The organism is Dyella sp. LX-66 (assembly GCF_018599165.1).
Taxonomy (GTDB): domain Bacteria; phylum Pseudomonadota; class Gammaproteobacteria; order Xanthomonadales; family Rhodanobacteraceae; genus Dyella_D; species Dyella_D marensis.
Window position 1 is genome coordinate 1 of record NZ_JAHFVJ010000014.1, and the last position, 88216, is coordinate 88216.

Genomic DNA, 88216 nt, shown 5'->3' on the forward strand with positions numbered 1-88216 from the left:
GTAGCCGCGCTCGTTAACTTGTTTGACCGCTTCAGCTTTGAACTCGTCGGTGAAACGTTTGCTGGTCATAGATCCTCCGATCCTCAATAGACACTATCAGGTGTCTACGGAATCGGGGGCGTACCAATCTTCCACAACTACGGTTGCTCGATAGGTAATCAGGCCACCAAGACCGACACCTAAAAGCGGGGCAATTGCAGACCAAACGGCTGATAGAACTCCGGGGGAATCGGAAACAAGTCGGACGGCGCACAGCGGATCAGCAGGTGACATTCAGGCCTCTCTCAGACGTAACCAAAAGTGGACCAACCGAGACCAAGCAGAACCATTCAATACCAACCAATAAAAAAGCCATCTAAGTAATTAAATCACTTAGATGGCCGTATTGGTGGAGGTGGCGGGAGTCGAACCCGCGTCCGAAGGCGTTTGACGCCCGGTACTACATGCTTAGCTCACCGTTAGATCTCATCCCGCGACAGCACAGTGTGCGAAGCGCATCGAAGGACCAGCCTGCTTGATTTAACCCTTACCGACAGGCGGCAGCTTCGGGCGATCTCGTGATAGTGACCCTACATCCACGAGCACGAGCACAAGTGGGTTCGGGGCTAGGCCTTAAGCGGCCAGAGCGTAGTTGTCGTCGTTGGCAACTATAAGTTTGCAACTGGATTTACGAGGAAAGTCGCCCCCTCGGCATGCACCAAGCTATCTCACTACCCCCGTCGAAGCCAGGACACCCCCGGGGAAAAGATTGCTGGAACGCGACAGTATATGGAGCCGCACGGGCTCACTTCAAGCTTGCGGATGCACCGCACTCTGCCGCTATCGTTGGCCCACGCAGACGACAGGGGAAAACACATGACCAGGATTCGGCTGGCGGTACAGAGCGACGCGGGCAAGCTGACGGAACTGCGCTGCGCCTTCCTCGAGGAAATGGGGCAGCGGCTGCCAGATGGGTTTTCCGACCATCTGCGCGACTGGATCGAAACCGCGCTGCAGGCCGGCCGGCTGCATGCCTGGCTGGCGGAGCACGAGGGGCGGGTGGTGGGCAGTGCGGCGGTCAATCCTTATCCGCACATGCCTTCGGCGAATTATCCGACGGGGCAGGGCTGGTACCTGCTCAATGTCTACGTGAAGCCGGCGCAGCGGCAGGGTGGCATCGGTACGGCGCTGCTGGCGGCGGTGGGCTCGGCGGCGCGGGAGCAGGGCGTGGATGCGCTGACCCTGCATGCCAATGCGCGGGCCAGGGCGCTGTACGAGCGCCACGGGTTCAAGTCTTCGAACGATGCGATGAAGCTGGGCCTCGCCTGAGGCCGCAGCTTTAGCGTCACGCCGCTTTAGGGCCGAGCCTCAGGCGCGGTTGTGGGCGCGCATGGTGCGCTGCTTCTCGCGCTGCCAGTCGCGTTCCTTCTCGGTCTCGCGCTTGTCGTGCGCCTGCTTGCCGCGGGCCACGCCCACTTCGACCTTCACCTTGTTGCCCTTCCAGTACATGGCCATGGGCACCAGGGTGTAGCCCTTGCGTTCCACCGCGCCGACGAGCTGGTCGATCTCCTCGCGGTGCAGCAGCAGCTTGCGCGTGCGGCGGTCCTCGGCGACCACGTGGGTGGAGGCGCTGATCAGCGGCGGGATCGAGGTGCCCACCAGGAAGATCTCGCCCCTCAGCACGATGGCGTAGCTGTCGCCGAAATTGATGCGGCCGGCGCGCAGCGCCTTCAGCTCCCAGCCCTGCAGGGCGATGCCCGCCTCGTAGCGCTGGTCGATGTGGTACTCGTGGCGGGCGCGCTTGTTGAGCGCGATGGTGCCGCTGCCTTTGTTGTCTTTGTCCTTAGCCTTGGCCATGTCCGCTAAACTTCGGGGCCGACGACCCCGCTGGCGATGCGGCCGGGGGCCGCACCGAGTGATTCGAAGAAGAGGCTGATGTGATCGAGATCCGCCGCAGCGCGCTGGTGAAGTATTCCCCGGCGCAGATGTTCGACCTGGTCAACGATGTCGAAGCATACCCAAAGCGTTTCCCCTGGTGTGCCGGCGCCGACGTGCTGGAGCGCGGGGAGAACATGCTGGTGGCGCGGCTGGATCTCAAGTTCGCCGGCCTGCGCCAGAGTTTCACCACCCGCAATACCACCGAGCGTCCGCACCGGCTGCACATGAGCCTGGTGGATGGTCCGTTCCGCAGCCTGGACGGCGTGTGGGACTTTCTGCCCCTGGGCGACGCCGGCTGCAAGATCAACTTCGCCCTCGATTTCGACTACGCCAGCAAGCTGGGCGGCACCGCCCTCAAGCTGGGTTTCCAGGGCCTGGCCAGCCGCATGGTGGAGGATTTCTGCCGCGAGGCGGAGCGCACCTATGGCTGAGCGCATCGCGGTGGAAGTGGCCTATGCGGAAGCGGGCCGCCAGTGGGTGTTGCCGGTGGAACTGCCGGCCGGCGCCACGGTGATGCAGGCGATCGAGGCGTCCGGCTTGATGGCGCAGGTGCCGGGGCTGCAGATCGACCCGGCGCGGCTGGGCGTGTTTTCCCGCAAGGCAGCGCCGGACCAGGTGCTGGAGGACGGCGACCGGGTGGAAATCTACCGGCCGCTCAGCCTCGATCCGAAAGAGGCGCGCCGGCGGCGCGCCCAGAACACCTGACGGCTTAGTTGCCGCCGTTGTTGCCGGTCGGGAAGGTGTTGCCGTCCTTCTTCTGCTCTTCCGGCGTCTTGGTCTTGTCGCCCGAGGTCTCGTCCACCGGGTAGCCGGCGCGGAACTTCTTCTGCTCCTCGACCAGCTTCTTGGCGTCCTCGGCGAAGAAATCGCCTTCGGTGCGCACCAGGCTGTCGTTATTGAAGCTCAGGCTCAGCGTGCGCACCTTGATCGGGCCGCCGCGGTGCTGCTGGGTGGACACGTAGTCCCAACGGTTCTGGTCGAACGGCGTGGCCACCGAGGGCGAACCCATCAGCACCAGCACCTGGCGCTTGGTCATGCCGGGCTTGAGCTGATCCACGTTCTTCTTGTCGAGCAGGTTGCCCTGCTGCACGTCGGGGGTATAGACGAGTCGGCAGCTGGCCAGGGACAGGCCCAGCAAGGCGAAACCCAGCGTGCGGATCAGCTTGTGCATGCGTGTTGCGTCCGGATCGTGAAGGTGGCGGATGATACACTATCGAGTTGATGGCACCGTGTGCCTGGAGGTCGAGCGATGGAACAGGAAACCAAGGAACTGCGCAAAGCCGGGCTGAAAGTCACCCACCCCCGCATGCGCATCCTGCAGATTCTTGAGGAGGAGGAGGCTCACCACCTCACCGCCGAAGACATCTACAAGAAGCTGCTCGCCCACCAGGAAGACATCGGCCTGGCCACCGTGTACCGGGTACTCACCCAGTTCGAGGCCGCCGGCATCGTGGTGAAGCACAATTTCGAAGGCGGCCAGGCCGTCTACGAACTGGATCGCGGCAAGCATCACGATCACATGATCGACGTGGACAGCGGAAAAGTGATCGAGTTCGTCAGCGAGGAGATCGAACGCCTCCAGCATGAAATCGCGGCGCGGCATGGGTATGTGATCGAGGATCACAGTTTGGTGCTGTATGTGCGGCCGAAGCCGCGCGGGCGTTGAGTTTCATTGGGATGAAAAAAAGCCGGTGGCCCAGCCGCCGGCTTTTTTTTGCCCCCTCTCCCCGCCGGGGAGAGGGCTGGGGTGAGGGGGCGGGCGGAGCGGGGTGCTGAGGGTCGAGAAAAGCCCTAAAGAGCTTTTCCTCGCTTCGTAGAAAACCCGTGGCTAGAGCGGCCCCTCATCCGGCTGCCGCCACCTTCTCCCCGGAGGGGAGAAGGGATTCATTGCTGGAGGGGGCGGAAAAACCTTCGCCCATAAAAAAAGCCGCGGGAGGACTCCTGTCCACCCGGCGGCTGATCCGCTACCGATCGGCTTCCTGACGGGGCGAATTGCTCGCCAGTTTGTCAGGCTATGCCTTCCGATAGCGGCGGAACGGCTTCCTGCCGTTCTTCATGCCCACCGTCCCCACGGTTGGCATGGCTCACCATCTTGCGATGGTGGCTCCCCCACATCGATGGGAAGGATGCTAACGAGCTGTTCACGAGCCCGGTATTGGAAAATTTCCTAGAAGTGGGAACTTTCTGGAACGGTCTACAGCCGCTGTGTGAAGCCGTTCGCATTGCTGCTGCGCAGCAGTATGCGCAGGTGCACGCCCTGCGATTCCGGGCGCAGGCGGAACACGCCGCCCAGCGAGGTCACGCGGTCGCGCATGCCCTGCAGGCCGCGGCCGCCGCGCGGCATGCGGGTGGGCAGGCCCACGCCGTCGTCGCGGATATCCAAGAGCGCCAGCGCGCCGCCCTGGCGCTCGCCGATGCGCAAACGCAGCTGGAAAGTGGACGCCTGCGCATGCTTCACCGCATTCGTCGCGCTCTCCTGCACCAGGCGGTAGATCGCGGTGCGGGTGTCTTCGTCGAGCAGGCGCGGGTCGCCATGCAGGTCGGTGCGGTAGATGACGCCGGCGGTGGCGAGTAGATCGCGGATCGGGCCTTCGTCCAGCGCGCGCAGCAGGCCGAATTCGTCGAGCACGGCGGGGCGCAGGTCGTCCAGCAGGCGATGCAGCGCGCGGCGCATGTGGCCGAGGATGCCGTTGATCGACAGGCCGATATCGTCCATGCCCGCCTGCGCCAGACGCGCCTGCGCCAGCTTCAGATGGGTGGAGATGGCGGTGAGGTTCTGGCCGAGCTCGTCGTGCAGTTCGGCGGCCATGTGGCGGCGCTGGTTTTCCTCGGCCTGCAGGTTGCCGCGTGCGGCGTCGCGCAGCTGGCGGGCGAGCTGGTCCAGGCGGCGATTCACCGCGGCCAGGTACACGTTCTGCTCGGCCACGCGCTCGCTGCTGCGGCGTAGTGCGTCGGTGGCCGCGCCCAGCATCAGCGCACCGGTGCCGGCGACGGCGAGGAACAATTGTGCAGGCGCTTCCGGCGCGGGGCGGCCGGCGAAATGGTCGACCACCGTCATGCCCAGGCTGGAAATGAGCATGGCCAGGCTGGCGCCGCGCCAGCCGTGGCGGAAGGCGAAGAACAGCACCGGCGCCAGCGACAGAATGCGCGCGAACTGCGGCTGCGGCGCGGGGTGCGAAGAAAGCAGCAGCAGAATCGCCAGCGCCGGCAGCATCACCAGCAGGCCGTCCATGGTGAGGTTGGCCAGCGCGCGATGCTCCAGATGCGCGCGGAACAGCATGATCAGCAGCGGCACCACCAGCAGGGTGCCGACATAATTGCCCAGCAGGTCCTGGCCCAGCGCGCGCATCAGCAACTGCGAGGAAGGCACCGCGTGCACGGCGGTGAGGATCGCCGCATCCACCACCGTGGTCGCCGCCACGGTGAAGGCCGCGGACAGCAGCAGGCGCGAGACGTCTTCCGGGTCGCGCATGCTCACGTGCAGCTGCGCACGGCGCATCAGCCACAGGCACAGCGTCACCACGACCGGTTCCGGCAGCTCGCCCAGGATCAGCCCCTGCCAGCCCAGCGGCATGCCCTGGGTCAGCGCCAGCAGGGTGGTGGCGCCGAATTCGGCGAACAGCAGCCACGGCCACATCCGCGTGGGCGACAGCAGCAGGGCGCCGAAGCGCAGGCCGTAGGGCAGCATCCAATAGGGCTGCTCGGTCGGCCACAGCAGCAGCCACAGCAGGAAATAGCCGACGCAGGCCAGGATGCCGGCCCAGGGCAGGAACAGGGGTCTCGAAAGCATGGCGGCGATGGTACATGCGGCTGCTGAGAGAGATCAGGGGTGGTCGATGCAGAGTGATATGCACCGCTTCGCCCGGACCCTCATCCGGCTGCCGCCACCTTCTCCCGGAGGGAGAAGGATTCGAATTTGGACGCTGAGGTGGCCCCGTGGGCAAAGGGCCGGGGGCTGCTATACAGTGCGGACCCATGTACAGCATCGTCCTGGTCGATGACCACGCCATAGTCCGCGAAGGCTTCAAGCGGCTGATCGAATTGGAACCCGACCTCGAGGTGGTGGCCGAGTGCCGCAGCGCCGACGACGCGGTGGAAGCCGTGAGCCAGCGCCGCCCCGACCTGGTCGCCCTGGACCTCTCCCTGCCGGACGGCAGCGGCCTGCCGCTGATCGAGCACCTGCGCAGCGTGGCCGACCAGACCCGCATCGTGGTGCTGAGCATGCACGACGGCGAACCCTATGTTTCCGAAGCGCTGCGCCGCGGCGCCAGCGGCTACGTCACCAAGGGCGTGGCGCCGGAAGAGCTGGTGGCCGGCCTGCGGGCGGTGATGCAGGGCGAGTGTTTCCTGAGTTCGGACCTGCGCCAGCGCCGGGCCGAACGGCCGAGCGAGGCCTTGGATCCGATCAACCGCCTTACCAGCCGCGAGCGCGAGGTGTTTCTGCTGCTGGCGGAAGGGCGTGCGCCGAAGCAGGTGGCGGGTGAACTGGGGATCGGGCAGAAGACCGTGTACATCCACCGCGCCAGCCTGATGGGGAAGCTGGGGGCGGGGTCGGAACTGGATCTTTATCGGATGGCGAGCGAGCGGGGGTTGTTGCCGCGGCGCGAGGGGAAGGGCTGATGTTTTGAGCCCCTCTCCCACCGGGAGAGGGGTTGGGGTGAGGGTACGGCCGGAGTGGGGCGCTTCGCTTCGCCCGAACCCTCATCCGGCTGCCGCCACCTTCTCCCAAAGGGAGAAGGATTCATCCTTGAAGGTTGCCGCGGAACTCAGGCCGTCTGCGCCCGATCCAACATCTGCTTCGCATGCGCCCGCGTCTCCTTGGTGATCTCCACCCCGCCCAGCATCCGCGCCAGCTCGTCGCGACGTCCGTTCGCATCCAGCTTCTCGATCCGCGTCTGCGTCGAACTGCCGTCGCTGTGCTTGCTCACCCGCAGGTGCGCATGCCCCTGCGCCGCCACCTGAGGCAGATGGGTGACGCACAGCACCTGCCGCAGGCCGCCCAGGGCGCGCAGCTTCTGGCCGACCACTTCGGCCACGGCGCCGCCGATGCCGGTGTCCACTTCGTCGAACACCATGGTGCCGACCGTGTCCTTGCCCAGCGTGGCCACTTCGATGGCCAGGCTGATGCGCGCCAGTTCGCCGCCGGAGGCCACCTTGCGCAGCGGGCGCGGCGGCTGGCCGGGGTTGGCGCTGACCAGCAGTTCGCAGCGCTCGCGGCCCTGTGGGTCCGGTTCGTCGCTGCCGGCCGGTTCCAGTTCGATCGCCAGCTGGCCGCCGGCCATGCCCAGTTCCGACATGAGTGCGCCGACTTCCTTGCCCAGCTTGGCGGCGGCCGCGGTGCGGGCCTTGCTTAGCTTGGTGGCGGCCGCGTCGTAGTCGCGGCGCAGCTGGTCGCGCTGGGCGGCCAGCTGTTCCAGCGCGTCGCCGGCGCCTTCCAGTTCGGTGAGTTCCGCGCGCAGGGCGGCGGTTTTCTCGTGCAGGTCGGACACCGGCGTGCGGTGCTTGCGCGAGAGCTCGTGCAGGCGGGTGAGGTGGGTGTCGACCTCGGTGTAGCGCTCCGGGTCCAGGTCCACGTCCTGGGCGTAGCGATTGAGGCCGTCGGCGGCTTCGCCGAGCTGGATGGCGGCGTCGTCCAGCAGCTGCAGCAGCGGGGCGAGGCGGTCGTCCAGGGCGGCCAGCTTGTCCAGGTCGGCGTGGGCGCGGGCCAGGGCGCGGCTGAGCGCCAGCTCGCTGTCGCCGTCGACCAGCTCGGCCACGCCGGAGGCGCCTTCGGCCAGCCGGCCGGCATTGGCCAGGCGTTTGTGGCTGGCTTCGAGCTCGGTGAGTTCGGCCGGGGCCAGCACCCATTGCTCCAGTTCCGCCGCCTCGTGGCGCAGCAGTTCCAGGCGCTGCTCGCGGTCTTCGCCGCCGCTCAGCTTGCGGATGCGGGCGCCGGCCTCGCGCCACTGCACGGCGCTGTCGCGTGCCTGGGCCAGCAGTTCGTCGTGGCCGGCGTAGGCGTCCAGCAGGGCCATCTGGTGGGCGCGCGACAGCAGGGCCTGGTGTTCGTGCTGGCCGTGGATCTCCACCAGCAGGGTGGCCAGCTCGCCGAGCTGGCTGGCGCTGGCCGGGCGGCCGTTGATCCAGGCGCGCGAGCTGCCCTCGGCGCGGATCACCCGGCGCAGGCGGCAGCTGCCGTCCTCTTCGTCGAGTTCCTCGCTGCGCAGCCACTCGCGGGCCTCGGGCAGGGTGGCCAGGTCGAATTCGGCGGCCAGTTCCGCACGGTCGCTGCCGGCGCGGACCATGCCACTGTCGGCGCGGCCGCCGGCCAGCAGCAGCAAGGCGTCGACCTGCAGGGACTTGCCGGCGCCGGTCTCGCCGCTGACCACGGTAAGGCCGGGGCCGAAGGCGATCTCGGCTTCTTCTACTACTGCGAAATGGCGGACGTAGAGCGAGGTAAGCATGGGGTATCGCGTCGGTGAGTCGGAGGATTGTAAAGGCAGACCCCGGCGGGGAGGAGCGGGCCTGAACGCCCCCGGTACCAGCCCCCGCCTGTCCGGTTTTCTTGCAAACTACCGGACCAAACCTTATTTCTTAGCCGTCTCACGGATTGCCACAGCGCGCATGTCACGACCTCTTGCCCACGACCTGGATATCCGCGCCCGGCGGCTGCTGCGCACGCTGATTGCGCAGTACCTGGCCGACGGCGAGCCGGTGGGGTCGCGCACCCTGTCGCGCTCCTCCGGCCTGGACGTCAGCCCCGCCACCATCCGCAACATCATGGCCGACCTCGAAGACGCCGGCCTGGTCGCCTCGCCGCACACCTCGGCCGGCCGCGTACCGACGCCGCGCGGCCTGCGCCTGTTCGTGGACAGCCTGATCGAGCTGCAGCCGCTGCCGCACGAGGAAATGGCCCGCCTGCAGCGCGAGCTGCCGGCCGGCCCCACCACCACGCGCGACCTGCTGGGCAACGTGTCCAGCCTGCTCTCGGCCATGACCCATTTCGCCGGCGTGGTCACGGTGCCGCGCCAGGCCGATTTCCCGCTGCGCCACATCGACTTCGTGGCCCTGCCGGAAGCCCGCGTGCTGGTGATCCTGGTGTTCTCCGACAACCAGGTGCAGAACCGCGTGATCCAGCTGGCCAAGCCGCTGGAGCCGGGCGAGCTGGAACAGGCCGCCAATTACCTCAATACGCATTTCGCCGGGCTGCGCCTGGACGACATCCGCGGGCACCTGCTGCGCGAGCTGCGCGAGGCCAGCAGCGAACTGAACCGGATGATGTCCAGCACGGTGGAGCTGGCGGCGGCCTCGTTCGCGCCGCAGAGCGAGAGCGACGACGTGCTGGTCAGCGGCCAGACCAACCTGATGGGCTACGCCGAGCTGGCCAACCTGGAGCGCCTGCGCGAGCTGTTCGAGGCGTTCCAGAAGAAAAACGAGCTGCTGCAGCTGATGGAAGTGTGCGCCCGGGCGCCGGGCGTGCGGCTGTTCATCGGCGAGGAATCGGGCTTCGCGGCACTGGACGGCTGCAGCGTGGTCACCGCCACCTACGGCACCCAGGGGCGCGTGCTGGGGGCGGTCGGGGTGATCGGCCCCACCCGCATGGCCTACGAGCGGGTGATCCCGGTCGTGCAGGCCACGGCCGGCGTGCTGAGCGACGCCTTGAATCGCGCCGCCACGGCCTTATAACCGCCACGGGAGGCGGGGTTACCCGCGCAAGGTTGGGAGGTCGGCACGCCGTGCCGGCCATGTTTGGGTTTTGGAGTCTTTCATGCAGAACAACGACCAGCAGGTGCCCACCGGGGCGCCCGAGGCCAACGCGCCGGACGCGCAGGCCCATGCCGAACTCGAGGCCTTGAAGGCCCGGGTCGCCGAACTCGAAGCCGCCAACACGGATCTGCGCGACACCGTGCTGCGCGAGAAGGCCGAGATCGAGAACCAGCGCCGCCGCCTGCACCGCGACGTCGAGCAGGCCCGCCGCTTCGCCAACGAGAAGCTGCTCAACGAACTGCTGCCGGTGTACGACGGCCTGGAAATGGGCCTGACGGTGGAAGGCGGCGACGTGGCCAGCGTGCGCGAGGGCATCGCGCTCACGCTCAAGTCGCTGCTGAAGATCGCCGAGAACAACGGTCTCGTGCAGGTCGACCCGGTCGGCCAGCCGCTGGATCCGGAGCGCCATCACGCGGTGAGCATGGTGGATGCGCCCGGCCAGGCGCCGAACACGGTGGTCAGCGTGCTGCAGAAGGGCTACGTGCTGAACGACCGCCTGCTGCGTCCCGCGCTGGTCGCGGTCGCCAGGGACTGACTTCGGTTTAGCCGCCTGAACGCGGCCACGCCGACAGCTTCAAAACACCAGACGAGGGTCCGCCGGCGCGTTGAATCGCCTGAGCCGGGCCCCATTTGACCAGACATCGCGGCCGCGGGGCCGCATCGAGATTCGGAGCATATACATCATGGGCAAGATCATCGGCATCGACCTGGGCACGACCAATTCCTGCGTCGCCATCATGGACGGCAGCACGGCCAAGGTCATCGAGAATTCGGAAGGCGATCGCACCACGCCTTCGATCGTCGCTTTTACCAAGGACGGCGAAGTGCTGGTGGGCGCGCCGGCCAAGCGGCAGAGCGTGACCAACCCGAAGAACACCTTCTACGCGGTGAAGCGCCTGATCGGCCGCAAGTTCACCGACGCCGAAGTGCAGAAAGACCTGCATATCGTGCCGTACGGCATCCTCGCGCACGACAACGGCGACGCCTGGGTCAACACCGCCGACGGCAAGAAGATGGCGCCGCAGGAGATCTCGGCGAAGGTGCTGATGAAGATGAAGAAGACCGCCGAAGACTATCTCGGCGAGCCGGTCACCGAAGCGGTGATCACCGTGCCGGCGTACTTCAACGACAGCCAGCGCCAGGCCACCAAGGACGCCGGCAAGATCGCGGGCCTGGAAGTGAAGCGCATCATCAACGAGCCGACCGCGGCTGCGTTGGCCTATGGCCTGGACAAGAAGGGCGGCGACCGCAAGATCGCGGTGTATGACCTCGGCGGCGGCACCTTCGACGTGTCGATCATCGAGATCGCCGACGTCGACGGCGAGAAGCAGTTCGAGGTGCTGGCCACCAACGGCGACACCTTCCTGGGCGGCGAAGACTTCGACCTGCGCGTCATCGACTACCTGGTGGAAGAGTTCAAGAAGGACCAGGGCATGGATCTGCGCAAGGATCCGCTGGCCCTGCAGCGCCTGAAGGACGCCGCCGAGCGCGCCAAGATCGAGCTGTCCTCCAGCCACCAGACCGAAGTGAACCTGCCGTACATCACGGCCGACGCCTCCGGCCCGAAGCACCTCAACATCAAGCTGACCCGCGCCAAGCTCGAAGCGCTGGTGGAAGACCTGGTCAAGCGCACCATCGAACCCTGCCGCACCGCGCTGAACGATGCCGGCCTGCGCGTTTCGGACATCGACGAGGTGATCCTGGTCGGCGGCCAGACCCGCATGCCCAAGGTGCAGGAGTCGGTGAAGGACTTCTTCGGCAAGGAGCCGCGCAAGGACGTCAACCCCGATGAAGCCGTGGCCGTGGGCGCCGCGATCCAGGGCGGCGTGCTGGGCGGTTCGGTCAAGGACGTGCTGCTGCTGGACGTAACCCCGCTGTCGCTGGGCATCGAGACCATGGGCGGCGTGATGACCAAGCTGATCGAGAAGAACACCACGGTGCCGACCAAGGCCTCGCAGGTGTTCTCCACCGCCGACGACAACCAGACCGCGGTGACCGTGCACGTGCTGCAGGGTGAGCGCGAGCGCGCCAGCGCCAACAAGTCGCTGGGCAAGTTCGACCTCACCGGCATCGATTCGGCGCCGCGCGGCATGCCGCAGATCGAAGTGACCTTCGACATCGACGCCAACGGCATCCTGCACGTGTCGGCCAAGGACAAGAAGACCGGCAAGGAACAGAAGATCGAGATCAAGGCCGGCTCGGGCCTGTCCGAGGAAGAGATCGCCCGCATGGTCGCGGACGCCGAGGCCAACAAGGAAGAAGACAAGAAGTTCCAGGAACTGGTCAGCACCCGCAACAAGGCCGACCAGCTGGTGCACGCCACGCGCAGCGCGCTGAAGGAACACGGCGGCAAGGTGCCGGGCGAGCAGCTGAGCACGATCGAAGGCGCGCTGTCGGAGCTTGAAAAGGCGAAGGACGGCGACGACAAGGCCGCGATCGAAGCGAAGATCGAGAAGCTCGAGCAGGCCGCGCAGGCGCTGAATGCGGCGGCCCAGGGCGGCGCTGCTGGCGGCCCGCAGGCCGGCCCGCAGGGCGGTCACTCCGGTCCGGCCGACGACGTGGTCGATGCCGAGTTCACCGAAGTGAAGGGCGACGACAAGAAGTGATGGAGCGGCCGTCATGGCCGATCTGACGCAGCCCGCGCCTGGGGAAACCGAGGCGCGGGCTGTTTCGTGAAGGAACCTTAGAGAAGACATGGATCGCTTCCGATTCATGGAATGCGATCCAAGTCGGAAACCAGCATGAGCAAGCGCGATTACTACGAAATCCTCGACGTCGAACGGACGGTGACCGAGGTCGAGCTGAAGAAGTCCTTCCGCCGCCTGGCGATGAAGTACCACCCGGACCGCTGTCCGGACGATCCGCATGCGCAGGAGAAGTTCAAGGAGGCCAAGGAGGCCTACGAAGTGCTGTCCGATCCGCAGAAGCGCTCGATGTACGACCAGCACGGCCACGCCGCTTTCGAAGGCGGCATGGGCGGGCGCGGCGCCGGCGGCTTCGGCGACATGGGCGATATCTTCGGCGACATCTTCGGCGATATTTTCGGCATGGGCGGCGGCGGGCGCGGACGCACGCGCCGCGGCGCCGACCTGCGTTACCTGATGGAACTGGATCTCGAGGAAGCCGTGTTCGGCGTCGAGAAGAGCATCCAGGTGCCGACCCAGGTGAACTGCCACCACTGCAACGGCTCCGGCTCCGAAGACGGCAAGACCGCGCAGTGCCGCACCTGCAACGGCCACGGCCGCGTGCGCATGCAGAACGGCATCTTCTCGATCCAGCAGACCTGCCCGCATTGCGGCGGCGCCGGCCAGACCATCGAGAAACCCTGCCGCCCCTGCCGCGGCGAAGGCCGCCTGGAAGAAAACCGCACGCTGTCGGTGCGCATTCCGGCCGGCGTGGACAGCGGCGACCGCATCCGCCTCACCGGCCAGGGCGAAGCCGGCGGCGCGGGCGCGGAGGCCGGCGACCTGTACGTGGAAGTGCACGTGCGCGACCACGCCATCTTCCAGCGCCAGGGCAACGATCTTTACTGCGAGCTGCCGATCCGCTTCGGCCAGGCCGCGCTCGGCGCCGAGCTGCTGGTGCCGACGCTGGAAGGCGAAGTGTCGATCCAGGTGCCGCCGGAAACCCAGACCGGGCAGCAGTTCCGCCTGCGCGGCCGCGGCGTGAAGTCGGTGCGCAGCGGGCGCACGGGCGACCTGATCTGCCACGTGGTGGTGGAGACGCCGGTGCGCCTGACCAAGCAGCAGCGCGACCTGATGGAACAGCTGGAAGCCACCTTCGCCCACGACGACGCCGACAAGCACACGCCGCGCGCCAAGACCTGGGTGGATGGCGTGAAGCAGTTCTGGTCGCGCGTCACTTCGTAAACTTTGGTTCTCGCCGGCGCTAGCATCGCCGCTTCACCGTCCGCAGGAGTTCCCGCATGAGCCGTCCTCTCCGCCTCGCCGTCGTCGGCGCCACGGGCCGCATGGGACGGGCCTTGCTGGACCTGCTGAAGGACGATGCGCGGTTCGAGGTGGTGGCGGCGCTGGCCTCGTCGTCGCGGCTGGGCGAGCCGGTGCATGCCGGCGAGGAAGGCCTGCGCTACACCCGCGAATGGCCGGCCGTGGCGCCGGAGGTGGCGATCGATTTCAGCGGTCCCGCCGGTCTCGGTGCGGCGCTTGCGCATTGCCGCGCGCACAAGATCGCGCTGGTCACCGGCACCACCGGGCTGGATCAGCCGCTGCAGGATCAACTCGCTGCCGCCACGCACGATATCCCCGTGCTGCGCGCCGCCAACTTCAGCCTCGGTGTGGCCGTGCTGCGCCGCCTGGTGCGCGAAGCCGCGGCGGCCTTGCCGGACTGGGACCTGGACATCCTCGAAGCCCACCACAGCCGCAAGGTAGACGCGCCCTCCGGCACTGCGCTGGCTCTGGGCGAAGCGGCGGCTGCCGGACGAAACGTTTCCTTGAGCGACAGCGCCGTCTACGCCCGCGAAGGCACCACCGGCCCGCGCGAGCACGGCAGCATTGGTTTTGCCGTGGTGCGCGGCGGCGACATCGTCGGCGAGCACGAGGTGTGGGTGATCGGGCAGGGCGAGCGGGTGGAGCTCAATCACCGCGCCACCGACCGCTCGATCTTCGCCCGCGGCGCCATCGAAGCCGCACACTGGCTGGCCGGCCGCCAGCCCGGCGCCTGGAACATCGACACCATGCTGGCCGAGCGCCTGAACGGCTGATCCGCTTGCCCCGGCCCGGCGGCGCCGCTACCATGCCGCCCGTTGTCATTGGGGAGTAGCCATCCTCGCTCCCGGAAGCTTCGCTTCCACTACCAGAGGAATTCGCGTCAACAGACTTGAAGCTTCGGCTTCATGGCGCGAATGGCAGCCGCTACCGGTCACGGTGGCCGCATGCCCGGCGAGACCTTTGGCGCGACGCGCTTGCCCGGCCGGGCGAGGTGCGTCGTTGCCATCGGTTATCCGCTCGCCCGGCCTAGGATCTATGCCCATGCTCACCGCATTCCTGTTCCTGCTTTCGGCCGGCGCGATCTACGTCGCCTGCGAATACTTCGTCAACGGCGTCGAGTGGTTCGGGCGCAAGCTCAATCTCGGCGCCACCGCCACCGGCACCGTGCTGGCCGCGTTCGGCACGGCGCTGCCGGAAAGCGCCGTCACCTTCGTCGCCGTGGTGCTGGGCCGCACGCCCGAGCAGAAGGACATCGGCGTCGGCGCCGCGCTGGGCGGCCCGCTGGTGCTGGCCACGATCGCCTACGCGGTGGTCGGCCTGGCCTTGTGGGCCAATCGCCGCAAACTGCAGCGCACCGACAACCTGGTGCGCGTGGAGCATGGACGGCTGGCGCGCGACCAGAGCTGGTTCCTCGGCATCTTCGTGGTCAAGTGCGGCCTGGGCCTGATCGCGTTCGCGTGGAAGCCCTGGCTGGGCGTGCTGTTCCTGGCCGCGTATGGCCTGTATGTGTGGCGCGAGCTGCAGAACGCCGACACCGCGCCGGAAGAAGAGGAACTGGAACCGCTGAAATTCCAGCCCAAGGCGCTGGACCCCGCGCTGTCGCGCGTGCTGCTGCAGACCACGCTGGCGCTGCTGGTGATCGCCTTCGCTTCGCATACCTTCGTGAAGCAGATCGAAGCGATCGGCCTGGCGCTGCAGCTGTCGCCGCATCTGGTGGCGCTGGTGCTGAGCCCGGTGGCCACCGAGCTGCCGGAGACGGTGAATGCGCTGATCTGGGTGCGCCAGGGCAAGGAGCGGCTGGCGCTGGCGAATATCTCCGGCGCCATGATGATCCAGGCCACCATCCCCAGTGCGCTGGCGATCTTCGCCACGCCGTGGTTGTTCGATGCGCCGCTGATGGTGGCCGGCGTACTGACCGGCGTGGCGGTGATCGCGCTGTGGTGGCTGTTCCGCCGCGGCCGCGTGGATGCGCGCTGGATCGTGCCGGTGGGCGGCCTGTACGGTGTGTTCGCGCTGTACGTGGCCTGGCATTTCGCCGCCTGACCGCGAGGGGCGCCGGCCGCGGTCGGCGCCCGCTTCAATCGAAGTGCAGGCCGCCGCCGCTCATCAGCAGGCCGAAACAGGCGGCCACCAGCAGCAGGGCGACCGCCACGATCGAGGCCAGTCCCAGCAGCATGCCGCGACCGGTGCGCGTGCGGCCCTGGATCAGCAGCACCACCGCCCACACCACGATGGCGACCGGCGGCACCACCCAGGCGACCAGGCCGGCCGAGAACAGCACCGCTTCGCCGCCGACCATCACCGCCCAGGCCAGGCCGATGCCGCCCCACAGCGAACCCTGGTCCTTCGGTGCCGGCGCGGCGGGTGGGCGCTGCACGGGTTCGGTGCCGGGTTGCTGCTCGCTCATGCGTTGCTCCTCTCGATGGCGCGCGCCTGATCGATCTCCTGCCGCAAGACGCGCAGCTTCTCGGCCTTGTCGTCGCGGTAGAACAGGTTGAACGTGTCGAACGGCACGATGCGGCCGTCTGGCTGCGCGATATGTACGCAGGATTTCTTCACCGCGCGCAGGTCGAAACCGTGCGCGTCGATGAACTGCATGATCAGCACGCGGAACACGTTGCGGTACGACAAGTCGTCCGGCGCCTGCACCTGCGGCAGGCAGCACAGCAGGTCCGACAGCGAGCAGGCTTGCGATTCCGGCGAATGATTGGTGGCGAACAGCTCGAACACGTGCGCGCGCAGTTCCTCGTCGCGCTCCACCACGATGGTGTTGCGGCCCTTGCTCACCAGGGTTTCCGGCGAGACGAAGCGGGTCAGCGGCAGCACCTGGCCGCCGAGCTTCAGCGCATAGGCCATGGCCAGGCAGTCCGGATTGCACGGCACCGGGATCAGGTCGTCGGGCTGGAACAGCGGGCTCTGTTCGAGGATGCGCCGGCGCACTTCGCTCAAGGTGAGGCGGTCGCGCTCCGGTTCGTAGCCTTCCAGCCGTCCGGCCGCCTGGATCGGCTGGAAAGTCACGCCGCGCACGCAGGGCTGGGTGAGCGCGAAGTCGATGATCTCGCCCAGCTCGCCGTCGTTGAGGCCTTTCTTCACCGTCACCACCAGGGTGGTGGAGATGTCGTGGCGGTTCAGATGCTCCAGCGCTTTCAGGCGCACGTCGCGCAGGCGGGCGCCGCGCAGGTCCTTGTGCACGTCGTCGCGCAGCGAATCGAACTGCAGGTACAGCTCGAAGCCCGGCTGGTACTCGGCCAGGCGCGCGGCGAAGTCCGGCTCCTTGGCGATGCGCAGGCCGTTGGTGTTGACCATCAGGTGGCGGATCGGGCGTTGCCGTGCCGCGTCCAGGATGGCGAAGAAATCCGGATGCAGGGTGGGTTCGCCGCCGGAGATCTGCACCACGTCCGGCTCGCCCTCGTTCGCCACCACCGCATCGAGCATGCGCTCCACCGTGGCCAGGTCGCGGAAGCCCGGGCGGTGCGGGCCGCTTTCGGCATAGCAGACCGGGCAGCGCAGATTGCAGTGGTCGGTGATCTCCACCAGGGTGAGGCAGGAGTGCTGCATGTGCTCGGGGCACAGGCCGCAGTCGTAAGGGCAGCCGTAGTGCTGCGGCGTGTTGAAGCGCCGCGGCAGTTCCGGTGGCTTGATGTAGACCTCGCGGCACTGCCGGTAATACGCCGCATCGTCGGCCAGCAGCACGCGCTCGCGGCCGTGCTGCGGACACCATTTCTCCAGGTAGACGCGCTCGTCCTTGATCAGGATCTTCGCTTCGACCCGGTGCAGGCAGGTGCTGCAGATCGAGATCGCGCTGTCGTAGAACAGGTACGGCCTTACCTTGGCTCCCATGCGCCCCTCCTGGCGAACAGCGCCCGCAGGATGCGGGGCAGCTCGCGATGGTAGTAAAGCAGCCCCGCCACGCACAGCAGCTGCAGGCCGGACAGCGCATGCAGATAGGTGTAGGGCAGGGGCTTGATGAATTCGACCAGCAGCCGGAACGACAGGTAGCCGATCATGAAGGCGCGGAAGCGATCGCCGGGTTCGGCCAGCGCCTGGCGGCGCGCATGGATCAGCGCGTACTGCGCCAGCAGGAAGGCGATCTCGTAGAGCTGGGTGGGATGCCGCGGCAGGCCGTCGCCGAAGTCGACGCCCCAGGGCAGCGCGGTCGGGTTGCCATAGGTGTGGTCGTTCAGGCCGGCCAGGAAGCAACCGATGCGGCCGATGCACATGCCCACCGTCAGCGGCAGCACGAAGGCGTCGCCGGTGGAATTGCGCACGCCGCCGACCTTCTTGGCCAGCTCCACCCCGGCCAGGCCGCCGAGCAGGGCGCCGACGATGGACTTGCCCTCCAGCAGATGCCACAGGTTGGGGAAGTCGCGGAAGGCGGCCAGCGGGTCGTCCAGCCAGAACGCCAGCTTGGCGCCCAGGGCGGCGCCGACGATGGCGCCGACGGCCACCCAGGCCACGTGGTCGTCATGGCTGAAGGCCTGGGGCGCCAGCTTGCGGCGCGTCCACAGAAAAGTGCGGAAGCCGATGGCGTAGGCCAGGGCCTCGAAGACGGTATGCAGGGCGACCGGCGTCACGCGGGGCGCGGCGGCAGGTTCAGTCCCGGTGCGCCGCGTTGCGGTCGCGGTCCGCGCCGAGCTTGCGGTCCAGCGAGCCGAACAGCTTCTTGAAGGCGCGGGCGAACTTGCCGCGCTTGGTCTTGCGCAGCTTTTCCTCCTCGCTGGTGAGCCAGGCCACCTGGATCACCCGGCGCTCGCCCTCGTAGGGCAGATGGCCGTGGAAGGAGTTGTCGCAGCGCTTGAACACCGCGAACTCGCCGTACAGGGGCTTGAGTTCGGGGGCGACGATGTCGTCGATGTTGTCGATGCTGCCCAGGAAGCGCAGGCAGCCGTCGCTGGTGTCCGGCCACTGCGTGTTGAGGTAGAGCAGGGCGGTGGCCACCTTGGACTTGCTGTCGGTGTGGATGGTGCCGTGGCGCTTGTTGAGCGAGCGGCACAGGGTGACCAGGGTGGGGTACTGGCCCAGGTTCTCGATGCCTAGGCGCTTGCCGACCGCGCCGGCGAATTCCGGCGTGGTCAGGCGCTCGACCAGGGCGTTGACGGTGGGGCCGCAGTCGCTGGCGTCGTAGGGAAAGAAACCGGCGCTGGCGTAGCGCGGGAAATCGCGTTCCAGGTCGGTGCGCGACTCGTCCGGCAGCTGCCCGTGGGCGATCAGGAAGGGGAACGGCTCCAGCCTGATATCCGTATCCGGTCGGTCGAGACGGGCAGGATCGAGCAGAACGGCGGCGCTCATGGGCGTGTGCATCTCCATTGGAACGGGCGCTAGTGTAGCGCCTGTCCTGTCATCCGGCGGACAAGAACACGCCACGTTCACGGTTGTTTTCGGTGGACAGAACAGGCCTTCGCACCTATCATTGCGACCCGCCCAAAGACTTTCCTCGACCAAGGTCCACAAGCCAGCTAGTAGCGGCTTGCGGACTTTGCTGCACCTAAAAGGCGGCCCCCTCCATGCCTATTCCCGCTCTGCTTGCCCTCGAAGACGGCAGCGTATTTCACGGCCACGCCGTGGGTGCGACTGGTGAAACCGTCGGCGAGGTGGTCTTCAACACCGCCATGACCGGCTACCAGGAGATCCTCACCGATCCCTCGTACTCGCGTCAGATCGTCACCCTGACCTACCCGCACATCGGCAACACCGGCGTCAACGCCGAGGACGCCGAGTCGCTGGCCGTGCACGCCGCCGGTCTGATCGTGCGCGACGTGCCGCGCCGCGCGAGCAACTGGCGCAGCACCGAAAGCCTGCCGGACTACCTCAAGCGCCACGGCATCGTGGCGATCGCCGGCATCGACACCCGCCGCCTCACCCGCATCCTGCGCGACAAGGGCGCGCTGGCCGGCTGCATCGTCGCCGGCGAGCACGCCGACGCCGAGGCCGCGCTGGCCAAGGCGCGCGCCTTCCCGGGCCTCAACGGCATGGACCTGGCCAAGGTGGTCAGCGTGACCAAGCCCTACGCCTGGAAGGAAGGCACCTACGATCTGGACCGCCAGGCCTTCGAACAGCCGGCCACGCGCTTCAAGGTGGTGGCCTACGACTACGGCGTGAAGCTCAACATCCTGCGCCTGCTCGCCGCGCAGGGCTGCGACATCACCGTGGTGCCGGCGCAGACGCCCGCCGCCGAGGTGCTGGCGATGAAGCCGGACGGCGTGTTCCTGTCCAACGGCCCCGGCGACCCGGCGGCCTGCGACTACGCGGTGGCCGCCACGCGTCAATTCCTGGACGCGAAGATCCCGCTGTTCGGCATCTGCCTGGGCCACCAGATCATGGGCCTGGCGCTGGGCGCCAAGACCTTGAAGATGAAGTTCGGCCACCACGGCGCCAACCATCCGGTGAAGGACCACGACGACGGCCGCGTGCTGATCACCTCGCAGAACCACGGCTTCGCGGTCGACCCGGCCACCTTGCCGGCCAACGTGCGCGTCACCCACAGCTCGCTGTTCGACGGCTCGCTGCAGGGCTTCGCGCTCACCGACCGCCCGGCGTTCTGCTTCCAGGGCCATCCGGAAGCCAGCCCCGGCCCGCACGACATCGGTTACCTCTTCGAACGTTTCGCCCAGCTGATGCAGGAGTCCCGCTGAGATGCCCAAGCGCACAGACATCAAGAGCATCCTGATCATCGGCGCCGGCCCGATCGTGATCGGCCAGGCCTGCGAGTTCGACTACTCCGGCGCGCAGGCCTGCAAGGCGCTGAAGGAAGAGGGCTACCGGGTGATCCTGGTGAACTCCAACCCCGCCACGATCATGACCGACCCGGAAACCGCCGACGCGGTCTACATCGAGCCGATCAACTGGCAGACGGTGGAACGCATCATCGCCAAGGAGCGCCCGGACGCGGTGCTGCCCACCATGGGCGGCCAGACCGGCCTCAATTGCGCGCTGGACCTGGCCGACAACGGCGTGCTGGAAAAGTACGGCGTGGAACTGATCGGCGCCTCGCGCGAAGCCATCCGCATGGCCGAGGACCGCGAGCTGTTCCGCATCGCCATGAAGGACATCGGCCTGGAATGCCCCAAGGCCGAAGTGGCCAGGACCTTCGAGCAGGCGCTGGACATCCAGGTCAAGGTGGGCTTCCCCACCATCATCCGCCCCAGCTTCACCCTGGGCGGTTCGGGCGGCGGCATCGCCTACAACAAGGAAGAATTCGAGGAGATCGCCAAGCGCGGCCTCGATCTCTCGCCCGTGCACGAAATCCTCGTCGAGGAATCGGTGCTGGGCTGGAAGGAATTCGAGATGGAAGTGGTCCGCGACAAGGCGGACAACTGCATCATCGTGTGCTCGATCGAAAACCTCGATCCGATGGGCGTGCACACCGGCGACTCGATCACCGTGGCGCCGGCGCAGACCCTCACCGACAAGGAATACCAGCGCCTGCGCGACGCCTCGATCGCCGTGCTGCGCAAGATCGGCGTGGACACCGGCGGCTCCAACGTGCAGTTCGGCATCAATGCCGAGGACGGCCGCGTGGTGGTGATCGAGATGAACCCGCGCGTGTCGCGCTCCTCGGCGCTGGCCTCCAAGGCCACCGGCTTCCCGATCGCCAAGATCGCGGCGAAGCTGGCCGTGGGCTACACGCTGGATGAGCTCAAGAACGACATCACCGGCGGCCTCACCCCGGCCTCGTTCGAGCCGACCATCGACTACGTGGTCACCAAGATTCCGCGCTTCGCCTTCGAGAAATTCCCCTCGGCCGATGCGCGCCTGACCACGCAGATGAAGTCGGTGGGCGAGGTGATGGCGATGGGCCGCACCTTCCACGAGTCGCTGCAGAAGGCGCTGCGCGGCCTGGAAATCGGCAAGACCGGGCTGAACCCGACCGGCGTGGATTTCACCAGCGACGAAGGCCTGGCCGCGCTCAAGCGCGAGCTGCGCGAGCCGCGCCCGGACCGCGTGTTCCACCTGGGCGACGCGTTCCGCGCCGGCCTGTCGCTGGAAGAGGTGTACGGCCTCAGCCGCGTGGATCCGTGGTTCCTCGCTGCGTTCGAAGATATCGTGCTGACCGAGAACGAAGTGCAGGCGCAGGGCATCAGCGCGCTGGACGCACTGCGCATGCGCGAGTTGAAGCGCATGGGCTTCTCCGACGCGCGCATCGCGGAACTGACCGACACCGACGAAGCCGCCGTGCGCCACCTGCGCCGCACCCTGGGCGTGCGCCCGGTGTACAAGCGCGTGGATTCCTGCGCCGCCGAATTCGCCACCACCACGGCCTACATGTACTCGACCTACGAGGAAGAGTGCGAGGCCAACCCGACCAGCCGCGACAAGATCATGGTGCTGGGCGGCGGTCCGAACCGCATCGGCCAGGGCATCGAGTTCGACTACTGCTGCGTGCATGCGGCGCTGGCGCTGCGCGAGGACGGGTTCGAGACCATCATGGTCAACTGCAACCCGGAAACCGTGTCCACCGACTACGACACCTCCGACCGCCTGTACTTCGAGCCGCTGACGCTGGAAGACGTGCTGGAGATCGTCGATCTCGAAAAGCCCAAGGGCGTGATCGTGCAGTACGGCGGCCAGACCCCGCTGAAGCTGGCGCGCGCGCTCGAAGCGGCCGGTGCGCCGGTGATCGGCACCTCGCCGGACTCGATCGACCTGGCCGAGGACCGCGAGCGCTTCCAGCAGATGATCGAGAAGATCGGCCTGAAGCAGCCGCCGAACCGCACCGCGCGCAACGCCGACGAGGCGCTGGCGCTGGCGCGCGAGATCGGCTACCCGCTGGTGGTGCGCCCGAGCTACGTGCTGGGCGGCCGCGCGATGGAAATCGTCTACGGCGACGCCGATCTCTCGCGCTACATCCGCGAGGCGGTGCAGGTCTCCAACGATTCGCCGGTGCTGCTGGACCGCTTCCTCGACCACGCGGTCGAGGTGGACGTGGACATCATTGCCGACGCCGAAGGCAACGTGCTGGTCGGCGGCATCATGGAGCACATCGAGGAGGCCGGCGTGCATTCCGGCGACTCGTCCTGCTCGCTGCCGCCGTATTCGCTCTCCAAGGAAGTGCAGGACGAGCTGCGCCGCCAGTCCGCGCTGATGGCGCGGGAGCTGAAGGTGATCGGCCTGATGAACACCCAGTTCGCCATCCAGGGCGACACCGTGTTCATCCTTGAAGTGAATCCGCGCGCCTCGCGCACGGTGCCGTTCGTGTCCAAGGCCACCGGCGTGCCGCTGGCCAAGATCGCCGCGCGCGCTATGGCCGGCCGCACGCTGACCGCGCAGGGCACCACCAAGGAAGTGATCCCGTCGTACTACTCGGTGAAGGAAGCGATCTTCCCGTTCCTGAAGTTCCAGAACGTGGACCCGATCCTCGGCCCCGAGATGCGTTCCACCGGCGAGGTGATGGGCGTGGGCCGCAGCTTCGGCGCCGCCTTCGCGCGCGGCCACGACGCCGCCGGCATCAAGACGCCGCCGAAGGGCAAGGTGTTCGTGTCGGTGCGCGATGCCGACAAGGACCGCCTGCTGCCGGTGGCCAAGGATGCCGTGTCGCGCGGCTTCAGCCTGGTCGCCACCGAAGGCACGGCCGCGTACCTGGCCGGGCATGGCGTGGCCTGCGAGCGCATCAACAAGGTGGCCGAAGGCCGCCCGCATATCGTCGACCTGATCAAGAACGGCGAGATCGTCTATATCGTCAACACCACCGAGGGCAAGCAGGCGATCGCCGACTCGTTCTCGATCCGCCGCGAAGCCCTGCAGCATCGCGTCACCTACTCAACCACCGTCGCCGGTGCCCGTGCACTGGTGCATTCGCTGGACTACCACGGCGCCGGTGAAGTGCACAGCTTGCAGGAGCTGCACAAGGAGCTCAAAGCATGAGTCGCGCCCCTATCACCAAACTGGGTTCCGAGCGCCTGCGCGCGGAACTGGAGCGGCTGAAGTCCGTGGACCGGCCGCGCATCATCGCGGCCATCGCCGAGGCGCGCGCGCACGGCGACCTGAAGGAAAACGCCGAGTACCACGCGGCGCGCGAGCAGCAGAGCTTCACCGAGGGACGCATCGCCGAACTCGAAGCCGCGCTGTCCACCGCCGAGGTGATCGACGTCACGCGCCTCAACCCCGGTTCGCGCGTGGTGTTCGGCGCCATCGTGGACCTGGAAGACGAGGACAGCGGCGAGGCGGTGACCTACCAGATCGTCGGCGACCTGGAGGCGGACATCAAACAGCGCCTGATCGCGGTGTCTTCGCCGATCGCCCGTGCGCTGATCGGCAAGAGCGCCGAGGACAGCTTCGAGTTCCAGGCGCCGAATGGGACGAAGCGGTATGTGATTATCGGGGTGCGTTACAACTGACGTGGCTGGGGGCGCGAGGTTTTCCTCGCGCCCCTCAGCCCGTCATCCCGGCGCAGGCCGGGATCCAGTAGCGAGGCGCTCGATAGAGCACGAACGCCACAAGCTCAGCTCTTGAAGTCAGTAGCGACCACCGGACGGTGTCGCTACTGGATCCCGGCCTGCGCCGGGATGACGCTGGATGGGATGGCGATGCAATCTGGATACGCCGACAAAATCCAGGCAATAAAAAAGGGCCGCGAATGCGGCCCTTTTTATGACTCGTCGCAGCTGAAACTCAGCGCTGACGGGCCTTGAAACGCGGGTTGCTCTTGCAGATCACGAACACCTTGCCGCGACGGCGCACAACCTTGCAGTCACGGTGCCGCTGCTTGGCGGACTTCAAAGAGGAAAGCACCTTCACGGCCAGCTCCTGACACTAACGGGAAAAGACAAGCTCGCAAGTGTAGCCGCTTGATTGCCCTGGAACAAGTACGTCTTCACAACAAATTCGGTACGGAGCGCGCTTCGGCCACCAGGGATAGGAACTGGGCCAGCACCGGGGAGGCGTCGTCGCGGCGGCTGGCCACGGCCAGCAGCATGTAGGCGTCCGGGTCTTCCAGTTCTACGTAGCTGACTCCGGCCAGGGCCACCGAGCACATCGAGGCGGGGATCAGCGCCAGCCCCATGCCCGCCGCCACCAGCATCAGCAAGCCATTGATCTGCTGGGCGTGCTGGCGGATCAGCGGGTGGAAATCGGCCTTGGCGGCGATCAGGGTCAGGCGGTCGTACAAGGTGGCGGCCAGCTCGCGCGGCTGCACCACGAACGGGGCGTCGGCCACTTCGCGCAGCCAGATCTTGCGGCGCGCAGCCAGCGGATGCTCGGAGGGCAGGGCCAGCAGCAGGGGTTCGCGGTCGATCTCGTCGATGCGCAGGGTGTGGGTGTCCGCCTCGTGCTTGGGCAGGTCGCGCACGAAGCCCACGTCCAGCTCGCCAGCCAGCAGGGCGGCGAACTGCGGCTCGGTATACATCTCGCTGAGGATCACCCGCACGTGCGGTGCGTGGCGCCCGTAGCGCAGCAGGGTCTGGGGCAGGGAAGGGTGGAAGGTCACCGACACGGTGTAGGCCAGCCGCAGCTGCCCGCTGAAGCCAGCCGCGGCCTGCGAGACCTGGCTGCGCGCCTCGTCCGCCTTGGCCAGGATCTGCCGGGCCTGTTCCAGGAACACGCGGCCGGGTTCGGTCAGGGCCACGTTGCGCTTGTCGCGGTCGAGCAGGCGCACGCCCAGGTCCGCTTCCAGCGCCTGGATCTGCTGGGACAGCGGCGGCTGGGAGATATGCAGGCGCTGCGAGGCCCGGGTGAAGCTGAGTTCCTCGGCCACGGCGACGAAGTAGCGGAGCTGGCGGAAATCGAACATATAGGGTTTACATATAAGAATCGTCCGAAATATATATTGGCCGATGCGGTCTGTCGAACCTATGCTTCCGTTCGTCCCGCCACCGTCCCCTCCCCCCAGGTGGCGGCGACCCTCGCCCCGCAGCGACGCTACCCCCGCGATACCCGGCCCCCTCCCCCTGGCCCGCTATCGACGCGTCGTCTAGCGGGGCGCTTTCTTTTCTGCTCCCCGGAAACGCGACTGACCAGTCCCTCAGAGGGTGCTGGCCAGGCGCGTGCCCTGGGCGATCGCGCGCTTCGCATCCAGTTCGGCCGCCACGTCGGCGCCGCCGATCACATGCGCGGCGATGCCGGCGGCGAGCAGGGCGTCGGCGAGCTCGCGCAGCGGTTCCTGGCCGGCGCAGACGATCACGTGGTCGACCGGCAGCAGTTGCGACTTGCCATCGACGGTGATGTGCAGGCCAGCTTCGTCGAGGCGGTCGTAGCTGACCCCGCCCAGCATCGCCACCTGCTTGTTCTTCAGCGTGGCGCGGTGCACCCAGCCGGTGGTCTTGTTGAGGCGTGCGCCGGGGCGGCCTTCGGAGCGCTGCATCAGCCAGATCTGCCGCGCCGGTTTTTCCGGCGCCGCGGCGAGCAGGCCGCCGCGCGCATCGAGCCGCATGTCCACGCCCCATTCGCGCGTCCAGCGCACCACGTCGGTGGTCGGCGAGGGCGCGTGCTCGGCCAGGAATTCCGCCACGTCGAAGCCGATGCCGCCGGCGCCGATGATGGCCACGCGCTGGCCGACGGGACGGTTGTGCGCAAGCACGTCCAGGTAGCTCAGCACGCGCGCATCGTCGCTGCCCGGAAAGGCCACCTTGCGCGGCGCGATGCCGGTGGCGATCACCACCTCGTCATAGCCGCGCAGCGCTTCCACATCGGCCTTGGTGCGCAGGCGCAAGGTCACGCCGAGATCCGCCAGGCGATGGCGGAAATAGCGCAGCGTCTCGTGGAATTCCTCCTTGCCGGGAATCCGCTTCGCATAGTTGAACTGGCCGCCGATTTCCTCGGCCCGGTCGATCAGGGTCACGTCGTGGCCGCGCTCCGCCAGCGTGCTGGCGCAGGCCATGCCGGCGGGGCCGGCGCCGACCACGGCGATGCGCTTGCGCTGCGCGGCCGGGGTGATCGGCAGTTCGGTTTCGTGGCAGGCGCGCGGATTCACCAGGCAGCTGGCGCGCTTGTTCTGGAACACGTGGTCGAGGCAGGCCTGGTTGCAGGCGATGCAGGTGTTGATGCGGTCGGCGCGCCCGGTGCTGGCCTTCTTGGCCCAGTCAGGATCGGCCAGCAGCGGCCGCGCCATCGACACCATGTCGGCATCGCCCTCGGCCAGGATGCGCTCGGCCACGTCGGGCATGTTGATGCGGTTGGTGGTGATCAGCGGAATGCCGACCTCGCCCTTGAGCTTGCGCGTGACCCAGGCAAAGCCGGCGCGCGGCACGCTGGTGACGATGGTCGGGATGCGCGCCTCGTGCCAGCCGATACCGGTATTGATGATGCTGGCGCCGGCGGCTTCGACGGCCTTGGCCAGGGTGACGATCTCGTCCCAGTCCTGGCCCTGTTCGACCAGGTCCAGCATCGACAGGCGATAGATGATGATGAAATCGCGGCCCACCGCTTCGCGCATGCGGCGCACGATCTCGACCGGAAAACGCATGCGCCCGGCCGCGCTGCCGCCCCAGCGGTCGCTGCGGCGGTTGGTGCGCTCGACCAGGAACTGGTTGATCAGGTAACCCTCCGAACCCATCACCTCGACGCCGTCGTAGCCGGCCTCGCGCGCCAGCTGCGCGCAGCGCACGAAGTCGGCGATGGTGCGCTCGACGCCGCGTGAAGAGAGGCCGCGCGGCGTGAAGGGTGTGATCGGCGATTTCAGCTTGGACGGCGCCACCGACAGCGGGTGATAGCCGTAGCGCCCGGCATGCAGGATCTGCATGCACAGCTTGCCGCCTTCCGCTTGCACCGCCCGCGTCAGCTTGCGGTGCCGCGCCACGTGCCAGGGCATGGACAGGCGTCCGCCGAAGGGTTTCAGCCAGCCCTCGATGCTGGGCGCGATGCCGCCGGTGACCATCAGGCCGACGCCGCCGCGGGCGCGCTCGGCGAAGTACGCGGCGAGCTTGTCGTAGTCGGCGGCCTTGTCCTCCAGGCCCGTATGCATCGAGCCCATCAGGATGCGGTTGGGCAGGGTGGTGTGGCCCAGGTCGAGCGGTGCGAAGAGGTGGGGGTAGTCCATACGGCCCGGTCGGTTCAAACGGTCGTATGAATGTGCCCGCTGGGCGGGCTCAAAAGCAAGGCTCAGGCGAGCAGCTGGCGCACCAGGGCGATGTAGCGGCGCATGGCGTCTTCGCGGGAACTGCCGCGCAGCTTGGCCCAGGCCTCGTATTTGGCGGTGCCGACGAAGTCGAAGAAGCCCGGCACGGTGCCGTGCACGTCGCCCTCCGAACCCTGCTTGTAGAGGGCGTAGAGCTTGAGCAGGGTGTCGTTGTCCGGGCGCTCGCCCAGCCCCTGGACGTCCTCGGCGGCTTGCTGGAACTCGCTTTGAAGATCGTCGCTCATGGATGGGCTTGGGCACGCGGCAGGACGGAGGCGGCCGGCTAGATAGCATGCGCTCCGGGTGGGGTCAACGCGTTAACATAGTGGTTTGCCTGCCGCCGGAGCCCCCATGAGTCCCTCGACCCCCGTTCCCGTGCTGACCATCGACGGGCCCTCGGGATCCGGGAAAGGCACCATCAGCCGGCTCGTGGCCGAGCACCTGGGCTGGCGCCTGCTCGATTCCGGCGCGCTCTACCGCGCGGTCGGCTACGCCGCCGGCATGGAGGGGCTGGACCTGTCCGACGCCGAGGCCGTGACCCGCTGCGCCCAGCACGTGAAGATCCGCTTCCAGGCCGCCCCGGACGGCGGCGACACCCACGTGCTGGTCAACGGCCACGACGCCACCGACGAGCTGCGCACCGAGACCGCTGGCGCGGCGGCCTCGGCCATTGCCTCGATCCCCTCGGTGCGGGCCGCCCTGGTCGACCTGCAGCTGGGTTTCCGCAAGGCGCCGGGCCTGGTCGCCGACGGGCGCGACATGGGCACCGTGATCTTCCCGGACGCCGCCTACAAGGTGTTCCTGACCGCCAGCGCCGCCGAAAGGGCGAAAAGGCGCTATAAACAGTTGAAAGCAAAGGGTCTCAGCGTTACACTCTCCGGCCTTCAGCGAGAGATTGAAGCGCGCGATGCCAGGGATGCCTCCCGGACCGTCGCGCCGCTCAAGCCCGCCGACGATGCGGTCCTGGTGGATACCACCGGCATGGGCATCGACGACGTCGTCGCGAAAGTACTTGCCGTCCTGCAGCCCTAGGGTTGCGCGAAGGCATTAAGGCGCCCCGCCGCGAGCGGGGTTTTGGTCAACGGTGCCGAAGGGGATCCTCCTCTGTAGACACCCACAACCGGTGGGCCGATCCACATTGCGCAAACTTTCCCATGCGCGCGGTGGAGCAGGCCTTTTCTCATTTCTGGAATCAACATGACTGAAAGTTTTGCCGAGCTGTTTGAACAGAGCCAACAGGCCATCTCCAAGCTGAAGCCGGGCGCGATCGTCAGCGGCATCGTTGTGGAAATCCGCAACGACGTCGTCGTGATCAACGCCGGCCTCAAGAGCGAAGGCATCGTCCCGATCGAGCAGTTCAAGGACGAGAGCGGCACGCTCGAGGTGCAGGTGGGCGACGAAGTAAAGGTCGCTCTCGACGCGCTGGAAGACGGCTTCGGCGAGACCAAGCTCTCCCGCGAGAAGGCCAAGCGCTCCATGGTGTGGGACGACCTGGAAGCCGCCTTCGAGAAGGAAGAGACCATCACCGGCAAGATCTCCGGCAAGGTCAAGGGCGGTTTCACCGTCGACATCAAGGACGTCCGCGCGTTCCTGCCGGGTTCCCTGGTCGACGTGCGCCCGGTCCGCGATCCGGTGTACCTCGAGGGCAAGGACCTCGAGTTCAAGATCATCAAGCTCGACCGCAAGCGCAACAACGTGGTCGTCAGCCGCCGCGCCGTCGTCGAGACCGAGTTCTCCGAGGAGCGCGAGAAGCTGCTTGAGCGCCTGACCGAAGGCGCGGTGGTCAAGGGCACGGTCAAGAACCTCACCGACTACGGCGCGTTCGTGGACCTGGGCGGTATCGACGGCCTGCTGCACATCACCGACATGGCGTGGAAGCGCGTGCGCCACCCGTCCGAAGTCGTCAACGTCGGCGACGAGCTGGACGTGCGCGTGCTGAAGTACGACCGCGAGCGCAACCGCGTGTCGCTGGGCCTGAAGCAGCTGGGCGACGACCCGTGGGTCGCCATTGCCCGCCGCTACCCGGTCGGCAGCCGCCTGTTCGGCAAGGTCTCCAACGTTACCGACTACGGCTGCTTCGTCGAGATCGAGCCGGGCGTGGAAGGCCTGGTCCACGTGTCCGAGATGGACTGGACCAACAAGAACGTCAACCCGGCCAAGGTGGTGCAGGTCGGCGACGAGACCGAAGTGATGGTGCTGGACGTGGATGAAGAGCGTCGCCGCATCTCGCTGGGTATCAAGCAGACCCGCTCGAACCCGTGGGAAGCTTTCGCCGCCATGCACAAGAAGGGCGACAAGGTGTCGGGCCAGATCAAGTCGATCACCGACTTCGGCATCTTCATCGGCCTGGACGGCGGCATCGACGGCCTGGTCCACCTGTCCGACATCTCCTGGCAGGGCACCGGCGAAGACCTCGTGCGCAACTTCAAGAAGGGCGACGAGATCGAGGCCGTGGTGCTGGCGGTGGATCCGGAGCGCGAGCGCATCTCCCTCGGCATCAAGCAGATGGAGCAGGACCCGTTCGGCCAGTTCATGGCGACCAACCCGCGCGGCACCATCGTCAACGGCACCGTGAAGGAAGTCGACGCGAAGGGTGCGGTGATCGACCTGGGCGAGGGCGTGGAGGGTTACATCCGCGCCAACGACATCGCCAAGGAGCGCATCGACGACGCCACCCAGCACCTGAAGGTGGGCGACAAGGTCGAAGCCAAGTTCACCGGCATGGACCGCAAGGGTCGCCAGCTGCAGCTCTCCATCCGCGCCAAGGATGAAGAAGATCTGCAGGACGCGATGCAGGAGTACTCGTCGGCTTCCGGCGGTACCACCAAGCTCGGCGCCCTGCTGAAAGAGCAGCTGAACAAGGCCGACTAAGCAACACTCGCAAGACACGGGGCGGCGTTCGCCGCCCCGTGGTTCCATCGTCACGGACATTGGGGACCCATGACCAAATCCGAATTGATCGAAGCGCTGGCACGGCGCCAGACCCATCTGGCCTTCAGCGACGTCGAGCTGGCCGTCAAGAGCGTCATCGAGCAGATGAGCAACGCGCTTTCCCACGGCGAACGCATCGAAGTCCGCGGTTTCGGCAGCTTCGCGCTGCACTACCGCCCGCCGCGCATGGGCCGCAATCCCAAGACCGGCGAAGCGGTGGCCCTGCCGGGCAAGCACGTGCCGCATTTCAAGCCGGGCAAGGAATTGCGCGAACGCGTCAACCAGGCTCTGGCCGAAGCGGAAGCGGCTTCCGCGGCTTAAAGGCTTCAGGCCAGGCAAGTGATGAAGGCAGGCGGCGTCGAGCCGGTCCTGCCTTCTTTTTTGTCTGTGCGTCGTGAATGCGAAAACCTGCGCACACCGCATGAACACTGGCCTCGCGGACGCCTGTGCCGGTAGGCATCAATCGGTTAAAGTCCCGGGCATGCGATTGATCGTCACGCTCGTTCTCCTGCTCTTCATCGCCGCCGGCGTGGCGCTGGGCGCGCTCAATGCCGACCTCGTCGGCTACGACCTCGGCTTCGCACGCTTCCAGCTGCCCAAGGGCGCGGCCCTGCTCGCCGCGATGGCCGTGGGCTGGCTGCTGGGCGGGCTGACGGCATGGCTGGGCACCAGCGCGCGGCATCGCCGCCAGCGCCGGCAGAGCGCCCGCGGCACGGATTCCAAGCTCCCCGCCGACGCATGATCGCCCTCTATGTGCTGGCCCTGCTGATCCCGGTCGCCTTCATCAGTGGCTGGTGGACCGCCCGGAGCGCCGGAGCGAAACGCTCGGGCGCGCAGGTCAGCGAGCTTTCCTCCGACTACTTCCGCGGCCTGAACTACCTGCTCAACGAAGAGCAGGACAAGGCGATCGAAGTCTTCCTGCGCCTGGCGGAATACAACCGCGACACGGTGGAAACGCATCTCGCCCTGGGCAATCTGTTCCGCCGCCGCGGCGAAGTGGATCGCGCGATCCGCCTGCACCAGCATCTGGTCTCGCGCCCGGGCCTGTCCGATGCGATGAAGACCGTCGCACTGCTGGAACTGGGCGAGGACTACATGCGCGCCGGCCTGCTCGACCGCGCCGAAACGCTGTTCTCCGACCTGGTGGCGATGGATGCGCACGCGCCGTCCGCGCTGCGCCATCTGATCGCGATCTACCAGCACGAGCGCGACTGGCACAAGGCGATCGAACACGCGCGCCGTCTCGAAGCCATGACCGGCGAAGACGAGGCCGGCATGATCGCGCAGTTCTATTGCGAACTGGCCGAACAGGCCCGCCAGCACGGCGCGCGCCAGGACGCCCGCGAATACCTGCGCCAGGCCTTCGCCTGCCAGCACGACAGCGTGCGCGCCTTCATGCTCACCGGCCGCCTGCATGCGGAAGAGGGCGAGCACGGCAAGGCCATCGAGGCCTACGAGGCGGCGGTGGAAGCGGATATCGCCTTCGTGCCGGAAATCCTGCCGCCGCTGCTCAACAGCTACGCGCGCTCGCAGCAGATGGAACGCGCCGAGCGTTTCCTGCGCGACATCCTGGAGCGCTACCACGGCATCTCGCCGGTGCTCGCGCTCACCCGCCTGTACCAGCAGCGCGATGGCGAGCGCACCGCGATCGACTTCCTCACCTCGCAGCTGCGCCAGCGTCCTTCGGTGCGCGGCCTGATGGCGTTGATCGACGCCACCATGGACAAGGTCGAGGGCGAGGCGCGCGAGAACTTCCTGATCCTGCGCGACCTCACCAAGAAGCTGCTGGAAGGCCAGGCCATGTACCGCTGCAGCCGCTGCGGCTTCGGCGCCAAGGCGCACCACTGGCAATGCCCCAGCTGCAAGAGCTGGAGCACGATCCGCCCGATCCACGGCGTCGCCAACGAGTGAGGCCGCGATGATGACGCCCCTCGTGCTGGCCTCAGGAATGGTGCTGGCTTCGCTGATCCTTGCCCTGGTGATCGTGCTCGCCGCCATCGCCTATGCGCGCTGGCGCGGCATGCTCGACCACCCCGGCCAGCGCCGCTCGCATTCCATTCCCACCCCGCGCGGCGGCGGCATCGGCATGGTGGCCGCCGTGCTGGCGACCTCGCCGTGGGCGCTGCTGCTGTTCGCGCCGGCCTGGCCATGGCAGGTGGCGCTCGCCTTTGCGCTGGGCACCGTGCTGGTGGCCGCGATCGGCTGGTGGGACGACCATCATTCGCTGCCCGTGCTGCCGCGCCTGGGCGTGCAGCTGGGCGCCAGCCTGCTGTTCGGCTGCGCGCTGATCGCGGGGGCGCCGGCCCTGGGCGAGGTGTCCTGGCTGTGGCTGCCGCTGCTGGTGCTGGGCGGCGCCTGGAGCATCAACCTGCACAACTTCATGGACGGCATCGACGGCATCCTGGCCCAGCAATGCCTGTTCGTGGCAGTGGGGCTGGCCCTGCTGGCCGGCGGGGCGGGGCAGCCGGCCCTGGCCGTGTCCGCCGCCTGCCTGGCGGCCGCCGCGCTGGGTTTCTGGTGCTACAACCGGCCGCGGGCGGCCATCTTCATGGGCGACGTGGGCAGCGGCACCCTGGGTTTCCTGCTGTTCGCCCTGACCGCGCTGCTGTGGCGGGTCGACCAGGCCCTGGTCTGGCCGGCCGTGATCCTGAGTTCATCCTTCGTAACGGACGCCAGCCTTACCCTGCTGAACCGTTTCCTGAAGGGACGGCGCTGGTACGCCCCGCATCGCGAACACCTGTATCAATGGCTGGTTCGCAGCGGCTTTTCGCACGCCAGGGGGGATGCGTGTTATCTGGCCTGGAATCTGCTGGTGGCGGCGCCGCTGGCGTGGCTGTCATGCTGCTGTCCGGGATGGGGATGGACCATGGGCGTCGTTACGTATTTGATCGCGGGCGCAGCTTGGGTGCTCGCCAAGCGCTACTGTCTGTGGCGCATCCAGCACAAGGCTAGACATGTCGCTACGTAAATTCATCGCTGTCATCCATCCGCGTGCGGCCGTGGTGCTGCACGATCTGCTGATGGCGGCGCTGGCCTGGTGGATCGCCAAGTCGCTGCGCTACGCCCTGGTGGGCGGCGTGTCGGTGCACTTCCACCTGCTGGAGTTCCCGCTGGTGCTGGCGGTGCAGGGCCTGGTGCTGAACTGGACCGGCCTGTACCGCGGCTTGTGGCGCTTCGCCAGCCTGCCGGACCTGTGGAACATCCTGCGCGCCACGGTCATCGGCTCGCTCGCCATCGGCCTGATCCTGTTCCTCTACAACCGCCTGGAAGACGTGCCGCGCTCGGTGCTGCTGGTCTATCCGGTGGTGCTGTCCATGCTGCTCGGCGGCCCGCGCCTGGCCTACCGCTTCTGGAAGGACAGCCGCATCGACATGTTCCAGTCGCAGCCGGTGCAGCGCGTGCTGATCGTCGGCGCCGACCGCGCCGGCGAGGCGCTGGCGCGCGACCTGCACCGCGACAGCCGCTACGCCGTGGTCGGCTTCGTCGATGACCACGACAGCCTGCGCGGCGCCAGCATCAACGGCCGCCCGGTGCTGGGCCGGGTGGAGCTGCTGCCGGAGCTGGCGCGCGAAGTGGCCGCGCAGATGCTGCTGATCGCCATGCCCGGCGCCTCCACCGAGGAAATGCGCCGCGTGGTCGAGCTGTGCGACCAGACCGGCCTGCCGTACCGCACCGTGCCCAAGCTCGAGGACGTGGTCGCCGGCCGCGCCCAGTTCAACGAGATCAAGGAAGTCGCCATCGAGGACCTGCTCGGCCGCGACGCGGTGGAGCTGGACTGGACGGCCATCCGCGAAACCCTCACCGGCAAGCGCGTGCTGGTCACCGGCGGCGGCGGCTCGATCGGTTCGGAACTGTGCCGGCAGGTGGCGCGCCTGGGCGCGCAGTCGCTGTGCGTGGTGGACAACGGCGAGTTCAACCTCTACCAGATCACGCAGGAACTGCGCCTGGAATTCCCCGAGCTGCTGTTCGACCCGATCCTGGCCGATTGCGGCGACCCCGCCGCCATGACGCGCCTGTTCGTCGAATACAAGCCGCAGGTGGTGTTCCACGCCGCCGCCTACAAGCACGTGCCGCTGCTGCAGGGGCAATTGCGTTCCGCCTTCCGCAACAACGTGCTGGCCTCGCGCAACATGGCGGACCTGGCCGACCGCCACCACGTCGAATGCTTCGTGCTGATCTCCACCGACAAGGCGGTCAATCCCACCAGCGTGATGGGCGCCTGCAAGCGCATCGCCGAGATCTGGTGCCAGAACCTCGATGCGAGCTCCGCCACGCGCTACATCACCGTGCGCTTCGGCAACGTGCTCGATTCGGCAGGCTCCGTGGTGCCGCTGTTCCGCAAGCAGATCCGCGCGGGCGGCCCGGTCACCATCACGCACCCGGAAATCTCGCGCTACTTCATGACCATCCCGGAGGCCTGCCAGCTGATCCTGCAGGCAGCCAGCCTGGGCAAGGGCGGCGAGATCTTCGCGCTGGACATGGGCGAGCCGGTGAAGATCCGCGACCTCGCCGAGCAGATGATCCGCCTGGCCGGCAAGAAGCCCGGCACCGAGATCCCCATCGTGTTCACCGGTTTGCGTTCCGGCGAGAAGCTGTTCGAGGAACTGTTCCATCCGCTGGAAAACTACACGGCGACCGCGCACGCCAAGATCTTCCTGGCGCAGTACCGCCAGGTCAGCTGGGACCTGCTGCAGGCCCAGCTGGTGAAGGCGTCCGAAGCCACGGTCGCCTACGATGAAGAAACCCTCAGGCGCTGCGTGTCCAGCCTGCTGCCCTCGTTCCGCTGGAGCGATGTGGCGCAGCCGGACAACGTGGTGTCGATCCGTCGCAACGAATCAGGAGAGAAGTGAGTGAGCAAGCCTCTGCGCAAGGTGGTGTTTCCCGTGGCGGGCCTGGGCACGCGTTTCCTGCCGGCCACCAAGGTGGTCGCCAAGGAAATGCTGCCGGTGCTGGACAAGCCGCTGATCCAGTACGCGGTGGATGAAGCCGTCGATGCCGGCGCCGACACCCTGGTGTTCGTCACCAACCGCTACAAGCACGCCATCGCCGACTACTTCGACAAGTCCTACGAACTGGAAGCGAAGCTGCAGGAGAAGGGCAAGGACGAACTGCTCGCCCTGGTGCAGGGCACCTTGCCGCGCAACGTGCGCGCCATCTTCGTCACCCAGCCCGAGGCGCTGGGCCTGGGCCACGCGGTGCTGTGCGCCAAGCCGGTGGTCGGCGACGAGCCGTTCGGCGTGATCCTTCCGGACGACCTGATCTGGAACAAGGGCAAGGGCGCGCTGGGTCAGATGGCCGAGCTGGCGCAATCGCAAGGCGCCGGCGGCGTGATCGCCGTTGAGGAAGTGCCGCAGAACGACACCGACAAGTACGGCATCGTCGACGCCACCCCGATCGATGCGCGCAGCGCGCAGATCCGCCACATGGTGGAAAAACCCAAGCCGTCCGAGGCGCCGTCCAATCTCGCCGTGGTCGGCCGCTACGTGCTGCCGGGCCGCATCTTCGAGCTGCTGGAAAAGACCACGCCGGGCGCCGGCGGCGAGATCCAGCTGACCGACGCGATCGACGCCCTGCTCAAGGAACAGGGCAAGGTGCTGGCCTACCGCTTCGAAGGCACCCGCTTCGACTGCGGCAACAAGGCCGGCCTGGTGCGCGCGACCATGCACATGGCGCTGCAGGATCCGAAGCTGGCGCCGGTAGTGCGCGAGCTGCTCGCCGGCCTCTGACGCCAGTAACGGCAGCCATGGCGTAGGTTGGGGTGAGCCGAAGGCGAACCCCAACGTGGTGGCCGGAAGGAAAGACATGCGTTGGGGTTCGCCTTCGGCTCACCCCAGCCTACGCCGGTCAAACTGCAGGCATTCGGCCGCCCACATCCCACCGCCGCCATGCCACAATCCCATCAGCATTCCGCCAGGAATCGCAGGCAGGATGCGTCAAGGGGAAAGACCTGATCACGACGCTGTTCCACTCGCTGGAGCGGCTTTGTCGCATGCGGGTTCCGGCCCGGGGGCGGCCTAGCGCCGTCTTGCGTCTTCATCGGATGAATTGCCAGGAAGCATTATGGATTTGCTGCGGTTTCTGCTCTCGTTGCCCCTGCGCCTGCTGCGCGGCCTGCTCTATGTGATCGCGCTGCTGCTGCGGCCGCTGATCGGCAACGTGTCCTGGTCCGCGCCGGGCTGGGTGCCCGCCACGGGCGCCTTCGTCAAGCGCAAGCCGCTGCAGTCGGCCGGGCTGCTGGTCGGCGTGGTGGCGCTGGCGGCGGGCGGCTGGTTCGGCTGGGAGTGGTACAAGAACCGCCCCAAGCCCATCGAACCCACCCGCATCACCTTCGAGGTGAGCAAGCCGTCCATCACCAACTACACCGCGCAGACCATCAGCTACGACGCGCTCACCGTGCGCTTCTCGCGCTCGGCGGCGCCGCTGGAAGGGGTCGGCAAGCCGGTCACCACCGGCGTGGTGATGGATCCGGTGATGAAGGGGCAGTGGACCTGGCAGGACGACCGCACCCTGCGCTTCGCCCCCACCGAGGACTGGCCGGTCGGCAAGCACTTCGAAGTGCGCTTCGACATCCCCAAGATGTTCGCGCCGCACGTGCTGATGGCCGACGACCATTTCAGCTTCGACACCGAACCCTTCGTGGTGAAGTTCGGCCGCGGCGAGTTCTTCCAGGACCCGCAGGACGCCACCGCCAAGAAGACCATCCAGCCGGTGAGCTTCAACTATCCGGTGGACACCGCGCAGTTCGAAAAGCGCATCGCGCTCACGCTCAGCCAGAAGGGCAGCGCCGACAGCGATCTCAAGTTCACCGTCGTGTACGACCCCTACAAGCTGCAGGCCTGGATCCACTCCCAGCCGCTGGCCCTGCCGCGCGACGACGGCGCGGTGAAGTACGCGCTCGACAAGGGCGTACGCAGCCTGCGCGGCGGCGACGCCTACAAGGAAAAACTCGACACCGCGGTGAAGGTGCCGGGCCTGTACAGCCTCACCATCGACGACATCTCGCCCACCCTGGTCGACAACGACAAGTACGAGCCCGAGCAGGTGCTGGTGATGGGCGTCAGCGGTACGGTGCGCGACAGCGAGCTGGCCGGCCTGACCAAGGCCTGGATCCTGCCGAACCGCAATCCGAAGGTGGACCAGTCCGACGACGACTCGCCGTATCCGTGGGACGTCTCCCAGGTCAGCGAAGACCTGCTGCGCAAGTCGCAGCCGCTCAAGCTGGAACTGGTGCCGACCGAGAACGAATACGAAGCCGGCCAGAGCTTCAAGTTCCACGCCGAACCCGGCCAGCGCATCTACGTGCGCGTGGAAAAAGGCCTGAAGTCGTTCGGCGGCTACATCCTGGGCCAGCCCAAGGTGCAGGCGCTGACCGTGCCGGACTACCCCAAGCTGCTGCGCTTCATGGCCGACGGCTCGCTGCTGTCGCTCAGCGGCAGCAAGCGCATCTCGGTGGTGTCGCGCAATCTGCCCGGCATGCGGGTGGAAGTGGGCCGCGTGCTGCCGGACCAGCTGCAGCACCTGGTCAGCCTCAACGAAGGCAACTACGCGCATCCGTCGCTCAACTACGCTTTCAGCGAAGACCACATCGTCGACCGCTTCGAGCAGAAGCGCAGCTTCCCCAAGGGCGACCCGGGCAAGGCGCATTACGAGGGCGTGGATCTCGCGCAGTATCTGAAGGACGGCAAGCGCGGCGTGTTCCTGCTGCATCTTTCCACCTACGACGCGGCCGCCGAGAAGAAGCGGGCCGATGCCGCCAAGGCGGCGGAGCAGGGGCCGGAAGCCGCGCCGCGCACCGCCGCGGCCGCGGATGAAGGCGCCGACGCGGAAGGCGAAGGCGAGGCCGAGGGCGACGCCGCCGAAGCCGACACCAGCACGCCCGACCCGGCCGACACCCGCCTAGTGGTGGTCACCGACCTCGGCATGCTGGTCAAGCGCGCCGTCGACGGCAGCCAGGACGTGTTCGTGCAGTCCATCCACGACGGGCAGCCGGTGGCCGGCGCCACCGTGTCGGTGCTGGCCGTGAACGGGCAGACCCTGTTCAGCGAAAGCACCGGCGCCGACGGCGTGGTGCACTTCCCCACGCTCAAGGGCCTGGAGCGCGAGAAGCGCCCGGTGCTGTACCTGGTGAAGAAGGGCGAGGATCTCTCCTTCCTGCCGATCGGCAGCTACGACCGCCAGCTCGATTATTCGCGCTTCGACATCGGCGGCGAGCGCAACGCCACCAACCAGGGCCAGCTGTCCAGCTACCTGTTCTCCGACCGCGGCATCTACCGCCCGGGCGACACCTTCCATATCGGCCTGATCGTGCGCGCCGCCAGCTGGACGCGCAGCGTGGCCGGCGTGCCGCTGCAGGCGGAGATCGTCGATCCGCGCGGCGTGACGGTGAAGCAACTGCCGATGAGCATGGACGCCAGCGGCTTCGGCGAACTCTCCTACGCACCGGCGGAAACCGCGCCTACCGGCACCTGGACGGTGAACCTGTACATCGTCAAGGACGGCAAGGCCGGCGCGCAGATCGGCAGCACCACCGTGCAGGTGAAGGAATTCCTGCCCGACCGCATGAAGGTCGAGGCCAAGCTGTCGCAGCAGGTGCCGGAAGGCTGGGTCAAGCCGGACCAGCTCAAGGGCCTGGTCGACGTGCAGAATCTGTTCGGCACCCCGGCGGAAAACCGCCGCGTCGAAGCCTCGCTCACCCTGCGTCCGGCCTGGCCGGCTTTCCGCAGCTGGCAGGACTACCACTTCTACGACGTGCGCCGCGCCAAGGAGGGCTACGAGGAAGCCCTGCAGGACGGCACCACCGACGACAAGGGCCATGCCGAATTCGCGCTGGACCTGAAGAAGTACGCCGACGCCACCTACCAGCTGTACTTCCTGGCCAAGGCCTATGAAGCCGAGGGCGGCCGCAACGTCGCCGCCGCCGCGCAGACCCTGGTCTCCAGCAACGACTGGCTGGTCGGCTACCGCGCCGCGGACAGCCTGGACTACGTCGGCCGCGGCTCGCCGCGCAGCGTGCACCTGGTGGCGATCGACAGCCACGCCAAGGCCACCGAAGTGAAGGACCTGCGCGCCGAGCTGATCGAGCGCCGCTATATCTCGGTGCTGACCAAGCAGGATTCGGGCGTCTACAAGTACCAGTCCAAGCTCAAGGAAATCGCCGTCACCGAAAAGCCGCTGACCCTTACGGCCGCCGGCATGGACTACGCGCTGCCTACCGACAAGCCGGGCAACTACGCCCTGGTGATCCTGCGCGGCAGCGACCGCGTCGAGGTCAACCGGGTGGACTTCTCGGTGGCCGGCGACGCCAACGTGTCGCGCTCGCTGGACCGCAACGCCGAGCTGCAGCTCAGCCTGAGCAAGCCGGACTACGCGCCGGGCGAAGCCGTCGAGATCGCCGTGCGCGCACCCTACGCGGGCAGCGGCCTGATCACCATCGAGCGCGACAAGGTCTACGCGCACGCCTGGTTCCATGCCGACACCACCAGCTCCGTGCAGCACATCACCGTGCCGGCGGACTTCGAAGGCAACGGCTACATCAACGTGCAGTACATCCGCGATCCGTCCTCGGACGAGATCTTCATGAGCCCGCTGAGCTATGGCGTGGTGCCGTTCTCGGTCAACCTCGATGCGCGCCGCAACGCCATCAAGGTCGACGCGCCCGCGCTGGTGAAGCCGGGCGAGACGGTGACCTTCAAGCTCAGCGCGCCGCAGCCGACCAAGGCGGTGGTGTTCGCGGTGGACGAAGGCATCTTGCAGGTGGCCCGCTACAAGCTGGGCGATCCGCTGAAGTTCTTCTTCCGCAAGCGCATGCTGGAAGTGGGCACCTCGCAGATCCTCGACCTGATCCTGCCGGACTTCGAGAAGCTGATGGCCATGGCCGCCCCCGGCGGCGACGCGGATGCGGCGATCGGCCGCCAGTTGAATCCCTTCAAGCGCAAGCGCGACAAGCCGGTGGCGTTCTGGTCCGGCATCGTCGACGTGGACGGCGAGAAGGAACTGACCTACCAGGTGCCGGACTACTTCAACGGCAAGCTGCGCGTGATGGCGGTCAGCGTGTCGCCGGATCGCGTCGGCACCTTCGAAGGCGCCACCACGGTGCGCGGCGATTTCGTGCTGTCGCCGAACGTGCCCACCACCCTGGCTCCCGGCGATGAGGCCGAAGTGAGCGTGGGCGTGGCCAACAACCTCACGGGCCTCGGCGGCAAGCCGGTGCCGGTGGCGGTGACGCTGAAGACCGGCCCGCAGCTGCAGGTGCTGGGCGAGGCCACGCAATCCTTGAGCCTGGGCGAGATGCGCGAAGGCGTGGCGCTGTTCCGCGTGAAGGCTACCGACAAGCTCGGCTCGGGCAATCTCAGCTTCAGCGCGGGCTATGGCGGCAAGTCGGCCAAGCAAAGTGTGGATCTGTCGGTGCGCCCGGCTTCGGCCTACCGCACCCAGGTCGACGTGGGCCGGGTCGATGCCGGCGCCAAGGCCGACCTGCCGGACCTGCGCAAGCTCTACGACGAATACGCCGCGCGCGACTCCGCCATCTCGCCGCTGCCGGTAGTGCTGGCGCAGGGCCTCACCAGCTACCTGGTGAACTACCAGAACTACTGCAGCGAGCAGATCATCAGCTCGGCCATGCCGCGCCTGGTGCTGCCGAAGTGGCCGGTGGTGCCGGTGTTCGCGCATGCGCTGCAGCCGGCCTTCGAAACGAAGAAGCTCAGCAACGAGGAGGCGCTGTCCAACTTCCTCGACGTGCTGCATTCGCGCCAGAACGGGCAGGGTGGCTTCGGCCTGTGGGCGGCCACGCCGGATGCCGAGCCGTTCGTGTCGGCCTATGCGATGAACTTCCTGATCGAAGCGCGCGACCGCGGCGTGAGCGTGCCGGCCGACATGTTCAATGCCGGCAACAACTACCTGCGCCAGCTCGCCGGCGACAACGGCATGGACTCGCTGGACAAGCTGCGCCAGCGCGCCTACGCCGTGTACCTGCTGACCCGCCAGGGCAATGTCACCACCAACGACCTGGCGGCCGTGCAGAAGCGCCTGCAGGATGCGTACCCGGACCAGTGGAAGAACGACCTGGCCGCGGCCTGGCTGGCCGCTTCGTACCAGCTGCTGAAGCAGGACAAGCAGGCCGCGCAGCTGATCGCCGGCCCGCAGAAGCTGCTGGAGCGCAACGACCGCGACAAGAACTACGTCTACGGCTACTACTACGACGCGCTGATCCGCGATTCCAGCGTGCTCTACGTGCTGGGCAAGCACTTCCCCGAGCGGGCGAAGAACCTGTCGCCGCGCGTGTGGGAGAACATCGGCTACGCGCTGTCGCACCGCTGGTACAACACGCTGTCCTCGTCGATGACCATCCTGGCGCTGGACGCCTACGCCAACGACGCGGCCGCCGACGTGGCCAAGCTCGGCATCGACGAAGTGCATGCCGACGGCAGCGTCAAGGCCATCGCCACCTTGCAGGGCAACCTGGTGCAGGCCGGCAGTTGGAGTGCCGCGGCAGCCCGCCTGCGCTACGTCAACGGCGGCTCGCTGCCGGCCTGGTACGTGGCCAGCCAGGGCGGCTACGACCGCGACGCGCCGGCCAAGGCGGTGAAGGACGGCATCGAGATCATCCGCGAATACACCGACACCAGCGGCAAGGCGCTGAGCGAGGTGAAGGTGGGCGAGGAGATCGACGTGCACGTGAAGATCCGCGCCACCCGCGACGAGGGCGTCTCCAACGTGGCCATCGTCGACCTGCTGCCCGGCGGCTTCGAGCCGGTGATCCAGCCGCCGCCGGAAGTGACCGACCACCAGGAAGACGGCAGCGAGCAGAACGATGCCGGCGGCGACAGCAAGGTCGACGCCAGCGCGTGGCGCTCGCCGATCGGCCTGTCCAGCTCCACCTGGACGCCGGAGTACGCGGACATCCGCGAGGACCGCGTGGTGATCTACGGCACCGCCACCCCGGACGTGCGCCAGTTCGTGTACCGCATCAAGGCCACCAACGCCGGCAAGTTCATCGTGCCGCCGGCGTACGGCGAGTCGATGTACGACCGCACGATCCAGGCGCGCTCGCCGGGTGGTACGACGTTGACGGTGAGCAAGCCGTAAGACCTATCGACCGGCGTAGGTTGGGGTGAGCGCAGCGAACCCCAACGTGGCGGCCACGCGGCCAGTCCCGTTGGGGTTCGCCTCCGGCTCACCCCAACCTACGCCAGCGCTGCTGGAACCTACGCCAGCGCTGCTGGAACGATGAAAGCCGTACTCGCCAACTCCGCCGTCAAAGCCCTCACCCGCTGGATCCTCCGCTGGCAGAACTGGCTCGTCGGCGCCGCGCTGATCGCCGCCGTGCTGGCAGGCCTGCGCCTGTGGCCGCATCAGCGCCTGCGCGAATGGCTGCCTTCTTCCACCGCCGTCTACGACGCCAAGGGCCGCCTGCTGCGCCTCACCCTGGCCAGTGACGACCGCTACCGGCTGTGGGTGCCGCTGAAGGACATCTCGCCGCAGCTGGTGCAGGGCGTGCTGCTGCACGAGGACCGCTGGTACCGCTGGCATGCCGGCTTCAATCCCTATGGCCTGGCGCGCGGCGCCTGGGTCACCTATGTGCGCCACGGCAATCCGCAGGGCGGTTCCACCGTGACCATGCAGCTGGCGCGCCTGCTGTGGCGGCTCAATACGCGCTCGCCGCTGGGCAAGCTGCGCCAGCTCGGGCGCGCGGTGCAGCTGGAGCTGTTCTATTCGAAGGACGAGATCCTCGAGGCCTATCTCAACTACGCGCCGTACGGGCGCAACGTGGAAGGCGTGGGCGCCGCCAGCCTGGCCTATTTCGACAAGCCGCCCGCCGCGCTGACCTTGCCCGAAGCGCTGACCCTGGCGGTGGTGCCGCAGGATCCGACCCGCCGCCTGCGCGCCGGCAGCGAGGCAGCGGATGCCGCGCCGGATGTGATCAACCGCCACCTCGCCGATTCGCGCAACCGCCTCTATGCGCGCTGGCTGCAGAAGCACCCCGCCGATGCCGCCTTGAAACCGCTGTTCGCGCTGCCGCTCAACCTGCGCTCGCTGTCGCGCCTGCCGTTCGAAGCGCCGCATGCGGTGGAGCAACTGCTCAATGCGCGGCGCCTGGATGCCGGCAACACCGACAGCCGCGTCGCCTCCACGCTGGACCTGGACCTGCAGCGCGACCTGGAACGCCAGGTCGCCCGCTATATCGAACGCAACCAGTCGCGCGGCGTGCGCAATGCGGCGGCGATCCTGGTCGATACGCGCGACATGGCGATCAAGGCGATGATCGGCTCGGCCGGCTACGGCGACGCCGCCATCCACGGCCAGGTCAACGGCACCCAGGCCAAGCGCTCGCCCGGTTCGACGCTCAAGCCCTTCATCTATGCGCTGGGTTTCGACCAGGGCGTGCTGCATCCGCAGACCGTGCTGCGCGACGTGCCGACCTCGTTCGGCCCGTACACGCCGGAGAATTTCGACGGGCATTTCCTCGGGCCGGTCACCGCGACCGAAGCGCTGGTGCGCAGCCGCAATATCCCCGCGGTATGGGTGGCCTCGCAGCTGCACGGGCCGAGCTTCTATCAGTTCCTGCGCGAGGCCGGCATCGGCCGGCTGGCCAGCGAGAAGCACTACGGCCTGGCCCTGGTGCTGGGCGGCGGCGAGGTGACCATGCAGGAGCTGGCCGGCCTGTACGCCATGCTGGCCAACCGCGGCGAACTGAAGCCGCTGCGCCTGGCCGCGAACGATCCGCTGCCGAAGCAGGGCACGCGCCTGCTCAGCGAAGAAGCCAGCTTCATGGTGATGGACATGCTGCGGCAGAACCCGCGCCCCGACGAAACCACCGGCGCGCAGCCCTACCGCCTGCCGGTGTACTGGAAGACCGGCACCTCGTGGGGCTTCCGCGATGCCTGGACCGCCGGCAGCTTCGGCCCCTACGTGCTGGTGGTGTGGGTGGGCAACTTCGACGGCAGCAGCAATCCGGCTTTCGTCGGCGTGGAAGCGGCGGCGCCGCTGTTCTTCCAGATCGTCGACGCGCTACGCGCCGAACAGCCCGGCATGGCCGAGCCGATCCGCCGCATGCCGGCCAATCTCAAGCGCGTGTCGATCTGCCTGGCCAGCGGCGAGCTGCCGAACCAGTGGTGCCCGCAGAAGGGCACCACCTGGTTCATTCCGGGCAAGTCGCCGATCCGGGTCAGCCAGGTGCATCGCCCGGTGGTGATCGACGACGCCACCGGCAAGCCGGCCTGTCCGCCCTACGACGGCAAGCGCACCCATCTGGAGGTGTACGAGTTCTGGCCGTCCGAACTGCAGCAGGTGTTTATCCAGGCCGGCATCCCGCGCCGCACGCCGCCGCGCAACGAGGCCTGCGTCAACGGCGGCGAGGCGGTGGGCGAGCCGCCGCGCATCACCTCGCCCCTGCGCGGCAGCATCTACGCGCTGCGGCTGAAGCGCAGCGACGAGGGCCGCATCGCCTTCAGCGCGAACGGCGACGCCGCCACGCGCACGCTGTACTGGTTCGTCAACGACGCCTATGTCGGCAGCAGCGCGCCGGGGCAGCCGCTGTTCTGGCAGCCGCCTGCGGCGGGCAACTACGACGTGCGCGTGGTGGACGACCGCGGCATGAGCGACACGCGCCCGCTGGGCGTGAGCCTGGTCGAATAACGGGTACCCCAATGAGGCAGGGTCGAACGACCCTGCCAACGGTCACGCCGGAGCCCGCGCGGGGCTGCGCTATGCTTCCAGGCCTGTCCCGCGCAGCCTGCCTCCGATCGCCACGATGAAGCAGCCACCGGCACCTTCCTATTACCGCGCCACGGCGAACGCCTACGAGCCGTACGCCGCGCTGCGCGGCCGCGCGGAAGCCAAGGTGGCCATCGTCGGCGGCGGCTTCGCCGGCCTGCATACGGCGCTGGCGCTGGCCGAGCGCGGCGTGCGCGACGTGCTGCTGCTGGAGCGCGAGCAGGTCGGCTTCGGCGCCTCCGGCCGCAATGGCGGCTTCGTCTTCGCCGGCTATTCGCTGGGCGAGCAGAGCCTGCTGGATCAGCTCGGCGAGGAGCGCGCCCGCGCGCTGTTCGGGCTGACCACCGCGGCGGTGCAACGCATCCGCGCCCAGGTGCTGCGCTATGGCATCGACTGCGGCCTGGTCGACGAAGGCGTGCTGTGGGCGAACTGGTTCCGCGACCCGGCCGTGCTGCGCGCGCGCCAGGCGCTGCTGGAAAAGCACTACGGCGTGCAGTGGGAATGGGTGCCGCAGCAGGCGCTGCGCGAACGCGTGCATACCACGCGCTATTTCGACGGCTTGTACGAGCGCAATGCCTTCCATCTGCATCCGCTCAACTTCGCCATCGGCCTGGCCGCGGCGGCCGCGGGGCAGGGCGTGCGCATTCACGAGCACACCGACGCCTGGCAACTGCGCCGCGACGGCCTGCGCTGGCGCCTGGAAACCGACCAGGGCACGGTGCTGGCCGAGCACGTGGTGCTGGCCTGCGGCGGCTACCTGGCTGGCCTGCAGCGGCGCATCGACCGCGCCATCCTGCCGATCGCCACCTATGTGATGGCCACCGAGCCGCTGGGCGAACGCCTGCGCGACTGCCTGGACACGCACGCGGCGATCTACGACACGCGCTTCGCCTTCGACTACTACCGCCCGCTGCCGGATACGCGCCTGCTGTGGGGCGGCCGCATCTCCATCCGCAACCGCTCGCCGCAGGCGGTGCGCCGCCTGCTGATGCGCGACATGCTGCGGGTGTTTCCTGCGCTGAAAGATGCGCGCGTCGACTTCGCCTGGTCCGGCCTGATGAGCTATGCGCGCCACCAGATGCCGCAGATCGGCGGCGGCGAGGAAGGCCTGTGGTGGGCGCAGGCCTTCGGCGGCCACGGCCTGGCGCCGACCTGCGCGGCAGGCGAACTGCTCGCCGCGGCCATCGCCGAGCGGGACGGAAGCTGGAAGCAATTCGCCGACTACGGCCTGGCCAGCGCGCATCGTCCTGCCGGCTATCTGGCGGCGCAGGCGAGCTACTGGTGGCACCAGGGCCGCGATTGGTTCAAGACGAGACTGGAAGCATGACGACAGAACAGAGCCCGGAAATCAGCTGGTCCGACTTCGAGAAAGTGCTGCTGGTGGCCGGCACGGTCACGCGGGTGGAAGCGTTTCCCGAGGCACGCAAGCCGGCCTGGAAAGTGTGGGTGGATTTCGGCCCCTACGGCGAGAAGAAGACCAGCGCGCAGATCGCCGCGCTGTACCGCGCGGAGGACCTGGTCGGCCGGCAGATCGTCGGCGTGATCAATTTTCCGGAGAAGCAGATCGGGCCGTTCCGCTCGCAGTTCCTGCTGACCGGATTTTCCACCGACGAGGGCGTGGTGATCACCGCCATCGAGCGCCAGGTGCCGAACGGTACGCGCCTCGCTTAAACCACGGCTCGCCCGCAGCCGGCCATATCCGCTCCATACAGGGCCGGCATGCTGCGGCACCTCCCACGATCAGGACGAACGATGAACCAGCCGCTCCGCCTCCTTCTCGCCGGCGCCGTCGCGCTGGCCTGCGCCCAGGTCCACGCCAGCGATGCCGACGACCGCGGCTGGACCAAGCCCGAGCAGCCGTTCCGCATCTACGGCGATACCTGGTACGTCGGCACGCACGGCCTCAGCGCCATCCTGATCACCTCGCCGCAAGGCCACGTGCTGATCGACGGCACCATGCCGGAGAACGCCAAGCTGGTGGAGCAGAACATCCGCGCGCTCGGCTTCCGCCTCGGCGACGTCAAGGCCATTCTCAATTCGCACGCGCATTTCGATCATGCCGGCGCCATCGCCGCACTGGCCGCGGCCAGCGGCGCACAGGTCTACGCCAGCCACTACGGTGCGGAAGAGCTGAAGGCCGGCGGCGACTACGCGGAAGATCCGCAGAACGGCGAAGCGCCGCATTTCCCCAAGGTGGCCAAGGTCAACGAAGTGCCCGACGGCGGCACGGTGAAGGTCGGTGACATCGTGGTGACCGCGCATTACACGCCGGGCCACACGCCGGGTGCGACCACGTGGACCTGGCGTTCCTGCGATAAGCAGCGCTGCCTGGACGTGGTCTATGCCGACAGCATCACCGCCTTCACCAATGGCGTGTACCGCTACAGCGATCCGGCGCATCCGGAGCGCGTCACGGGTTTCCGCAAGACCTTCGACATCGTCGGCGCGCTGCCCTGCGACGTGCTGGTCACCACGCATCCGGACATGAGCGATTTCCTCGAACGCGCCGCCGCGCACCGCGCGGGCAAGCAGCCGGACCCGCTGTTCGACCGCAACGCGTGCAAGGCGCTGGCGCAGTCGTCGGTGGTGAAGTTCGATGAGAAGCTGAAAGAAGAGCGGGCTGCCAAGAAGCCTTGAAGGCTCCTACTTCGTCATTCCGGCACAGGCCGGAATGACGAGCTTGGGGCGGTGATGCATCAACCGCCGCGATCCAGCCACACCTCCAGCCCCTGGGCATTGAGCTCGATATCCATGCCCAGGATCTGCAGCAGCTCGTCGCGCGTTCCCTTCCAGCCATGCGCGGCGACGCGGCCGGCGTAGAGATCGGTCAACGCCCACTTCAGCTCTTCGTGGCGCTTGTCCTTCGGCTCGCCGCGCACCGCATGGCCCAGGCTCACCATCGCGTCGATCTGCTGGTGCAGCCCCTTGGCGAGGCGCTCGATATCGCCGACGGGGCCGAAGTGGGTGACGTACATGGCGTCCGGTTTCAGCGCGACCAGGCGGTCGATCGACTGGTGCAGCGCTTCGGGTTCGAACTGCACCGGCGTGCTGGTGGGGATCGCGTAAGGGCCGCGTTCCGTGTCGAACTCGCGGTAGGACAGGCCGAAGGTATCGCCGGTAAAACAGGCGCGGCCCTGTTCGTCGTGCACGCACAGATGATGCTTTGCATGGCCTGGCGTATCGAGGCAGCGCAGCGGACGCCCCTGCAGTTTCACTACGTGGCCCTCCGGCGCCTCCACCACGCGCTCGGTGGGAATCGGCCGTAGCCGGCCGTAGGTCTTCTCCATCACCGCTTCGCCGTACACGGCGCTGGCGCCGGCCCACAACTGCGTGGGATCGATCAGGTGCCGCGCGCCGCGCGGATGCACCACCGCCTTGGCGTTCGGCAGCCGCGCCATCAGCTCGCCGGCGCCGCCGGCATGGTCCAGATGCACGTGGGTGAGGATCAGCCAGTCCACTTGTGCCGGCGCGAGGCCGGCCTGGTCCAGCGCTTCGAGCATGCGCGGCACGGCGTGGTTGGTGCCGCAGTCGATAAAGGCGCCATGGCCTTGCTCGACCACCAGATAGGCCGCATCGAAGCGTGGACGCACGAAGCCGGTGTCGATGACGTGGATGCCGTGTGAGGGAGCCATATCCGCCTTCGCCGTGAGACACGCGCCGCAGCGTAGCAAACTGGAGCGCGCCCGCGTGCCGGCTCTTGTGCCGCACCGCGGCAAAGGCTAGACATGCACGGACCGCCGCTGGATGCCAGGCCATGACCCCCGCTCTCATGACGCACTACCTGCTTCTCGTGCTCGACCTGCTCGGCACCTTCGTGTTCGCCCTCAGCGGCGCGCTGACCGGCGTGCGCCGGCAGCTGGACCTGTTCGGCGTGCTGGTGCTGTCCTTCGCCGCGGGCAATGCCGGCGGCATCACCCGCGACCTGCTGATCGGCGCCACGCCGCCGGCGGCGATCGCGGACTGGCGTTATCTGGCGGTGTCGGTGCTGGCCGGCGTCGTCACCTTCTACCGCTACGGGCTGATCGAGCGGCTGAAGAATCCGGTGCAGATGTCCGACGCGGCCGGCCTGGCGCTGTTCGCCGTGGCGGGCGCGCAGAAGGCACTCGCGCATGGGCTCAATCCCGCCATGGCGGCCTTGCTCGGCATGCTCACCGGCGTGGGCGGCGGCATCCTGCGCGACGTGCTGGTCACGCAGATCCCGACCGTGCTGCGCGCGGACCTGTACGCCGTGGCCGCGCTGGCCGGCGCGGCCATCGTGGTGGCCGGCGACCTGCTGCAGGTGCCGCCCACCGTGTCCACCCTGGCCGGTGCGGCGGTGTGCTTCGGCCTGCGCTTCATGGCGATCCGCCACGGCTGGCACCTGCCGCGCGCGGCGGGCGGGCAGGAGCCGCCCACCGGATAAGGCTCAGCTGGCGTCGTGGAAGATGATGCCCAGCGTATGGCGCCGCCCGGAGCGCAGCTCGCTCACGCCGTGCCGCAGGTTCACCCGGTAGCTGCCGCGGCTGCCGCGCACGGGGCGGTGATGCACGGCGAAGATCACCGCATCGCCCTCGCTCAAGGGCACCACGTGCGGACGCGACTGCATGCGCGGGCGCTGCTCGGTCAGCACGAACTCGCCGCCGGTGAAATCGCGCCAGGGTTCGGACAGCAGCACGGCCACCTGCAGCGGGAACACGTGCTCGCCGTAGAGATCCTGGTGCAGGCAGTTGTAGTCGCCGGTGCCATAGCGCAGCAGCAGCGGCGTGGGTCGCTGCTGGCCGGCGTGGTGGCAGCGTTCGAGGAACTCGGCGTGCCGCTGCGGATAGCGCACGTCGATGCCCATGGTTTCGTTCCACTGGTTGGCCAGCGGCACCAGCCGCGGATACAGCGCCGCGCGCAGTTCGCCGACGGGCGAGGGCAGGGGATAGCCGAAGTACTGATACTCGCCACGGCCGAAGCCGTGGCGGGCCATCACCACCTTGCTGCGGAACAGCGCGGGGCGGTCGTACAGCGAGGCGATGCGGTCGCAGGCTTCCGGCGCGAGCAGGCCCGGGAGCATGGCGTGGCCTTGCGCGTCGAGCTGCTGCAGCACGCGCGGCCAGTCGAACGCGGCCAGGCGTGCTTCGACGTCGTCGCCCAGCGCCGCTTCCAGCATCGCGCTCATGCCTGCGCCTCCCGCGCCAGCAGCGCGCGCTTGCGTTCCACGCCCCAGCGATAACCCGACAGCGCACCGTCGCCGCGGATCACCCGGTGGCAGGGCACCGCCATGGCCAGCGCGTTGGCGCCGCAGGCCAGCGCCACGGCGCGCGAAGCGTCCGGCATGCCGATGCGCAGCGCGATTTCCTTGTAGCTGGCGGTGGTTCCGGCGGGGATCGCGCGCAGCGCTTCCCATACCTTGCGCTGGAACGGCGTGCCGCGCAGGTCGAGCGCGGCGCCGAAGGCCGCGCGCGGCTGCTCGATCAAGGCAGCGGTTTGCACCAGCGTGCCGGCCAGCGCGCCGTCGTCGCGCGACAGATCTGCCTGCGGGAAGCGTTGGCGCAGATCCGCTTCCAGCGCCTTGGCGTGCTCGCCGAACAGGATCGCGCACACGCCGCGTTCGCTCGCCGCCACCAGCAGCAGGCCCAGCGATGAAGCGCCGATGCCGTAGCGCAGCGTTTCGCGCACACGCTCCGGATGGCAGCGCGCGCAGGGACGGAAGCCCGCGCGCTCGGCTTCTTCGCGGCTGGTGTGGAAGGCGACGTTCTCGGGCCGCGCGGGGCGTGCCGCGCACGAAGGTTTGCAATACACGCCGGTGCTGCGCACCGAATACCAGAACGAGCCGTCCGCATTCCGGTCGCGGTTGCGCATCTGGCTCCAGCGCGGATCGCGCAGGGTGGCGTCGATATGGTCTTTCATGCGGGTGGCAGCGTTCATGGCGCGTCTCCTGGTTCGAGGGTGAAGCCAGCTTAGGTTTCGCGCGGCGCGCGCACACTCCGGTTCTTGCTGTGGCCGTGTCCAAAAAAAACGGCGCCGCGATAAACGGCGCCGTTGGTCTGCACACGGAAATGCGGGCGTCAGAGCGACTCGAAAATCCCCGCCGCGCCCATGCCGGTGCCGATGCACATCGTCACCATGCCGTACTTCTGCTTGCGCCGGCGCATGCCGTGCACCAGGGTGGCGGCGCGGACGGCGCCGGTGGCGCCGAGCGGGTGGCCGAGCGCGATGGCGCCGCCGAGCGGGTTGATCTTCGACGGATCCAGGCCCAGGTCCTTGATCACCGCCAGCGACTGCGCGGCGAAGGCTTCGTTGAGTTCGATCCAGTCCAGCTGGTCCTGCGTCAGGCCGGCCTGCTTGAGCGCCTTCGGAATCGCTTCCTTCGGGCCGATACCCATGATCTCCGGACGCACGCCGGCCACCGAGTAGCTGACGAAGCGGGCGATCGGGGTGAGGCCGTATTCCTTGATGGCCGCCTCGCTGGCCAGCAGCACCGCGCCGGCGCCGTCGGAGGTCTGCGAGGAATTGCCGGCGGTGACCGAGCCGCCGAACTGGCCATTGCGGAACACCGGCTTGAGTTTGCCCAGCACTTCTACCGTGCTGCCGGGACGCGGGCCTTCGTCGGTGTCGATCAAACGGCTATCCGTCTTGATCGAACGCGTGGCGAGATCCGGGTAATGGTCGTCGAGCTTGAACGGGGTGATCTCGTCCTTGAACTCGCCGGCCTTGATCGCGGCCAGCGCGCGCTCGTGGCTGGCGGCGGCGAAGGTGTCCTGTTCCTCGCGGCTGATCTTCCACTGCTTGGCCACGTTCTCGGCGGTGATGCCCATGCCGTAGGCGATGCCGATGTGCTCGTTATCGAAGATGCCGGGGTTCATCGCCACCTTGTGGCCCATCATCGGCACCATGCTCATGCTCTCGGTGCCGGCGGCGATCATCAGGTCCGCTTCGCCCAGGCGGATGCGGTCGGCGGCCTGCGCGATGGCCTGCACGCCGGACGAGCAGAAACGGTTGACGGTGACGCCCGGCACGGTGTCCGGCAGGCCGGCCAGCAGCAGGCCGATGCGCGCCACGTTCATGCCTTGCTCGGCTTCCGGCATGGCGCAGCCGACGATCACGTCGCCGATGCGGTGCGCGTCGATGCCCGGCGCCTGCGCCATCACGGCGCGGATCACGTGGGCCAGCATGTCGTCGGGACGGGTGTTGCGGAATACGCCGCGCGGCGCCTTGCCGACCGGGGTGCGGGTGGCGGCGACGATGTAGGCGTCTTGCACTTGCTTGCTCATGGTCTTTTGCTCCGTGGCGTCGCGCGATGCGCGGCGACGCCGTATGGGTTTGGATGAGTCGTTGGCGTAAGCGCGGGCGTCAGTTGCGCAGCGGCTTGCCGGTGGTCATCGTGTGAGCGATGCGCGCCTGGGTCTTTTCCATCTGCGCCAGTTCCACGAAGTGCTTGCGCTCCAGCGCCAGCAGCCATTCCTCGTCCACCAGCGAACCGCGCTCGATGACGCCGCCGCACAAGGTGTCGGCGATGCGCGTGGCGATCTCGACGTCGTGCTCGGAGGCGAAATAGCCGGCCAGCATGTTGGCCAGCGAAGCGCGGAAAGTGGCCGTGCCGACGTCGCCGGCCACCGGGATGCTGCGCGCCGGCAGCGGCGGGCGGTAGCCGCTCTCGGCCAGTGCGCGCGCCACCTGCTTGGCCACGTAGAGCAGCTCGTAGGCGTTGAACACCACCACGTCGCTGTCGCGCAGCAGGCCCAGCTGCTTGGCTTCCAGCGCGCTGCCGGAGACCTTGGCCATGGCCACCGTCTCGAACACCTTCTTCAGCGCCTCGAACGGATCGGCCGGATTGGCCTGCGCCGCGCGGATCGCCAGCTCGTGCAGGCCGCCGCCGGCCGGCAGCAGGCCCACGCCCGCCTCGACCAGGCCGATATAGCTTTCCAGCGCCGCCACTGTGCGCGCCGAATGCATCTGGAACTCGCAGCCGCCGCCCAGGGCCAGGCCGCGCACGGCCGACACCACCGGCACCAGCGAGTGCTTGATGCGCATGCTGGTGCGCTGGAAGTTGGCCACCATCGCCTCGAAGTCGCCCAGCTTGCCGGCCTGCAGCAGGCCCAGCGCGCCCTTGAGATCCGCACCGGCGGAGAACGGTTCGCCGGTCTGCCAGATCACCACGGCCTTCAGCTGCTGCTCGGCGACGTCGATCGCCTGCTGGATGCCGTTGAGCACGTGATCGTTGACCGTGTTCATCTTGGTCTTGAACGAGATGATGCCCACGCCGTCGTCGCCCAGCGTCCACAGGCGCACGCCGTCGTTCTCCCACACCGTGCTGCCCTGGTCGAACTTCTCACCCAGGATCGGATCGGGGAACAGCTGGCGCTGGTACACCGGATGCTGCGAGCGCGGCTTGTCGGCGTTGGCGCCGGCCGAGTACGAACCGCTCTTGCCGTGCACGCCGCTGCGGCCATCGCTGACCCACTTCGGCAGCGGGGCCTTGCTCATGGCCTTGCCGGCGGCGATGTCTTCCTCGATCCACGTGGCCACCTGCTGCCAGCCCGCGGCCTGCCAGGTCTCGAACGGACCGAGCTTCCAGCCGTAGCCCCAGCGGATGGCGAAGTCGACGTCGCGCGCGGTGTCGGCGATGTCGGCCAGGTGATAGGCGGTGTAGTGGAACAGGTCGCGGAAGGTGGCCCACAGGAACTGCGCCTGCGGGTCGGCGCTGGCGCGCAGCTTGGCGAACTTCTCGGCCGGGTCCTTGATGGCGAGGATGGCGGCCACTTCGTCGGAAGCCTTCTGCTCCGAGCCGCGGTAGTCGCGCTTGGCCACGTCCAGCACGACGATGTCCTTGCCGGCCTTGCGGTAGAAGCCGGCGCCGGTCTTCTGGCCCAGCGCGCCCTGGTCGATCAGGCCCTGCAGCCAGGCGGGCGCCTTGAAGTACTCGTGCCACGGATCGTCGGCCAGCGTGTCGGCCATGGTCTTGATCACGTGCGCCATGGTGTCCAGGCCCACCACGTCGGCGGTGCGGTAGGTGGCGCTCTTGGGGCGGCCCACGGCCGGGCCGGTGAGCGCGTCGACCACGTCGAAGCCGAGCTTGAACTGCTCGGTGTGGTGCATGGTGGCCAGCATCGAGAACACGCCGATGCGGTTGCCGATGAAGTTCGGCGTGTCCTTGGCGTAGACCACGCCCTTGCCGACCACGGTGGTGAGGAAGGCTTCCAGGCCTTCGAGCACCTTCGCTTCGGTGAGGCGCGTGGGGATCAGTTCGACCAGGTGCATGTAGCGCGGCGGATTGAAGAAGTGCACGCCGGTGAAGCGGTGGCGCATTTCTTCCGGCAGCGCTTCGGCCAGGCCGTTGATCGACAGGCCCGAGGTGTTGCTGGCCAGCACGGCGTGCGGCGCGACGTAGGGCGCGATCTTCTTGTAGAGGTCCAGCTTCCAGTCCATCCGTTCGGCGATCGCTTCGATCACCAGGTCGACGTCCTTCAGGTGTTCCAGGTCGTCGTCGTAGTTGGCCGGGATGATCGCGGCGGCGCGGCTGCCGTCGGCCAGCGGAGCGGGGGAGAGCTTCTTCAGGTTCTCGATCGCCTTGAGGGCGATGCCGCTCTTGGGACCTTCCTTGGCGGGCAGATCGAACAGCACGGTCTCGACATTGGCGTTGGTCAGGTGCGCGGCGATCTGCGCGCCCATGACGCCGGCGCCGAGCACCGCGGCCTTGCGGATGCGCAGCGGATGGGATGCGACTGGAGCGGTCATTGGCTTCTCCGTGGGACGGACACTTGAGGGGTGTTGAAACGCGAAGGAGACCGTCGCCGGCCTCCGTAAGGAAATCAGGGGGCGTTGAGGCCGGCGGCGGCGAAGCGGATCAGGTGCTCCGCCGTCTGCTCACGATGCACCCGCTCGGTGACATCGCTTTTGCGCTGGATCATGCCGAAGCCGGACATGGCATGGGTCAGCGCGCCGGTGACCAGGTCGACCCGCCAGTACAGCTCTTCCCGGCTGAGCCCGGGCAGCAGGCGGCCGAACTCGGCGGTGAACTGGCGCATGACGTGGCCGTAGTTCTCCGACAGGAACTTGCGCAGGGTGTCGTCGTGCTCGGCGAAGGCGCGCGCCAGCACGCGCATGAACAGCGAGCCGCTGCCTTCGTGGGACAGCTCCAGCGCCGGCTTGATGAAGGCGGCCAGCACGTCCTCGAGGCTAGTTTCCGGCAGGCCGGCGATGCGCGACAGGGCGGTCATGCGGTGGCCGTTGAGCTGGTCCAGGCGGCGGCGGAAGACCTCTTCGATCAGGCGGTCCTTGCTGCCGAAGTGGTAGTTCACGGCGGCCAGGTTCACGCCCGCGGCGGCGGTGAGCTGGCGCAGCGAGGCGCCGTCGAAACCGTGCCGGGCGAACAGTTCCTCGGCGGCGGTCAGGATGCGTTCCTTGGTCGAATGCGGCACGGCTTGCAAGCGGGCGGTCCCCCGGGTGGCTACGGCAGGAATCAAACGATCGTTTGAGCATACGGGGGAGGAATCCCCGCCGTCAAACGATCGTTTACAACGCCCGGCGCCCGGCTTGCGAATCAGTTAGAATCTGTCAGACTTTCGTGAGCTAAATCCTCTAAACGTCATCGGATTTAGCCTACTTTGCTGGCTAGCTTGGCCAGACCGCCCACTCAGATACCAGTTTTTCCGGAGCAGACTACTCATGGCGCTGGAGCGCACCCTTTCCATCATCAAGCCCGACGCCGTCGCCAAGAACGTCATCGGCGAAATCTACGCCCGCTTCGAGAAGGCTGGCCTCAAGGTCGTCGCCGCAAAGCAGAAGCAGCTGTCGCGCCAGGAAGCCGAAGGCTTCTACGCCGTGCACAAGGAGCGCCCGTTCTTCAAGGCGCTGGTTGAATTCATGATCTCCGGCCCGGTGATGATCCAGGTGCTGGAAGGCGACAACGCTGTGCTCAAGCACCGCGAACTGATGGGCGCCACCAATCCGAAGGAAGCCGCGCCGGGTACCATCCGCGCCGATTTCGCCGACTCGATCGACGCGAATGCGGTGCATGGTTCGGATGCGTCTGAAACCGCACAGGTCGAGATTGCGTATTTCTTCGCCGCGACCGAAGTGCATTCCAGGTAATTCACCGCGGCGCCCGTACAACGGGCGCCGTCCGCCATGCGGCCAACGCGGCCGCGCTTTTTGAAGACGATGAACCAGGCCGTTTCCACTCCATCCACCGACAAGGTCAACCTGCTCGATTTCGATCGCCAGGGGCTGCGCGATTTCTTCGCCCAGCTCGGCGAGAAGCCGTATCGCGCCGAGCAGGTGATGAAGTGGATCTACCACCGCCTGGAAGACAACTTCGAAAACATGACCGACGTCGGCAAGGCGCTGCGCACCAAGCTTGAAGCGGCCTGCTACATCGGCCCGCCCAAGACCATGTTCGACAAGGGCGCCGCCGACGGCACGCACAAGTGGCTGCTGGGCATGGACGGCGGCAACGCGGTGGAAGCGGTGTACATCCCCGAGCCCACCCGCGGCACGCTGTGCGTGTCCTCGCAGGTGGGCTGCGGCCTGAACTGCCAGTTCTGCTCCACCGCCACGCAGGGCTTCAACCGCAACCTGTCCACGTCCGAGATCATCGGGCAGATGTGGGTGGCGGCGAAGTACCTGGGCAACGTCACGCACCAGAACCGCCGCATCACCAACGTGGTGATGATGGGCATGGGCGAGCCGCTGCTGAACTTCGACAACGTGGTCAAGGCGATGAGCCTGATGCGCGACGACCTGGGCTTCGGCCTGGCCTCCAAGCGCGTCACGCTGTCGACCGCCGGCCTGGTGCCGATGATCGACAAGCTGTCCGAGGCCATCGACGTGTCGCTCGCGGTGTCGCTGCACGCCGCCAACGACGAGCTGCGCACCGAGCTGGTGCCGCTCAACAAGCGCTATCCGATCGAGGAGCTGATGGGCGCCTGCCGCCGTTGGCTGGAGCGCCGGGCGCGCACCTCGATCACCTTCGAATACACGCTGATGAAGGGTGTCAACGACCAGCCCGAGCACGCGCGCCAGCTGATCAAGCTGATGCGCAAGATGCCCAACTGCAAGGTCAACCTGATTCCCTTCAATCCTTTCCCCGGCACGCGCTTCGAGCGCTCCGACGCCGACACGATCCGCGCCTTCCAGACCCAGCTGCTCAACGCCAACATCCTCACCATGCTGCGCCGCACCCGCGGCGACGACATCGATGCGGCATGCGGCCAGCTGAAGGGACAGGTGCTGGACCGCACGCGCCGCCAGGCCGAATTCCGTAAACGACTCGACGAGGGCGCCAGCCATGCGGCTTGACCGGATCCTGCTGGCCGCCTGCCTGGCTGCATCGCTCACCGCCTGCCAGACCACCGGCGTGGACCCGGGCCCGAACCCGCGCGTCGCCAAGAGCGACAACGCGCTGGAAGGCGCCCGCGTGCATACCGAGCTGGCCCAGTCGTACATGCAGAACGGCGACCTGCAGGGCGCGCTGACCAAGCTCAACAAGGCGCTGAGCTTCGACCCGAACTACGTGCCGGCGCACACCGTGATGGCGGTGCTGTACGAGCGCATAGGCAACCAGGCCGAGGCGGAAAAGCACTACCGCCGCGCCGCCGCGCTGGCGCCCGACAAGGGCGACCCCAACAACAACCTCGGCGCCTTCCTGTGCAAGACCGGCCGTGCGCCCGAGGCCGTGCAGTATTTCCAGAAGGCGGTGGCTGATCCGTTCTATCAGACGCCGGCCACGGCCTGGACCAATGCCGGCCGCTGCCTGGAAAGCACCGGCGACGCCGCCGGTGCCGAAGACGACTACCGCAAGGCGATCGCGCTCGACCCGCAGAATGCGGATGCGCTGCTGCAGGTCGCCTCGCTGCTGTTCCAGCACAACGACGCTTTCCGCGCGCGGGCCTTCCTGCAGCGCTACGACGGCCTGGGCCAGGTCTCGCCGGCCGGACTCAAGCTGGGCCACGACATCGAACTCCGACTGGGCAACAAGGACGCTGCCCGCAATTACAGCAGGCGATTGCAGAGCCAGTTCCCGGACTCGGAACAGGCCCGCGCCGTCGACTCGACCGCAAGCCAATGACATCCATGCAGTCACAGCCAACCGGTCCGGAGGCCGGTGAAAAAGGTCTGTTCGACGCGAGCGCGCAGGGGGCGACCGCCATGATGGACAACGCCGTAACGGAAAACTTCGGCGCGCGCCTGCGCGCCGCACGCGAGGCCCGCGGCCTGGACGTGGAAAGCTGCGGCCAGGCCTTGCGCCTGCCCGTGCGCGTACTGCGCCAGCTCGAGAACGGCGAATACGCCGGCATCGACTACCAGGTCTACCTCGCCGGCTATCTCACCAAGTACGGCCGCCATGTCGGCGTGGAAGAGTCGGCCCTGCAGGCCGAACTCACCCGCTTGACGCCGGTGCAGCCGACCCTGGTGGCCACCGGCGGCATCTCGCATTCGCGCTATCTGCTCGAACGCTATGCGCGCGCGGCCACCTATGTGGTGCTGACCGCGGCGATCGTGGTGCCGACCATCTGGCTGGGCGTGCGCGGCACGCTCGACCGCGACGTCAGCCACCTGGCGCCGCTGGATGCCAAGCCGGTCGCCCAGGCGGACCTTCCCGCGATCGCCACCAGCGTGGCGAATGCCGGCACGCTGGCGGCCAACGCGCCGGCCGCCGCGCCCAAGCCTGCGGACCAGCAGCCGGTCGAGGCGCAGCAGGAACAGCCGCTGCTTGCCTCGATGGCGCCGTTCCCGAACCTGGGCAGCGCCGACACCGCGCAGCCCAAGCCGGCGGCCCAGGCCGAACCGGTGGGCGCGGGCGCGCACAGCCTGTCGCTGCAGCTGCCCAATGCCAGCTGGGTGGAAGTGGTGGCGCAGGACGGTTCACGCCTGGAATACGGCCTGCTGCCGGCCGGCAGCAGCAAGACCTACCACAGCGACAAGCCGCTGACGGTGCGCATCGGCAATGCCACCGGCGCCGAGGTCTCGATCGATGGCCAGCCGGTCGCGCTGGACAGCTTCCGCCGCGCCAACGTGGCGCACTTCAAGGTGGACGTGCGCGACGGCAAGGCCACTCCGGCCGGCGTCTGAGCGCGCTTGCGCGGGTCGCGCCGGCTGGCGCGACACCGCCTGCGGGCTGACTTGCGATGCGTGCGGTGGGCCACGCTCAGTAGCGCGATCGGTTATGCTTGCTCTTTGCCCGCTCGACGGCAGCGTCGGGCCGGGTCTGTTCCAATTTCTCTTAATCGCGCCAGGAAGGTCGCCGCGCCCTCCGGCGGCATCCGTTCCCTTTCAAGGGTGATTGCATGGCATTTGAAGTCTACGACGACTACGAGCAGGGCGAACGCGTACAGAAGTGGTTGCGCCAGAACGGTCTTTCGATCGTGGTCGGCGTCGCGATCGGCCTGGTCGGCATCTTCGGCTGGCAGCAGTGGAGCAACCACAAGGCCGGCCGCGAGAGCGAGGCGTCGCAGCTCTACCAGCAGGTGCAGAGCGCCATCGCCGGCGGCAAGAACGACCAGGCCGAGACGCTCACCGAACAGCTGTTCAAGGACTACGCCGAGTCGCCGTACGCCGTGTTCGCCGCCGGCGACCGCGCGGTGCGCCAGGCCAATGCCAAGCAGCTGGACAAGGCGCTGGTCTCGCTCAATTGGGCCGAGAGCCATGCCGCCGATCCGAATCTGAAGGCCCTGATGCAGTTGCGCATCGCGCAGCTGCAACTGGCGCAGGACAAGGCCGCCGACGCGGTGGCCACGCTCGACCGCATGGGCGCGAAAAACTACGAAGGCCTGAGCCAGGAACTACGCGGCGACGCCCTGGTCAAGCTTGGTCGCCCGGATGACGCGCGCAAGGCCTACGAGGCCGCCAAGGCCGTGCTGGGCGTGGGTGCGCCGCAGAGCGGCGCCTTGCAGTTGAAACTCGACAATCTGGCCGTGGCCGGGAAGCAGGGTGCATGAAAGCTGGTGTGATGAAACGAGCTTTGCTGGTCGGTCTGGTGTCGATGGCGACCCTGGCCGGCTGCCATTCCTTCAAGAAGGAAAACGTCCAGCCGCCTACGCCGCTCGACAAGGACTTCAAGCCGACCGCGCAGGTCACCCGCCTGTGGACCAGCAGCGTCGGCAAGGGTGCCGGTGATTCCGGCCTGCGCCTGCGTCCGGCCTTCGCCGACGGCGTGCTCTACGTAGCCAGCACCGACGGCAAGATCGAAGCGCTGGACGCCACCAGCGGCAAGACGCTGTGGTCCAAGAGCTCCAGCACCAAGGGCTGGTTCGGCTGGGGCGACAAGAAGCGCAAAGACGCCTTCTACGCCGGCGGCCCGGCCGCGTCCGGCGACCTGGTGGCGATCGGCACGCTGGACGGCCACGTCTACGGCATCAACGCCAAGGACGGTTCGCCGCGCTGGGAAGCCAGCGTGAGTTCCGAAGTGCTGTCGGCGCCGGCCGTGGTCGGCAACCTGGTGGTGGTGCGTGCCGGCGACGGCCGCCTGTACGGCCTGGACAGCACCTCCGGCGAGCGCCGCTGGGCCTACGACCAGGGCAATGTTCCGCTGCTCAGCCTGCGCGGCAATGGCCCGCTGCTGGTGGCCAATGGCGTGATCTTCTTCGGCAGCGACAACGGCAAGCTGGTCGCCCTGCGCCTGGACAACGGCGAGAAGCTGTGGGAGCAGAACATGGCCAGCGGCGAAGGCCGCACCGAGATCGACCGCCTGAACGACGCCGACGGCGCCATCGTGCTCGACGGCAGCACCCTCTACGGCGCCGCCTATCACGGCAACCTCGTGGCGGTGGACGGCCCCAGCGGCCGCCCGCTGTGGGCGCGCCCGTTCTCCACCTTCACCTCGGTCGACATCGGCGGCAATGCGCTGTTCGGCGTGAACGAGGATTCCCAGGTCTGGTCGTTCGACAAGGGCGCCGGCTCCGACATGTGGAAGAACGACAAGCTCAAGTACCGCTGGCTCACCGCGCCGACCGTGCAGAACAACTACGTGGTGGTCGCCGACAGCGAAGGCTACGTGCACTGGCTGCAGACCAGCGACGGTGCTCTGGCCGCGCGCGAGCGCCTGTCCAAGAAGCCGATCCGCGCCCAGCCGCTGGTGGTGGGCGATACCGTGTACGTCGAGGACGTGAAGGGCCGTATCGGCGCCTACCGCCTCGGCGGGCACTGAGCTGTTGAGGTTGTACCCGTAAATGCTGCCCGTCGTCGCCCTGGTCGGCCGTCCCAACGTCGGTAAGTCGACCCTCTTCAATGCCATGACGCGCAGCCGCGACGCCCTGGTGGCCGATATGCCGGGCGTCACCCGCGATCGCCACTACGGCGTCTGCCGCATCGGCGACCGCCCCTTCGTGGTGGTGGACACCGGCGGCCTTTCCGGCGTCGAGGAAGGCCTGGATGCGCTCACCGCGCAGCAGGTCCGCCTCGCCATCGAGGAAGCCCAGGTGCTGGTGTTCGTGCTCGATGCGCGCGACGGCCTGTTGCCGCAGGACCGCGCGATCCTCGACGACCTGCGCCGCAGCGGCAAGCCGATCATCGCCGCGGTCAACAAGACCGACGGCCTGGACCTGCAGAACGCGCTGGCCGAGTTCGCCGTGTTCGGCCTGGCTTCCACGCTGCCGCTGTCGGCCGCGCACAACCGCGGCACCGACGAGCTGGTACGCCACGTGCTGCCGCTGCTGCCGGAAGACGCGCACGAGGAACTCGCGCCGGAAGACGCAGGTGCCATCCGCGTGGCCATCGTCGGCCGTCCGAATGCCGGCAAGTCCACCCTGATCAACCGCCTGCTGGGCGAAGAGCGCCTGATCGTATCCAGCGTTGCCGGCACCACGCGCGATCCGATCCGCGTGCCGCTGGAACGCGACGGCCGCCGCTACGTGCTGATCGACACCGCCGGCGTGCGCCGCAAGGCGCGCGTGGAAGAGGCGGTGGAGAAGTTCAGCGTCATCAAGACGCTGCAGTCCATGGCCGCCGCCCAGGTGGTGGTGGTGATGGTCGACGCGCGCGAGAACCTGGCCGACCAGGACCTCACCCTGATCGGCCACGCCGTGGACGAGGGCAGGGCGCTGGTCATCGCCGTCAACAAGTGGGACGGCATGGACCAGTACCAGCGCGAGCAGTGCGAACGCGCGCTGGAGCGCCGCCTGCAGTTCGTCGACTGGGCCAAGAACGTGTTCATCTCCGCGCTGCACGGCTCCGGCCTGCGCGAGCTGATGCGCGCCATCGTGCGCGCGCACGACGCGGCCAACCGCGAGCTGGGCTCGTCGGAACTGACCCGCACGCTGGAGCGCGCCTACGAGGGCTATCAGCCGCCGCTGGTGCGCGGCCATGCGCCGAAGCTGCGCTTCGCGCATCCGGGCGGCAGCAACCCGCCGACCATCGTGATCCACGGCAGCCGCACCAAGCACATCGCGCCGGCCTACCGCCGCTATCTCGAGAACTTCTTCCGCAAGCGTTTCCGGCTGGAAGGCACGCCGGTGCGCATCGAGTTCCGCGACGGCGAGAATCCCTACGCCGGCAAGAAGAACGTGCTGACCGAAGGCCAGATGCGCAAGCGCCAGCGCATGATCCGCGAGATGAAGAAGCGCAAGCGCTGATTCCCGGGGCGCCGCCGATCGCGCGCCCCTCCCCGGATCGTCCTAAACTCCCCGGCATGACCGAGTCATTCAATCGCGAGAGCTGGCTCGCGCAGCTGCGCCAGCAGGTGCCGGAGATCTCCCCGGCGGAAGCGCTCACCCGGCAGGCCGGCGGCGCCCTCCTGATCGACGTCCGCGAAGACCACGAACGCGCCGACGGCACGCCGGCCGGCGCGCTGGGCCTGTCGCGCGGTTTCCTGGAACTGCGCATCGAGCAGACCGAAGCGAACCGCGAACGTCCCATCCTCGCGCTGTGCGGCAGCGGCCAGCGCTCGCTGCTGGCGGCCGAGGCGCTGCAGCGCATGGGTTACCGGCAGGTGTCGTCGGTGGCCGGCGGCTTCAATCGCTGGAAGGCCGAAGGCCTGCCCATCGTCACCGGCGCACTCGATGCCGACGCCGCCGAACGTTATTCGCGCCAGCTGCGCCTGCCGCAGGTAGGCGCAGCGGGGCAGGCGAAGCTGGGCGCGGCAAAAATCGCGCTGCTCGGCGCCGGTGGCCTCGGTGCACCTGCGGCGCTTTATCTCGCCGCTGCGGGCGTAGGGCAGCTCACCCTGATCGACGACGATCGCGTGGAGCGTTCCAACCTGCATCGCCAGGTGATCCACGCCGATGCGCGCGTGGGCATGGCCAAGACCGAATCCGCGCGGCTGGCCTTGAACGCGCTCAATCCGCGCGTACGCATCGAGACCCGCGAGGAGCGCCTGCGCGCCGACAACGTCGAGCGCCTGCTGGCCGGCCACGATCTGGTGATCGACGGCGCCGACAATTTCCCCGCGCGCTATCTGATCGCCGCCGCGACGCGGCGCCTGGGCCTGCCGATGATCTACGGCGCGGTGGAGCGCTTCACCGGTCAGGTCAGCGTGTTCGATCCGCGCCGCGACGACGCGCCGTGCTATCGCTGCCTGTTCCCCGAGCCGCCCTCGGCGGCGGAAGCGCCGAACTGCAGCGAAGCCGGCGTGCTCGGCGTGCTGCCTGGATTGATCGGCCTGCTGCAGGCGACCGAGGCGCTGAAGCTGATCCTGGATCTCGGCGAAACCTTGTCGGGCCGCCTGCTGCACGTCGATGCGCTGGCCATGCGTTTTCGCGAGACGCGGCTGCGGCGCGATCCGTCATGTCCCGGCTGTGGGCACGAGGCGGTCTTCCACGGCTACGAAGACATCGCCGAGCTCTGCGCTTCGGCCTGAGCGTTACGCCAGGTCGGACGGAATCAAGGCATACACCGCCGCATCCATGGCGGTGTCGTCGATGATCAGCCGCTGCCGTCCGATCCCTTCGAAGCGTGCGCCGGCTTTTTCCGCGCAACGGCGGCTGGGCAAGTTATCCACCGCGGCGACGATTTCCACTCGCACCAGGCCCAGCGTCTCGAAGCCGAAACGCGCCACTGCCGGCACGGCGCGCGGCGCGATGCCTTGGCCCTGGCACGACTGCCGCACCCAGTAGCCCAGGTTCGCGCTGCGGTGCTGCCGGTTGAACTGATTCAGCCCCACGCCGCCGGCCACGCTGCCGTCGGTTTCGTCGACGATGGCGAAGGCGAACAGTTCCTCCAACTGCCAGCAGCCCTGGGCGTGGGCGATCCACGCCACGCTGTCCTGGCGCACATAGCCTTCGCGGCACCACGGCAGCCAGCGCCCCACGCTGTCGATCGACTCGCTGGCCGCGGCGAACAGCGCGTCGGCGTCTTCCGGCTGCCACGGACGCACCCGCAGCGGGCCGGGCGGCAGCGGAAAGGAAGGCCAGGGAGCGTGGTCCTGAGACATGGGCGGTTTGTGCGGGTCGGAGCGAGTCCGGATAATAGGCATCTTTGCAGGCGGGCAGACACCATGAGCGCACGGATCATCGACGGCAAACGCATCGCCAAGGAACTGCTCGACCGCATCGGCCGCCGCGTGGCCGAACGCAAGGCGCAGGGCCTGGCCGAGCCGGGCCTGGCGGTGGTGCTGGTCGGCGACGATGCGGCCTCCGCCGTGTACGTGCGCAACAAGCGCGCCGCCTGCAAGCAGGTCGGCTTCAACTCCTTCGGCTACGACCTGCCTTCCAGCACCACGCAGGAAGAACTATTCGCGCTGATCGACCAGCTCAACGCCGACCCCGCTGTGCACGGCATCCTGGTGCAGTCGCCGCTGCCCGAACATATCGACGAAGACGCCCTGGTCGACCGCATCGACCCGGCCAAGGACGTCGACGGTTTCCAGGCCATCAATATCGGCCGCCTGGCGCTGCGCCGCTTCGGCCTGCGCCCGTGCACGCCGCGCGGCGTGATGACCCTGCTGGGCCATACCGACCGGCCCGTGCGCGGCCAGCATGCGGTGGTGGTGGGCGTGTCCAACCACGTCGGCCGTCCGCTGCTGCTGGAACTGCTGATCGCCGGCTGCACCACTACCGCCTGCCACAAGTTCACCCGCGACCTGGAAAGCCATATCCGCCAGGCCGACATCGTGATCGTCGCGGTGGGCCGCCCGGGCCTGATCAAGGGCGAATGGATCAAGCCGGGCGCGGTGGTGATCGACGTCGGCATCAACCGCCTGGATGACGGCCGCCTGGTCGGCGACGTGGAATTCGAACCGGCCGCCGAACGCGCCAGCTGGATCACGCCGGTGCCCGGCGGCGTCGGCCCGATGACGGTCGCTACGTTGCTTGAGAACACGCTGGAAGCCGCCGAAACCCGCGGCGCCACGCACAAGGTGCACTGAGGAAACGCGGCCAAGAAGGCGGCTGCGACGTTCCGTACACCCGTGGCGCTCTGGCGGCGCACCGGGCGGGAGCGTATAATTCCATCTTTGCAGCGGGACAAAATCGCATGCGCATCCTCGCCGAGGCCCTCACCTACGACGACGTGTATCTCGTTCCGGCCCACTCGGCCGTCCTCCCACGCGACGTCGACACCTCCACGCGGCTGACCCGCAACCTCCGGCTGAATATCCCGATCGTGTCCGCCGCCATGGACACCGTCACCGAAGCCCGTCTCGCCATCACCATGGCCCAGCAGGGCGGCATCGGCATCATCCACAAGAACATGACCGCCGAGCAGCAGGCCGCCGAAGTGCGCCTGGTGAAGAAGTTCGAAGCCGGCGTCATCCGCAGCCCGATTACCGTCGCCCCGCACACCTCCATCCGCGAAGTGCTGCAGCTCACCCGCGCGCACAACATTTCCGGCGTGCCGGTGGTGGAAGGCGAGAAGCTGGTCGGCATCGTCACCAGCCGCGACCTGCGCTTCGAGCGCAAGCACGACGACCCGGTGCGCAACATCATGACGCGCCAGGAGAAGCTGGTGACGGTGCGCGAAGGCGCCAGCCACGACGACGTGCTGCAGCTGCTGCACCAGAACCGCATCGAGAAGGTGCTGGTGGTCAACGACGACTTCCAGCTGCGCGGCCTGATCACCGTCAAGGACATCCAGAAAGCCCGCGACAACCCGCATGCCGCCAAGGACCGCCACGAGCGCCTGCTGGTCGGCGCCGCGGTCGGCGTGGGCGGCGACACCGAGCAGCGCGTCGCCGCGCTGGTGGACGCCGGCGTCGACGTGCTGGTGGTCGACACCGCGCACGGCCATTCGCAGGGCGTGATCGAGCGCGCCGCGTGGGTGAAGAAGCACTACCCGCAGGTGCAGGTGATCGCCGGCAACATCGTCACCGGCGAAGCGGCGCGCGCGCTGCTGGACGCCGGCGTCGACGCGGTGAAGGTCGGCGTGGGCCCGGGCTCCATCTGCACCACCCGCGTGGTGGCCGGCGTGGGCGTGCCGCAGATCACCGCGATCGACATGGTCGCCACCGCGCTGAAGGACGAAATCCCGCTGATCGCCGATGGCGGCATCCGCTACTCCGGCGACATCCCCAAGGCGCTGGCCGCCGGCGCGTCCAGCGTCATGCTCGGCTCGATGTTCGCCGGCACCGAGGAATCCCCCGGCGAGGTGGAGCTGTTCCAGGGCCGCTCGTACAAGAGCTACCGCGGCATGGGTTCGCTCGGCGCGATGGCGCTCGGTTCCAAGGACCGCTACTTCCAGGACGAAGCCGACGCCGACAAGCTGGTGCCCGAGGGCATCGAAGGCCGCGTGCCGTACCGCGGCCCGCTGCGCAACATCATCCACCAGCTGATCGGCGGCCTGCGCGCTTCCATGGGCTACCTGGGCGCGGCCACCATCGAGGACGTGCGCCACAAGGCGCAGTTCGTGAAGGTGACCTCGGCCGGCGTGACCGAAGCGCATCCGCACGACATCCAGATCACCAAGGAAGCGCCGAACTACCGGCTCAACTCCTAAGCGATCGCCCAGCGCCGGCCTCGTGGCCGGCGCTTCGTTTCCAGCCGCCGGCGCCGGGTATCCGAGGCCGGCGGCGCTTTTCAGAAGACAGGCGCGGGCAGGGCCGCCTGCCGCGCATCGGAGCCGGACCGTGACCGACATCCATAGCGACAAAATCCTCATCCTCGATTTCGGTGCGCAGTACACCCAGCTGATCGCCCGCCGCGTGCGCGAGATCGGCGTGTACTGCGAGATCTGGGCCTGGGACCACGACCCCGCGGAAATCGCCGCGTTCGGCGCCAAGGGCATCATCCTGTCCGGCGGCCCCGAGTCCACCACGCTCGAAGGCGCGCCCGTCGCGCCGCAGGAAGTGTTCGACGCGGGCCTGCCTATCCTCGGCATCTGCTACGGCATGCAGACCCTGGCCGCCCAGCTCGGCGGCGCCACCGAGGCGGCGGACGCGCGCGAGTTCGGCCATGCCGAAGTCGACATCGACGCCTCCAGCCGGCTGTTCGCGGGGCTCAGCGACCACGCCGATGCGCACCGCCTGGACGTATGGATGAGCCACGGCGACCACGTCGCCAAGGCGCCGCCGGGCTTCGTCATCACCGGCACCACCGACCGCATCCCGGTCGCGGTGATGGAGAACGAAGCCAAGCGCTGGTACGGCGTGCAGTTCCACCCGGAAGTGACGCATACCAAGCAGGGCACCGCGCTGCTCAAGCGCTTCGTCACCGAGATCTGCGGCTGCCGCACCTTGTGGACGGCCGCGCACATCATCGAAGACCAGATCGAGCGCGTGCGCGCCCAGGTCGGCGACGACCACGTGCTGCTGGGGCTGTCCGGCGGCGTGGATTCCTCCGTGGTCGCCGCGCTGCTGCACCGTGCGATCGGCGACCGGCTGACCTGCGTGTTCGTCGACACCGGCCTGCTGCGCTGGCAGGAAGGCGACCAGGTGATGGCCACCATGGCCCAGCACATGGGCGTGAAGGTGATCCGCGTCGACGCCGCCGAGCGCTACTTCACGGCGCTGGAAGGCGTGGCCGACCCGGAAGCGAAGCGCAAGATCATCGGCCGCCTGTTCGTCGAGATCTTCGACGAGGAATCGGCCAAGGTCACCGCCGCCGGCAGCGGGCAGGTGAAGTGGCTGGCCCAGGGCACCATCTATCCCGACGTGATCGAGTCGGCCGGCAGCAAGACCGGCAAGGCCCACGTCATCAAGAGTCACCACAACGTCGGCGGCCTGCCGGAGCACATGAAGCTCAAGCTGGTCGAGCCGCTGCGTGAGCTGTTCAAGGACGAAGTGCGCCGCATCGGCGTGGAGCTCGGCCTGCCGCGCGAGATGGTCTACCGCCATCCGTTCCCGGGTCCGGGCCTGGGCGTGCGCATCCTGGGCGAGGTGAAGCCGGAGTACGCCGAGCTGCTGGCGCGCGCCGACGCCATCTTCATCGAAGAGCTGCGCCGCTGGGATCTGTACGACAAGACCAGCCAGGCCTTCGCCGTGTTCCTGCCGGTGAAATCCGTCGGCGTAGTAGGGGATGCGCGGGCCTACGAATGGGTGATCGCCCTGCGCGCGGTGGAGACCATCGACTTCATGACGGCGCATTGGGCGCACTTGCCGTATGAGTTCCTTGGCAAGGTTTCAAATCGTATTATCAATGAGTTGCGCGGCGTTTCTCGCGTGGTTTATGACATCAGCGGCAAGCCGCCGGCAACCATCGAGTGGGAGTGAGCTTCTGGCTGCGGCCGGCCTGGCCGGCTTATAGGAAGTTGTCGTAAATCGTTGATTTTTCGAACTGGCGCACGAGCATGGATGCTCCTCGCCAGGAAATCTAGAACTAGGCCTAATTTGGCCGGGCGGACGCGCCATGCGCCGCCAGGGTGAGCCACCATGGCTGGTGGCTGGACCGTTTGCCCGATACCGATGCCGTGCGACGTCGATATCCAAGATTCGGATAAGTTGTCAATTGACAACCCTGCCAGTCCCCCTCAGACTGGAGACCATGGATGGCACGTCCCTCTCACCCCAAGAAAAACATCGAGCTCGCCCTGCGGCACGCCGAAGAGCGGGGCTGGCGTGTCGAGGCCGGCGGCAGCCATGCATGGGGCCGGATGTATTGCCCGCGCAACAACCAGGACTGCCGTTGCGGCGAGTTCTGCATCAGCAGCATCTGGAGCACGCCGAAGAACCCGCACAACCATGCGCGCGCCTTGCGGCGCGTCGTGGACAACTGCACGGCGTTTCACTAGCGATACCGACGGCGATGCCGGGGAGCAGCACGATGGAATACATCTTCACCCTCAAGTACCAGCTGGCCGACGACGACCGCGATCCGGACGCCCTGGTCGGCCGCCTGGGCGAAGCCGGCTGCGACGACGCGCTGATCGGCGTCGGCCTGCCGGGCCGCCTGGCGCTGGAGTTCACCCGCGAAGCCGCCGACGCGGAAACCGCCGTGCGCAGCGCACTGGCCGACGTGCGCCGCGCGGTGCCCGGCGCCCGCCTGATCGAAGTGGCGCCCGACCTGGTGGGGCTGACCGACGTGGCCCAGATCGTGGGTGTGTCGCGGCAGAACATGCGCAAGCTGATGCTGGGCAATGCGGGCAGCTTTCCGGCGCCGGTGCACGAGGGCAGTGCGTCGATCTGGCATCTGGCCGACGTGCTGGCTTGGCTGAGGGCCAAGGGCGGCTATGCGATCCGGCCGGCCCTGTTCGAGGTGGCGCAGATGGCTCTAAAGGTCAATGCGGCCAAGGAGGGGCGGCGCCTGCCGCGGTCCGCTTTCGAGGAACTGGAAGCGCTGGTCCGCTAAAGGCAGCTTTAGCGCCAGCACCGGATCGAAGTCGAAACTGTATTGGTGCGGTGTGCGCATCGCCCGGTAGCGCCGCCACGGCTGCGGTTGCTCACCGGGCGGGACGGGAAGCCCGCCCGGCAAGGGCCACTGCGTTTCCGCCAGACGCAAGGCGCGGGTATAGCGGCGGTAGCACCAGGACGGGGAAATCATCAGGTGGCGCGCGACGGTCGGCATATGGCCGCCGCGCAGGGAAATGAAACTGGCCCAGGCGGCGGCCTGCGAATGGCGATAGGACGGTAGCGGCATGTCTACCCGTTCTTCGGCCGACAAGGCCTCGGACAGAGGATCGGGCGTCGGTGCCGCGAGCCTTTCCAGCAGCGGCAGCGCGGCATCGTCTTCGACTTCGAAGCGCAGCGCCGCCGCAATCCTGCGGTCGTTGTAGCGGACGAAATGCTGAAAGAGGTGCGCGAGCAGGCGCTGCCGGAAATCGGCGTCCTCGAAATCCACGTCGTTCCCGTCGGCCTCGAACGCCGCCGCCATCAGCCAGGCTTCGCAGGCGACGTCGTCCGCATCGCAGTCTCCCGCCTTGCGCGCGATGCGCCGAAAGTCGCCGCGGCAATCGCGGCAGAACGCCTGGTACCCGGCAAGCCGGTCTTGGGACATCGCCATGGCCTTGAGAGAAGGGACAGGCATGCCAAGTAGCAGCTGTTCGTATCTAAACAGTCAGCAGGACCCTACAATTCAGACTATTTGCTGGCCTTTGCCGTCCCGATGAGCACCGATCTCCCTGATTCGTCCGTACCCACGTTCAGCGATGAAGACGAGCGCTTCATGCGCCGCGCGCTGCAGCTGGCCGGGCATGCCCGCGATGCGGAGAACGAAGTGCCGGTCGGCGCCCTGGTCGTGCTCGACGGCGAGATCATCGGCCTGGGCTGGAACCGCAACATCACCCTCAACGATCCCACCGCGCACGCCGAGATCCAGGCCATCCGCGCGGCCGGCGAAAAGATCGGCAACTACCGCCTGGTCGGCGCCACCCTGTACGTGACGCTGGAACCCTGCGCGATGTGCTCGATGGCCCTGGTGCATGCCCGGGTGGGGCGGGTGGTCTATGGGGCGACTGACCCGAAGACTGGCGCCGCCGGCAGCGTGTTCGATACGCTGATCTCCGAGCGGCACAACCACCGTATCCAGGTCGACGCCGGGCTGCTGGCCGAGGAGTCGTCGGCCATGTTGAGAGAATTCTTTCGATCCAGGCGCTAACTAACGGGCAAGCAAGGTTTTAGTGCCGCCAGTAGTGACTCAGCTTGCCCAGCCGTTCCAGCGAATGTTCCGCCTTGGCCGCCGCTTCCCCGGCGGTGTGTTTCGCCCACTTACGCAGTGCCTTGAGCTGGGCGTGCTCACTGGCCGCCGGCAGCAGTTCTCTGCACAAGGCGCGTGCGGTCAGCCGGTCGTGCGCCTCGCCAAGATGGCTCTGCACATCGGCCAGTTTTTCCAGCCAGGCCTGGCTGGCCTCGCGCGGGAACAGCGGCTGGAACAGTTCGATGGTGTAGCGCAGCTTCTTGGTGGCCGTGCGTGCGCGATGGAGCCGGGTCCGCCCCTCGTGCATCCGCGCCGCCCGCTTGCGCAGCTGGTGGAAGCGGGTGTCGATCACGCTCGCGGCCGCGGCACGCAGTTCGTCTTCGGTGACGTTGCGATGCGTTTCGGCCCAGGCGTGGAAATGATGGACGGCCGTGGTCAGGCGGGCCTTCTTCAGCCCCTCCACTGCCTCGTGGTGCCCGTGCACACGCCGGGCATTCAAGGCATGCAGCAACTCGCCATCGAGCCGGTCGCCATGCCCGCCATGCGCAAGAAAAGCCGGCAGGGTCTCGTCCAGCAGGATGTCCAGGTCGCGTGCCCCGCCCGTGGCATTGCGGAAATCCTTGAGCTGCGCCAGCACGCCATCTGGCTGCTCGCCGGGCAGGGCCGCGGCCACGTGGTCGAGGGTGGCGGTGATGCGCCGCAGGCTCACCCGCCATGCGTGCAGCGCCTTCGATTCGTATTTGCGCAGCAGGGCCGAGCGGGCCTTGGTCGCCTTGGCCAGGTAGCCGTCGTAGGTCGCGCACAGGTCGGCGATGGCGGAAGGCGGCTTGGCGGCCTTGGGCGGACGAGGGCGGGGAATGGACTGGCTGGGCTGGTGAGGTATCGCACTCATGGCTCGACTCGACCGCTGCGGAGAGGGACGGATTCCACCCGTCATTTCTAGCCGAAGCGCCGACCGCGCCTCTTGATGCAGGTCAATATGAACGAGCCGGTCGCGACCGAAGGCCGTGCCGGGCTCATTACTCTGCTACAAAATTCGCCAGCTGGCGAGACAGCCTCAAGCGATAGCCGCCAGGGTCTCGGCCACCGGTCGCTCGATCTTCAGGCTGAACAGATCGTCGGCCCGGGTCCGGCCCATATTCACCGCCGCGATCGGCTTGCCGGCCTTGGCCGCCGCGTTCACGAAGCGGAAGCCGGAGAACACCATCAGCGAGGAACCGGCCACCAAGACCGCGTCCGCCTGCTCCAGGCCATGCGTGGCGGCAAGCACCCGTTCGCGCGGCACGCCTTCGCCGAAGAACACCACGTCCGGCTTCATCAGGCCGCCGCAGAGCGGGCAGGCGGGTACGTCGAAGCGGGAGAAATCGTGGCCTTCCAGGTCGGCATCGCCGTCCGGGGCGTCCCCGGCATCCAGCAGCGCCCATGCCGGGTTGCGTTCCTCCAGCACCGCCTGGAAGGCCGAGCGCTGCACCAGATGCCCGTGCGCCATGCAGCGCACCCGGTCCAGCCGCCCGTGCAGATCGATCACGTGATGGCTGCCCGCCGCCTGGTGCAGGCCGTCGACGTTCTGGGTCAGCAGCACTTCCACGTGTCCGGCGGCTTCCATGCGCGACAGCGCCAGGTGCGCCGCATTCGGATGCGCCCGCGAGAAGCGGCGCCAGCCCACCAGGCTGCGCGCCCAGTAGCGCCGGCGCGTGGCTTCGTCGCCCATGAAGGCCTGGTAGGTCACCGGCTGCGGGCGCTTCCAGTCGCCCTGGTTGTCGCGATAGTCGGGAATACCCGAATCGGTGCTGACGCCGGCGCCGGTCAGCACGAACAGGCGCGGATGCGCCGCGATGAAGTCGCGCAGGCGCGCCAGGTCCTCTTCCAGCGCACCATCCGGCAGCGCGTCCGCATTCATGCCGCGGCCCGCGAGCCCAGCTCGGCCAGCGCGGCTGCAATGCCGCTGGCATCGCTCACCTGCGCCACGCGCGGCGAGGCGGCGGCGAAATCGGTATCGGCCTCGTGCGCCCAGGTCACGTGGTAGGGCATGTAGATGCCCCAGCCGCCCAGCTCCACCACCGGCGCGATATCCGAGCGCAGCGAATTACCGACCATGGCGAAGCGCTCGGCGCCCACGCCGAATTCGTCGAGCAGCCGGCGGTACGAGCGCTCGTCCTTCTCCGACACGATCTCGATGCGATGGAACAGATCGGCCAGCCCGCAGGCGGCCACTTTCTGTTCCTGGTGGAACAGGTCGCCCTTGGTAATCAGCACCACGCGATGCGTCGCCGCCACCGCTTCCACCGCTTCGCGGATACCCGGAAGCAACTGCACCGGATGCGAGAGCACGTGCTTGCCGATGCCGATGATCCGGTGCAGATCGGCCGCGCTGATGCGCGAGCCGGTGACTTCGATCGCCGCCTCCAGCAGCGACAGCGTCATGCCCTTGGCGCCGTAGCCGAACAGCTTGATATTGCGCCGCTCCACCGCCAGCAGGCGGTCGTGCAGGCGCAGATTGGCCAGGTCGACGTAGCGGCCGACGATCTCCTCGAACTGCGCGTGCGCGTCCTGGTAATAGCCCTCGCTGTGCCAGAGGGTGTCGTCGCCGTCGAAACCGACCCATTCGATCACGGTGTACTGCCCGCGCTGCCAGGAAAGCGCACAACGATAGCGCCTCGCCGCAGGCGTAGCGAGTGCGCGCGGCAGGCCAGCGGGGTTGGGGCGAGCACTCGGCATGCCGGCGCGAACGCTCCACGGTGCGTCGAGCCGGATGCCCGGCTCGCCCCAACCCCTCTGGTCCGCCGGCGCGCCTCAGGCGCGCTCGCGCAGCGTCTCCTGCAGCAATTCCTCCTTGTCCTTCAGCAGCTCCTGCTTGCGCTGGGACATCTGTTCGCCCAGTTCCTTGAGTTTCGCCGCGTCCAGCAGTTTCTTCGCGGCCGGGAACATGTCCTGTTCCTCTTCGGTGGCGTGATGCAGGATCAGTTCCTTCAGCACCTTGGCGCGGCCGGAGAACTGCTCGCCGGCCGGATCGGTTTCCAGCAGATCCGGCAACACCAGTTCGGCGGCTGCGCGGTGTTCCTCGATCGCTTCGAAATACATCCTGGCTTCTTCCTTGTCGCCGGCGAGGCGGAAGGCCGGATAGAAAATTTCCTCCTCGATCATGGTGTGCGCCTTCAGCAATGCGCCGATCTTCTGCACCAGCGCCTCGCGTGTCTTCACTGCGCGCGGCGTGGTTTCCGTCAGCTCTTCCAGCAGTTTTTCGACCGTGCGGTGGTCGCTGACGAGCAGATCGATCGCATTCATGGGCCTGGCTCCGTGCTGGGTTTCGGTGGGGACGGGGAGCGCCATTGATCGCGCTTGGGCCATGAATGCGGCGTCGGGCCGCGGTGAACGCCGCGGCTGCATGCCAGCGGCGGTTCATCGATGTCGAGGTGCCGTGGCCCGGCTCTTCCACGCCAGCGGAAGCGTTTCATCGCGGTCTTGTGGACGAGCCTGTTGATCCGCCGCAGCCACCGCTTTCAGCCGCGCGCGCCGACCATGAGTCCGCAGTTCCCCCGGACGCCTGTCCGCCACCGACGACCGCCACCGCGGATGACCTACCTCTCGCGCTATTCGCGCATCGCCCTGTTCGTGCTGCGCTACCGCCGCGCCGGCGTGCTGCGCGGCGTGCCGGGCCATCGCCGCGGCGCGGAGCTGGCCGACGAGCGCCTGCCGCAGCGCCTGGTGGAAGATCTCGAACGCCTCGGCCCCGCCTTCATCAAGCTGGGCCAGGCGCTGTCGTGCCGGCCGGACCTGGTGCGCGCGCCGTTCCTCGCGGCGCTGACGCGCATCCAGGACCGCGTCGAACCGATCGACGTCGCCGACGTGCGCGGCGTGATCGCACGCGAACTCGGCGCGCCGCCGGAACAGCTGTTCCGCCGCTTCGACCCCGTACCGCTCGCCGCCGGTTCGCTGGCGCAGGTGCACGCGGTGGTGCTGCCCGACGGCATGGAGGCCGTGGTGAAAGTGCAGCGCCCCGGCATCGCCCAGCGCATCCGTTCCGATCTCGACGCACTCGAACGCCTTGCGCTCACCGCGCAACGCCATACCGAAGTCGGCCGCCGCTACGGCTTCGTGCCGTGGATCGCCGAGCTGCGCCGAAGCCTGCTCAACGAACTGGATTTCATGGCCGAGGCCAGCCACCTCGATACGTTCCGCCGCCATCTGGAAGGCTATCGCGGGCTGTACATCCCCGCGCCGTTCTTCGACTTCACCAGCTCGCGCGTGCTGGCCATGGCACGCGTGCATGGCCACAAGCTCGGCACGCCGCCGGGCGGCGTGCCGCAACCGCCGCGCGCCGAACTGGCCGGCGAGCTGCTGTCGGCCTATATCGACCAGGTCTTCGTGCATGGGCTGATCCATGCCGACCCGCATCCGGGCAACCTGGTGCTGACCGACGACGGCCGGCTGGGCCTGTTGGATTTCGGCATGGTCACCAGCCTGTCGCCGGCCATGCGCAACGACCTGCTGCGCCTGATGCTCGCCGCCGCGGATGGTGACGGCGATGGCGTGGCCGATATCGGCGAGCGCCTGTGCGTGGTGCTGCCGGAAATGGATCGTGCCGCGTATCGCCGCGCGGTGTGCAATGCAGTGCTGCGCTATGCCAGCGCCAGCGACCAGAGCCGCCTGGAAGAAGGGCGCCTGCTGCTCTCGCTCACCCGCATCGGCGCCGACAACGGCCTGCGCCCGCCCGCCGAACTGAGCCTGCTCGGCCGTGCGCTGCTCAACCTGGAACCGGCGCTGGCGCGCCTGGCCGACGGCCTGCCGACACGCGAGATGATGCGCGCCCGTCTGCTCGAAGTGGTGACCTCGCAATTGCTGCGGCCGGTGTCCCAGGCACGCGGCGGTGCGCTGCTGCTGGAAGCGCAGCGCTATTCGATCAATGCGCCGGGCCAGCTCGGCCGCTTCGTCGAAATCCTGGCGGACAACCGCCTGCGCGTGCGCCTGGACGGCCTGGAGGAATCGCATCTGATCGAGAACCTGCAGAAGATCGCCAACCGCATCGCCGCCGGCCTGATCACCGCGGCGCTGCTGATCGCCGGAGCGCTGATCGCGCGGCTGGCGCCGGCCGGTTCCGGTTATGGCTATCTGGCGGGAGCGATGTTCGCGCTGGCCGGCATCATCGGCTTCGGCCTGGTGGTGAATGCGCTGCGGCGCGACCGCGCGCCGCCGGACGATGGTGAAGCGGGACGCTAGCTCAGCGCTTGGCCTGGATGCCCGGCAACTCCAGCCGCACCATGTACTGCCGCACCACCTCCGGCAGATGCTCGCGCAGCCATTCGGCCATGGCTTCTTCCTGGCGCAGGATGTCTTCGCACACACCGGCCACTTCCGGTTGCGCGGCGACCTCCGCCGCGGTCATCAGCGTGCGGTACACCACCGCCTCCATCGACTCGAAGGAATAGGTGAGCACCAGGCTCTTCACCACTTCGTCCGAGGAGGCCACCTGCAGCAGGCCGTGGCCGAGCGCGAGAAAGCGCGCGCTGAATTCGCGCAGCCCCGAGGGTTCCGCGCCCAGCTCGCGCAGGCAGGTTTCCAGGCGCGCTTGTTGTTCGCAGGTCTCGGCCAGATGGCCGACGATGCGGTCGCGCAGGCGCGGGTAATGCTGCAGGCGGCGGATATGCGTCTTGAGCATCTCTTCGGACTGCACTTCCATCGCATGCGCATTGCGCAGCCAGTCGAGCAGTTGGGCGTGGGCGGTGTTCATCGGCAACCTCGATGCGGGAAAGTGGTTTCGATGCGGCGGCATGCGGCCGTCAGCCGTCCGACTGTTCCTCAGGCCGCGCCTGCGGGCTGGTGCCGCAGGCGGGATGGCCGCAGCCGCACAGCGTTTCCGGAATCTGGGTGCCGGCCGATTGGCGGCAGTGGTCGCTGCAGAAGCTGCCGTCCGCCGGGACCATGCATTTGCAGGGCTGGTGTGCGCATTTGAAGCCTTTTTCCGCCATGGAACGATCCTCGTCGAAACCTAAGGCGTCACTCTGGCGCTGCCACCGTCCAGCGGCTGTGACTCGCACGTGAGAAGAACGGCAAGGTAGCCGTTGCGGTGCATCATGCATGCGCGCTTGCCGACGCTGGCCTTGCATTTCACGCGCCATCGCGCGGCATTAACGCTGGCGGATTCACCATGCTGTGAGGGAGATCGGATAAAAAACGGGGCCGGCCGTGCGCACGCACGCCGGACAGGGGCGTGATGCGGAGGGCGACACAGGTGACGCTTCCTCGCCAGGGTTATTTCGACGATCGCGAGCATGCCGCCGAGCAGCTTGCCGAGGCGTTGCTGGCCTATCGCGGCAGGCATCCGCTGGTGCTGGCGATTCCGCGCGGCGGCGTGCCGATCGGCCGGGTGCTGGCCGACCGGCTCGATGGCGACCTCGACGTGGTGCTGGTGCATAAGCTCGGCGCGCCGGGCCAGGAAGAATTCGCGGTGGGCGCGATCGGCGAAGACGGCCAGGTACTGGTCGCCGAACATGCCGCACGTGCGGGCGCCGACGCGGCGTATCTGCGCGGCGAGGCCGCGCACCAGCTCGACGCGATCGCCCGCCGCCGCGAGCTGTACGACCCGCATCGCGAAGCCTTCGAAGTGGCCGGACGCATCGCCATCGTGGTCGACGACGGCCTCGCCACCGGCGCCACCATGCGCGCCGCGCTCACCGCGGTGCGCGCGCTGGGGCCGCAGTCGCTGGTCTGCGCCGTGCCCGTCGCTTCCTCGCGCAGCCTGGCGGAATTGCGGCCGCTGTGCGACGACGTGGTCTGCCCGGCGTCGCCGCGCGACTTCGGCGCGGTGAGTCAGTACTACCGCGACTTTCCCGCCGTGACGGACGACGAAGTAGTGCGCCTGCTGACGCGGCTGCAGGCTCCGGTCGGCGGCATGCAGACGGTGCGCATCCCGGCCGACGGCGTGCGCCTGGAAGGCGATCTGCACGTGCCCGAACAGGCCAAGGGCCTGGTGGTGTTCGCGCACGGCAGCGGCAGCAGCCGTTTCAGCCCGCGCAACCGGCATGTGGCGGAGGAACTCGGCAAGCACGGTATGGCCACACTGCTGTTCGATCTGCTCGGTGCGGAAGAAGACATCGCGCTGGCATCGCGCTTCGATATCGAGCGCCTGGCCGGACGCCTGGAAGCCGCGGTGGCATGGGCGATGCGCCTGCCGTCGCTGGCGCGCCTGCCGCTGGGGCTGTTCGGCGCGAGCACCGGTGCCGCGGCCGCACTCGCCGTGGCGGCGCGCTTGCCGCGCGCGGTGCAGGCGGTGGTGTCGCGCGGCGGGCGGCCGGATCTGGCCGGCCATGGCGCGCTGGGCGAGGTACAGGCGCCGACTTTGCTGATCGTCGGCGCCGCGGATACCGACGTGGTCGCGCTCAACAAATCCGCGCTGGCCTCGATGACGCATACGGTCGAACTGGTGCTGGTGCCCGGCGCCACCCATCTGTTCGACGAACCCGGCGCGCTGGAACACGTCGCTGCGCTGGCGGGTGCGTGGTTCCGCCAGTGGCTGCGCTAGCGGGCCGCGCCTACTCGAACAGCATCAGCACCGCGGGCGACCAGCTGTAGTCGTACAGCGCCTCGGTGCGCACGGTGGCGTAGCCGGCCTCGCGCATTTCTTCCAGCCAGGCCTGGATCGGCTGCTCCCAGTTGGACGGCCGCGAAGCCTGCCGCAGCTGCCCCAGCAGCATCGGCGCGAGAAAGCCGCCGGCCACCAGCGGCGCATCTTCGCCATAGCCGGCGAGCGCACGCTCGTAGCGCTGCGCGAGCGAATCGAAATACTCCGCGCTGCTCGCTTCCAGCACCGGCACGTCGAATTCCACCACGGCCAGCTGGCGCACATGCGGGCGCAGGCGGCGCAAGGTGTCCTTGCGCTCGGCCGGCGGCAGCGCTTGCAGGGCGAAGGTGGATTGCGCCAGGTCCCATTGCTGTTCCGGCCGCAGCGACGCGGCGAAATCCTGCGCGCCGATCGGCCATGCCAGCAGATGATCGAGCGCGAGCGGGATCGTGCGCAGCGCTTCGCTGGCATGGCCGAGCAGGGCCGGCGAGGGCTCCACCAGATCCAGCTGCGTCGGCGCATGCCGCGCGCGCTGCAGGGCAGGGATCAGCGCCATGCCGTCGCCGCAGCCGATATCCAGCAATGAGGTCACCGGCAGCGTGTCGTAGAGGCGCGCCAGCGCCGTGCTGGTCGCTTCGTACAGCGGCACGTTGTCGCCGCCGCGGATAAACGCCTCGAATGCGGCCGGCTGGTCGTAGGCCGCGCGCGCTTCGCCTTCGTCGAGCAGATCGAGCAGCGCCTGCGCCAGCAACGCGCCATCGGCCACGGCGGCCTGCAGCGCTTCGTGCGCCTGCGCGGTTTCGTGGTGGGCGATCGCGGCCAGGGCATCGGCGAGACGGCGGGTGGAAACGCTGTTCTGCATGGGCACGTCCTTGGGGGACTGGAGGAGCAGGGAGTGCCGGGATGATGGCACGGCCCCGCCGGACCCTCCTTTTTCTTTCAATTTCTTCCCTTTTTTTACGAAGCAGGCCTCGCGTAAGTCATTGTTGCAGCGCGGCTTGCCACGATCTAAATTAAATATGAAATTCTGTTTCGCCAGTGAACATGGGTCGCCGGGGAGGCGGCCGGGAGGGCTGGGCGGCTATGACACATCCAGTGGTTGCGAGCGTGCGAAACATCGAATCCGGTGAAGACCTCGCGTACTTCCCCGCGTCCACGGCGCGCGACGCCGATGCGCAGCGTCCGTTCCTGGCTGCCGATATCGGCGGCACGCATGCGCGCCTCGGCCTGGTGGCGCCGCAGCTGGAAGGCGCGCCGCGCGTGCTGAGCTATCGCAGCTACCGCTGCGCGGACCATCCGCATCTCGACGGCATCGTGCGGCAGTTCTGCGCGGAGCTCGACGCACGTCCGCGCGAACTGGTGCTGGCCAGCGCGGGCTATCTGCATGCCGGCGTGGTGGTGAACCGCAACCTCGCCTGGCCGCTGGTGCCGGCCACGCTCGCGCAGGAACTGCGCCTGGAGCGCGTGCGCTTCCTCAACGATTTCGAAGCGCTGGCCCACGCCATCGCCTACGTCGACGAGCACAGCTCGGTGGCGCTGAAGACCGCATTCGCGCCCGATGCGCAGCAAGGCCCCATCGCAGTGATCGGCCCGGGCACCGGCCTGGGCGCCGCGGTGTGGTTCCCCGGCGAACCGCCGCGCGTGATCGCCACCGAAGCGGGGCAGATCCAGCTGGCCGCGCGCGGTGGCCTGGAGCGCGAAGTGCTCGACCGCATCGCCGCCCCCGATTGCCACACGCCCTACGAAGCGGTGCTGTCCGGCCCCGGCCTGCATCGCCTGTATGCCGCGCTGTGCGCGGTGTACGACCGCTATCCCTCCTGCGCGGAACCGGCCGACGTGGTTGCCGCCGCGGAGGCGGGCGACGAAGTGGCCTACGAGACGCTGCAGATGTTCGGCGGCTGGATGGGTTCCTTCGCGGGTGACCTGGCCATGCTCTACGGCACCACCGGCGGCGTGTACCTGGCCGGCGGTTTTCTCTCGCGCATCGTCGACCTGCTGCGCTGCGGCCCGCTGGTCGAACGCTTCCTCGACAAGGGCGTGATGCGCCCGTTCCTGCACAAGGTCCCCATTCGCGTGGTGGATCACGGACAGCTCGGCGTCGTCGGTGCCGCCAGCTGGCATCTGCATACACGCACCGCGAAACAGGCGCCGGGATAAGGGCCGAACCGTCCGAGCGGGCGGAATCCACAGCACAGCGTCGCCGGCAGGCCTCCTGGGAGGGGGGCCGCGGCAATCAACGAAAGGGGTGGGACCTGATGATCAAGAACGGCAAGAAACTCCTGTGCGTCAGCATCCTGTGCGGCCTTGGCCTCGCCGGCGCCGCGCATGCGCAGAACGACACCGCCGCGGCGGCGCAGAACGGCAGCACCACCGCCGGCAATGGCGACAAGAGCAAGACCCCGCAGCAGCGCGCGCAGGAAAAGCAGGCGCAGAACCTCCAGCAGGTGACCGTGACCGGCTACCGCGAGAGCCTGGCCAAGGCGATCGAGATCAAGCGCAACGCCAATGCCATCGTCGATGCGATCAACGCCGAGGACATCGGCAAGTTCCCCGACACCAACGCCGCCGAATCGCTGTCGCACCTGCCGGGCATCTCGGTGGACCGCCAGTTCGGCGAGGGCGAGAAGGTCAGCATCAACGGCACCGATCCGGCGCTCAACCGCGTGCTGATCAACGGCCAGACCATCGCCTCCGGCGACTGGGGCGGCAACCCCACCGACACCAGCGGCCGCACCTTCAACTACACCCTGCTGTCGCCGGAAATCATCGGCAACATGCAGGTGTACAAGTCGCCCGAAGCGCATATCGACGAAGGCAGCATCGGCGGCACCGTCATCGTCAACACGCGCAAGCCGCTGGACCTGCCGGCCAACACCCTGCGCGGCTCGCTCGGCTACAGCTACAACGACCGTTCGCAGGAAGGCAATCCGCGCGGCTCCGTGCTGTGGAGCTGGAAGAACAGCGACAGCACCTTCGGCTTCCTCACCGCGGTCACGCACGACAAGGAAAACCTGTCGCGCGCCGGCATCGAATTCTTCGGCTATTCCACGCCCGGCACCAGCATTCCGTCCACCGCCACCGTGCACGGCAGCGGCGACGTGGCCACCGCCAAGTACCCGGTGGGCATCAACAGCGCCTACTTCCAGCAGGTGCGCAAGCGCGACGGCATCCAGTCCGCGCTGCAATGGCGGCCGGACGAAAAGAACGAGTTCAACCTCACCGGCATCTACGTGCGCGGCTCGTACAACAACTTCAGCGAATCGCGCTACGTCTGCCCGGGCTGCGGCGACACCAACAAGATCACCGACCTCACCGTCAACAACGGCTACATCACCAACGCGACGGTGTCCGGCAATACCGGCAACGGCCAGCCGTATGCGGAGCTCGACGCCAACTACCGCATGTCCAAGGTGACCACCAAGAGCCTCAACCTGCGCCACGACTACAACGGCGACAAGTGGATCCTCACCAGCCAGGTCGGCTACACCGCCGCGCGCGGCGGCAAGGACCCCGAATACCTGATGAAGTACCTGCTCAATTCCGGCGGCTACAACTTCAGCTACGACGGCCGCAACACCGCGGTGAACTACGACAACGGCTCGGCCGCCAACTGGGGCCTGCCCGCATCGCCGGCCGGTTCGCCGCCGGGCGATTCCACGCTCAACGGCAAGTACCAGGCCGGCGGCATCTACTACGAGACCACCAAGGACCGCGAGCGCTACGCCCAGTTCGACGCCAGCCGCGACCTGGAGTGGGGCCCGATCTACCAGGTGCAGATGGGCTTCAAGTACATCAACCACGTGAACTCGCAGTTCTCGCAGGGCAACCGCATCAACACCACCGATGCGATCTCGCTCACCGATTTCAATCCGGGCACCACGCCGGGCAATCTGTACGACGGCCTGCACGCCGGCGGCGACCTGGCCGACTGGCCGACCGCGAACCTGGGCTCGGTGAAGTCGTATCTCAACGGCCAGCCGCAGGGGCCGTACAACCTCAACTACCCGTCGATCTACAACGTGCGCGAAATGACGCGCGACCTGTACGCGCAGTTCAACTACAACGCCGGCGGCTTCCGCGGCAACTTCGGCGTGCGCTACGTCGACACCACCGACAAGTCCACCTACTACCAGTCGACCGGCGGCAGCGCGTACTACCTCGCGCAGGGCAAGACGCACTATTACAAGCCGCTGCCGAGCTTCAACATCGCCTACGACATCGACGACAGCAAGGTGGCGCGCTTCGGCGTATCCAAGGTGATCGCGCGTCCGCGCTATTCGGACCTGGCCGGCTCGGTCTCGCTGAGCTGCACCGGCGGCAGCACCGGCAACTGCACGGGCAGCGCGGGCAACCCGAACCTCAAGCCGTATTCGTCCACCAACTACGACCTGGCCGGCGAGTGGTACTTCGCGCCGTCCAGCATGCTCGGTGCCGAGGTGTTCTACCGCAAGATCGGCAACTACATCGTCACCACCAGCGATGAGCGCACGTTCTTCGATCCGACCACCGGCCAGACCAACCTCTACACCATCAACTCGCCGGTGAACGTCTCCAACGCCAAGGTGCGCGGCATCTCCCTGCTGTACCAGCAGGACCTCGGCCACGGCTTCGGCGTGCAGACCAACTACACCTACGCGCATGCCGACACCAGCACGGGCCTGAACCTGCCGTACCTGTCGAAGAACACCTTCAACATCATTCCGTACTTCGAGAAGGGTCCGTGGTCGGCGCGCGTCAACTACAGCTGGCGTTCGCCGTACTTCACCCAGATCGGCCGCCTCGATTCGCACGTGTTCGCCGACCAGTACAAGGAGCTGGACGTCAGCGCCTCGTACCAGGTGAACCAGTGGATGGCGGTGACCTTGAGCGCGACCAACCTGCTCGATTCCACCTACTACTGGTACAACGACGTGAAGTACGCGCCGATCGGCATGTACAAGAACGGCCGCACCTTCGCCGTCGGCGTCAACTTCAAGCTGTAATGCCAAACTTTTAGGCGCCGGGCCGGTCACGGCGGGATATCTCCCCTCCGCCGCGGCCGGCCCCTTTTTTCATCCCGCCGGTTTTCATTCCACCGGGATGTTCCGGAAATGTGCGCACAACGACATTTCCAGCCAGAAGCCCGGGTAAAAGCCGTGCCTGCGTGGTCGATTCGCCGGCCAGCCGCTATGATCTTGCGATTCGCCTCGGCCCAGGGTGGGCTGCGAGGTGTGTTCGCGTTGCCGTCGGCACGGCGCGCGTCATCGGCATGCAGGGAGACGCAGCGATGGAAGGCCTTACCCCCAGGGACATGGACGTGCTCGGCCACTATGCCCGCCAGGGCAACCGCGAGCGCTACTGGAACTACCTGGCAAGGCACGAAGGCGCCGACGGCTATGGCCTGCTCGCGCTGGGCGCGGTGCGCAACGACAACACGCCGGGCGCTGTCGCCAATCTCTACGCGCAGAACTACGCCTACAGCCGCAATCACACCATTCTGAGCGAGCGCGGCTGGGAGGAATTCGGCCAGGACCTGGTGCGCGTGGACTACGCGCGCCGCGCCGCCCATTTCAACGGCGGCGCGCCGGAACTGGCGCTCAACCTGCCGGTGAAGGACGTGCAGGAAACCTACACCGAAGCCTTCGCGCGCAAGCGCATCGACGCCGACGCCTGGACGCCCAACCGCCTGCTCGACGCCGCACGCCGCCACGGCGGCGAAGCGGCGACCGAAGGCGCCTGGCGCAGCATGCTCGACGACGGCCGCCTCGGCGCCTGGCGCGGCTACGACACGCTCACCGCGGTGGTCGCCGCCTATGGCGACGACGAGATGCGCCGCGCCGAATACGTCAAGGACATGGGCGTGGCCTACGCCGGCGCCATGGCCGCCACGCCGCAAGTGGACCCGGACCGCATCCAGCGCGGCGACGACCGCTACGCCTTCGATCCGCACAGCCGGCAGTGGCAGCACGACGCGGCGGGGCCGGTGACCGACCCCAAGGAACGCGCGGAACTGGACGATGCGCGCCAGGTGCGGCTGGAACGCGCGCAGAAGGCCGGCGAGATCCATCCGGCCGACCGCTTCCACGAACTCGCCGCCAGCCCGTTCGCGCTGTCCGAACGGATATCGTCCGCGCAGCCGATGACGGAGCCCGCCGCTGCAAAGCTCGCCGCGCGCGACATCGCACCGGCGCTCTACGACGAATTGAAACCGCAGCTGCCCGTCGGCCTGCCGGAAGAGCGCCTTGCCCAGGTCACGCTCGCCGCGAAGGAAGGCGGCATCAAGGCCGGCCACGTGCGCGCCGTGCTGGTGGAGAACGGCACCGTCTACATCGCCGGCCGCATTCCCGGCATGCTCGGCCAGGTCGACCTGGCCAAGCCCGCGCCGCCGCTGCAGGAAAGCCTGCAGCGTTCGGCCGCGCTGGATCAGCGGCAGGAAGCTCAGGCCGCGCCGCAGGGGCCGAAGCTGGGATAAGCGCACTGCGCTAAAGTCCCGCCTTTCCGGCGCCGCGCGGTGCGCGCCGGCCATGGCGGGACTGCGATGCACGCGAAGCGATTCACCCTGGTCGACGTCTTTTCCACCGCAGCGTTTCGCGGCAACCCCGTCGCCGTGGTGCACGACGCCGGTGGCATGTCGGAGCAGGACATGCTGGCGCTCGCGCGCTGGACGAACCTCAGCGAGACCTGCTTCCTGCTGCCGTCCGACGATCCGCGCGCCGACTATCGCCTGCGCATCTTTTCGACCCTGCGCGAAATGCCGTTCGCCGGCCATCCCACGCTCGGCGCCGCGCATGCATGGCTGGCAGCCGGCGGTGTGTCCAAGGGCGGGGAACTGGTGCAGTCCTGCGCGGTGGGCCTGGTCGGCGTGCGTGCCGGGCACGGGCAGCTGGCTTTCCGCGCGCCGCCTTTGCTGCGTGCCGGCCCGGTGGAAGAGCCGCTGCTGGCACGCATCCTCGGCGCCTTCGGCCTGCGCCGCGACGAAGTGCGGCAGGCTCGCTGGGTCGACAACGGCGCCGGCTGGCTGGCGCTGATGCTGGACGATCGCGAGCGCCTGCTCGGCCTGGCGCCGGACCTGTCCACCTTGCACGGCGTACCCATCGGCCTGTTCGCACCATGGCCCGGCGGCGATGCCGCTTTCGAAGTGCGCGCGTTTATCGGCGGCGATGCGGTGCCGGAAGACCCCGCCACCGGCAGCCTCAATGCCGGCCTTGCGCGCTGGCTGCTGGAGGAGGGCATGGCGGCGGCGCCGTTCGCGATGGCGCAAGGCACGGCGATCGGACGCGCGGGCCGCATCCATGTGCGCGGCGAGGGCGAGGACGTGTGGATCGGCGGTGCCTGCGTCACGCGGGTGGACGGAAAGCTCGCGCTCTAGGCGCTGCCCGGCCGCAGCTGTTGCACCCAGCGCAACACGGTGATGCGCGCCGCGCTTCCTTCCCATGCGCCGGCCTTGGGTTCATGCTGTCAGCTTGGCCTTCCGTGCCGTACCACATGGGGACGCTTTCATGAGCCAGCCGATCCGGGTGCTTCTGCAGACCACCATCCCGACTGCCGCCGACGACTGGCATATCGGGCGCTTCTCGCAGCTGACGCAGACGCTGGCGGCGGCGCGCGGCGCGGACGGTGCGCCGCTGTTCGAGGTGACCGCTCGCGACCGCGGCCCCGTAGGCCAGCCCGATCCGGTGCTGTCCACACTGGACCGCTCCGGCTTCGACCAGCTCTGGCTGTTCGCCGTGGACGTCGGCGACGGCCTGCACGAAGCGGACTGCGAAGCCATCGGGCGCTTCCGCGGACGCGGCAGCGGCGTGCTGGTGGCGCGCGACCATATGGATCTGGGTTGTTCGATCTGCTCGCTGGCCGGCATCGGTGCGGCGAATTATTTCCACACGCACCATCCCGATCCGGATCCCGCGCGCCGGCAGATCGACGACCGCGCGACCGCTTACATCCTGTGGCCGAACTTCCACTCCGGCGCGAATGGCGATTGGCAGCACGTCGTCGCCGTGGGCGAGCCGCATCCCGTGCTGCACGATCCGGACGAAGCGAACGGCGTGCTGGCTTACCTGCCGGCGCATCCGCACGAGGGCGCGGTCGACGCGCCGCCGGGCGATGCGAGCGCCCGCGTGATTGCGCAGGGGCGCAGCAAGGCGACGGGGCAGGTGTTCAATCTGGCGGTGGCGTTCGAATCGAAGGAAGGCGGCGGACGGGCGATCGCACAATCCACCTTCCACCATTTTGCCGACTACAACTGGGACCCGCGCCTGGGCTGCCCGAGCTTCGTCAGCGAAGCACCGGGCGATGCGATCCAGCAGCACCCGCATGCGCTCGACGCCACGCGCCGCTATGTGCGCAACGTGGCGCTGTGGCTGGCCGGCCGCGACGTGGCGGTGGCCTGATGGACTTCCGCGACGACGATCTGAGCCACTACGCCGCCCACGGCACGCCGCCCTTGCCGGTACCTGTGCGGGAGTTGCATGTGGAGCACGCCGGCGCCTCGATCTGGTGCGGCGTCTACGGCGAAGGCGCGCCGGTGCTGCTGCTGCACGGCGCGTTCAACCAGTCCGCCGACTGGAGCCGCCAGATCGCCGCGTTGACCGAAGCCGGCTACCGCGCGATCGCCATCGACAACCGCGGCCGCGGCCGCAGCACGCTCGGCATTCAGCCGCTGAGCTATGCGCTGGAAGCGGAAGAAGTGTTTGCGGTGATGGATGCGCTGGACTTGCCCGCAGCTTCCATCGTGGGTTGGAGCGACGGCTCCATCATCGGCCTGACCATGGCGATGCAGCATCCGCAACGCGTGGCCTGCGTGTTCGCCTTCGGCACGGTGATGCATCTGGACGGCCTGACCCCGCTGGATATGGACGACCCGGTGCTGGGGCGGATGTTCAAGCGCGTGAAACACGACCATGCGCGGTTTTCGCCGGAGGCGGAACGGTTCGAGGAGATTGCGCAGGCGGTCGGCCAGATGACGGATACGCAGCCCACGTATGGCGATGCGGAGTTGGCGGCGATACGCGTGCCGGTGGCTATCGTGGTGGGTGAGCGCGATGAGTTCATCGCGCGGGGGCATACGGAGCATCTGGCTGAGGTCATTCCTGGCGCGGAACTGATTACTTTGCCGGGGGGGACCCATTTTGCGCTGCTGCAGCGGCCGCAAGAATTCAATCGAGCGATGCTCGACTATATCGGTGACTCTGTGGTCATTTCGGCGTAGGCCGGGGTCCTTTTTGCGGTATCGCTTGGTTTTCGCGTGGTCGCGAATGGGCCGCTTATGCAGCGGGCATTTCGTGCGCCTGCCGGCGCCCGAGTCACTTTTTCTTTGCTGGCCCAAAGAAAAAGTAACCCAAAAGAAATGGCCTAAGAGCAACGGCTCGCGACGCGACTAGAAGGAGCGATGGCGGCCGCGGCAACGGATTAACCAGAGTCGACACGAAACGACAGTGCGTTTGCGTAACGCGTGCTTCAACGTGCCGTTGCCGAGAGGATG

At 67.7% G+C, this 88216-nt stretch carries 77 protein-coding genes, 1 other RNA gene and 1 riboswitch; of the genes, 50 read left to right on the forward strand and 28 right to left on the reverse strand.

The genetic code is table 11. The annotated features are described in order from the left end of the window. Positions 1–386: 386 nt before the first annotated feature. Positions 387–738: a transfer-messenger RNA gene (gene ssrA / locus KK141_RS19995) on the reverse strand. Between the two features lie 117 nt (positions 739–855). On the opposite strand from ssrA, the gene KK141_RS20000 reads away from it, so the two are divergent. Further along, positions 856–1308 carry a GNAT family N-acetyltransferase gene (locus KK141_RS20000; protein WP_214571919.1) on the forward strand — a complete coding sequence of 151 codons (453 nt, stop codon included), beginning with the start codon at positions 856–858 and terminating at the stop codon, positions 1306–1308. Between the two features lie 39 nt (positions 1309–1347). On the opposite strand, the gene smpB is transcribed toward KK141_RS20000, so the two are convergent. Then, entirely contained in the window at positions 1348–1836 is a 489-nt protein-coding gene (gene smpB / locus KK141_RS20005; protein WP_167257706.1) for an SsrA-binding protein SmpB, read from the reverse strand. Between the two features lie 80 nt (positions 1837–1916). On the opposite strand from smpB, the gene KK141_RS20010 reads away from it, so the two are divergent. Further along, the gene (locus KK141_RS20010; protein ID WP_214571917.1) at positions 1917–2348 is read left to right on the forward strand and encodes a type II toxin-antitoxin system RatA family toxin; all 432 of its coding nucleotides are present in this window, start codon (positions 1917–1919) and stop codon (positions 2346–2348) included. Continuing rightward, positions 2341–2622 (forward strand): RnfH family protein, encoded by a 282-nt coding sequence (locus KK141_RS20015; protein ID WP_214571913.1) that lies wholly within the window; start codon positions 2341–2343, stop codon positions 2620–2622. The genes KK141_RS20010 and KK141_RS20015 overlap by 8 nt, the downstream gene beginning before the upstream one ends. Before the next feature lie 4 nt (positions 2623–2626). Here KK141_RS20015 and bamE read toward each other — a convergent pair whose 3' ends face one another. Continuing rightward, on the reverse strand, positions 2627–3088 hold the full coding sequence (gene bamE / locus KK141_RS20020; RefSeq protein ID WP_167257703.1) for an outer membrane protein assembly factor BamE: 462 nt from the start codon (positions 3086–3088) through the stop codon (positions 2627–2629). A 78-nt stretch (positions 3089–3166) separates the two neighbouring features. Here bamE and fur point away from each other — a divergent pair, with 78 nt between their 5' ends. Then, positions 3167–3583: a ferric iron uptake transcriptional regulator gene (gene fur / locus KK141_RS20025; protein ID WP_167257702.1), complete on the forward strand. Its 417-nt coding sequence runs from the start codon at positions 3167–3169 to the stop codon at positions 3581–3583. A gap of 528 nt (positions 3584–4111) precedes the next feature. Here fur and KK141_RS20030 read toward each other — a convergent pair. Then, positions 4112–5707, reverse strand: a complete 1596-nt coding sequence (locus KK141_RS20030; protein ID WP_214571912.1) for an MASE1 domain-containing protein — start codon at positions 5705–5707, stop codon at positions 4112–4114. Between the two features lie 185 nt (positions 5708–5892). On the opposite strand from KK141_RS20030, the gene KK141_RS20035 reads away from it, so the two are divergent. Continuing rightward, positions 5893–6537 carry a response regulator transcription factor gene (locus tag KK141_RS20035; RefSeq protein ID WP_026634366.1) on the forward strand — a complete coding sequence of 215 codons (645 nt, stop codon included), beginning with the start codon at positions 5893–5895 and terminating at the stop codon, positions 6535–6537. 146 nt (positions 6538–6683) lie between these two features. Here the strand turns inward: KK141_RS20035 and recN are convergent, their stop codons facing one another. Then, positions 6684–8360: a DNA repair protein RecN gene (recN, locus tag KK141_RS20040; RefSeq protein ID WP_214571910.1), complete on the reverse strand. Its 1677-nt coding sequence runs from the start codon at positions 8358–8360 to the stop codon at positions 6684–6686. Positions 8361–8520: 160 nt separating this feature from the next. Here recN and hrcA point away from each other — a divergent pair, with 160 nt between their 5' ends. From hrcA to KK141_RS20070, 6 genes are all read left to right on the forward strand, one after another. Further along, positions 8521–9582 (forward strand): heat-inducible transcriptional repressor HrcA, encoded by a 1062-nt coding sequence (gene hrcA / locus KK141_RS20045; RefSeq protein ID WP_214571909.1) that lies wholly within the window; start codon positions 8521–8523, stop codon positions 9580–9582. Positions 9583–9664: 82 nt separating this feature from the next. Then, a complete protein-coding gene (grpE, locus tag KK141_RS20050; RefSeq protein ID WP_214571907.1) occupies positions 9665–10198 on the forward strand; it encodes a nucleotide exchange factor GrpE in 534 nt (177 codons plus the stop codon). 148 nt (positions 10199–10346) lie between these two features. Continuing rightward, positions 10347–12269, forward strand: a complete 1923-nt coding sequence (gene dnaK / locus KK141_RS20055) for a molecular chaperone DnaK (RefSeq protein WP_214571906.1) — start codon at positions 10347–10349, stop codon at positions 12267–12269. A 135-nt stretch (positions 12270–12404) separates the two neighbouring features. Continuing rightward, on the forward strand, positions 12405–13532 hold the full coding sequence (gene dnaJ / locus KK141_RS20060; protein WP_214571905.1) for a molecular chaperone DnaJ: 1128 nt from the start codon (positions 12405–12407) through the stop codon (positions 13530–13532). Positions 13533–13588: 56 nt separating this feature from the next. Continuing rightward, a complete protein-coding gene (gene dapB, locus KK141_RS20065; RefSeq protein ID WP_214571904.1) occupies positions 13589–14383 on the forward strand; it encodes a 4-hydroxy-tetrahydrodipicolinate reductase in 795 nt (264 codons plus the stop codon). Between the two features lie 38 nt (positions 14384–14421). Beyond that, positions 14422–14614, forward strand: a riboswitch (yybP-ykoY riboswitch). Positions 14615–14651: 37 nt separating this feature from the next. Further along, positions 14652–15653: a sodium:calcium antiporter gene (locus tag KK141_RS20070; protein ID WP_214571903.1), complete on the forward strand. Its 1002-nt coding sequence runs from the start codon at positions 14652–14654 to the stop codon at positions 15651–15653. A gap of 34 nt (positions 15654–15687) precedes the next feature. Here KK141_RS20070 and KK141_RS20075 read toward each other — a convergent pair whose 3' ends face one another. From KK141_RS20075 to KK141_RS20090, 4 genes are read right to left on the reverse strand one after another with little or no spacing between them, the layout of a single operon-like run. Continuing rightward, entirely contained in the window at positions 15688–16017 is a 330-nt protein-coding gene (locus KK141_RS20075; protein ID WP_214571902.1) for a hypothetical protein, read from the reverse strand. Next, complete coding sequence (locus KK141_RS20080) at positions 16014–17450, reverse strand: radical SAM protein (RefSeq protein WP_214571901.1); 1437 nt, start codon at positions 17448–17450, stop codon at positions 16014–16016. The genes KK141_RS20075 and KK141_RS20080 overlap by 4 nt, the downstream gene beginning before the upstream one ends. Beyond that, positions 17435–18184 (reverse strand): prolipoprotein diacylglyceryl transferase family protein, encoded by a 750-nt coding sequence (locus tag KK141_RS20085; RefSeq protein WP_214571899.1) that lies wholly within the window; start codon positions 18182–18184, stop codon positions 17435–17437. The genes KK141_RS20080 and KK141_RS20085 overlap by 16 nt, the downstream gene beginning before the upstream one ends. Before the next feature lie 19 nt (positions 18185–18203). Then, a complete protein-coding gene (locus tag KK141_RS20090) occupies positions 18204–18899 on the reverse strand; it encodes a 2OG-Fe(II) oxygenase (RefSeq protein ID WP_214571898.1) in 696 nt (231 codons plus the stop codon). Between the two features lie 215 nt (positions 18900–19114). Between KK141_RS20090 and carA the strand changes: the two genes are divergently transcribed. The 3 genes from carA to greA are packed head-to-tail and all read left to right on the forward strand — an operon-like array spanning position 19115 to position 23944. Beyond that, positions 19115–20242: a glutamine-hydrolyzing carbamoyl-phosphate synthase small subunit gene (carA, locus tag KK141_RS20095; protein WP_214571897.1), complete on the forward strand. Its 1128-nt coding sequence runs from the start codon at positions 19115–19117 to the stop codon at positions 20240–20242. Between the two features lies 1 nt (position 20243). Continuing rightward, positions 20244–23471, forward strand: a complete 3228-nt coding sequence (gene carB / locus KK141_RS20100; protein ID WP_214571895.1) for a carbamoyl-phosphate synthase large subunit — start codon at positions 20244–20246, stop codon at positions 23469–23471. Continuing rightward, positions 23468–23944, forward strand: a complete 477-nt coding sequence (gene greA, locus KK141_RS20105) for a transcription elongation factor GreA (protein WP_214571890.1) — start codon at positions 23468–23470, stop codon at positions 23942–23944. Before carB ends, greA begins: the two co-directional genes overlap by 4 nt. Positions 23945–24218: 274 nt before the next feature. On the opposite strand, the gene ykgO is transcribed toward greA, so the two are convergent. The 4 genes from ykgO to KK141_RS20125 all read right to left on the reverse strand — a co-directional run bounded on the left by ykgO (position 24219) and on the right by KK141_RS20125 (position 27902). After that, a complete protein-coding gene (gene ykgO, locus KK141_RS20110; RefSeq protein ID WP_008215056.1) occupies positions 24219–24344 on the reverse strand; it encodes a type B 50S ribosomal protein L36 in 126 nt (41 codons plus the stop codon). Between the two features lie 76 nt (positions 24345–24420). Continuing rightward, the gene (locus tag KK141_RS20115; protein ID WP_214571889.1) at positions 24421–25335 is read right to left on the reverse strand and encodes a LysR substrate-binding domain-containing protein; all 915 of its coding nucleotides are present in this window, start codon (positions 25333–25335) and stop codon (positions 24421–24423) included. 231 nt (positions 25336–25566) lie between these two features. Beyond that, complete coding sequence (locus tag KK141_RS20120; RefSeq protein ID WP_214571887.1) at positions 25567–27579, reverse strand: NADPH-dependent 2,4-dienoyl-CoA reductase; 2013 nt, start codon at positions 27577–27579, stop codon at positions 25567–25569. Between the two features lie 62 nt (positions 27580–27641). After that, entirely contained in the window at positions 27642–27902 is a 261-nt protein-coding gene (locus KK141_RS20125) for an acyl-CoA-binding protein (RefSeq protein WP_168649542.1), read from the reverse strand. A 106-nt stretch (positions 27903–28008) separates the two neighbouring features. Between KK141_RS20125 and cmk the strand changes: the two genes are divergently transcribed. The 13 genes from cmk to bla all read left to right on the forward strand — a co-directional run bounded on the left by cmk (position 28009) and on the right by bla (position 47937). Next, positions 28009–28689, forward strand: coding sequence for a (d)CMP kinase (cmk, locus tag KK141_RS20130; RefSeq protein ID WP_214571886.1), 681 nt, complete (start codon positions 28009–28011; stop codon positions 28687–28689). A 165-nt stretch (positions 28690–28854) separates the two neighbouring features. Continuing rightward, positions 28855–30528: a 30S ribosomal protein S1 gene (rpsA, locus tag KK141_RS20135; protein WP_167257681.1), complete on the forward strand. Its 1674-nt coding sequence runs from the start codon at positions 28855–28857 to the stop codon at positions 30526–30528. A gap of 69 nt (positions 30529–30597) precedes the next feature. Beyond that, positions 30598–30909 carry an integration host factor subunit beta gene (locus KK141_RS20140; RefSeq protein WP_026634345.1) on the forward strand — a complete coding sequence of 104 codons (312 nt, stop codon included), beginning with the start codon at positions 30598–30600 and terminating at the stop codon, positions 30907–30909. Positions 30910–31069: 160 nt separating this feature from the next. Continuing rightward, a complete protein-coding gene (locus tag KK141_RS20145; protein WP_167257680.1) occupies positions 31070–31330 on the forward strand; it encodes a LapA family protein in 261 nt (86 codons plus the stop codon). After that, the gene (lapB, locus tag KK141_RS20150) at positions 31327–32499 is read left to right on the forward strand and encodes a lipopolysaccharide assembly protein LapB (RefSeq protein WP_167257679.1); all 1173 of its coding nucleotides are present in this window, start codon (positions 31327–31329) and stop codon (positions 32497–32499) included. The genes KK141_RS20145 and lapB overlap by 4 nt, the downstream gene beginning before the upstream one ends. Before the next feature lie 7 nt (positions 32500–32506). Continuing rightward, on the forward strand, positions 32507–33556 hold the full coding sequence (locus tag KK141_RS20155) for a glycosyltransferase family 4 protein (RefSeq protein ID WP_345777599.1): 1050 nt from the start codon (positions 32507–32509) through the stop codon (positions 33554–33556). Next, positions 33543–35438: a nucleoside-diphosphate sugar epimerase/dehydratase gene (locus KK141_RS20160; RefSeq protein WP_214571885.1), complete on the forward strand. Its 1896-nt coding sequence runs from the start codon at positions 33543–33545 to the stop codon at positions 35436–35438. Before KK141_RS20155 ends, KK141_RS20160 begins: the two co-directional genes overlap by 14 nt. Next, the gene (galU, locus tag KK141_RS20165; protein ID WP_214571884.1) at positions 35439–36314 is read left to right on the forward strand and encodes a UTP--glucose-1-phosphate uridylyltransferase GalU; all 876 of its coding nucleotides are present in this window, start codon (positions 35439–35441) and stop codon (positions 36312–36314) included. Between the two features lie 334 nt (positions 36315–36648). Then, positions 36649–42672 (forward strand): alpha-2-macroglobulin, encoded by a 6024-nt coding sequence (locus tag KK141_RS20170; protein ID WP_214571883.1) that lies wholly within the window; start codon positions 36649–36651, stop codon positions 42670–42672. 141 nt (positions 42673–42813) lie between these two features. Next, on the forward strand, positions 42814–45222 hold the full coding sequence (pbpC, locus tag KK141_RS20175; protein ID WP_214571882.1) for a penicillin-binding protein 1C: 2409 nt from the start codon (positions 42814–42816) through the stop codon (positions 45220–45222). 115 nt (positions 45223–45337) lie between these two features. Next, positions 45338–46627, forward strand: a complete 1290-nt coding sequence (locus tag KK141_RS20180) for an FAD-binding oxidoreductase (RefSeq protein ID WP_214571881.1) — start codon at positions 45338–45340, stop codon at positions 46625–46627. Further along, positions 46624–46971: a tRNA-binding protein gene (locus KK141_RS20185; RefSeq protein ID WP_214571879.1), complete on the forward strand. Its 348-nt coding sequence runs from the start codon at positions 46624–46626 to the stop codon at positions 46969–46971. The genes KK141_RS20180 and KK141_RS20185 overlap by 4 nt, the downstream gene beginning before the upstream one ends. Before the next feature lie 81 nt (positions 46972–47052). Next, positions 47053–47937 (forward strand): subclass B3 metallo-beta-lactamase, encoded by an 885-nt coding sequence (gene bla, locus KK141_RS20190; RefSeq protein WP_214571878.1) that lies wholly within the window; start codon positions 47053–47055, stop codon positions 47935–47937. 59 nt (positions 47938–47996) lie between these two features. On the opposite strand, the gene KK141_RS20195 is transcribed toward bla, so the two are convergent. Continuing rightward, positions 47997–48932 (reverse strand): MBL fold metallo-hydrolase, encoded by a 936-nt coding sequence (locus KK141_RS20195; protein ID WP_214571877.1) that lies wholly within the window; start codon positions 48930–48932, stop codon positions 47997–47999. A 122-nt stretch (positions 48933–49054) separates the two neighbouring features. On the opposite strand from KK141_RS20195, the gene KK141_RS20200 reads away from it, so the two are divergent. Next, the gene (locus tag KK141_RS20200; RefSeq protein WP_250901897.1) at positions 49055–49702 is read left to right on the forward strand and encodes a trimeric intracellular cation channel family protein; all 648 of its coding nucleotides are present in this window, start codon (positions 49055–49057) and stop codon (positions 49700–49702) included. 3 nt (positions 49703–49705) lie between these two features. On the opposite strand, the gene KK141_RS20205 is transcribed toward KK141_RS20200, so the two are convergent. The 5 genes from KK141_RS20205 to KK141_RS20225 all read right to left on the reverse strand — a co-directional run bounded on the left by KK141_RS20205 (position 49706) and on the right by KK141_RS20225 (position 55694). Then, the gene (locus tag KK141_RS20205; RefSeq protein WP_214571876.1) at positions 49706–50443 is read right to left on the reverse strand and encodes a 2OG-Fe(II) oxygenase; all 738 of its coding nucleotides are present in this window, start codon (positions 50441–50443) and stop codon (positions 49706–49708) included. Beyond that, positions 50440–51192, reverse strand: a complete 753-nt coding sequence (locus tag KK141_RS20210; protein ID WP_345777598.1) for a methylated-DNA--[protein]-cysteine S-methyltransferase — start codon at positions 51190–51192, stop codon at positions 50440–50442. Before KK141_RS20210 ends, KK141_RS20205 begins: the two co-directional genes overlap by 4 nt. A 140-nt stretch (positions 51193–51332) precedes the next feature. Beyond that, entirely contained in the window at positions 51333–52538 is a 1206-nt protein-coding gene (locus tag KK141_RS20215; protein ID WP_214571875.1) for an acetyl-CoA C-acyltransferase, read from the reverse strand. A gap of 79 nt (positions 52539–52617) precedes the next feature. Continuing rightward, complete coding sequence (locus KK141_RS20220; RefSeq protein WP_214571874.1) at positions 52618–55002, reverse strand: 3-hydroxyacyl-CoA dehydrogenase/enoyl-CoA hydratase family protein; 2385 nt, start codon at positions 55000–55002, stop codon at positions 52618–52620. 74 nt (positions 55003–55076) lie between these two features. After that, a complete protein-coding gene (locus tag KK141_RS20225) occupies positions 55077–55694 on the reverse strand; it encodes a TetR/AcrR family transcriptional regulator (RefSeq protein WP_214571872.1) in 618 nt (205 codons plus the stop codon). A 238-nt stretch (positions 55695–55932) separates the two neighbouring features. Between KK141_RS20225 and ndk the strand changes: the two genes are divergently transcribed. The 8 genes from ndk (at position 55933) to moeB (ending at position 64057) form a co-directional block, all read left to right on the forward strand. Further along, positions 55933–56358 carry a nucleoside-diphosphate kinase gene (gene ndk, locus KK141_RS20230; RefSeq protein ID WP_167257665.1) on the forward strand — a complete coding sequence of 142 codons (426 nt, stop codon included), beginning with the start codon at positions 55933–55935 and terminating at the stop codon, positions 56356–56358. 69 nt (positions 56359–56427) lie between these two features. Beyond that, positions 56428–57564 (forward strand): 23S rRNA (adenine(2503)-C(2))-methyltransferase RlmN, encoded by a 1137-nt coding sequence (rlmN, locus tag KK141_RS20235; protein ID WP_214571871.1) that lies wholly within the window; start codon positions 56428–56430, stop codon positions 57562–57564. Next, entirely contained in the window at positions 57554–58333 is a 780-nt protein-coding gene (gene pilW, locus KK141_RS20240; protein WP_214571868.1) for a type IV pilus biogenesis/stability protein PilW, read from the forward strand. The genes rlmN and pilW overlap by 11 nt, the downstream gene beginning before the upstream one ends. Before the next feature lie 80 nt (positions 58334–58413). Continuing rightward, the gene (locus KK141_RS20245) at positions 58414–59337 is read left to right on the forward strand and encodes a helix-turn-helix domain-containing protein (RefSeq protein WP_250901898.1); all 924 of its coding nucleotides are present in this window, start codon (positions 58414–58416) and stop codon (positions 59335–59337) included. 215 nt (positions 59338–59552) lie between these two features. Continuing rightward, complete coding sequence (locus KK141_RS20250; protein ID WP_214571866.1) at positions 59553–60203, forward strand: tetratricopeptide repeat protein; 651 nt, start codon at positions 59553–59555, stop codon at positions 60201–60203. An 11-nt stretch (positions 60204–60214) separates the two neighbouring features. After that, positions 60215–61411 carry an outer membrane protein assembly factor BamB gene (gene bamB / locus KK141_RS20255; protein ID WP_250901899.1) on the forward strand — a complete coding sequence of 399 codons (1197 nt, stop codon included), beginning with the start codon at positions 60215–60217 and terminating at the stop codon, positions 61409–61411. Positions 61412–61433: 22 nt separating this feature from the next. Then, positions 61434–62834: a ribosome biogenesis GTPase Der gene (gene der / locus KK141_RS20260; protein WP_214571860.1), complete on the forward strand. Its 1401-nt coding sequence runs from the start codon at positions 61434–61436 to the stop codon at positions 62832–62834. 56 nt (positions 62835–62890) lie between these two features. Further along, entirely contained in the window at positions 62891–64057 is a 1167-nt protein-coding gene (gene moeB / locus KK141_RS20265; RefSeq protein ID WP_214571859.1) for a molybdopterin-synthase adenylyltransferase MoeB, read from the forward strand. A 3-nt stretch (positions 64058–64060) separates the two neighbouring features. On the opposite strand, the gene KK141_RS20270 is transcribed toward moeB, so the two are convergent. Further along, the gene (locus tag KK141_RS20270) at positions 64061–64630 is read right to left on the reverse strand and encodes a GNAT family protein (RefSeq protein WP_214571858.1); all 570 of its coding nucleotides are present in this window, start codon (positions 64628–64630) and stop codon (positions 64061–64063) included. Between the two features lie 63 nt (positions 64631–64693). On the opposite strand from KK141_RS20270, the gene folD reads away from it, so the two are divergent. From folD to KK141_RS20295, 5 genes are all read left to right on the forward strand, one after another. Next, positions 64694–65563, forward strand: a complete 870-nt coding sequence (folD, locus tag KK141_RS20275) for a bifunctional methylenetetrahydrofolate dehydrogenase/methenyltetrahydrofolate cyclohydrolase FolD (RefSeq protein ID WP_214571857.1) — start codon at positions 64694–64696, stop codon at positions 65561–65563. A gap of 107 nt (positions 65564–65670) precedes the next feature. Beyond that, positions 65671–67128, forward strand: coding sequence for an IMP dehydrogenase (gene guaB / locus KK141_RS20280; RefSeq protein WP_214571855.1), 1458 nt, complete (start codon positions 65671–65673; stop codon positions 67126–67128). A gap of 130 nt (positions 67129–67258) precedes the next feature. Continuing rightward, on the forward strand, positions 67259–68839 hold the full coding sequence (gene guaA / locus KK141_RS20285; RefSeq protein ID WP_214571853.1) for a glutamine-hydrolyzing GMP synthase: 1581 nt from the start codon (positions 67259–67261) through the stop codon (positions 68837–68839). A 275-nt stretch (positions 68840–69114) separates the two neighbouring features. Further along, entirely contained in the window at positions 69115–69357 is a 243-nt protein-coding gene (locus tag KK141_RS20290) for a hypothetical protein (RefSeq protein ID WP_214571852.1), read from the forward strand. A 32-nt stretch (positions 69358–69389) separates the two neighbouring features. Continuing rightward, positions 69390–69914 carry a DNA-binding protein gene (locus tag KK141_RS20295; RefSeq protein ID WP_214571851.1) on the forward strand — a complete coding sequence of 175 codons (525 nt, stop codon included), beginning with the start codon at positions 69390–69392 and terminating at the stop codon, positions 69912–69914. On the opposite strand, the gene KK141_RS20300 is transcribed toward KK141_RS20295, so the two are convergent. Beyond that, positions 69837–70589 carry a hypothetical protein gene (locus tag KK141_RS20300; protein ID WP_214587356.1) on the reverse strand — a complete coding sequence of 251 codons (753 nt, stop codon included), beginning with the start codon at positions 70587–70589 and terminating at the stop codon, positions 69837–69839. The genes KK141_RS20295 and KK141_RS20300 overlap by 78 nt on opposite strands. A gap of 78 nt (positions 70590–70667) precedes the next feature. On the opposite strand from KK141_RS20300, the gene tadA reads away from it, so the two are divergent. Continuing rightward, entirely contained in the window at positions 70668–71159 is a 492-nt protein-coding gene (gene tadA / locus KK141_RS20305) for a tRNA adenosine(34) deaminase TadA (protein ID WP_214571849.1), read from the forward strand. 19 nt (positions 71160–71178) lie between these two features. Here the strand turns inward: tadA and KK141_RS20310 are convergent, their stop codons facing one another. The 4 genes from KK141_RS20310 to KK141_RS20325 form a co-directional block, all read right to left on the reverse strand. Continuing rightward, entirely contained in the window at positions 71179–72090 is a 912-nt protein-coding gene (locus KK141_RS20310; RefSeq protein WP_214571847.1) for a CHAD domain-containing protein, read from the reverse strand. Between the two features lie 165 nt (positions 72091–72255). Beyond that, on the reverse strand, positions 72256–73098 hold the full coding sequence (locus KK141_RS20315) for an NAD-dependent protein deacetylase (protein WP_214571846.1): 843 nt from the start codon (positions 73096–73098) through the stop codon (positions 72256–72258). Continuing rightward, positions 73095–73811 (reverse strand): HAD family hydrolase, encoded by a 717-nt coding sequence (locus tag KK141_RS20320; protein ID WP_345777600.1) that lies wholly within the window; start codon positions 73809–73811, stop codon positions 73095–73097. The genes KK141_RS20315 and KK141_RS20320 overlap by 4 nt, the downstream gene beginning before the upstream one ends. A gap of 180 nt (positions 73812–73991) precedes the next feature. Next, entirely contained in the window at positions 73992–74483 is a 492-nt protein-coding gene (locus KK141_RS20325) for a hemerythrin domain-containing protein (RefSeq protein WP_214571844.1), read from the reverse strand. A gap of 288 nt (positions 74484–74771) precedes the next feature. On the opposite strand from KK141_RS20325, the gene KK141_RS20330 reads away from it, so the two are divergent. Continuing rightward, positions 74772–76415 (forward strand): AarF/UbiB family protein, encoded by a 1644-nt coding sequence (locus KK141_RS20330; protein ID WP_214571843.1) that lies wholly within the window; start codon positions 74772–74774, stop codon positions 76413–76415. Position 76416: 1 nt separating this feature from the next. Here KK141_RS20330 and KK141_RS20335 read toward each other — a convergent pair whose 3' ends face one another. Together KK141_RS20335 and KK141_RS20340 are read right to left on the reverse strand one after the other, a co-directional pair. After that, complete coding sequence (locus KK141_RS20335; RefSeq protein WP_214571842.1) at positions 76417–76926, reverse strand: ferritin-like domain-containing protein; 510 nt, start codon at positions 76924–76926, stop codon at positions 76417–76419. A gap of 49 nt (positions 76927–76975) precedes the next feature. Then, positions 76976–77164 (reverse strand): hypothetical protein, encoded by a 189-nt coding sequence (locus KK141_RS20340; RefSeq protein WP_214571840.1) that lies wholly within the window; start codon positions 77162–77164, stop codon positions 76976–76978. Positions 77165–77427: 263 nt separating this feature from the next. On the opposite strand from KK141_RS20340, the gene KK141_RS20345 reads away from it, so the two are divergent. After that, complete coding sequence (locus tag KK141_RS20345; protein ID WP_345777597.1) at positions 77428–78717, forward strand: alpha/beta family hydrolase; 1290 nt, start codon at positions 77428–77430, stop codon at positions 78715–78717. A 10-nt stretch (positions 78718–78727) separates the two neighbouring features. On the opposite strand, the gene KK141_RS20350 is transcribed toward KK141_RS20345, so the two are convergent. After that, positions 78728–79618 carry a class I SAM-dependent methyltransferase gene (locus KK141_RS20350; RefSeq protein WP_214571838.1) on the reverse strand — a complete coding sequence of 297 codons (891 nt, stop codon included), beginning with the start codon at positions 79616–79618 and terminating at the stop codon, positions 78728–78730. Positions 79619–79863: 245 nt separating this feature from the next. Here KK141_RS20350 and KK141_RS20355 point away from each other — a divergent pair, with 245 nt between their 5' ends. From KK141_RS20355 to KK141_RS20380, 6 genes are all read left to right on the forward strand, one after another. Further along, entirely contained in the window at positions 79864–80913 is a 1050-nt protein-coding gene (locus KK141_RS20355; RefSeq protein ID WP_214571836.1) for a glucokinase, read from the forward strand. 98 nt (positions 80914–81011) lie between these two features. Further along, a complete protein-coding gene (locus KK141_RS20360; protein ID WP_214571835.1) occupies positions 81012–83738 on the forward strand; it encodes a TonB-dependent receptor in 2727 nt (908 codons plus the stop codon). Between the two features lie 284 nt (positions 83739–84022). Further along, on the forward strand, positions 84023–85207 hold the full coding sequence (locus KK141_RS20365) for a hypothetical protein (protein ID WP_214571832.1): 1185 nt from the start codon (positions 84023–84025) through the stop codon (positions 85205–85207). 66 nt (positions 85208–85273) lie between these two features. Continuing rightward, positions 85274–86104, forward strand: coding sequence for a PhzF family phenazine biosynthesis protein (locus KK141_RS20370; protein ID WP_214571831.1), 831 nt, complete (start codon positions 85274–85276; stop codon positions 86102–86104). Positions 86105–86234: 130 nt separating this feature from the next. Beyond that, positions 86235–87125, forward strand: coding sequence for a hypothetical protein (locus KK141_RS20375; RefSeq protein ID WP_214571830.1), 891 nt, complete (start codon positions 86235–86237; stop codon positions 87123–87125). After that, positions 87125–87943 (forward strand): alpha/beta hydrolase, encoded by an 819-nt coding sequence (locus KK141_RS20380; RefSeq protein ID WP_214571829.1) that lies wholly within the window; start codon positions 87125–87127, stop codon positions 87941–87943. The genes KK141_RS20375 and KK141_RS20380 overlap by 1 nt, the downstream gene beginning before the upstream one ends. Positions 87944–88216 lie beyond the last annotated feature (273 nt).

What these genes read in the sequence shown, in the direction of transcription:
- KK141_RS20000 (WP_214571919.1), top strand. Translation starts at nt 856, where the DNA reads ATGACCAGGATTCGGCTGGCGGTACAGAGCGACGCGGGCAAGCTGACG.
- smpB (WP_167257706.1), bottom strand. Translation starts at nt 1,836, where the DNA reads ATGGCCAAGGCTAAGGACAAAGACAACAAAGGCAGCGGCACCATCGCG.
- KK141_RS20015 (WP_214571913.1), top strand. Translation starts at nt 2,341, where the DNA reads ATGGCTGAGCGCATCGCGGTGGAAGTGGCCTATGCGGAAGCGGGCCGC.
- bamE (WP_167257703.1), bottom strand. Translation starts at nt 3,088, where the DNA reads ATGCACAAGCTGATCCGCACGCTGGGTTTCGCCTTGCTGGGCCTGTCC.
- fur (WP_167257702.1), top strand. Translation starts at nt 3,167, where the DNA reads ATGGAACAGGAAACCAAGGAACTGCGCAAAGCCGGGCTGAAAGTCACC.
- KK141_RS20030 (WP_214571912.1), bottom strand. Translation starts at nt 5,707, where the DNA reads ATGCTTTCGAGACCCCTGTTCCTGCCCTGGGCCGGCATCCTGGCCTGC.
- KK141_RS20035 (WP_026634366.1), top strand. Translation starts at nt 5,893, where the DNA reads ATGTACAGCATCGTCCTGGTCGATGACCACGCCATAGTCCGCGAAGGC.
- recN (WP_214571910.1), bottom strand. Translation starts at nt 8,360, where the DNA reads ATGCTTACCTCGCTCTACGTCCGCCATTTCGCAGTAGTAGAAGAAGCC.
- hrcA (WP_214571909.1), top strand. Translation starts at nt 8,521, where the DNA reads ATGTCACGACCTCTTGCCCACGACCTGGATATCCGCGCCCGGCGGCTG.
- grpE (WP_214571907.1), top strand. Translation starts at nt 9,665, where the DNA reads ATGCAGAACAACGACCAGCAGGTGCCCACCGGGGCGCCCGAGGCCAAC.
- dnaK (WP_214571906.1), top strand. Translation starts at nt 10,347, where the DNA reads ATGGGCAAGATCATCGGCATCGACCTGGGCACGACCAATTCCTGCGTC.
- dnaJ (WP_214571905.1), top strand. Translation starts at nt 12,405, where the DNA reads ATGAGCAAGCGCGATTACTACGAAATCCTCGACGTCGAACGGACGGTG.
- dapB (WP_214571904.1), top strand. Translation starts at nt 13,589, where the DNA reads ATGAGCCGTCCTCTCCGCCTCGCCGTCGTCGGCGCCACGGGCCGCATG.
- KK141_RS20070 (WP_214571903.1), top strand. Translation starts at nt 14,652, where the DNA reads ATGCTCACCGCATTCCTGTTCCTGCTTTCGGCCGGCGCGATCTACGTC.
- KK141_RS20075 (WP_214571902.1), bottom strand. Translation starts at nt 16,017, where the DNA reads ATGAGCGAGCAGCAACCCGGCACCGAACCCGTGCAGCGCCCACCCGCC.
- KK141_RS20080 (WP_214571901.1), bottom strand. Translation starts at nt 17,450, where the DNA reads ATGGGAGCCAAGGTAAGGCCGTACCTGTTCTACGACAGCGCGATCTCG.
- KK141_RS20090 (WP_214571898.1), bottom strand. Translation starts at nt 18,899, where the DNA reads ATGAGCGCCGCCGTTCTGCTCGATCCTGCCCGTCTCGACCGACCGGAT.
- carA (WP_214571897.1), top strand. Translation starts at nt 19,115, where the DNA reads ATGCCTATTCCCGCTCTGCTTGCCCTCGAAGACGGCAGCGTATTTCAC.
- carB (WP_214571895.1), top strand. Translation starts at nt 20,244, where the DNA reads ATGCCCAAGCGCACAGACATCAAGAGCATCCTGATCATCGGCGCCGGC.
- greA (WP_214571890.1), top strand. Translation starts at nt 23,468, where the DNA reads ATGAGTCGCGCCCCTATCACCAAACTGGGTTCCGAGCGCCTGCGCGCG.
- KK141_RS20115 (WP_214571889.1), bottom strand. Translation starts at nt 25,335, where the DNA reads ATGTTCGATTTCCGCCAGCTCCGCTACTTCGTCGCCGTGGCCGAGGAA.
- KK141_RS20120 (WP_214571887.1), bottom strand. Translation starts at nt 27,579, where the DNA reads ATGGACTACCCCCACCTCTTCGCACCGCTCGACCTGGGCCACACCACC.
- KK141_RS20125 (WP_168649542.1), bottom strand. Translation starts at nt 27,902, where the DNA reads ATGAGCGACGATCTTCAAAGCGAGTTCCAGCAAGCCGCCGAGGACGTC.
- cmk (WP_214571886.1), top strand. Translation starts at nt 28,009, where the DNA reads ATGAGTCCCTCGACCCCCGTTCCCGTGCTGACCATCGACGGGCCCTCG.
- rpsA (WP_167257681.1), top strand. Translation starts at nt 28,855, where the DNA reads ATGACTGAAAGTTTTGCCGAGCTGTTTGAACAGAGCCAACAGGCCATC.
- KK141_RS20140 (WP_026634345.1), top strand. Translation starts at nt 30,598, where the DNA reads ATGACCAAATCCGAATTGATCGAAGCGCTGGCACGGCGCCAGACCCAT.
- KK141_RS20145 (WP_167257680.1), top strand. Translation starts at nt 31,070, where the DNA reads ATGCGATTGATCGTCACGCTCGTTCTCCTGCTCTTCATCGCCGCCGGC.
- lapB (WP_167257679.1), top strand. Translation starts at nt 31,327, where the DNA reads ATGATCGCCCTCTATGTGCTGGCCCTGCTGATCCCGGTCGCCTTCATC.
- KK141_RS20155 (WP_345777599.1), top strand. Translation starts at nt 32,507, where the DNA reads ATGATGACGCCCCTCGTGCTGGCCTCAGGAATGGTGCTGGCTTCGCTG.
- KK141_RS20160 (WP_214571885.1), top strand. Translation starts at nt 33,543, where the DNA reads ATGTCGCTACGTAAATTCATCGCTGTCATCCATCCGCGTGCGGCCGTG.
- KK141_RS20170 (WP_214571883.1), top strand. Translation starts at nt 36,649, where the DNA reads ATGGATTTGCTGCGGTTTCTGCTCTCGTTGCCCCTGCGCCTGCTGCGC.
- pbpC (WP_214571882.1), top strand. Translation starts at nt 42,814, where the DNA reads ATGAAAGCCGTACTCGCCAACTCCGCCGTCAAAGCCCTCACCCGCTGG.
- KK141_RS20180 (WP_214571881.1), top strand. Translation starts at nt 45,338, where the DNA reads ATGAAGCAGCCACCGGCACCTTCCTATTACCGCGCCACGGCGAACGCC.
- KK141_RS20185 (WP_214571879.1), top strand. Translation starts at nt 46,624, where the DNA reads ATGACGACAGAACAGAGCCCGGAAATCAGCTGGTCCGACTTCGAGAAA.
- bla (WP_214571878.1), top strand. Translation starts at nt 47,053, where the DNA reads ATGAACCAGCCGCTCCGCCTCCTTCTCGCCGGCGCCGTCGCGCTGGCC.
- KK141_RS20195 (WP_214571877.1), bottom strand. Translation starts at nt 48,932, where the DNA reads ATGGCTCCCTCACACGGCATCCACGTCATCGACACCGGCTTCGTGCGT.
- KK141_RS20200 (WP_250901897.1), top strand. Translation starts at nt 49,055, where the DNA reads ATGACCCCCGCTCTCATGACGCACTACCTGCTTCTCGTGCTCGACCTG.
- KK141_RS20205 (WP_214571876.1), bottom strand. Translation starts at nt 50,443, where the DNA reads ATGAGCGCGATGCTGGAAGCGGCGCTGGGCGACGACGTCGAAGCACGC.
- KK141_RS20210 (WP_345777598.1), bottom strand. Translation starts at nt 51,192, where the DNA reads ATGAACGCTGCCACCCGCATGAAAGACCATATCGACGCCACCCTGCGC.
- KK141_RS20215 (WP_214571875.1), bottom strand. Translation starts at nt 52,538, where the DNA reads ATGAGCAAGCAAGTGCAAGACGCCTACATCGTCGCCGCCACCCGCACC.
- KK141_RS20220 (WP_214571874.1), bottom strand. Translation starts at nt 55,002, where the DNA reads ATGACCGCTCCAGTCGCATCCCATCCGCTGCGCATCCGCAAGGCCGCG.
- ndk (WP_167257665.1), top strand. Translation starts at nt 55,933, where the DNA reads ATGGCGCTGGAGCGCACCCTTTCCATCATCAAGCCCGACGCCGTCGCC.
- rlmN (WP_214571871.1), top strand. Translation starts at nt 56,428, where the DNA reads ATGAACCAGGCCGTTTCCACTCCATCCACCGACAAGGTCAACCTGCTC.
- pilW (WP_214571868.1), top strand. Translation starts at nt 57,554, where the DNA reads ATGCGGCTTGACCGGATCCTGCTGGCCGCCTGCCTGGCTGCATCGCTC.
- KK141_RS20245 (WP_250901898.1), top strand. Translation starts at nt 58,414, where the DNA reads ATGATGGACAACGCCGTAACGGAAAACTTCGGCGCGCGCCTGCGCGCC.
- KK141_RS20250 (WP_214571866.1), top strand. Translation starts at nt 59,553, where the DNA reads ATGGCATTTGAAGTCTACGACGACTACGAGCAGGGCGAACGCGTACAG.
- bamB (WP_250901899.1), top strand. Translation starts at nt 60,215, where the DNA reads ATGAAACGAGCTTTGCTGGTCGGTCTGGTGTCGATGGCGACCCTGGCC.
- der (WP_214571860.1), top strand. Translation starts at nt 61,434, where the DNA reads ATGCTGCCCGTCGTCGCCCTGGTCGGCCGTCCCAACGTCGGTAAGTCG.
- moeB (WP_214571859.1), top strand. Translation starts at nt 62,891, where the DNA reads ATGACCGAGTCATTCAATCGCGAGAGCTGGCTCGCGCAGCTGCGCCAG.
- KK141_RS20270 (WP_214571858.1), bottom strand. Translation starts at nt 64,630, where the DNA reads ATGTCTCAGGACCACGCTCCCTGGCCTTCCTTTCCGCTGCCGCCCGGC.
- folD (WP_214571857.1), top strand. Translation starts at nt 64,694, where the DNA reads ATGAGCGCACGGATCATCGACGGCAAACGCATCGCCAAGGAACTGCTC.
- guaB (WP_214571855.1), top strand. Translation starts at nt 65,671, where the DNA reads ATGCGCATCCTCGCCGAGGCCCTCACCTACGACGACGTGTATCTCGTT.
- KK141_RS20290 (WP_214571852.1), top strand. Translation starts at nt 69,115, where the DNA reads ATGGCACGTCCCTCTCACCCCAAGAAAAACATCGAGCTCGCCCTGCGG.
- KK141_RS20295 (WP_214571851.1), top strand. Translation starts at nt 69,390, where the DNA reads ATGGAATACATCTTCACCCTCAAGTACCAGCTGGCCGACGACGACCGC.
- KK141_RS20300 (WP_214587356.1), bottom strand. Translation starts at nt 70,589, where the DNA reads ATGCCTGTCCCTTCTCTCAAGGCCATGGCGATGTCCCAAGACCGGCTT.
- tadA (WP_214571849.1), top strand. Translation starts at nt 70,668, where the DNA reads ATGAGCACCGATCTCCCTGATTCGTCCGTACCCACGTTCAGCGATGAA.
- KK141_RS20310 (WP_214571847.1), bottom strand. Translation starts at nt 72,090, where the DNA reads ATGAGTGCGATACCTCACCAGCCCAGCCAGTCCATTCCCCGCCCTCGT.
- KK141_RS20315 (WP_214571846.1), bottom strand. Translation starts at nt 73,098, where the DNA reads ATGAATGCGGACGCGCTGCCGGATGGTGCGCTGGAAGAGGACCTGGCG.
- KK141_RS20325 (WP_214571844.1), bottom strand. Translation starts at nt 74,483, where the DNA reads ATGAATGCGATCGATCTGCTCGTCAGCGACCACCGCACGGTCGAAAAA.
- KK141_RS20330 (WP_214571843.1), top strand. Translation starts at nt 74,772, where the DNA reads ATGACCTACCTCTCGCGCTATTCGCGCATCGCCCTGTTCGTGCTGCGC.
- KK141_RS20335 (WP_214571842.1), bottom strand. Translation starts at nt 76,926, where the DNA reads ATGAACACCGCCCACGCCCAACTGCTCGACTGGCTGCGCAATGCGCAT.
- KK141_RS20340 (WP_214571840.1), bottom strand. Translation starts at nt 77,164, where the DNA reads ATGGCGGAAAAAGGCTTCAAATGCGCACACCAGCCCTGCAAATGCATG.
- KK141_RS20350 (WP_214571838.1), bottom strand. Translation starts at nt 79,618, where the DNA reads ATGCAGAACAGCGTTTCCACCCGCCGTCTCGCCGATGCCCTGGCCGCG.
- KK141_RS20360 (WP_214571835.1), top strand. Translation starts at nt 81,012, where the DNA reads ATGATCAAGAACGGCAAGAAACTCCTGTGCGTCAGCATCCTGTGCGGC.
- KK141_RS20365 (WP_214571832.1), top strand. Translation starts at nt 84,023, where the DNA reads ATGGAAGGCCTTACCCCCAGGGACATGGACGTGCTCGGCCACTATGCC.
- KK141_RS20370 (WP_214571831.1), top strand. Translation starts at nt 85,274, where the DNA reads ATGCACGCGAAGCGATTCACCCTGGTCGACGTCTTTTCCACCGCAGCG.
- KK141_RS20375 (WP_214571830.1), top strand. Translation starts at nt 86,235, where the DNA reads ATGAGCCAGCCGATCCGGGTGCTTCTGCAGACCACCATCCCGACTGCC.
- KK141_RS20380 (WP_214571829.1), top strand. Translation starts at nt 87,125, where the DNA reads ATGGACTTCCGCGACGACGATCTGAGCCACTACGCCGCCCACGGCACG.